104 protein-coding genes and 5 pseudogenes are annotated in these 112,720 nt (G+C 71.1%); 46 read left to right on the forward strand and 63 right to left on the reverse strand.

What is annotated here, in order from left to right:
• Window positions 1–337: 337 nt before the first annotated feature.
• A complete protein-coding gene (locus ACGF7U_RS14860) occupies window positions 338–1,015 on the forward strand; it encodes a FadR/GntR family transcriptional regulator (RefSeq protein ID WP_393106676.1) in 678 nt (225 codons plus the stop codon).
• A gap of 73 nt (window positions 1,016–1,088) precedes the next feature.
• On the opposite strand, the gene ACGF7U_RS14865 is transcribed toward ACGF7U_RS14860, so the two are convergent.
• Window positions 1,089–1,877, reverse strand: coding sequence for a FadR/GntR family transcriptional regulator (locus ACGF7U_RS14865; protein ID WP_393106678.1), 789 nt, complete (start codon window positions 1,875–1,877; stop codon window positions 1,089–1,091).
• Window positions 1,878–2,086: 209 nt separating this feature from the next.
• On the opposite strand from ACGF7U_RS14865, the gene ACGF7U_RS14870 reads away from it, so the two are divergent.
• The 6 genes from ACGF7U_RS14870 to ACGF7U_RS14895 all read left to right on the forward strand — a co-directional run bounded on the left by ACGF7U_RS14870 (window position 2,087) and on the right by ACGF7U_RS14895 (window position 9,314).
• Window positions 2,087–3,643: an ABC transporter substrate-binding protein gene (locus ACGF7U_RS14870; protein WP_393106680.1), complete on the forward strand. Its 1,557-nt coding sequence runs from the start codon at window positions 2,087–2,089 to the stop codon at window positions 3,641–3,643.
• Between the two features lie 198 nt (window positions 3,644–3,841).
• Complete coding sequence (locus ACGF7U_RS14875; protein WP_393106682.1) at window positions 3,842–4,801, forward strand: ABC transporter permease; 960 nt, start codon at window positions 3,842–3,844, stop codon at window positions 4,799–4,801.
• The gene (locus ACGF7U_RS14880; RefSeq protein WP_393106684.1) at window positions 4,801–6,792 is read left to right on the forward strand and encodes a dipeptide/oligopeptide/nickel ABC transporter permease/ATP-binding protein; all 1,992 of its coding nucleotides are present in this window, start codon (window positions 4,801–4,803) and stop codon (window positions 6,790–6,792) included. The genes ACGF7U_RS14875 and ACGF7U_RS14880 overlap by 1 nt, the downstream gene beginning before the upstream one ends.
• Window positions 6,789–7,826: an oligopeptide/dipeptide ABC transporter ATP-binding protein gene (locus tag ACGF7U_RS14885; protein ID WP_393106686.1), complete on the forward strand. Its 1,038-nt coding sequence runs from the start codon at window positions 6,789–6,791 to the stop codon at window positions 7,824–7,826. Before ACGF7U_RS14880 ends, ACGF7U_RS14885 begins: the two co-directional genes overlap by 4 nt.
• On the forward strand, window positions 7,823–8,776 hold the full coding sequence (locus ACGF7U_RS14890; RefSeq protein ID WP_393106688.1) for a dihydrodipicolinate synthase family protein: 954 nt from the start codon (window positions 7,823–7,825) through the stop codon (window positions 8,774–8,776). Before ACGF7U_RS14885 ends, ACGF7U_RS14890 begins: the two co-directional genes overlap by 4 nt.
• Before the next feature lie 103 nt (window positions 8,777–8,879).
• A complete protein-coding gene (locus tag ACGF7U_RS14895) occupies window positions 8,880–9,314 on the forward strand; it encodes a dihydrodipicolinate synthase family protein (protein ID WP_393106690.1) in 435 nt (144 codons plus the stop codon).
• Here the strand turns inward: ACGF7U_RS14895 and ACGF7U_RS14900 are convergent.
• Complete coding sequence (locus ACGF7U_RS14900; protein ID WP_393106692.1) at window positions 9,209–11,140, reverse strand: exo-alpha-sialidase; 1,932 nt, start codon at window positions 11,138–11,140, stop codon at window positions 9,209–9,211. The genes ACGF7U_RS14895 and ACGF7U_RS14900 overlap by 106 nt on opposite strands.
• A 262-nt stretch (window positions 11,141–11,402) precedes the next feature.
• Between ACGF7U_RS14900 and ACGF7U_RS14905 the strand changes: the two genes are divergently transcribed.
• Entirely contained in the window at window positions 11,403–13,394 is a 1,992-nt protein-coding gene (locus ACGF7U_RS14905) for a beta-galactosidase (protein WP_393106694.1), read from the forward strand.
• A 175-nt stretch (window positions 13,395–13,569) separates the two neighbouring features.
• Here the strand turns inward: ACGF7U_RS14905 and ACGF7U_RS14910 are convergent, their stop codons facing one another.
• The 4 genes from ACGF7U_RS14910 to ACGF7U_RS14925 form a co-directional block, all read right to left on the reverse strand.
• Complete coding sequence (locus ACGF7U_RS14910) at window positions 13,570–14,655, reverse strand: exo-alpha-sialidase (RefSeq protein ID WP_393106696.1); 1,086 nt, start codon at window positions 14,653–14,655, stop codon at window positions 13,570–13,572.
• A gap of 944 nt (window positions 14,656–15,599) precedes the next feature.
• Window positions 15,600–15,902, reverse strand: coding sequence for a GNAT family N-acetyltransferase (locus tag ACGF7U_RS14915; protein WP_393106698.1), 303 nt, complete (start codon window positions 15,900–15,902; stop codon window positions 15,600–15,602).
• A 78-nt stretch (window positions 15,903–15,980) separates the two neighbouring features.
• Complete coding sequence (locus tag ACGF7U_RS14920; protein ID WP_393106700.1) at window positions 15,981–17,564, reverse strand: DHA2 family efflux MFS transporter permease subunit; 1,584 nt, start codon at window positions 17,562–17,564, stop codon at window positions 15,981–15,983.
• Window positions 17,565–17,820: 256 nt separating this feature from the next.
• Entirely contained in the window at window positions 17,821–19,398 is a 1,578-nt protein-coding gene (locus ACGF7U_RS14925; protein WP_393106702.1) for a PucR family transcriptional regulator, read from the reverse strand.
• A 134-nt stretch (window positions 19,399–19,532) separates the two neighbouring features.
• Between ACGF7U_RS14925 and ACGF7U_RS14930 the strand changes: the two genes are divergently transcribed.
• Together ACGF7U_RS14930 and ACGF7U_RS14935 are read left to right on the forward strand one after the other, a co-directional pair.
• A complete protein-coding gene (locus ACGF7U_RS14930; RefSeq protein WP_393106704.1) occupies window positions 19,533–20,795 on the forward strand; it encodes an NAD(P)/FAD-dependent oxidoreductase in 1,263 nt (420 codons plus the stop codon).
• A 151-nt stretch (window positions 20,796–20,946) separates the two neighbouring features.
• Entirely contained in the window at window positions 20,947–21,540 is a 594-nt protein-coding gene (locus ACGF7U_RS14935) for a hypothetical protein (RefSeq protein ID WP_393106706.1), read from the forward strand.
• 26 nt (window positions 21,541–21,566) lie between these two features.
• On the opposite strand, the gene ACGF7U_RS14940 is transcribed toward ACGF7U_RS14935, so the two are convergent.
• Window positions 21,567–22,007: a TraR/DksA family transcriptional regulator gene (locus ACGF7U_RS14940; RefSeq protein WP_393106708.1), complete on the reverse strand. Its 441-nt coding sequence runs from the start codon at window positions 22,005–22,007 to the stop codon at window positions 21,567–21,569.
• Window positions 22,008–22,084: 77 nt separating this feature from the next.
• The gene (locus ACGF7U_RS14945) at window positions 22,085–22,336 is read right to left on the reverse strand and encodes a hypothetical protein (protein ID WP_393106711.1); all 252 of its coding nucleotides are present in this window, start codon (window positions 22,334–22,336) and stop codon (window positions 22,085–22,087) included.
• A 268-nt stretch (window positions 22,337–22,604) separates the two neighbouring features.
• Here ACGF7U_RS14945 and ACGF7U_RS14950 point away from each other — a divergent pair, with 268 nt between their 5' ends.
• Complete coding sequence (locus tag ACGF7U_RS14950) at window positions 22,605–24,428, forward strand: AMP-dependent synthetase/ligase (RefSeq protein WP_393106713.1); 1,824 nt, start codon at window positions 22,605–22,607, stop codon at window positions 24,426–24,428.
• A gap of 103 nt (window positions 24,429–24,531) precedes the next feature.
• Entirely contained in the window at window positions 24,532–25,275 is a 744-nt protein-coding gene (locus ACGF7U_RS14955; protein WP_393106715.1) for an N-acetyltransferase, read from the forward strand.
• 281 nt (window positions 25,276–25,556) lie between these two features.
• On the opposite strand, the gene ACGF7U_RS14960 is transcribed toward ACGF7U_RS14955, so the two are convergent.
• Window positions 25,557–26,672, reverse strand: a complete 1,116-nt coding sequence (locus tag ACGF7U_RS14960; RefSeq protein ID WP_393106717.1) for a winged helix DNA-binding domain-containing protein — start codon at window positions 26,670–26,672, stop codon at window positions 25,557–25,559.
• A gap of 1 nt (window position 26,673) precedes the next feature.
• The gene (locus tag ACGF7U_RS14965; RefSeq protein ID WP_393107163.1) at window positions 26,674–27,870 is read right to left on the reverse strand and encodes an epoxide hydrolase family protein; all 1,197 of its coding nucleotides are present in this window, start codon (window positions 27,868–27,870) and stop codon (window positions 26,674–26,676) included.
• A 78-nt stretch (window positions 27,871–27,948) separates the two neighbouring features.
• On the opposite strand from ACGF7U_RS14965, the gene ACGF7U_RS14970 reads away from it, so the two are divergent.
• The 3 genes from ACGF7U_RS14970 (at window position 27,949) to ACGF7U_RS14980 (ending at window position 30,938) form a co-directional block, all read left to right on the forward strand.
• Window positions 27,949–28,938: a helix-turn-helix transcriptional regulator gene (locus tag ACGF7U_RS14970; protein ID WP_393106719.1), complete on the forward strand. Its 990-nt coding sequence runs from the start codon at window positions 27,949–27,951 to the stop codon at window positions 28,936–28,938.
• Window positions 28,939–29,117: 179 nt separating this feature from the next.
• Window positions 29,118–29,375 (forward strand): hypothetical protein, encoded by a 258-nt coding sequence (locus tag ACGF7U_RS14975; RefSeq protein ID WP_393106721.1) that lies wholly within the window; start codon window positions 29,118–29,120, stop codon window positions 29,373–29,375.
• A 42-nt stretch (window positions 29,376–29,417) separates the two neighbouring features.
• A complete protein-coding gene (locus tag ACGF7U_RS14980; protein ID WP_393106723.1) occupies window positions 29,418–30,938 on the forward strand; it encodes a hypothetical protein in 1,521 nt (506 codons plus the stop codon).
• A gap of 53 nt (window positions 30,939–30,991) precedes the next feature.
• On the opposite strand, the gene ACGF7U_RS14985 is transcribed toward ACGF7U_RS14980, so the two are convergent.
• Window positions 30,992–32,191, reverse strand: a complete 1,200-nt coding sequence (locus tag ACGF7U_RS14985) for a citrate/2-methylcitrate synthase (RefSeq protein WP_393106725.1) — start codon at window positions 32,189–32,191, stop codon at window positions 30,992–30,994.
• A gap of 68 nt (window positions 32,192–32,259) precedes the next feature.
• Between ACGF7U_RS14985 and ACGF7U_RS14990 the strand changes: the two genes are divergently transcribed.
• Window positions 32,260–33,393, forward strand: a complete 1,134-nt coding sequence (locus tag ACGF7U_RS14990) for a citrate/2-methylcitrate synthase (protein ID WP_393106727.1) — start codon at window positions 32,260–32,262, stop codon at window positions 33,391–33,393.
• A 17-nt stretch (window positions 33,394–33,410) separates the two neighbouring features.
• On the opposite strand, the gene ACGF7U_RS14995 is transcribed toward ACGF7U_RS14990, so the two are convergent.
• A complete protein-coding gene (locus tag ACGF7U_RS14995; protein WP_393106729.1) occupies window positions 33,411–33,803 on the reverse strand; it encodes a hypothetical protein in 393 nt (130 codons plus the stop codon).
• Window positions 33,800–33,955 (reverse strand): sigma factor-like helix-turn-helix DNA-binding protein, encoded by a 156-nt coding sequence (locus ACGF7U_RS15000; RefSeq protein WP_393106731.1) that lies wholly within the window; start codon window positions 33,953–33,955, stop codon window positions 33,800–33,802. The genes ACGF7U_RS14995 and ACGF7U_RS15000 overlap by 4 nt, the downstream gene beginning before the upstream one ends.
• Here ACGF7U_RS15000 and ACGF7U_RS15005 point away from each other — a divergent pair.
• The gene (locus ACGF7U_RS15005) at window positions 33,947–34,417 is read left to right on the forward strand and encodes a hypothetical protein (protein WP_393106733.1); all 471 of its coding nucleotides are present in this window, start codon (window positions 33,947–33,949) and stop codon (window positions 34,415–34,417) included. The genes ACGF7U_RS15000 and ACGF7U_RS15005 overlap by 9 nt on opposite strands.
• 157 nt (window positions 34,418–34,574) lie before the next feature.
• On the opposite strand, the gene ACGF7U_RS15010 is transcribed toward ACGF7U_RS15005, so the two are convergent.
• Entirely contained in the window at window positions 34,575–35,447 is an 873-nt protein-coding gene (locus ACGF7U_RS15010; protein ID WP_393106735.1) for an NAD(P)H-dependent oxidoreductase, read from the reverse strand.
• The gene (locus tag ACGF7U_RS15015) at window positions 35,444–36,061 is read right to left on the reverse strand and encodes a TetR/AcrR family transcriptional regulator (RefSeq protein ID WP_393106737.1); all 618 of its coding nucleotides are present in this window, start codon (window positions 36,059–36,061) and stop codon (window positions 35,444–35,446) included. The genes ACGF7U_RS15010 and ACGF7U_RS15015 overlap by 4 nt, the downstream gene beginning before the upstream one ends.
• Window positions 36,062–36,341: 280 nt before the next feature.
• Here ACGF7U_RS15015 and ACGF7U_RS15020 point away from each other — a divergent pair, with 280 nt between their 5' ends.
• Complete coding sequence (locus tag ACGF7U_RS15020; RefSeq protein ID WP_393106739.1) at window positions 36,342–36,695, forward strand: hypothetical protein; 354 nt, start codon at window positions 36,342–36,344, stop codon at window positions 36,693–36,695.
• 189 nt (window positions 36,696–36,884) lie between these two features.
• Here ACGF7U_RS15020 and ACGF7U_RS15025 read toward each other — a convergent pair whose 3' ends face one another.
• From ACGF7U_RS15025 to ACGF7U_RS15040, 4 genes are all read right to left on the reverse strand, one after another.
• Entirely contained in the window at window positions 36,885–37,319 is a 435-nt protein-coding gene (locus tag ACGF7U_RS15025; RefSeq protein ID WP_393106741.1) for a VOC family protein, read from the reverse strand.
• Window positions 37,320–37,390: 71 nt separating this feature from the next.
• Window positions 37,391–37,939, reverse strand: a complete 549-nt coding sequence (locus tag ACGF7U_RS15030; RefSeq protein ID WP_393106743.1) for an Imm21 family immunity protein — start codon at window positions 37,937–37,939, stop codon at window positions 37,391–37,393.
• A gap of 53 nt (window positions 37,940–37,992) precedes the next feature.
• Window positions 37,993–38,697: a permease prefix domain 1-containing protein gene (locus ACGF7U_RS15035; RefSeq protein ID WP_393106744.1), complete on the reverse strand. Its 705-nt coding sequence runs from the start codon at window positions 38,695–38,697 to the stop codon at window positions 37,993–37,995.
• Window positions 38,694–39,035, reverse strand: coding sequence for a helix-turn-helix transcriptional regulator (locus ACGF7U_RS15040; RefSeq protein ID WP_393106745.1), 342 nt, complete (start codon window positions 39,033–39,035; stop codon window positions 38,694–38,696). The genes ACGF7U_RS15035 and ACGF7U_RS15040 overlap by 4 nt, the downstream gene beginning before the upstream one ends.
• 81 nt (window positions 39,036–39,116) lie before the next feature.
• On the opposite strand from ACGF7U_RS15040, the gene ACGF7U_RS15045 reads away from it, so the two are divergent.
• The 3 genes from ACGF7U_RS15045 to ACGF7U_RS15055 all read left to right on the forward strand — a co-directional run bounded on the left by ACGF7U_RS15045 (window position 39,117) and on the right by ACGF7U_RS15055 (window position 42,162).
• Window positions 39,117–39,581 (forward strand): hypothetical protein, encoded by a 465-nt coding sequence (locus tag ACGF7U_RS15045; RefSeq protein ID WP_393106747.1) that lies wholly within the window; start codon window positions 39,117–39,119, stop codon window positions 39,579–39,581.
• Entirely contained in the window at window positions 39,578–39,862 is a 285-nt protein-coding gene (locus ACGF7U_RS15050; protein WP_393106749.1) for a DUF3817 domain-containing protein, read from the forward strand. The genes ACGF7U_RS15045 and ACGF7U_RS15050 overlap by 4 nt, the downstream gene beginning before the upstream one ends.
• A 98-nt stretch (window positions 39,863–39,960) precedes the next feature.
• Window positions 39,961–42,162 carry an ATP-dependent RecD-like DNA helicase gene (locus tag ACGF7U_RS15055; protein ID WP_393106751.1) on the forward strand — a complete coding sequence of 734 codons (2,202 nt, stop codon included), beginning with the start codon at window positions 39,961–39,963 and terminating at the stop codon, window positions 42,160–42,162.
• 573 nt (window positions 42,163–42,735) lie between these two features.
• Here ACGF7U_RS15055 and ACGF7U_RS15060 read toward each other — a convergent pair.
• The 4 genes from ACGF7U_RS15060 to ACGF7U_RS15075 are packed head-to-tail and all read right to left on the reverse strand — an operon-like array spanning window position 42,736 to window position 46,275.
• On the reverse strand, window positions 42,736–43,476 hold the full coding sequence (locus ACGF7U_RS15060) for an amidohydrolase family protein (RefSeq protein ID WP_393106753.1): 741 nt from the start codon (window positions 43,474–43,476) through the stop codon (window positions 42,736–42,738).
• Window positions 43,473–44,213 carry an amidohydrolase family protein gene (locus ACGF7U_RS15065; RefSeq protein ID WP_393106755.1) on the reverse strand — a complete coding sequence of 247 codons (741 nt, stop codon included), beginning with the start codon at window positions 44,211–44,213 and terminating at the stop codon, window positions 43,473–43,475. Before ACGF7U_RS15065 ends, ACGF7U_RS15060 begins: the two co-directional genes overlap by 4 nt.
• Entirely contained in the window at window positions 44,210–45,106 is an 897-nt protein-coding gene (locus ACGF7U_RS15070) for a dihydrodipicolinate synthase family protein (RefSeq protein ID WP_393106757.1), read from the reverse strand. The genes ACGF7U_RS15065 and ACGF7U_RS15070 overlap by 4 nt, the downstream gene beginning before the upstream one ends.
• Complete coding sequence (locus ACGF7U_RS15075) at window positions 45,103–46,275, reverse strand: DegT/DnrJ/EryC1/StrS family aminotransferase (protein ID WP_393106759.1); 1,173 nt, start codon at window positions 46,273–46,275, stop codon at window positions 45,103–45,105. The genes ACGF7U_RS15070 and ACGF7U_RS15075 overlap by 4 nt, the downstream gene beginning before the upstream one ends.
• 81 nt (window positions 46,276–46,356) lie before the next feature.
• Here ACGF7U_RS15075 and ACGF7U_RS15080 point away from each other — a divergent pair, with 81 nt between their 5' ends.
• Window positions 46,357–47,577: a hypothetical protein gene (locus ACGF7U_RS15080; protein WP_393106761.1), complete on the forward strand. Its 1,221-nt coding sequence runs from the start codon at window positions 46,357–46,359 to the stop codon at window positions 47,575–47,577.
• A 91-nt stretch (window positions 47,578–47,668) separates the two neighbouring features.
• Here the strand turns inward: ACGF7U_RS15080 and ACGF7U_RS15085 are convergent, their stop codons facing one another.
• The 7 genes from ACGF7U_RS15085 to ACGF7U_RS15115 form a co-directional block, all read right to left on the reverse strand.
• Window positions 47,669–48,724: a dihydrodipicolinate synthase family protein gene (locus ACGF7U_RS15085; RefSeq protein WP_393106763.1), complete on the reverse strand. Its 1,056-nt coding sequence runs from the start codon at window positions 48,722–48,724 to the stop codon at window positions 47,669–47,671.
• An 8-nt stretch (window positions 48,725–48,732) separates the two neighbouring features.
• A complete protein-coding gene (locus tag ACGF7U_RS15090) occupies window positions 48,733–49,749 on the reverse strand; it encodes an NAD-dependent epimerase/dehydratase family protein (protein WP_393107165.1) in 1,017 nt (338 codons plus the stop codon).
• Window positions 49,750–49,843: 94 nt separating this feature from the next.
• The gene (locus tag ACGF7U_RS15095; protein ID WP_393106765.1) at window positions 49,844–50,725 is read right to left on the reverse strand and encodes a Gfo/Idh/MocA family protein; all 882 of its coding nucleotides are present in this window, start codon (window positions 50,723–50,725) and stop codon (window positions 49,844–49,846) included.
• Between the two features lie 55 nt (window positions 50,726–50,780).
• Window positions 50,781–51,785 carry a hydroxyacid dehydrogenase gene (locus tag ACGF7U_RS15100; protein ID WP_393106767.1) on the reverse strand — a complete coding sequence of 335 codons (1,005 nt, stop codon included), beginning with the start codon at window positions 51,783–51,785 and terminating at the stop codon, window positions 50,781–50,783.
• Window positions 51,782–52,684: a carbohydrate ABC transporter permease gene (locus ACGF7U_RS15105; protein ID WP_393106769.1), complete on the reverse strand. Its 903-nt coding sequence runs from the start codon at window positions 52,682–52,684 to the stop codon at window positions 51,782–51,784. Before ACGF7U_RS15105 ends, ACGF7U_RS15100 begins: the two co-directional genes overlap by 4 nt.
• Window positions 52,681–53,586: a carbohydrate ABC transporter permease gene (locus tag ACGF7U_RS15110; protein ID WP_393106771.1), complete on the reverse strand. Its 906-nt coding sequence runs from the start codon at window positions 53,584–53,586 to the stop codon at window positions 52,681–52,683. The genes ACGF7U_RS15105 and ACGF7U_RS15110 overlap by 4 nt, the downstream gene beginning before the upstream one ends.
• A 78-nt stretch (window positions 53,587–53,664) precedes the next feature.
• Entirely contained in the window at window positions 53,665–54,906 is a 1,242-nt protein-coding gene (locus tag ACGF7U_RS15115) for an ABC transporter substrate-binding protein (protein WP_393106773.1), read from the reverse strand.
• A 149-nt stretch (window positions 54,907–55,055) separates the two neighbouring features.
• On the opposite strand from ACGF7U_RS15115, the gene ACGF7U_RS15120 reads away from it, so the two are divergent.
• The 4 genes from ACGF7U_RS15120 to ACGF7U_RS15135 all read left to right on the forward strand — a co-directional run bounded on the left by ACGF7U_RS15120 (window position 55,056) and on the right by ACGF7U_RS15135 (window position 57,937).
• The gene (locus tag ACGF7U_RS15120; RefSeq protein WP_393106775.1) at window positions 55,056–56,318 is read left to right on the forward strand and encodes a Gfo/Idh/MocA family protein; all 1,263 of its coding nucleotides are present in this window, start codon (window positions 55,056–55,058) and stop codon (window positions 56,316–56,318) included.
• A gap of 190 nt (window positions 56,319–56,508) precedes the next feature.
• Complete coding sequence (locus tag ACGF7U_RS15125; protein ID WP_393106777.1) at window positions 56,509–56,883, forward strand: ArsR/SmtB family transcription factor; 375 nt, start codon at window positions 56,509–56,511, stop codon at window positions 56,881–56,883.
• Window positions 56,880–57,386, forward strand: coding sequence for an SRPBCC domain-containing protein (locus tag ACGF7U_RS15130; RefSeq protein WP_393106779.1), 507 nt, complete (start codon window positions 56,880–56,882; stop codon window positions 57,384–57,386). Before ACGF7U_RS15125 ends, ACGF7U_RS15130 begins: the two co-directional genes overlap by 4 nt.
• The gene (locus tag ACGF7U_RS15135; RefSeq protein ID WP_393106781.1) at window positions 57,374–57,937 is read left to right on the forward strand and encodes a dihydrofolate reductase family protein; all 564 of its coding nucleotides are present in this window, start codon (window positions 57,374–57,376) and stop codon (window positions 57,935–57,937) included. Before ACGF7U_RS15130 ends, ACGF7U_RS15135 begins: the two co-directional genes overlap by 13 nt.
• A gap of 106 nt (window positions 57,938–58,043) precedes the next feature.
• On the opposite strand, the gene ACGF7U_RS15140 is transcribed toward ACGF7U_RS15135, so the two are convergent.
• Window positions 58,044–58,865 carry a TetR/AcrR family transcriptional regulator gene (locus tag ACGF7U_RS15140; RefSeq protein WP_393106783.1) on the reverse strand — a complete coding sequence of 274 codons (822 nt, stop codon included), beginning with the start codon at window positions 58,863–58,865 and terminating at the stop codon, window positions 58,044–58,046.
• Here ACGF7U_RS15140 and ACGF7U_RS15145 point away from each other — a divergent pair.
• Together ACGF7U_RS15145 and ACGF7U_RS15150 are read left to right on the forward strand one after the other, a co-directional pair.
• Window positions 58,800–59,921 carry an FAD-dependent oxidoreductase gene (locus tag ACGF7U_RS15145; protein WP_393107168.1) on the forward strand — a complete coding sequence of 374 codons (1,122 nt, stop codon included), beginning with the start codon at window positions 58,800–58,802 and terminating at the stop codon, window positions 59,919–59,921. The two genes, ACGF7U_RS15140 and ACGF7U_RS15145, sit on opposite strands and share 66 nt — an antisense overlap.
• A gap of 203 nt (window positions 59,922–60,124) precedes the next feature.
• A complete protein-coding gene (locus ACGF7U_RS15150) occupies window positions 60,125–60,856 on the forward strand; it encodes an alpha/beta hydrolase (protein WP_393106785.1) in 732 nt (243 codons plus the stop codon).
• A 10-nt stretch (window positions 60,857–60,866) separates the two neighbouring features.
• Here ACGF7U_RS15150 and ACGF7U_RS15155 read toward each other — a convergent pair whose 3' ends face one another.
• The gene (locus ACGF7U_RS15155) at window positions 60,867–60,989 is read right to left on the reverse strand and encodes a hypothetical protein (RefSeq protein WP_393106787.1); all 123 of its coding nucleotides are present in this window, start codon (window positions 60,987–60,989) and stop codon (window positions 60,867–60,869) included.
• A gap of 336 nt (window positions 60,990–61,325) precedes the next feature.
• Window positions 61,326–61,931 carry a YdeI family protein gene (locus tag ACGF7U_RS15160; RefSeq protein WP_393106789.1) on the reverse strand — a complete coding sequence of 202 codons (606 nt, stop codon included), beginning with the start codon at window positions 61,929–61,931 and terminating at the stop codon, window positions 61,326–61,328.
• A gap of 299 nt (window positions 61,932–62,230) precedes the next feature.
• Here ACGF7U_RS15160 and ACGF7U_RS15165 point away from each other — a divergent pair, with 299 nt between their 5' ends.
• Complete coding sequence (locus ACGF7U_RS15165) at window positions 62,231–63,937, forward strand: serine/threonine protein kinase (protein WP_393106791.1); 1,707 nt, start codon at window positions 62,231–62,233, stop codon at window positions 63,935–63,937.
• A gap of 303 nt (window positions 63,938–64,240) precedes the next feature.
• Here the strand turns inward: ACGF7U_RS15165 and ACGF7U_RS15170 are convergent, their stop codons facing one another.
• The 4 genes from ACGF7U_RS15170 to ACGF7U_RS15185 form a co-directional block, all read right to left on the reverse strand.
• A complete protein-coding gene (locus ACGF7U_RS15170) occupies window positions 64,241–64,717 on the reverse strand; it encodes a VOC family protein (protein ID WP_393106793.1) in 477 nt (158 codons plus the stop codon).
• A 60-nt stretch (window positions 64,718–64,777) separates the two neighbouring features.
• On the reverse strand, window positions 64,778–64,963 hold the full coding sequence (locus tag ACGF7U_RS15175) for a hypothetical protein (protein WP_393106795.1): 186 nt from the start codon (window positions 64,961–64,963) through the stop codon (window positions 64,778–64,780).
• Between the two features lie 778 nt (window positions 64,964–65,741).
• Window positions 65,742–66,434: a hypothetical protein gene (locus ACGF7U_RS15180; protein WP_393106797.1), complete on the reverse strand. Its 693-nt coding sequence runs from the start codon at window positions 66,432–66,434 to the stop codon at window positions 65,742–65,744.
• 720 nt (window positions 66,435–67,154) lie between these two features.
• The gene (locus ACGF7U_RS15185; RefSeq protein ID WP_393106799.1) at window positions 67,155–67,715 is read right to left on the reverse strand and encodes a CGNR zinc finger domain-containing protein; all 561 of its coding nucleotides are present in this window, start codon (window positions 67,713–67,715) and stop codon (window positions 67,155–67,157) included.
• An 84-nt stretch (window positions 67,716–67,799) separates the two neighbouring features.
• On the opposite strand from ACGF7U_RS15185, the gene ACGF7U_RS15190 reads away from it, so the two are divergent.
• Window positions 67,800–69,113: an MFS transporter gene (locus ACGF7U_RS15190; RefSeq protein WP_393106801.1), complete on the forward strand. Its 1,314-nt coding sequence runs from the start codon at window positions 67,800–67,802 to the stop codon at window positions 69,111–69,113.
• Window positions 69,114–69,260: 147 nt separating this feature from the next.
• Here the strand turns inward: ACGF7U_RS15190 and ACGF7U_RS15195 are convergent, their stop codons facing one another.
• The 6 genes and pseudogenes from ACGF7U_RS15195 to ACGF7U_RS15220 form a co-directional block, all read right to left on the reverse strand.
• Window positions 69,261–70,124, reverse strand: coding sequence for a TauD/TfdA dioxygenase family protein (locus ACGF7U_RS15195; RefSeq protein WP_393106803.1), 864 nt, complete (start codon window positions 70,122–70,124; stop codon window positions 69,261–69,263).
• A gap of 44 nt (window positions 70,125–70,168) precedes the next feature.
• A pseudogene (locus ACGF7U_RS15200) lies at window positions 70,169–70,837 on the reverse strand (ABC transporter ATP-binding protein); the annotation flags it as partial.
• Window positions 70,838–70,922: 85 nt separating this feature from the next.
• Entirely contained in the window at window positions 70,923–71,951 is a 1,029-nt protein-coding gene (locus ACGF7U_RS15205) for a glycine betaine ABC transporter substrate-binding protein (protein WP_393106805.1), read from the reverse strand.
• A gap of 16 nt (window positions 71,952–71,967) precedes the next feature.
• Window positions 71,968–72,735 (reverse strand): ABC transporter permease, encoded by a 768-nt coding sequence (locus ACGF7U_RS15210; RefSeq protein ID WP_393106808.1) that lies wholly within the window; start codon window positions 72,733–72,735, stop codon window positions 71,968–71,970.
• A gap of 833 nt (window positions 72,736–73,568) precedes the next feature.
• Entirely contained in the window at window positions 73,569–74,423 is an 855-nt protein-coding gene (locus tag ACGF7U_RS15215) for an RNA polymerase sigma-70 factor (protein ID WP_393106810.1), read from the reverse strand.
• Window positions 74,424–74,560: 137 nt separating this feature from the next.
• A complete protein-coding gene (locus ACGF7U_RS15220; protein WP_393106812.1) occupies window positions 74,561–75,256 on the reverse strand; it encodes an NAD(P)-dependent oxidoreductase in 696 nt (231 codons plus the stop codon).
• Between the two features lie 481 nt (window positions 75,257–75,737).
• Between ACGF7U_RS15220 and ACGF7U_RS15225 the strand changes: the two genes are divergently transcribed.
• Both ACGF7U_RS15225 and ACGF7U_RS15230 read left to right on the forward strand, forming a co-directional pair.
• On the forward strand, window positions 75,738–76,649 hold the full coding sequence (locus tag ACGF7U_RS15225) for an NAD-dependent epimerase/dehydratase family protein (protein ID WP_393107170.1): 912 nt from the start codon (window positions 75,738–75,740) through the stop codon (window positions 76,647–76,649).
• On the forward strand, window positions 76,646–77,557 hold the full coding sequence (locus tag ACGF7U_RS15230) for an RNA polymerase sigma-70 factor (RefSeq protein ID WP_393106814.1): 912 nt from the start codon (window positions 76,646–76,648) through the stop codon (window positions 77,555–77,557). Before ACGF7U_RS15225 ends, ACGF7U_RS15230 begins: the two co-directional genes overlap by 4 nt.
• A gap of 195 nt (window positions 77,558–77,752) precedes the next feature.
• Here the strand turns inward: ACGF7U_RS15230 and ACGF7U_RS15235 are convergent, their stop codons facing one another.
• From ACGF7U_RS15235 to araB, 11 genes are all read right to left on the reverse strand, one after another.
• A complete protein-coding gene (locus ACGF7U_RS15235) occupies window positions 77,753–78,019 on the reverse strand; it encodes a hypothetical protein (protein ID WP_393106816.1) in 267 nt (88 codons plus the stop codon).
• A gap of 364 nt (window positions 78,020–78,383) precedes the next feature.
• A complete protein-coding gene (locus tag ACGF7U_RS15240) occupies window positions 78,384–79,904 on the reverse strand; it encodes a non-reducing end alpha-L-arabinofuranosidase family hydrolase (protein WP_393106818.1) in 1,521 nt (506 codons plus the stop codon).
• A 475-nt stretch (window positions 79,905–80,379) separates the two neighbouring features.
• Window positions 80,380–81,369: a LacI family DNA-binding transcriptional regulator gene (locus tag ACGF7U_RS15245; RefSeq protein ID WP_393106820.1), complete on the reverse strand. Its 990-nt coding sequence runs from the start codon at window positions 81,367–81,369 to the stop codon at window positions 80,380–80,382.
• A gap of 446 nt (window positions 81,370–81,815) precedes the next feature.
• Complete coding sequence (locus tag ACGF7U_RS15250; RefSeq protein WP_393106822.1) at window positions 81,816–83,897, reverse strand: family 43 glycosylhydrolase; 2,082 nt, start codon at window positions 83,895–83,897, stop codon at window positions 81,816–81,818.
• A gap of 125 nt (window positions 83,898–84,022) precedes the next feature.
• The gene (gene araA / locus ACGF7U_RS15255) at window positions 84,023–85,525 is read right to left on the reverse strand and encodes an L-arabinose isomerase (RefSeq protein ID WP_393106824.1); all 1,503 of its coding nucleotides are present in this window, start codon (window positions 85,523–85,525) and stop codon (window positions 84,023–84,025) included.
• Window positions 85,526–85,551: 26 nt separating this feature from the next.
• The gene (gene yjfF, locus ACGF7U_RS15260; protein ID WP_393106826.1) at window positions 85,552–86,544 is read right to left on the reverse strand and encodes a galactofuranose ABC transporter, permease protein YjfF; all 993 of its coding nucleotides are present in this window, start codon (window positions 86,542–86,544) and stop codon (window positions 85,552–85,554) included.
• On the reverse strand, window positions 86,541–87,608 hold the full coding sequence (locus ACGF7U_RS15265) for an ABC transporter permease (protein ID WP_393106828.1): 1,068 nt from the start codon (window positions 87,606–87,608) through the stop codon (window positions 86,541–86,543). The genes yjfF and ACGF7U_RS15265 overlap by 4 nt, the downstream gene beginning before the upstream one ends.
• Window positions 87,605–89,146 (reverse strand): sugar ABC transporter ATP-binding protein, encoded by a 1,542-nt coding sequence (locus tag ACGF7U_RS15270; protein ID WP_393106830.1) that lies wholly within the window; start codon window positions 89,144–89,146, stop codon window positions 87,605–87,607. The genes ACGF7U_RS15265 and ACGF7U_RS15270 overlap by 4 nt, the downstream gene beginning before the upstream one ends.
• Before the next feature lie 86 nt (window positions 89,147–89,232).
• A complete protein-coding gene (locus tag ACGF7U_RS15275; protein ID WP_393106832.1) occupies window positions 89,233–90,228 on the reverse strand; it encodes an ABC transporter substrate-binding protein in 996 nt (331 codons plus the stop codon).
• Between the two features lie 133 nt (window positions 90,229–90,361).
• A complete protein-coding gene (locus ACGF7U_RS15280) occupies window positions 90,362–91,039 on the reverse strand; it encodes an L-ribulose-5-phosphate 4-epimerase (protein ID WP_393106834.1) in 678 nt (225 codons plus the stop codon).
• Window positions 91,036–92,721: a ribulokinase gene (gene araB / locus ACGF7U_RS15285; RefSeq protein ID WP_393106836.1), complete on the reverse strand. Its 1,686-nt coding sequence runs from the start codon at window positions 92,719–92,721 to the stop codon at window positions 91,036–91,038. Before araB ends, ACGF7U_RS15280 begins: the two co-directional genes overlap by 4 nt.
• Before the next feature lie 614 nt (window positions 92,722–93,335).
• On the opposite strand from araB, the gene ACGF7U_RS15290 reads away from it, so the two are divergent.
• Window positions 93,336–94,811 carry an endo-1,4-beta-xylanase gene (locus ACGF7U_RS15290; protein WP_393106838.1) on the forward strand — a complete coding sequence of 492 codons (1,476 nt, stop codon included), beginning with the start codon at window positions 93,336–93,338 and terminating at the stop codon, window positions 94,809–94,811.
• A 67-nt stretch (window positions 94,812–94,878) separates the two neighbouring features.
• On the opposite strand, the gene ACGF7U_RS15295 is transcribed toward ACGF7U_RS15290, so the two are convergent.
• The 5 genes and pseudogenes from ACGF7U_RS15295 to ACGF7U_RS15315 form a co-directional block, all read right to left on the reverse strand.
• Complete coding sequence (locus ACGF7U_RS15295; RefSeq protein WP_393106840.1) at window positions 94,879–95,523, reverse strand: M15 family metallopeptidase; 645 nt, start codon at window positions 95,521–95,523, stop codon at window positions 94,879–94,881.
• A gap of 185 nt (window positions 95,524–95,708) precedes the next feature.
• Window positions 95,709–95,986 (reverse strand): annotated as a pseudogene (locus tag ACGF7U_RS15300) (glycosyltransferase); the annotation flags it as partial.
• Window positions 95,986–97,014 (reverse strand): D-alanine--D-alanine ligase family protein, encoded by a 1,029-nt coding sequence (locus ACGF7U_RS15305; protein ID WP_393106842.1) that lies wholly within the window; start codon window positions 97,012–97,014, stop codon window positions 95,986–95,988. The gene ACGF7U_RS15305 and the pseudogene ACGF7U_RS15300, both read right to left, overlap by 1 nt.
• On the reverse strand, window positions 97,011–98,144 hold the full coding sequence (gene alr, locus ACGF7U_RS15310) for an alanine racemase (RefSeq protein ID WP_393106845.1): 1,134 nt from the start codon (window positions 98,142–98,144) through the stop codon (window positions 97,011–97,013). Before alr ends, ACGF7U_RS15305 begins: the two co-directional genes overlap by 4 nt.
• A gap of 68 nt (window positions 98,145–98,212) precedes the next feature.
• Window positions 98,213–98,377, reverse strand: a complete 165-nt coding sequence (locus ACGF7U_RS15315) for a hypothetical protein (RefSeq protein ID WP_393106847.1) — start codon at window positions 98,375–98,377, stop codon at window positions 98,213–98,215.
• Between the two features lie 155 nt (window positions 98,378–98,532).
• Between ACGF7U_RS15315 and ACGF7U_RS15320 the strand changes: the two genes are divergently transcribed.
• Together ACGF7U_RS15320 and ACGF7U_RS15325 are read left to right on the forward strand one after the other, a co-directional pair.
• On the forward strand, window positions 98,533–99,273 hold the full coding sequence (locus tag ACGF7U_RS15320) for a response regulator transcription factor (RefSeq protein WP_393106849.1): 741 nt from the start codon (window positions 98,533–98,535) through the stop codon (window positions 99,271–99,273).
• Entirely contained in the window at window positions 99,270–100,931 is a 1,662-nt protein-coding gene (locus tag ACGF7U_RS15325) for a sensor histidine kinase (protein WP_393106852.1), read from the forward strand. Before ACGF7U_RS15320 ends, ACGF7U_RS15325 begins: the two co-directional genes overlap by 4 nt.
• Here the strand turns inward: ACGF7U_RS15325 and ACGF7U_RS15330 are convergent.
• Together ACGF7U_RS15330 and ACGF7U_RS15335 are read right to left on the reverse strand one after the other, a co-directional pair.
• Window positions 100,928–101,613: pseudogene (locus ACGF7U_RS15330) on the reverse strand (transposase). The gene ACGF7U_RS15325 and the pseudogene ACGF7U_RS15330 overlap by 4 nt on opposite strands.
• Before the next feature lie 218 nt (window positions 101,614–101,831).
• Window positions 101,832–102,512, reverse strand: coding sequence for a 2-phosphosulfolactate phosphatase (locus ACGF7U_RS15335; protein ID WP_393107172.1), 681 nt, complete (start codon window positions 102,510–102,512; stop codon window positions 101,832–101,834).
• 331 nt (window positions 102,513–102,843) lie between these two features.
• Here ACGF7U_RS15335 and ACGF7U_RS15340 point away from each other — a divergent pair, with 331 nt between their 5' ends.
• Window positions 102,844–103,728: a fructosamine kinase family protein gene (locus tag ACGF7U_RS15340; protein WP_393106854.1), complete on the forward strand. Its 885-nt coding sequence runs from the start codon at window positions 102,844–102,846 to the stop codon at window positions 103,726–103,728.
• A gap of 331 nt (window positions 103,729–104,059) precedes the next feature.
• Here ACGF7U_RS15340 and ACGF7U_RS15345 read toward each other — a convergent pair whose 3' ends face one another.
• On the reverse strand, window positions 104,060–104,509 hold the full coding sequence (locus ACGF7U_RS15345; protein ID WP_393106856.1) for a MarR family winged helix-turn-helix transcriptional regulator: 450 nt from the start codon (window positions 104,507–104,509) through the stop codon (window positions 104,060–104,062).
• Between the two features lie 56 nt (window positions 104,510–104,565).
• On the opposite strand from ACGF7U_RS15345, the gene ACGF7U_RS15350 reads away from it, so the two are divergent.
• The 9 genes and pseudogenes from ACGF7U_RS15350 to ACGF7U_RS15390 all read left to right on the forward strand — a co-directional run bounded on the left by ACGF7U_RS15350 (window position 104,566) and on the right by ACGF7U_RS15390 (window position 110,993).
• Window positions 104,566–105,669: a GNAT family N-acetyltransferase gene (locus tag ACGF7U_RS15350; RefSeq protein WP_393106859.1), complete on the forward strand. Its 1,104-nt coding sequence runs from the start codon at window positions 104,566–104,568 to the stop codon at window positions 105,667–105,669.
• Window positions 105,670–106,132: 463 nt separating this feature from the next.
• On the forward strand, window positions 106,133–106,765 hold the full coding sequence (locus ACGF7U_RS15355) for an SDR family NAD(P)-dependent oxidoreductase (RefSeq protein ID WP_393106861.1): 633 nt from the start codon (window positions 106,133–106,135) through the stop codon (window positions 106,763–106,765).
• Window positions 106,762–107,703, forward strand: coding sequence for a DMT family transporter (locus ACGF7U_RS15360; protein ID WP_393106863.1), 942 nt, complete (start codon window positions 106,762–106,764; stop codon window positions 107,701–107,703). The genes ACGF7U_RS15355 and ACGF7U_RS15360 overlap by 4 nt, the downstream gene beginning before the upstream one ends.
• Window positions 107,704–107,816: 113 nt before the next feature.
• Window positions 107,817–107,955, forward strand: a pseudogene (locus ACGF7U_RS15365) (IS5/IS1182 family transposase); the annotation flags it as partial.
• A gap of 157 nt (window positions 107,956–108,112) precedes the next feature.
• Entirely contained in the window at window positions 108,113–108,898 is a 786-nt protein-coding gene (locus tag ACGF7U_RS15370) for an SDR family NAD(P)-dependent oxidoreductase (RefSeq protein WP_393106865.1), read from the forward strand.
• A 232-nt stretch (window positions 108,899–109,130) separates the two neighbouring features.
• Window positions 109,131–109,280: pseudogene (locus tag ACGF7U_RS15375) on the forward strand (IS481 family transposase); the annotation flags it as partial.
• An 89-nt stretch (window positions 109,281–109,369) separates the two neighbouring features.
• Entirely contained in the window at window positions 109,370–109,798 is a 429-nt protein-coding gene (locus tag ACGF7U_RS15380) for a hypothetical protein (RefSeq protein ID WP_393106867.1), read from the forward strand.
• A complete protein-coding gene (locus ACGF7U_RS15385) occupies window positions 109,792–110,025 on the forward strand; it encodes a helix-turn-helix transcriptional regulator (protein WP_393106869.1) in 234 nt (77 codons plus the stop codon). The genes ACGF7U_RS15380 and ACGF7U_RS15385 overlap by 7 nt, the downstream gene beginning before the upstream one ends.
• Complete coding sequence (locus tag ACGF7U_RS15390) at window positions 110,022–110,993, forward strand: NAD(P)-dependent alcohol dehydrogenase (RefSeq protein ID WP_393106871.1); 972 nt, start codon at window positions 110,022–110,024, stop codon at window positions 110,991–110,993. Before ACGF7U_RS15385 ends, ACGF7U_RS15390 begins: the two co-directional genes overlap by 4 nt.
• Before the next feature lie 53 nt (window positions 110,994–111,046).
• Here ACGF7U_RS15390 and ACGF7U_RS15395 read toward each other — a convergent pair whose 3' ends face one another.
• Window positions 111,047–111,628: a TetR/AcrR family transcriptional regulator gene (locus ACGF7U_RS15395; RefSeq protein ID WP_393106873.1), complete on the reverse strand. Its 582-nt coding sequence runs from the start codon at window positions 111,626–111,628 to the stop codon at window positions 111,047–111,049.
• 67 nt (window positions 111,629–111,695) lie between these two features.
• Here ACGF7U_RS15395 and ACGF7U_RS15400 point away from each other — a divergent pair, with 67 nt between their 5' ends.
• Window positions 111,696–112,709 carry a hypothetical protein gene (locus tag ACGF7U_RS15400; RefSeq protein ID WP_393106875.1) on the forward strand — a complete coding sequence of 338 codons (1,014 nt, stop codon included), beginning with the start codon at window positions 111,696–111,698 and terminating at the stop codon, window positions 112,707–112,709.
• Window positions 112,710–112,720 lie beyond the last annotated feature (11 nt).

Consider the following 112,720-nt stretch of genomic DNA (forward strand, 5'->3'; position numbering starts at 1 on the left):
GGGTTTTTCGCGCAAAAAAACCTTCCCCTCCCCCCCCACCCCCCGCCCCCCCCCCCCCCCCCCCCCGCCCCCCCCGCCCCCCCCCCGCGGGGGGGGCCCCCCCCGTGGGGGGGGGGGGGGGGCCCCCGCGACCCGCGAGGAGCCGGGCTATGTCCATCTCCGTGGCGCGGAACATGGGACGTCCGTCGCCGTGCGGATGATGGGCGACACCAGCAGCCCCGCAATGGGCGCCCTGTGTACATTGCTCCTGAGCGGGGCGCGGTTTCCGGACGTAGGATGTGCGCCGGCCGCGGAGGATCCTGGAGGCACGGGGATGGCAAGACGCAACGGCGAGACCGTGCAGGACCGCATCGTGGCCCTGATCCACGATCGTCAGCTCCAGCCCGGCGCTCCGATGCCGACCGAACCGCAGCTCATGGGCCTGCTCGGGGCGAGTCGGAACAGCGTACGCGAGGCGGTTCGGGCGCTGCAGGCGCTGGGCATCGTCGAGATCCGCCACGGTTTCGGCACCTTCGTCGGCCAAGCTTCACTCGATGTGCTCAGCCCGTCGCTGGAGTTCCGGATCCGCTCCGGTCCGCACGGCGTCCGCGCGCTCCATGACCTCGTGGAGGTGCGGGAGATGCTGGAGACCGCGCTCATCGCGCGGGTCGCCGGCTCGACCAGTCCGAGCCGCCTGGCGGCGCTCGACGCCCTCGTGACCGCGATGCAGACCGATCTCGAGGCGGACCGGGCCTTCCACGCGCTGCTCTACGAATCCTGCGGCAACGAGCTCGTGCTGCAGCTGATCGACCTGTTCTGGCAGGTCTACCACCAGGTCGAGCCGCTGGTCGGCGGGCCGGACGAGCGCATGGACGTGACGGTGGGCAACCACCGGCGGATTGTCGATGCGCTGCGCGCCCGGGACGCGTCCGCCGCCCGGGAGGCGATGCAACGGCACTTCCGCGATGTCAAGGAGCGCGTCGCCCGTGCCGAGGCGGCCCAGGCCGCGAAGGCGCTCGACAGCGAAGCGGCGTGAACCGGGTCGGTCAGCGCCAACCGACCTCTGTTCCGCACGGCAGCACCGCCGCGACCGAGGCGGGCGAACACGGTCAGTGTTGCCCCAGGCGGGCCAGCCGGGCGCGCACGCCGTCGAAGTGGGCGCGCATCGCCGCCGCCGCCGACACGCGATCCCCCGTGACGACGGCTGTGTAGATGTCTCGATGCTTACGAGCCACGTCGGCGGGCGTCTCGTCGGGCGGGCCGAGGTCGTCGCTCAGCTGGTGGTAGACCTCCCAGAACGCGCCGAGCAGCCTGCCCACCAGCGGATTGCCCAGCGGGCGGTAGAGCACGTCGTGGAAGAGGCGGTCGGTGTCGGGTGAGACCGTGCCCACCCGCGCCTCGGCCTCCATCTGCGCGATGACATCGCGGGCCGGGGCGAGGCCGGGTGCCACGTCCCGGTCTTCCTGCTGGTCGATCAGGCGTTGCACCAGGCCGCTCTCCAGCAGTTCGCGAATCTCGATGAGGTGGCCGAGGTGGTTGCGCTCGCCCTGCAGGGTGATGCGGCTGTGGAAGGCCAGTTCGTCGACGAGGCCGTTGAGCGACATGCGCCCCACGAACATCCCGAAGCCGTGGCGGATGTCGACGATGCCGACGGCCTGAAGGACCTTGAGGGCTTCTCTGACCGAGTTGCGGCCGATGCCCAGCTCCTCCATCAGCTCGGACTCGGTCGGCAGCGGATCCCCGGTGGCCAGCCCGCGCTGCAGGATGAGGCCCTTGACCGCCTCCTGCACTTCGACAGCGCGGCTGAGCCGACGCGGCTGACCTGCGGGAATGCGGCGTGCTGTGGGGGGCCGGGCCGAGGCGTCGCTCGCGTCCTGACGATCGGCGTGTAACACCACGGAAATCTCCTGGTCATTTGGTCTTGACCGGCGACGAGCGCGGCCCCTAGCCTCCACTCTAACAGGACATGGGACGTAGGACGTCCAATGTGATGGCTCGAAGAGATCACTCCAAGACGACGCCATAATCCCTTACAGGAGGCACCGTGAGCGCTCCGGTTTCTCGGCCAGTTTTCAGCCGCCGCGACTTTCTGCGCTACAGCGGAACGGTGAGCGCCGCCGCGGCCATCTCCGCCACCCTCTCCGCCTGCAGCGGCCCCGCGTCCACCAGCTCCGCGGGGGCCGGCGGCGACAAAGACCTCGTCACCGCCGTCATCGGATACGGCAACAACCAGAGCTGGGACCCGACCATGACCGCCTCGGCCTTCTCCATGGCCGCCAACAACCACATCTACGAGGGACTGGTCGACACCGACCCGATCACCCGCGAGCCCTACCCGGCCCTGGCCACCGCCCTGCCAGCCGACACCGCGGCGACCACGTGGAAATTCACGCTGCGGCAGGGGGCCAAATGGCACGACGGGCAGCCGGTCACGGTCGACGACGTGCTCTTCACCTTCCAGCGCATCCTCGACCCGGCCGCCAAGACGCTCACCTACTCCTTCTTCGGCACCTGGCTCAAGGAGGTACGCAAGGTCGACGACACGAGCGTCGAACTGGTCTTCAACTTCCCGTTCCCCGACGCGTTGCAACGCCTGACGATCGCCAAGATCATGCCGAAGCACGTCTTCGGCGCACCCGGCGGCTGGGACGCGGCCAAGGGCGGCAAGGCGGTCGGCTCCGGCCCCTACAAGATGGTCGCGCACAACCCGAAGTCCAACACCGTGCTCGAAGCTTTCGCCGACTACAACGGCCCCCGCAAACCCGTCATCAAGAAGATGAACTGGCTGTCCATCGTAGAGTCGCCGGCTCGGGTCGCGAAGATCTCCGGCGCCAGCGCCGAGGCGCAGATCGCCGACAACATCCCCTACGCCAACATCGACCAACTGCGCAACAGCGGGCTGAGCGTCGAGGGCGGCGAGGGCATGAACCACATGTTCCTCATGTTCAACACCGCCCAGAAGCCCTTCGATGACGTACGCGTGCGCCAAGCGCTGCTCTACGCCATCGACACCAAGAAAATGATCGACGTGGCGCTCAAGGGACACGGCACGCCGGCCACGAGCTTCCTCAACGAGCAGAACCCGTCGTACGCCAAGGCGAAGACCGTCTACCACCACGATCCCGCGAAGGCGAAGGCACTGCTGGCGGCCGCTGGCGTGACCAACCTGTCCGTCACGCTGATGGCGGTCAACGTCAGCTGGATCGCCGACTGCCTGCCCACCATCGCCAACTCCTGGCAAGCGGTCGGCATCAAGACCACGCTCGAACCACAGGACACCGCCGCGCTCTTCACCAAGATGGACCAGTCGCAGTCCTACCAGGTGGTCGCGGCGGCGTCGAACCCGAACCAGTTCGGCCTGGACGCCGACCTCATCCTCCGCTACAACTACACCTCCGGCGGCACCTGGATGAAGTACACCAAGTGGGACACCAGCCCGGAGGCCAAGAACCTGTTCACGCTGATGGACAAGGCCGCCCAGGAGACCGACCCGACGAGGAAGCTGCGGCTGCTGCACCAGTACCTCGACGTCATCGCGGAGCAGGCGGTGCTCTACCCCGTCCTGCACACGGAGCTGATGACCGCCTGGGATCCGAAGAAGCTCACCGGAGTCCGGCCGCAGGCCTACCCGGGCATCAACCTGCTGCAGGCCCAGCGCGTCTGACCCGCCGTGGGGGGGGGGGGGGGGGCGGGGGCGCCCCCCCCCCCCCCCCCCCCCCCCCCCCCCCGGCCCCGGCCCCCCCCCCCCGGGGGGGCCCCCGGCCCCCCCCCCGGGCGGGGCCCCCCGGGGGGGGGCGGGGGGCCCCCCCCGCCCCCCCACCCCACCGCCCATCAGCCGGACCCCGCACCAGGAGGTCAACCAGTGGCAGTCGTCGCCAGAATGCTGGTCCGCCGGACACTCATCCTGATCCCGCTGCTGCTGGGTGTCATCCTCTTCGTGTTCATCATCATGCGGTTCTCCAACAACAAACCGGAGTACGCCTACTTCCAGGGCGCCAACCCGACGGCGGAACAGATTCACCAGTTCCAGGTGGAGAACGGCCTGCTCGATCCGTTGCCGGTGCGCTATGTGCGCTTCGTCGGCGACCTGCTCCACGGCGACATGGGCACCAGCGTCCTCACCAAGGCGCCGGTGCTCGACTCGGTCGTGACCGCGCTGCCGCTCACGCTGCAACTGACCTTCCTCGGCCTGTCGGTCGCCGTGACCCTGGCCCTGATCTTCGGCGTCACCGCGGCGATCTTCCGCGACCGCTGGCCCGACCAGCTCATCCGGCTGGTGTCGCTGATCGGCGTCGCCGCGCCGGCGTTCTGGCTGGCCCTGCTGATGATCCAGTGGCTGGCGGTCGACCGCGGCTGGTTCCCGACCAGCGGCTACATCAATCCCGGCGACTCGTTCAGCGGCTGGCTGCGGTCGATGACGCTGCCGGCGCTCTCCCTGTCGCTGCCCGTCGCCGCCCAGCTGACCCGGATCATCCGCACGTCGATGGTCGAGGAGTTGGACAAGGACTACGTCCGCACCGCGATCGGCAGCGGCCTGCCGCCGATCGTCGTGATCGGACGCAACGTCCTGCGCAACGCGCTGATCAACCCGCTGACGGTGCTGGGCCTGCGCATCGGCTACCTGCTCGGTGGCGCGGTGGTCATCGAGACCATCTACTCGCTGCCCGGGATGGGACAGCTCATGATCAACGGCGTACGCGACGGAGACCCCGCCGTGGTGCAGGGCGTGGTACTCACCATCGCCACCGGCTTCGTCGTGGTGAACCTCGTCGTAGACGTCCTCTACCTGCTGATCAACCCGAGAATCAGGAGCGCAGCGTGATGCGAAGCGGACTCGCGAGGAGACTCTCCCGACCGGGAATCGGTTTCCGGCGGCTCGGCGTGCCCTCGTGGATCTCCATCGCCGTTCTCGTCGTCATCGCCCTCGCCGCGCTCCTCGCCCCCGTTCTCGCCCCGCACTCACCGTACGTGCAGCAGGCCGCCGGCGGCGGGCCCAGCACGACACACTGGATGGGCCTGGACAGCGCGAACCGCGACATCTTCACCCGACTGCTCTACGGCGCACGGTGGTCACTGCTCATCGGACTCGGCGCGACCGCCATCGCGCTGGTTTCCGGCGCGGTGATCGGCGCCGTCGCGGCCACGTCACGCAAGGCCGTCGACGAGGCGATCATGCGCAGCCTCGACGTCGTCATGGCGTTTCCGGGCATCGCGCTCGCCGCCGTGCTGGTCGCCGTCTTCGGTGGCAGCATCCCGGTGCTGGTGCTGGCCATCGCATTCCTCTACATGCCGTCCGTCGCCCGCGTGGTACGCGCGAACGTGCTCGCCCAGTACGGCGAGGACTACGTCGCCGCCGAACGCGTCATCGGCGCCCGCACCCCACACATCCTGCTCAAGCACGTGGCGATCAACTGCGCCGCACCCATCCTGGTCTTCTGCACGGTGATGGTGGCCGACGCGATCGTCTTCGAGGCGTCACTGTCGTTCATCGGCGCCGGAGTGCGCCCACCGGACCCTTCGTGGGGCAGCGTCATCGCCGACGGCCGGAACATGGTCCTGCTCGGCGGCTGGTGGGCCACGGTCTTCCCCGGCCTGCTGATCCTGATCACCGTCCTCACGCTCAACATCCTCGCCGAGGGCGTCTCCGACGCCTGGGCCGCACCCACCGCCCGCCGCGCGGACCCGGTCAAGAAGGCGAAGGACGTCGACGCGCTTGAGCAGGCAACCCCCGGATCAGGTGAGATCACCGAACTGCCGGGGCTGGCGAAGGCCGCGCAGCGTCTGGCCGAACGGGCCCGCCCACTGCCGCAGGGCGAGCCGATCCTGCAGGTCCAGAACCTCACCATCGGCTTCGAAGGCCGGCACGACGGCGTGGACGTCGTCGACGGCATCACCTTCGACGTGCGCCCCGGCGAGGTGCTCGGCCTCGTCGGCGAATCCGGCTGCGGCAAGTCGCTGACCGCACTGACCATCATGGGCCTGCAGCCGCGCGGTGCCCGCATCGGCGGCCGGATCCTCTTCGAGGGCAGGAACCTGCTCACGCTTCCCCGGGCCGCCCGCCGCCGGCTGCTCGGCCACGACATGGCGATGATCTACCAGGACGCACTGTCATCGCTCAACCCCGCGATGACCGTCAAGGCGCAGCTGAAACAGGTCGTCCGCCGGGGCGGACGGCGGAGCCCGACGGAGCTGCTGAAGCTGGTGGGCCTCGATCCCGCGCGTACCCTGGCGGCCTACCCCCACGAGCTGTCCGGCGGGCAGCGGCAGCGGGTCCTGATCGCGATGGCCCTCTCGCGCGAACCCAAGCTGATCATCGCGGACGAACCCACCACGGCGCTGGACGTGACCGTGCAGGCGCAGGTGATCCAGCTGCTGCTCCGGCTGCGTGCCGAGCTCGGCTTCGCTCTGATCCTGGTCTCGCACGACCTCGCCCTGGTCGCCGACGTGACCGACCGCGTCGTCGTGATGTACGGCGGTCAGATCGTGGAAACCGGCGTCACGGCGACCCTGGTCGGCGCACCCGCACACCACTACGCGCGCGGGCTGCTCGGCTCGGTGCTGTCGCTGGAATCCGGCGCCGCGCGGCTGACCCAGATCCGCGGCGTCGTACCAGCCCCGGCCGACTTCCCCCGCGGGTGCCGCTTCGCCGACCGCTGCCCCATGGTCACCGAGATCTGCCGAACCCGGACGCCGCGGCTGGCGGGGCAGCGCCACCACGAGGTGGCCTGCCACCACCCGGCGATCGACGTCACGACGTCCGCCCTCGCCCCCGGCGCGAACGCCGCACCGGCCAGCCCCGCGGAGGCACGATGACTGCGCCAGGCACCCCAAGCCTCGTCGAACTCACCGACGTGCACGTGACGTACAAGGCGCGCTCCGGCGGGCTGTTCCGCCGCGATCACGTCTACGCGCTGACCGCCGCGGATCTCGCCATCGAGGCCGGCGAGACGGTGGGCGTCGTGGGCGAATCCGGCTGCGGCAAGTCGACGCTCGCGAAGGTCCTCGTCGGGCTGGAGAAGCCCACCACGGGCACGGTGCGGTTTCGCGGCCAGGACCTCTGGTCGATGCCGCACTCGGCGCGCCGCGCGGCGATCGGCTCCAGCACCGGGATGATCTTCCAGGACCCCTCGACGGCGCTCAACCGCCGACTGTCCATCCGGCAGGTGCTACGCGACCCACTCGACGTGCACCGGGTGGGCACCCCCCGCCAGCGTGACGAGCGGGTACGTGAGCTGCTCGACCTGGTGGGCCTGCCGCCGAGCGTCGCCGACCTGCTGCCGAGCCAGGTGTCCGGCGGTCAACGCCAGCGGGTCGCGGTGGCCCGCGCGTTGGCGCTACGGCCGCAGCTGCTGATCGCCGACGAGCCGACCAGCGCGCTCGACGTCTCGGTGCGCGCGCAGATCCTGAACCTGCTCCTCGACCTGAAGGAACAGCTCAACCTGGCGATGGTCTTCGTCTCGCACGACATCCAGACGGTGCGGCGAATGAGCGACCGGGTCGTGACGATGTATCTCGGGCGGATCGTCGAGCAGACCCCGGCCGAGGCCGTGCCCGGCCGGGCCCGCCACCCGTACACCCGGGCACTCTTCTCCGCCACTCCCGGTCTGCTCTTCCCGATCGACCCGATCCCGCTGGCCGGGCCGGTTCCCTCCGCCACCCGACCGCCCAGCGGATGCCCCTTCCGTACCCGCTGCTGGAAGGCCGACGACCAGTGCGCCAGGCAGATGCCGGCAGCGCGGACCGACACCGTCGTCCGGCCCGACGATCACCTGTTCCGCTGCCACCACCCGATCCGCGACGGCGCGACCGACCTCGAACTGACCAGCCAAGCCCAGGAGACTGCATGATCACCCACGAACTGTCGCCACAGCGGTCGGCCGCACTGACCGGCGTCATCCCTCCGGTGTCCACCCCACTGACCCCGGACTACGAGGTCGACACCGCATCGTTGACCCGGTTGGTGGACCACCTGCTCGACGGCGGGGTGGATGGGCTGTTCGTCCTCGGCTCCACCTCTGAGGTGGCCTTCCTCCCGGACGGCCACCGCAAGATCGTGCTCGACACCGTCACGCGGCACGTCGCGGGCCAGGTTCCCGTGCTCGCCGGCGTGATCGACATGACCGCCCTGCGTGTGCTGGACCATGCGCGGGTGGCCGTCGAGGCGGGCGTGGACGGGCTCGTGGCCACCGCCCCCTTCTACACTCGCACGCACCCCGCGGAGATCGAGCTGCACTTCCGCACCATCGCGGCGCGCGCGGGGCTGCCGTTGTACGCCTACGACCTGCCGGTCTCGGTGCACAGCAAGCTCGGCGCCGACCTGCTGCTCGAACTCGCCAGCGACGGCGTGCTGGCCGGAGTCAAGGACTCCAGTGGTGACGAGGGCGCGATGCGCGGGATGATCCTCGGGCGACGGGACCGTCGGGACATCGCCTCGTTCAGTGTGCTGACCGGCTCCGAACTCACCGTCGACTCCGCGCTGTGGATGGGCGCCGACGGCGTGGTGCCGGGCCTGGGCAACGTCGACCCGCACGGCTACGCCCGGCTGTTCCGCGCGGCATCGCACGGCGACTGGCAGGCCGCGCGAGCCGAACAGGAGCGGCTGCTGCGCCTCTTCGAACTCGTCAATGTCGGCAGACCGCGGATGGGGCTGGGTTCGTCCGCGCTGGGAGCGTTCAAGGCCGCACTGTACCTGCGCGGAATCATCGACCATCCGACAACGGCGGTGCCGCAGATCCCGCTGAACGAGGACGAGATCGCCCGGGTCGGGAAATACCTGAGCGCTGGCGGCCTGCTGTGATGCCCGGGAGCGGCGACTGCGGACACCGCGACACGCCGCATCGGAATCACCAGACGTGGCGCCGGCACTGAGATCGGCAGATCTACGCGGTACCTGGGGGACGGTGCTCCTGCCGTTGCATGCCGACGACACGATCGCCTGGGACCGGCTGGCGCACGCTCTCGACGTCCTCGTCGGCGCCGGGCTCGATGGCGTCTACGCGCACGGCACCGCGGGCGAGTTCCACACGCTCGGTGAGGAGGAGTACGACCGGATCAACGAGCTTGTCGCCGACAGGTGCGGGCGCCACCGGATTCCGTTCCAGATCGGTGCCAGCCACATGAGCGCCCAAACCTGCCTGGGCCGAGTCCACCGGGCGCGGGCGTTCGCGCCGAGCGGAAGTGGCGCCCACCGCACGCCCGGTGGGCGCCACTTCCCGACGACGGCTGTCGGTCAGCGGACGGTCTCCAGCGGCAGCCTGAGCCCGAGTCGGCCGCCGATCGGGAGGTTCCGCTCCTGGATCAGGGCCAGCTCGGTGGCGGAGAGGGCGCGCCGGTAGACGCGTACCTCGTCCAGCGTGCCGCGGAAGCGGTCCACGCCGTCCAGGCGCTGTCCGATGTGAAGCCCGTGGACGCCGAACTCCCGGCCCAGGGTCACCGAGCCGGCCGGCGCCACCGCCGACGAAACCTCGACGCCATCCACCAGCAGCCTGAGCTGCCCGCCCGCCCGTTGGAGCACGACGAAGTGCCACTGCCCGTCGTTGTACGCGCTCCGCGACTGCACGGTGACGTCGTACCGGCCCACCGCGAGGATCGCGCGAATACGGCCGCTCGCCGGCTCGGCCCGCAGCCATAGCGCAGGCGGGTTGGTGCCGGAGTCCACCCGGTAGAACCACAGGACGGAGTGCGCGCCGGCCTTGTCCGAGTACCGGATCCACGTGCTCAGCGTGAAGTCGTGCGCGCCGAGGTCGATCGACCGGTCGAACGGCACCTCCACCCGGTCGTCGACTCGATCAAGTGCCAGCCCGTTGCCGAACCGGCCAGCGGTGACCTGGGCGCCACCCCGGACGTAGGCGGCATTGTGGTACGGCGACTCGTCCGGCGTCTGCGCTCCGGGCGCCGGCGGGGCGGGAATGCGGGGCGGAGTGCCGTTCGGGGTGTCCAGGTACGCCTCGTTGAACCGGGCGAACCGGATCGTCTCGTACGGGTTGACTGGGCCGGCCTCGTACATCAGCGCCGCCTCGTCACCGTCGAGGCGCACCATGTCGGAGTAGGCCGAGGGACCCCAGTAGAAGACCTTGCCCTCGTTCCAGGTCTCGAAGCTGCGCCCCTCGTCGTACGACGAGCGGACGCCCATCGCCTCGCGGGCGCTGGGGTGCAGCGGCGAGGAGAAGAGGATGCGGTCATCACCGAATCGCAGCAGGGAGCCCTGGACGTCGGTCGTCGCGAGCGCCGGCATGGTGCGGAATGGCGCGTCCCATGTCTCGCCGCCGTCGCTGCTGAACGCGTACGCCCGGTCGCCCGGGTCGGTGCCGCGCTCCCGGGCCGACGCGTAGATCCGCCCGTCGGTGAGCTCGACGACGGTGACCTCCTGCGCGATGACCGCACCGTCGTCGCGGAAAGTCTCCGCACCGATGTTCCAGGTCACCCCGTTGTCGTCGCTGTAGAGCAGATGCGTGCCGTAGACGTGTTTGCCGACCCGGTCCCAGGCCTCGAAGCTCGCCCCGACCACCAGCCGGCCCGCGTGCGCTCCCCGCTGAAGCTGGATCCCGTGCATCGGGCCGGTGGCGTACCAGAAGTTCCACTCCGGACGCTTGCCCTCGCTCATCTCGCGGGCGGTCGACCACGTTGCCCCGTTGTCGTCACTGAACTGCACCCACGGGTCGCGGTCACAGCCGTTGGAACACGGCTCCGGACCGTTGTGCGTGCTCACCACCACCACGCGACCGGTGGTCCGGTCGACGATCGGCACCGGGTTGCCGTGGGTCTCGCCGTTGCCCTCGGAGACCACCTGCAGTGGCCCCCAGGTCCGGCCTCCGTCGGCGGAACGGCGCAACACGAGGTCGATGTCCTCGTCGTCGCCGCAGTCCTTCACCCGTCCCTCGGCGAAGGCCAGGATCATCCCGTTCTCTGCTCGCACCACGGCCGGGATGCGGAAACAGGCGTATCCGAAGTCCCCTCGTTGGTAGAGCACCTGCTCGGCGACGTACGGCTCGCTGGTCTGGCTTGCGTTGGCTGTCGTGCTCGTGCCCGTCGAGGCGGGCTCGGCGCTCGCGGGGCCGCCGATCATGCTGAGGACGACGCCGGCCAGGATCAGTGCCGCCGCGAGGCCACGGTAACGGCGGCGTGAGTCGGTCGGAGCCTCCGGGAAGAACCCGTCGTTCATCTCGTCGCACCCTCCGTGAGAGTCGTGCGCCCCGTCGTCCACGCGATGGCTTCAGGCGACCGATCGCGTCAGCCAGGCTGAACACATAGGACGTAGGATGTCATGCCCAGGACAATACGCGCGGCATCGAGACAGCGACAAGCATCTCTTGACGCCAACTCATGGTCGCCATACTGTCCCCGACAACCAGGACATCCCATGTCATGGTCGCGCGCCGCCAGCGCGAACTGCCGGCCGAACCCACCGAGAGGAAGGGTGTGGCATGACCATGCCGAAGATCGCGTTCGGCGGGGACTACAACCCCGAGCAGTGGCCCGAGGACGTGTGGGTCGAGGACATGAAGCTCATGGCCGATGCCGGGGTGTCGCTCGTGTCCGTCGGCATCTTCTCCTGGGCGAGCGTGCAACCACGTCCCGACACGTACGAGTTCGGCTGGTTCGACCGGGTGATGGACAACCTGGCCGAGGCTGGTATCGGAGCCAGCCTCGCCACCATGACCGCTTCCCCACCACCCTGGCTGTCTCGGCTCCATCCCGAGGCGCTGCCGGAACGAATCGACGGGGTGCGGCTCTGGCCGGGCGGGCGACAGCAGTACTGCCCGTCGAGCCCGGTCTACCGGGAGTACGCCGGGCGGCTGGTCGAGCGCCTGGCCCGTCGCTATGCCGGGCACCCGGCGCTGCAACTGTGGCACATCGGCAACGAGTACGGCTGCCACGTGCGGGCCTGCTACTGCGACGTGTCCGCCGAGGACTTCCGGTGCTGGCTGCGCGAGCGGTACGGCGACATCGACGCACTCAACGAGGCGTGGTCGACGACGTTCTGGTCGCAGCGCTACGACGACTGGGCCGACGTCCTGCCCCCGCGCACCGCGCCGACCTTCTCCAACCCCGCCCAGAAGCTGGACTTCGCCCGGTTCAGCAACGATGCCATCCTCGCCTGCTATCTCGCCGAGCGTGACATCGTGCGCCGCTTCGCCCCGGACGTCCCGGTGACGACGAACTTCATCGGCCTGGTCCACAAGCCGATCGACTCCTACCGGTGGGCCGCCGAACAGGATGTCGTCAGCCTCGACAGTTATCCCGACCCGTACCACCCGCGGGCGCACGTGGAGGCCGCGTTCGGCTATGACCTGATCCGCTCGGCGCGTCGCGGCCAGCCCTGGCTGCTGATGGAGCAGGCACCCAGCGCGGTCAACTGGCGCGAGCGCAACGCGCCGAAGCCGCCGGGGCTCATGCGGTTGTGGAGCTGGCAGGCGGTGGCCCAGGGCGCGGACGCCGTGCTCTTCTTCCAGTGGCGCCAGGCCGTCGGCGGCGCCGAGAAGTTCCACTCGGCGATGGTGCCGCACGGCGGTACCGAGACCCGCGCCCATCGCGAGATTCGGGCGCTCGGACGGGAGATCGCGGGAGTCGCCGAGCTGGCCGGCACGCGCGTGCACGCCGACGTCGCGCTGCTGCACGACTGGGCCAACTGGTGGGCGCTGGAGTCGGACGCCCACCCGGCCGTGCTCGACCTGCTGGAGGCCCACCGGGCGCACTACGCGCCGTTGTTCGACGCCCACGTCACCTGCGACGTCGTGCCGCCGACCGCGGACCTGTCCGGCTACCGGCTCGTCGTGGTGCCGAACCTGTACCTCATGTCCACCGAGGTGGCCGCCCGCCTGCGTCGCTACGTCGAGGGCGGCGGGCACCTGGTGGTGTCGTTCTTCTCCGGCATCGTGGACGAGTCCGACCGCGCGTACCTGGGCGGATACCCCGCCCCGTTGCGGGACCTGCTGGGGCTGCGCATCGATGAGTTCTGGCCGCTGCCGGCGGGCGACACGATCGAGTTGGACTTCGCGGGAGAGCGACACAGCGGCACCGTGTGGTCGGAATGGATCGAGACCGAGGGAGCAGAGGTGGTGGCCACCTTCGCCGACGGCGAGCTGGCCGGCCGGCCGGCGATCACCCGCCACCCGTACGGCGCAGGTGTGGCCTGGTACCTGGCCACCCAGCCCGAGCCGTCGACAATGCGCGCGCTGTTCGACCGCATCCGTGGCGTAGCGGACGTGCAGCCCGTGCTACCCGACCTGCCCGCAGGGCTGCAGGCGGTGGTTCGGCACGGCCCGGACCGGTCGTACCTCCTGCTGCTCAACCACAGCGCCGAGACGGTGACGGTCGCGCTGCCCGCGCCGGCGGTCGACCTACTCGGCGACCGCACGTGTGCGGCCGACGCCGTGACGCTCGCTCCCCGCGGCGTCGCGGTGCTACGGAGGTGACGGGGGGCGGTTCCCGGCCGTCTCGCCGGGCGAGTCTTCTGGTGCGCCGCGGCTGGAGCACCACGAAGAATCACCCGTGACGACGGGCGGCACGGGTGCCGCCGCTCTGCGCAGCGGCACCCGTGCCGGGATCACCGGTTGCGGCGATCTGGTGCCGTAGGTTCGCGGCCGGCGGTCACGGCCGAAGCTGAGTGACCGGGACCCGCCGGAAGGTGATCGTCTCGTTCGCCCCGAAGTTGCCCGTCTCGTAGAGCACGCCGACCGTGTTGGCGCCGAGCTGGACCAAATCTGAGTAGGCGGCGGGGAGACCGGACAGCGCCAGGGCCGGCCGCCAGGTCACGCCGCGATCGGTACTCACCCGCAGGGTCAGCGCCGCGCGGGCGCTCGGGTCCCCGGGGCCGGAGAAGAGCAGCTGGTTACTCGCACCGGTCAGCTGCAGGACGCTGCCCTGCACGACCGGCGCCACGAGCGTGGCCTGCGGACGGTGCGGAAGCTCCAGGGTCTCGCCGCCGTCGCGGCTGTACGCGTCGGCGCGGTTGCCCGGCGCGCTGCCATTGTGCTCACGGGTGTTGACGTAGAGGCGGCCGTCGGGCAGTTCGGCCACCGTGGACTCGTTGACGTTGACGTACCCGTTCGGGTTGTCGTCGACGGATCCGATCCGCCAACTCTCGCCTGCGTCGTCGCTGTAGAGCAGGTGCCCGCCGTAGTACTTCGCCTCTGTACCGAGGTCGGCGGAGCCGGCGGGCGGTGCGATCGAATGGTTGGCCGGGACCACGAGCCGGTCCCGGTGCGCGCCGAGGGCAAGCCGGATCGCGTGGCCCGGGCCGGTGGCGTACCAACGCCAGTTCTCCGCCTTGGCCTGCGCGGTGATTTCGCGTGGCGCGGACCAGTTCGCCCCGTCGTCGTCGCTGTGCTGGACGAAGACCCGACGGCTCTGCTCGGCCGGCACCTCGCCGCGCATGATCGCAGCCTCGGAGGCGGTCCCGCCGTTGTACGTCGACAGCAGCACGACCCGACCGGTCGCGGTCACCACCGGGGCGGGGTTGCCCGCCGTGTTGGGGCCGCTGTCGTGTACGACCTGCAGGGATCCCCACGTGCATCCTCCGTCGATCGACCGCTTCAGCACGAGATCGATGTCGCCGGCATCGCTGAGCGAGGCGAGCCGCCCCTCCGCGAAGGCCAGCAGGGTGCCGGACCGGGTGGCTACGATCGCGGGGATACGGAAACCCTTGTACCCGTCGGCTCCGGCGGTGAAGGGCACAGACCCTTCGCAGCGTGAGCCCTGATCGGTCTGGGCCGGCGCCGCCGCAGCTGACGGGACGCTGGCGCCGGCCAGGCTTGTGAGCAGGGCGGCGCACCCGACGGCGATCGCCGTCCGGGGCGCGGGAACCTTGCGGGTGATGGTTGACACGATGCCACCTTCCTTCGCGGATGGGACGTGGGGCGGTGAGACGGACCAGCGGCGCCGCGGTGTCTCGACGCCGCTGCGGAGTAGGGCCACCAGGTCAAGAGGCTGCTCGTCCGGAACCCGGACGAGCACGGGTTCCGCCACGAGTTCGGGTTTGGCCGGCAGTACGTCCGGGGTCGAACCCGCGAGGTGCTCGGCACCAGGTTCGCGAGGTCGAAGTCCCGAGGCTCGGCGTGCGGGTGGGCGACGGCTGCGTGCCGCGCCTCCAGCGGCGCCTCGCTGTAGCAGTTCGTCAGCCGCGCGCGCCTCCTTACTGGAGCGGGCAACCTGGCAATCAGGCGAGGACGTAGGACGTCCTATCTGAACACTAAGGCCGAGATGGCGGCCAAGGCCATGCGCTACGCGACGAACGGTCGATCTGCTGCGACAAGCGGTCGACAGCAGTCGATAAGGTCCCATGTCTGCCAACGCGCGACGGCGCCACTGCGGCCGCTGCCGAAGAAAGAGACTCGTGCGCATCCGGACCACGGCCCAGCGCCGGCAAATCGGCCAGCAGTACGTCCAGCCCGGAGACTATTCGCAGCCGGCGTCCGCCACGATCCAGACGCATCGGTCAGTCGGCTGCCACTGTCCGGCTGCGGTCAGCCGCCGCACTGCCGGGACACCGTTGCCGCTACGGCAGGCACCCAGGACGGGTCTGCGCCGAAAGCCAGAGCTCATGCCGGCCCGTACGTAATTCGCCGACTGCGTTACGCAGCTCGCCCCGGCACCCGGCTGGGCCGCCGGTCCGGGAGCCGCTATTTCACCTTGCGCGTCGAGCGGGCCACGATGGCGTCGTACTCGGGGTGCTTGCCCAACCATCCGCTGAGGAACGGGCAGATCGGCACCACCGTCCGACCTCTGCCGCGGGCGTCGTCCATCACCGCGCGAGCCAGGGTCGAGCCCACTCCCTGGCCCTCGAACTCCGCCACGACCTCGGTGTGGGTGTAGGCGACGATGTTGCCGGTCAGTTGGTAGGTGACGATGCCGGCGAGTGCTCCGGTCTCGTCCCGCGCCTCGAAACGCTCTCGCTCCGGCGCGTCTGTCACGGTGAACTGCACTCGGCCATCCAACCACGGGCCACCGCGCTGACCGGTCGGGGCCGCCGGGGTGTTCCCCGGGCGGCCCCGACCCCCGCGTCAGTGGAGCAGGACGGGCACCTTCTCCTGCTCCCCCTGCTGGTCGTCGAGCAGGTGCGACGGCTCGCGCCGGCGGGGCAGGAACGCGGCCGGAATGAACGTGGCCACCACCAGCGCGAACGCGATCCAGAACGTGTTCGAGAACGCGCCGGCGGCGAAGTCGAGGCCCCGGTCGATGAGCGACGGCTCGACGGGGAACTGCTGGGCCAGTTCCGGCTGCTGCTGGATGGCGGTGGCGAGGCCGGCCTCGGTGACCGGCTCGCCGTTCGGGTCGGTCACGCCGGGGATCGGTCGCGAGTTGTTCATCTCGTTGGTGAGGATCACCGACATCACCGCGGCGCCGACGGATCCGCCGATCTGCTGGAGGATGTTGACCAGCGTGGAACCGCGGGCGACCTCCTGGGCGTTCAGGGTCTTCAGCGCCGAGGTCATGATCGGCATCATGGTGCCACCCATGCCGAGGCCCATGACGAACAGCGAGCCGCAGAGCAACCAGTACGACGTGTCCGCGTCGAGCTGGGTGAAGGTGAAGAATCCGGCGGCGATGAGCACCAGCGCGAACGGCACGGTGCGACCGACGGGCACCTTGTCGGCGAGCATCCCGGCCACCGGCATCGTCATCATCGCGCCGATGCCCTGCGGCGCGATGAGCAGGCCGGCGGCCAGCGTCGACTCACCGCGGACCAGCAGGAAGTAGCTCGGGAACAGAATGCCGGCGCCCATGAACGCGATGATGAACACGAACATGGTCACCGACGCGATGGTCAGGTTGCGATTGGCGAACAGCCGCAGGTCGAGCAGGGGGTGCCGGGGCTTGAAGGAGTAGAGGACGAACGCGACGACGAGCGCTCCGCCGACCAGCATGGGCGCCCACACCTCGGGGTCGGCGAAGGTGCCGGCCTCGGGCAGCGTGGAGACGCCGTAGAGGAACAGGGCCAGGCCCGGGGAGAGCATCAGCATGCCGACGAAGTCGAACGACTCGGACGGCTCGGGGGCGTCCTTCGGCAGCGCCAGCGCGGCGTAGACGAGCGCGATGGCGCCGATCGGCAGGTTGATCAGGAAGATCCAGTGCCAGCTCGCCGTGTCGATCAACCAGCCGCCGAGGATCGGGCCTGCGATGGGCCCGAGCAGCATCGGGATGCCGAGGACGGCCATCAACCGGCCGATCCGGTGGGGTCCGGCGGCCCGGGTCATGATCGTCATGCCGATCGGCATGAGCATGCCGCCGCCGAGGCCCTGCAGCACGCGGTAGGCGATCAGCTGCCCGATCGTGTCGGCTGTGGCACACAGCACCGACCCGATCGTGAACAGGGCCAGCGCGACCATGTAGAGGCGTTTGGTGCCGAACCGGTCGGCGGCCCAGCCGCTGAGCGGAATCACTGTGGCCAGCGCGAGCGTGTAGGCGGTCATTGTCCAGGCGACCTCGGCGTAGGTCGCGTCGAATTCACGCTGGAAGGTCGGCAGGGCGACGCTGACGACCGTCACATCCAGGATCGACATGATCGCGCCGAGGACGACGACCCCTGCCACCTTGAGTACCGCGGCGTCGAGCTTGTCTGAGGTCGCGATGGTTTTCTGTGTCACTAAGTCTCCTGAATCCCCGTTGGGGCCAGCGGGAGCTGGCCGGTCGCCGGTCCGGTGAACCCGGCGCGCGCTGTCACGAGCGCAGCGATGTCCGCGCGCAGACTAACGACCCGCAGTGACATTCGGCTTCCGGATTTCCGGCGGTAGAGGCGGACGTCACTCCCCACAAGTTCCGCCGAAAGGCCCACTTCCGGAGATTGAAGGCGCTCCGCGGAGCCCTTCGGCGCGGTTACCGACGGTACGCACCGACCAACCGCTACGCCGGCGGGCGGGGCGCGGCGGGCGCGGGCCCCAGCGCCGCGAGTTGGAGCTGCAACGCCAGCCGCGCGCGCGGTGACTCGAGGTCGACGGCGACGACCTCGGCGAGACGGCGCATGCGGTACCGCAGCGTGTTGGGATGCACGTGCAGCTGCCGGGCGGCCTTCTTGGGGTCGCCCTGCTGCTCCAGCCAGGCCGCGACCGTGGCGACATAGTCGGTGCCGTGCCGGCGGTCGTGGGCGACGAGGTCGGGCAGCGGCCCGCCGACCAGCAGGTCCGCGCTCGGTACCGCGCTGACCACGCGGTGCACGACCACCTCCGCCCACTGGTCCTCGAAGCGCAGCACCGGACCCCGCTGCCGGGTCAAGCCGGTCAGCGCGAGCAGTTCCGCCGCCTCGCCCCGCGACCGGGGCAGGTCCGTCAGGTTCCGGGCGACACCGCCGGACGCCGCGCACAACCCCGGGTCGTGCACGGCGATGTCGCGGATCAGCCGCTCCATCCACCGCCGGGATCCGGGCGAGTCCCCCTCCTCCACCAGTACCGCGAACAGGACATCCCCGACGTCCGCGATCAGTGGCTGGCGCCAGCCGTGCCGGCGGGTGATCGACTCCCACAGGGCCAGGTTGTCCACCAGCTCGCCCGTCCCGCCGTGCGCGCCGAGCGCGACGACCCGCCACGGCCCCCGGGGCAGCGCCAGTTCCTCCTGGCCCATCCGGCCGGGGGCGCGCAGGGCGGCGCGCAGACGCTCGGCCGATACCCGTCGGGCGACGTCGGCCTGCACCCGCAGGCGGAGCAGGTGCAACGCCAGCACGGACGCCGTGCCCTGAAGGTCACGCAGGCGCTCGTCGGGCACCGGGCCGTCGACGACTGCCCAGATCGAGCCGAGCAGCTCACCGCCGGCCCGGATCGGGATGATGAGCCGGGGCAGCGTGCCGTCCGGCCCCTGCGGCACGAAGATCAGTTCGGTGCCCGTCGCGAGCTTGCGGAAGACGCCCCGCGACCGGAAGTGGGCGATCACGTTGCCGGGGGCGCGGCGCCCGACGATCGTCGAGACGCGCGCCGGGTCGGCGCGGTCCTGACGTGACGAGTACGCGAGCACCCGGGACTGGGCGTCCTCGATCGTCACCGGCGCGTCGACGACGGCGGCGGTCGCGTCGGCGAGGGCGAACAGCTCGTCGTACACCCCGGACTCGCCGGTGTCGGCCGGGCCGGGCGCGACGGCCCGGTCGATCACCCCGCGCAGCAGCCAGACGAGCTGGGCCCACGAACCGTGGCTCTGCAGCTCGACCAGGGTCAGGTGGCGCTCGGCGGCCGCCGCCCGCACGGCGGGATGCGCGGCCAGCGGAGGCTTGAGGACGAGGCCGGCGGCCCCGGCCTGCGCGTAGCGCGCGACGACGGCGAGCGCCTGCTCCGCTGTGCCGATGCCCGCGCCTAGGACGAGGTCGCCGCTCTGGCCGCTCGTGGCGTCGTCGACCTCGGCGAGGGTCACGTCACGCACCTCCGCCGCACCCGCGGCGACGACGACCTTGAGCAACGCGGCGCCGACCGCGTCCACCACGCCAGCCACGGTGATCACGACCAGATTGTGCCCTGCCCTTGTTCGCTTCGACCAATCGGCGAGACAAGCCTTGGCCTGGCAAAACAATGACGTACCGGCGCCGGCGGGGCCAGGATTGGCGCGATCCCGGTTGCCCTGAAGGAGAAACGACCATGCCCCCCATCGAGTCCGCGCGCGCCCCCCGACACGTCGCCGTCATCGGCGCGGGAATGGTCGGGCTGGCCACCGCCTGGTTCCTGCAGGAGCGGGGCGTCCAGGTCACCGTGCTCGACCGTACGGGCGTGGCGGCGGGCGCGTCGTGGGGCAACGCCGGCTGGCTCACCCCGGGCATCACCACTCCCCTGCCCGAGCCGGCGGTGCTGCGCTACGGGCTGCGCGCCGTGCTGAGCCCGTCGTCGCCGGTCTACGTGCCGCCGCGCGCCGACGCCCGGCTGCTGCGGTTCCTGACCGGCTTCGCCCGGCACAGCACCCCGTCGAAGTGGCGCACCGCCATGCGGGCGTTCATCCCGATGAACCGGCGCGCGTTGGCGTCGTTCGACGCGCTGGCGGCCGGCGGGGTCGGGGCGATGACGCACGAGGCGAAGTCGTTCATCGCGGCGTACCGGAGCGAGGCCGAACGCTCGGTCCTGCTGGACGAGCTGGCGCACATCCACTCCGCGGGCCAGGAGATCGAGTTCGACGTCCTGACGGGGGCCGAGGCGCGCGAGGTGGAGCCCTCGCTGTCGGACAACGTCGGCGCCGCCATCCGCCTGCATGACCAGCGGTACATCAACCCCGGGCAGTACGTGCACGCGCTCGCCGATTCCGTCCGCGCCCGCGGCGCGTCGATCGTCGCCGGCACCGACGTCGTCGATGTCCGCGACGAGGCCGGCGGGGTCCGGGTGGTCACCTCCGCCGGCACGGACGAGCGCTACGACGCGGTGGTGCTGGCGACCGGCACCTGGCTCGGGGAGCTGGGGCGGCGCTTCGGCGTCCGGACCGTCGTGCAGGCCGGCCGCGGGTACAGCTTCAGCGTGGCCATCGAGCACATGCCGTCCGGCCCGGTCTACTTCCCCGCGCAGCGCGTCGCCTGCACGCCGCTGGGCGACCGGCTGCGCGTCGCCGGGATGATGGAGTTCCGCAGCGCCGAGGCGCCGCTGGACCGCCGCCGCATCTCGGCCATCGCCGAGGCCGCGCGGCCCCTGCTGCGGGGCGCCGACCTGGACGCCCGCGCCGACGAGTGGGTGGGCGCGCGGCCCTGCACCCCCGACGGGCTGCCCCTGATCGGGCGGACCAGGTCGCCGCGGGTCTTCGCCGCCGGCGGGCACGGCATGTGGGGCATCACCCTCGGCCCGCTCACCGGCGAACTGCTCGCCGAGCAGATCACCGGCGGCGGGCAGCCCGTGGAGCTGCTTCCCTTCGACCCGCTGCGCTGACGGGCGCCGCCCAAGCCTCACGGACGGCCCACCCGGCCGTGACCTCCGCCATCAGGACGACGCCGGCCCGCCGACCAGGATCCACGGTCGGCGGGCCGGCACCCTTGTCGATAGCCTCGCCGGAGTAGGTTTCAGCGCCTACGCCCGCCAGGTGCGCGATCCGGCCCTGCCCCACCGGCATCGGGTGTCGGCGCTGCGCTCCTGCGTGCAGCTGTACCGGCCCATCGGCTTCCACGCCACGCTGAGCTTCCCTGAGGAGCAGGCCGGGCCGTTCCAGCGGGACGAGGCGGCCCTGCTCCGCGCGCTCGACGTCCTCGCCGCGAGCCGACTCGCCAGGCGGGCCGAGTTCCGTCGCAACGCCGCCGCCCGTGGCGCGGCCAAACGCCGCGGGCAGCGCAGCCCGCGCCCGGACGATCCGAATCCGCACCACGTGTGGGGTTACTGGTACGGCGCGCCCCGGCAGGCCGCGCTCCACGCGCTGACGGTCTGGCAGCGCGAGCGCCGGCCGGCCCTGCTGCCGCCCCTCGACCCGGTCGGGACGTGGCTGGACTCCTGCGTCCGCGCCTGCGTGGCGGCGGGAGGACCGTTGACGTCGGCCCAGCGGCAGCTCCTGGCCACCGCCGTCGACGCGCTCGACGAGCGCGTCCGCCCCGAGGTGTGGCGCGACGATCCGGTCGCCTACGACCGCGCGCGGGACCTGCTGCGGGTCGCCCAGTTCGTGGCGGTCGCGGCGAACGCCGCGTAGGTCGCGCGCAGTCTGGCCCTCTTCGTCTACCGGCCCTGGATCCGGTGCCAGGAGGGCGCCCCGGCCTTCGGCCACGTGCCCTCGGGCACGCCGCCGCAGGCAGCGGTGGGCGCCGCAGGCGTGCCATGGACGGCGGTGGCGCCGCGGGCGGGCTGCCGGTGAGGTTCCGGCTGACAGGTGGCGCAGAACCGCGCGGACGGCCGGTGCGCGAGTTCCTCGATGGGGATGTCGCGCGTGCATGCCTCGCAGGTGCCGTAGTGGCCCTGTTCCAGGTAGTGCAGCGCCCGGGCGATGTCGCCCAGGGCCCGCCGCGTGGCGGCGGTCAGCGCGGAGGCGGCCGCCACGTCGGCGCGCGTACGGCGGGCCTGCCGGTCCAGCAGCGCCAGCTGCGTGCTGTGCCGCTCGTACTGCTCCTCCAGGACGATCCGCAGCACGCCCAACTCGTCCTGCCTGCTCGCGACGTACACGATCGGGGTTCCTTCCTGCTCGGGGTGAAAAGAAAGGGCGGAGCGCTGATGCGCTCCGCCCGCCGGTGCCGGACATGTCAGTGTCGGCCGGGTGGCGGCGGGCGGCGCTGGCCGGGCGCCCGCCGGGTCGGCGGCGCGACGATCGGCGCGACGGCGCCCCGACGGGCGCGGGCGACCGCCGGCACGACGAGGTGACGCAGGATCGTGCCCGCGACGAGGTGAGCCGGCGCGTCCGTCGACGCCGCCGTGGCGGGGACCGGGCGCGGGCCCGCGGCAGCGTCGCGCAGCACCGCGGAGCGGGGCTGCCGGGACGGGCCGCAGATGATCACGGCGCCACCATAGACCGACCGCCCGGGCATCGGCCACCACCTGCGGCAGCGGCCACAGGGTGGCCACCGGCCTGGGCGCGCCGTCGCCGGCCCGGACGGGGGTTGACCTGCGACCGGGGTGCGGTGGTTGGCCGCCCTGCGCCGCCGCTCCCTCGGCTATCACGCCGCGGGGCCGGGCGGCCGGGTTTCGCCGTTCGCGCGACCCGACGCCGGTGGACGTCTCATCATCGAACTCTCAGCGACGTGACCGACGGTAGGTGGGACGAACGTGCGGGAGATGGCGGTTGCGCCGGTCGTCACCGACGTCGAGCTCGGCTTGGCCGAGGTGGTGTGGCGGAACGCCGAACGTGACCCGGACCAGGCGCAGTTCGTACGGTCGGACCCCGATCCCCGGTCCTGGCCGACCCGCCGGTCCGGGCGTGGCCCGAGCACCGTGACCTGCCGACAGTTCCGCGACGACGTGCAGGCGGTGGCCCGCGGTCTGGTGGCGGCCGGTGTCCAGCCGGGCGACCGGGTCGGGTTGATGAGCCGCACCCGGTACGAGTGGACCCTGGTGGACTACGCGCTGTGGTCCGTCGGCGCGGTGACGGTCCCCGTGTACGACACGTCGAGCGCGGACCAGTTGGCCTGGATCCTCTCCGACTCGGGGGCGGTCGCGTGCGTGGTGGAGACGGCCGAGCACGCCGCGGTGCTGGACGGCCTGCGCGACTCCCTGCCGGCACTGGCGCACGCGTGGCAGATCGACGCCGGAGACCTGATCAGACTGGCCGGCACCGGCCGCGCCGTCGAGATCGGGCAGGTGGAGGCCCGGCGCAGGCGGGTGTCGGCCGGGGACATCGCCACGATCGTGTACACCAGCGGCACGACCGGACGGCCGAAGGGTTGCGTTCTGACGCACGCCAACATCGCCCTGGACGTCGGCAACGCGACCGCCGTCCTGTCGCAGTTGTTCCATCCGGCGGCGTCGACGGTGCTGTTCCTGCCGCTGGCCCACGCCTTCGCCCGGATGATCCAGGTCGGCATGGTGCAGACCCGCGCCACCATGGTGCACAGCGCCGACATCGGCGGCGTGCTGGACCAGCTGCGCCGGTACCGTCCCACGTTCGTCCTGGCCGTGCCGCGGGTGTTCGAGAAGATCTACGACCGGGCGAGACGCAAGGCGGCCGACGAGCACCGGGGCTGGCTGTTCACGCTCGCCGACCGGGTGGCGGTGCGGTACAGCCGCGCGCTGGACACCCGCGGCGGACCTCGGCCCCCGCTGCGGCTGGCGCGTCTCGTGTTCGACCTGCTGGTCTACCGCAAACTGCGGGCGGCGCTGGGTGGGCGCTGCCGGGTGGCGATCGTCGGCGGAGCACCGCTGGGGCAACGCCTCGCGCACTTCTTCCGCGGCTCCGGCCTCACCGTGATCGAGGGATACGGGCTGACCGAGACCTCGCCCGCCCTCACGGCCAACACGCCGACGGCCATGCGGATCGGCACGGTGGGCCGTCCCCTGCCCGGAGTCGAGATCGCGATCGCCGAGGACGGGGAGATCCTGGCCCGGGGCTCGGTGGTCTTCCCCGGGTACTGGAACAACGCGGAGGCCACCCGCGAGACGTTCACCGACGGTTGGTTGCGCACCGGCGACCTCGGCGAACTCGACGACGACGGCTACCTGCGGGTCACCGGGCGCAAGAAGGACATCATCGTCACGGCGGCCGGCAAGAACATCGCCCCCGCCCCGATCGAGGACCAGGTACGCGCGGACCCGCTGGTCAGCCAGTGCGTGCTGATCGGCGACGAACGGCCGTACCTCGTCGCGCTGGTCACCATCGACCCGCAGGCGTGGCCCCGGTGGCGGGCCGCGCACGGCCGCCCGGAGGCGTCGGTGTCGGACCTGCGGGAGTCTCCCGAGCTGCGGGCAGCGGTGCAGCACGCCGTCGACCGGGCCAACCGCTCGGTGTCCCACGCCGAGGGGATCAAGGAGTTCCGCATCCTGCCCCGTGACCTCACCGAGGCCGACGGCGAACTCACCCCCACGTTGAAGGTGCGGCGGGCGGTGGTGCAGGAGCGCTACGCCACCGACATCGAGGCGCTCTACCGCGACCGCTGACGTCGTCCGGCGCGGCACGGTGTCGCTGCCGCACCGACCCGCCGGCCCGTCCGCGCCGGAATATGACGTGCGCCGTCCCGGCCGGCGCGTCTACGGTTCCGCCGTGGCTCTGGACATCGTGACCCTGGCGGACCGCCCGGACCTGGCACCGCTGCTCGACGAGGGCTTCGACGGGGCGTGGCCGCAGTTCATGCTCTGGGATCCGATGGGCGGCGTGTACTACAACGTCGCCAACGACCTGTATCCCGAGTTCGTGTTCGCCGCCGTCGACTCCGCCGAGCCCGGACGCGCCGTCGCCCGGGCGTACGCCGTGCCGCTGCGCTGGACGGAGGCGGAGCTGCCCGACGGCGGCTGGGACCGGGTGGTCCAGCGGGCCACCATCAACCGTCTCACCGGCGCCACCCCGAACATCGTCTCGGCGTTGGAGATCTGCATCCGCCCGGACCGGCGGGGCAGCGGGCTGTCGGCCCTGATGCTCGCCGCCATGCGGGAGGCCGTCGCGAAACGGGGCTACGACACGCTCGTCGCGCCGGTCCGCCCGAGCGGCAAGCACACCCAGCCCGACCTGCCGATGACCGAGTACGCGGCGCAGGTGCGCGAGGACGGCCTGCCGGTCGACCCGTGGCTGCGGGTGCACGTCCGCGCGGGCGGACGCATCGAACGCGTGGCTCCCCGCTCGATGACGATCACCGGGACGCTCGCCGACTGGCGCCGCTGGACGGGCCTGCCGTTCGACACCAGCGGCCCGGTCCACGTGCCGGGAGCCCTCGTGCCCGTGCACTGCGACGTGGCACACGACCACGCCGTCTACGTCGAGCCCAACGTCTGGGTCCGGCACCGCCTGTAGGCCGCGACGCACCCGCCACCGGTCACGCCGCGCCGAAGTGCCGGTACGACGCCGGGCGGGTGACCCCACGGAAGGTCGCAGCCCATCGCGGCCGGTTGTCAGCTCACTGGCGGCTGGCCCGCGACCGTGAGCCGCAGTTCGTGACCTCGGATTCGAAGTGGGCTCGGAGCGTGTCGTAGCTGACGCGGCCGTCATCGGTCTCAAACGACATGTCGGTCACGGGCGTACCGGCCGAAAACTGCGTCACGCGCACCCGCGACCGAGGGTCGCGATCCCCGAGGTCAGGCCGGCCGGACACGCACGTCGTGCGGCGCGGCGTCAGGCGCGGCGAGCCGGAGCATCCGGTGGCCCTCGGCGACGACCGCGTCGGTGTCGGCGGGACTCAGCCGAGTGAACGGCGCGACGGTGACGAACCCGGCGCGTCGGTCCAGCTCCCAGGTGCCGGACACCATCCCGTCGAGCAGGACGGTGGGTCTGACCAGGTCACCAACGCACACCCGGCGCCGGGTCTCGTCGGTCATGATCCGGGTCCGGTCGGCGAGGGCGAGCAGCAGGTTGTCGAAACCGGCGAGCAGGCGTACGGGCGCCGGCGTGTCGGGGTCGGGCCGGGGCGCGTCGGGAAGGTCGTACACCTGGCGGCCCGACTCGTCGCGGAAGGCGCGCAGCTCGCCGGCCATGTCGGCGACGACCTGCGGCAGCCCGCCGACGCCCGACCAGGCGCGCAGGTCCGCCGTCGTGGCCGGACCGAACGCGGCCAGGTAGCGCGACACCAGCCGCCTCGGGTCGGGCGGCTCCAACGCGCCGAGGCGCTCCTCGGCGAGGGCGAGCGGGGTGGCGCCGCGGGTGCCCCAGATGCCGCTGGGCGCGGGGTGCACCAGCGGAAGCAGGTACTGCGCGGACCACGCGAGTGCGGTGGGGTCGGCGCCCGGTCGGCGCTGCGCGAGGCGCCGTCCGAGTTCCGGGCGGCTCAGCGTGCGGCCGGCCAGGATCGCCCGGGCGTCGGCGACCAGTTCGGTCAGGTCGACGCCCACCGTACGCCGGCCGAACGCGTTGCGCTGCACCCGGGCCAGCAGCGGGCTCAGGATCGGGCGCAGCCACCGGAAGTCGCGGGCGCTGACCAGGTGCTGGGTGGCACGCAGCAGGCACGCGCGCACCAGGCGACCGTCCTCGACCGCCGCGGTCAGGTCGGCGAGCGTGAGATCGGTCAGCCGCGAGTGGAGGGCCAGGTACGGGTCGCCGGTGTGCTGGGCGTTGAGGCCGCCGATCGCCTCGACCGTCTCCACCACCCCGGTCGTGCCGCGTCCCAGTAGCAACTGCCGGCACAGCGTGGCCCGGTTCAGGGCCCGCCGGCCGAGGACCTCGCTCGAGGCCGGGGAACCCGGCCGACGGGCGCCCACCTCAGCGGACCTTGCGGAAGAAGTCGCGCACGTCGGCGGTGAACAGCCGGGGCTGTTCCAGGGCGAAGAAGTGCCCGCCCCGGTCGTACTCCGACCAGTGCACCACGTTGTGCTCGCGCTCGGCGAACCGACGGACCGTGATGTCCTTCGTGGTCGACACCAGAACGCCGGTGGGCACGGTGCCACGGGCACCGGCCGCCCAGTCGCCGGCGGCGTCGCTCCCGTCGTCGGGGCCCGGGTCACCCCACTGTCCCGCGTCGTCCGTCCACGCGTTCGCGGTGATGTCCTCGTAGTAGACCTGCGCGGACGATCCTCCCGCGCCGGTGAGCCAGTACAGGCTGACGTTGGTCAGCAGCCGGTCCCGGTCGACGACGGCCTCCAGGGTCGCGTCGGCGGGGCGGTCGGTCATGCGGTGGAACATCTCGACGATCCAGGCGAGCTGCGCCACCGGTGAGTCCTGCAGCCCGTACGCCAGCGTGTGCGGCGACTTGGCCTGGATCTGAAGGTATCCGTCGTTGTAGCTCTCCATCGCAGCGACACGTCGGCGCTCGGCGTCGGTGAGCCCGTCCTGCTCGCCCTCGACGCCGATCGGGTAGGTGACCAGGGCGTTGACGTGGACGCCGAGCACCCGGTCCGGGGCCTGCCGGCCCATGGCGGGAGCGACGTAGGAGCCGGTGTCGCCGCCCTGCACGCCGTACCGCTGGTAGCCGAGCCGGCTCATGAGGCGCACCATCGCGGTGGCCATCCGCTCGCTGCCCCAGCCCGGCTCGGCCAGCGGCGTGGAGAACGCGAACCCGGGCAGCGACGGGACGACGAGGTGGAACGCGTCGGCCGGGTCGCCGCCGTGTCCACGCGGGTCGGTCAGCGGGCCGATGACGTCGAGGAACTCCACGATCGAGCCTGGCCACCCGTGCAGGAGCATCAGCGGCGTCGCGTCCGGCTCGGGCGAGCGTACGTGCAGGAAGTGGATGAGCTGCCCGTCGATCTCGGTGACGAACTGCGGGATCTTGTTCAGCTCCGCCTCGTGTGCCCGCCAGTCGTAGCCGGTGCTCCAGTGCTCGGCCAGCTCCCGCAGGTACGCGACGGGCACGCCGCGAGTCCAGCCGACGTCGGGCAGGACCGGCCAGCGGGTGCTGGCCAGCCGAGCGGTCAGGTCGTCCCACTGATCCTGCGGGACGTCGATGCGGAATGGGCGAATCTCGGAATCGGTCACGGCCACCACGCTAGGAGCCGGTTAGGTCAGGACCCTTCCTAACCGGACTGGCATCCTGTGCCCATGCTGACGAACTCGGCCCGGCTGCTGAGACTGCTGTCGCTGTTGCAGACACGCCGGCACTGGCCCGGCGCCGATCTCGCCGACCGGCTCGGCGTGACGACCCGTACCGTGCGCCGGGACGTCGAGCGGCTGCGTGAACTGGGCTACCCGGTGCACGCGACCCGGGGCAGCGCCGGCTACCGGCTGGGCGCCGGCGCGGCCATGCCGCCCCTGCTGCTCGACGACGACGAAGCCGTCGCCGTAGCCATCGGCCTGCGTACCGCCACCGCCAGCTCGGTGACCGGCATCGAGGAGACCTCGCTGCGCGCGCTGGGCAAGCTGGAGCAGGTGTTGCCGTCCCGGCTGCGGCACCGGGTCACCACGCTGCAACAGGCGACCGTCGCGGCTCCCGTGGGCGGCCCCCGGGTCGACCCGGACGTGCTGCTCACGATCTCCGAGGCCAAGGGCCGGCGCGAGCGTCTCCGGTTCGACTACACCAGCCACCACGGCACGGAGACGGTACGTGACGTGGAGCCGCACGCCCTGGTCAACTGGGGCCGGCACTGGTATCTCGTCGCCTGGGACACCGATCGGGAGGACTGGCGCACCTTCCGCGTGGACCGGCTGCGCACCCGCGTCCCGACGGGGCCCCGGTTCACCCCCAGGGATCCACCCGACGGCGACGTGACCGCGTACCTGTCGCGGCAACTGTCCACCGGGCCGTGGGCCGTGCGGGCGACCGTCACCCTGCACCAGCCGGCGACCGCCGTGGCCGACCTGGTGTGGCCGGGGATGGGCGCGGTCGAGCCCGTCGACGACGGATCGTGTCTGCTGCACCTGGGCGCCGAGTCGGCGGCGGACCTGGCCTGGATGGTCACCTCGGTCGGCGTCGACTTCACCGTGACCGGTCCGCCGGAACTCGTGGACGCGATCCGCGCCCTCGCCGACCGCTGCCGCCGGGGCCTCCGGCCGCGCCAACCGATCCTTGACGCCCCACCTAGGCATGATTAGGGTCCGGGCCGTAATGGCATCGACGATCGGAGCCCGCCATGCCCATCAGCCGTCGCTCACTCCTGACAAGCAGTTGTCTCACCGGTGCCGCACTGGCAGTGGGCCACGGATCGGCCTCCACGCCGGCACTCGCGCAGGACGACAATGAGCTAACCCCGACGAGTTTCGGTCCGGCCTCTTTGACAGCCGCCGTCCGCGGTGCCGCCGTCATCGGCGACAGCGTCTTCATCACCTCCCGGTTCAACACCCCCGAGGGGAAGATGCGGCTGGGCGAGTTCGACGTCAACACCGGCGAGATGCGCGGCATCGACGACCTCACCATCGCCAGCAACGGCGGGCAGAAGCTCGCCGCCGACGGCCGCTACGTCTACATCGGCCCCGCCGGCAGCGCGTACGTCCACCGGTTCGACCCGCAGACCAGGGAGCTGGTGGCCTAGGCCCGCGCCGGGGGCAGCACCACCTGGTACTACGACATGGTCGTGCACGGCGAGCACCTCTACATCGGCACGTACCCGGACTGCACCGTCAAGCGGATCCGCCTGGCCGACGCGACCGTCGAGACGTACGGCCGCATCTCCACCTCCCAGTACGCGGCGGCCGTGGCGGTCGACGACGAGTACGTCTACGGCGGGTCGGCCGCGCCCGGCACGCTGCTGGCCTGGCCGAAGGCCGGCGGCGCCGCCACCAACCTGACCCCGCACCTGAGCGCCTCGCCGGTCGGCATCCTCGACATGGCGGTCTCCGACGGCGTCGTCTACGTCGCCAGCGGCCGGCAGCTGATCTCCTTCCACCGCGACGGCTCCCACCGGGTCTCCCGGGACATCCCCGCCGAGGACCGCTACGTCGACCAGGTCACCGTCGGCAGCGACGGCAAGGTGTACGCGCTGACCCGGCTCACCACCAACCTGTACGAGGTCACCGCCGACGGCCTGGTGAAGGTCGGCCAGCCCCTCGCCGACGTGGAGAACATGCTCCTCGCCCCGCTGCCCGGCGGCGCGCTGCTCGGCGTCAGCGGGCTGGGGCACGTCTGGAGGACGACGCCGGGCGGCACCGCCAGCGTGTGGCAGACCGCCACCCGGGGCTTCGGCTACCCCGAGACCATCCAGTCGATGATGCGCCACACCCGGGGCACGATCTGGGTCGGCGGCCACTACGCGATGACGGTGCACCGCACCGAGGCCGGCACCAACGACCGGTTCGACATCAACGGTGAGGTCAAGACGATGGCCGAGGGCAAGGCCGGCGTGGTCTACGCGGGCCTGTACCCGAGCACGCAGATCGTGGCGGTCGACCCCGACGACTACGGGATCAGGGTGCTGGGCCTGCTCGGCAACGAGCAGCTGCGCACCAAGCGGATCGTCGTGGACCAGCCGCGCAACCAGCTCGTCGTGGCGTCCAGCCCGCAGACCACCAAGCACACCGGCGCGCTGACCTTCGTCGACCTGGCCACCAACGCCTTCGACTCGCACCGCGAGTTCCTGCCCGAGCAGAGCGTCATGGACGTGGTGGTGCAGGGCGCCACCGCCTACATCGCCGGCGACACCTACGGCGAGGGCACCACCGGCCCGATCCGCAAGGTCGCGCAGGTGGCGGCCGTCGACATCGTCACCCGTACGCTGCTGTGGCGCGAGGAGATCAAGCCGGACTGGCAGTCTTACGAGAGCCTGCACGTGGTGGGCAACCTGCTCTACGCCATGGGCCGGCGACCGCGCGGCGCCTGGTTCGCCTACGACCTGCACACCCGCACCATCGTCATGGAGGGCGATCTCGGCGGGTACGGGCAGTTCAACGGGGTCGACGGCCGGGTGTTCTCCTGGGTGCACTGGACCAACGACATCTGCGAGCTGCCGACCGTGCCGGGCGGCGCGGTAACCACGCTCTACGACAACGTGCCACGCGGCTGGTACAACAACCCGTCGTTCCACTTCACCCCGGACGGCAGGTCGACCTGGGGCATGCACGGCACGGACCTGGCCCGCTTCCCGTTGCCCAAGAAGTAGTCCACCGAACGCGGGATGGGGCGGGCGTGCCCGCCCGCCCCACCCGTCGCAGTTCACGCCGGCTCGGGAGCCGGCCCGGTGTAGCCGCTGCTCCACCGGAACCGGTTGCTCGGCTGGGCGTACTCCTCGACGACGTGCGCGATCCAGCCCGCCGTACGGGCGACCGCGAAGATCACCTCCGCCGCGCCCGGCCCCATGCCGGTCGCGTGCGCCAACGCGGCGAGGGCGAAGTCGACATTGGGCAGGGCGTCGCGCCGCGCCGCCGTGGCGAGCAGGTCGTCGACGGTCCGCCGCAGCCCGTCCCCGACCGGCAACTTTGCGACGAGACCGAGGAGGGTCGCTCCGCGCGGGTCGCCCGCGGGATACAGCGGATGCCCGAAGCCGGGCAGCCCGCCGGTCCGCAGCCACTCGGCGATCGCGGCCGGCGCCCCGTCGCGCCGCGCGGCCTCGATCAACCGGTGGACGCTGCCGCCGACCGCGCCGTGCATCGGCCCGTCCAGCGCGCCGAGGCCGGCCAGCACCGCCGCGTACGGGTTCGCCCGGGTCGACGCCGCCACGCGCGCCGCGATGGTCGACGCGGCCAGGTCGTGGTCGGCGAGCAGGACGAGTGCGGCGTTGAGCGCCCGCAGACCCGCCGCGGACGCAGGCAGGCCCGTCAACCGGGACCACAGCCGGGTCGCCAGGGCGTCGTCGGCGGGCGCCTCGCCCGCGAGGGGCAGCGCGTCGACCATCGTGGCGAGCAACGCGGGCGCGAGCGCCGTCACGGTGGCCGGCGCCAGGTCGAAGCGCAGCGGGTCCATCGCGGCCGCGGCGGCGACGACCACCGGCAGCCGGTCGAAGAGCCGGGCCTGGGCGGGCAGGTGCCTGCTCGCCCGCCTCGCCGTCTCGACGGTCTCCGCGGGCGCCGTGAACGCCTTCCGGTGCCGCTGTCCCGTCCACAGCCAGTGCGCGACCTCCTCGAACGGCGTCACCGGCGCCAGCTTCGCGACATCCAGGCCCCGGTAGTGCAGCCGCCCGTACGCGATCAACGTGGTGGCGGTCCGCATCGCCGGGGCGGCATCGCGTTCCGGCCGGGTCGCCTGCGTGTGGGCCGCCAACCGCTCGACGTCGGCCAGCCGGAAGCGGCTGATCCGTTCGCCGGGAACCTTGACCCGGGCAAGCAACCCCCGGCTGACGTACGCGTAGATCGTCTCCGGTTTGATGCGCAGGCGGTGCGCCACCTCGGCGGTGGTGAGCAGCTGGTCCCCGGACATGTGGCCATGCTCTCACGTTGACTGGATCAATGTTGACTGTGGTGATGCGTGGGCGTGACGCTGCCGGCATGGCTGACACCATCACCGTTCCCCGCGGACTCGCCGGCGTCGCGGTCACCGACACCACGATCGGCCACGTCCGCGGCCAGGAGGGCTTCTACCACTACCGGCAGTACTCCGCCATCGACCTGGCCGAGCGCCGCACCCTCGAGGACGTATGGGCGCTGCTCATCGACGGCCACCTTCCCACCGACCCCAAGGGGCTGCACCAGGAGATCGCGCCGCTGCGCCACATCCCGCCCGCGGTGGCCGCCGCGCTGCCCGACATCGCCGCCGCGTCGACGTCGCACGACCCGATGGGCGGGCTGCGCGCCGCGCTGGCCGTCGCCGGCCTCGCCGCCGGAGCCCGCCCGCTCTACGACACCACACCCGCCGAACGCCGGGCCCAGGCCATGGCGCTCTGCGCCCTCACCCCCAGCCTGCTGGCGGCGCTGTTCCGGCTGCGCGCGGGCCTGGAGCCGATCGGGTCGCGCGACGACCTGTCGCACGCGGCGAACTACCTGTACATGATCACCGGCGAGGAGCCCTCCGAACTCCACGCCCGGGCGATCGAGCGGTACCTGATCGCCACCGTCGACCACGGCTTCAACGCGTCGACCTTCACCGCCCGCGTCATCGCCTCCACCGGCGCCGACCTCTACGCCTGCGTCGGCGGCGCCCTCGGGGCACTCTCCGGCCCCCTGCACGGCGGAGCTCCCAGCCGGGCCCTCGACACCCTCGACGCCATCGGCTCCGTCGACCGGGCCGACCCGTGGCTGCGCGCGCGCATCCTGAACGGCGAGCGGATCATGGGGTTCGGGCACCCGATCTACCGCACGGAGGACCCCCGCTCCCGCATGCTCAAGGGGATCGCCCAGTCCCTCGGCGGGCCGCTGGTGGACTTCGCCGTGGCCGTCGAGGAGCGGGTGCTGTCGTTGCTGGCGGAGCTGAAGCCCGGCCGGGAACTGCACACCAACGTCGAGTACTACGCCGGTGTCGTCATGCACCTGTGCGGGCTACCCCGGGAGATGTTCACGCCGACCTTCGCCACCAGCCGGGTCATCGGGTGGTGCGCGAACGTACTCGAACAGGCCGAGGACACGAAGATCATCCGGCCGGACTCGCGCTACGTCGGGCCTCCCCCGCCGCAGCCGGTGCCCTAAGCAGCCCACCGGTCAGGTCATCGCGGGCTCCTCTGCGGGTCGGTGGGCGGGGAGGGCTCATCCGCCGACCGGGAGAGCTTGTCGGGGTTGGTCACGGAGAAGACTCGGCGCACCATCTCCCGGTCGGGGTCGAGGTCGAGCACGAGGACGGCGAGCGGGGCGCCACGCTCGAACAGGATCGCCGCGGGGTCGCCGTTGACCCGCCGGTAACGGATGTCGAGCCCGGCCGGCACGTCGGCGGCGACCGCCAGGAGCAGCCCCGCCACGTCGTCGCGGCCGTGCACCGGGTGCAGGCTGGTGGCCGGTCCCTTGCCCCCGCCGTCGGTCCACAGGGTGACGTCCGGCGCGAGGACGGCCAGCAGCCCGCGCAGGTCATCGCCGAGCGCCGCGGTAAGGAACCGCTCGGTCACCTGCTGCTGGAGCCCCGGATCCGACGGGAAACGGGCCAGCGCGCCTGCACGTGCTCCCGCGCCCGGTGCGCGAGCTGACGCACCGCCGCCGGCGAGCGACCGATGATGGCCGCGATCTCGGTGTGCGGGTAGCCGAACACCTCGTGCAGCACGAAGACGGCCCGTTCGGCGCTGCTGAGGGTCTCCAACACCACCAGCAATGCCATCGACGACGATTCGGCACGCAGGACGGCGTCGACGCGGCCCACGACGCCGGCCTGAAGGCAATCGCGCACGCGGTCACGACCCGGGAGGTCACCGTCGCCCTGGACGCCGGCATCGACGGGCTGGCGCACGTCTACGCCGACGCCGACGAGACCGCTCGGCGACTCGCGGACCGGATCGCCGCCGAGGGCGTCTTCGTGGTCACCACCCTCGCCTACTTCGAGGCGATCAGCCAGAGAACGGCCGCCGACCACATGAGCCCCGCCACCGCCGCCAAGGCCGCGCACGCCGCCCGGATGCCACGCGAGGCCGGCGTCGCCCTGCTGGCCACCACCGCCATCGTCGACGTCTGGCGTCGCGGCGTACGCCAGACCCGGCAGCCGGCCCTCGCCGACACCCGGCAGAAGTGACGGCCGACGACGTGACAACCAACGTACGCGACCACGCCGGGCGGTGCCGGGCGAACAGTCCCATGACCGTCCGGCACGACGGCCGCGCGGTCGGCCTCGGCGTCTGCCCGTCGGTCAGGGCCACGGCGGACGAGGTGACAGCGGCAGTTCAGGTTCCCTACCGACGGCCAGTCGCGCTGTCACGATCCGTGACACGGTTTGCGTGCTCAGTCTGGACCGGCGAGCGGCGTTCGCGGCTCGGAGCGAGGTGAATGCCGAGATCGGTACGGCCGGGCAGTAGGTTTTCGTGCAGAGCCCGTGTGCCGTGATAGTCACCGTCACGGAGGCGCCGATAGCGCCGGGCCGGTTCCGAGCCGGCCGTGCGTACCCGTTCGCGCAACCGTTCGATCTCGTGGTCGACACCGGCGCTGTCCAGACCGTCGGCGTCGTGAATCACGTGCAGGTCCAGAGTCTCGATGCCCACGTACCAGAAGACGCCGTGTGTCAGCGGGAACAGCAGGGAGTCGAGATCGCCGCTGATGCCGCGCGGGCCTATCGACTTCGCGTCCTCTCCGGCGGTCACCACGATCAGCGCCTTGCGCCCGGCGAGTCCGCCGTCGCCGTAACGCCGGGGCACCCCGAGTTCAGGGTCGGTGTCCCCGTACGCGAACCCGCTGGTGAGCACTCGGTCGAACCAGCCTTTCAGGATCGCCGGCGGCCCGTACCACCACAGGGGGAACTGCACGATCAGCAACTCGGCGGCGGCGAGCTTGGCCTGCTCCGTGCGCACATCTTCGGGTGTCTGGCCTCGCGCGTACGCCTCGCCCGCCAGTTCGGCGATGTTGCCGGGCTTGCCGGCCAGGTCGCCGAGGTCACGGTCGCCGAGGACGGGGTCGAAGCCTTGTGCGTACAGGTCGGAGCGCAGAACCTCGTAGCGTTCCGAGAGCGCCTCGACTCCGGCGGTGAAGAGGCGGTCGTTGAAGGACCCGCGGCGCGGATGCGCGTACACCCAGAGGGCGGTGCCGGTCTTCGGGGAATGGCTGATGGTCATGGGTTCGTCTCCGTCGTGTCGGGCCCTGCGTCAACGGCGAGGGCGGTGATGACGCGGGTGAGTACGTCGCGCGCGCGGGCGGGGCTGATCCGGCCGGCGAGCGCGCTGCGGGCCAGGGCGTCACCGGCGCCGATCAACGCGTGCAGCCCGGCGACGTCGATCGGCCCGCAGAAGGGTTCGAGTGCCGTACGGCATCGGGTGAGGTATGCGTCCTCCGCCTCCTGACGCACCTGGCTGAGGGTGGCGGAGCCGGCGAGTGCGGCGACCACGTCGGCCAGCTCGCGCCCTTCCGCGAGGCAGCAGTCGATGTAGGCCCCCGCGACGACGCTCGCCACCGCCGCGAGGGAGGGTGCGGCCTCGTTCAGTGCGCTGTCCAGTGCTTCTTGCTGGCGGGCCTCGAACTCGCGGTACAGCTCCGCGAGGATGCCGGCCCGGTCGCCGAAGTGTCCGTAGACCAGGGGTTTGGTTACTCCGGCCCGCTCGGCGAGTCGTCCGAGGGTGAGTTCGTTCGTGCCCTTGTCCCGAATGAGCTGACGTGCCACCTCGAGAAGCTGGGCGTGGCGCGCCGCTTTCGACAGCCGTCGACGCGGGGCGGTGTCTTCGACGTCATGCATGCGATCCCCAATCTAGTTACCGTTGGTAACTTACCAGAGGTAACTTACTGGATCACGTGAGATGCGGCTCGCCCTCCCCATGCCGCCGCCCGTGCGTGGGCACTGTCAGCAGTGAAAGCGACGTGGCACCTCTGCCTCGCCGGTGGGCGTCGGCGCCCACGTGACTTCCTTCGCTGAAGGCTTGCCGGTGGCGAGGTAGGCGCTGACTGGATGCTCATCCGCCGCAACCGCATCGCCGGCGAGCTGGCTCTCTACCTGTGCTGGTCACCACACGGCGCCGGTGCACACCCTGGTCCGAGTAAACGGCTCCCACTGGAGCATCGAGGAGCTGTTCCGAACCGGCAAAGGCCAGGTCGGCCTGGACCACTACCAGGTCCGCGGCCGGGGCGGCTGGCACCGCTTCATCACCCTGGCCCTGCTCGCCCTGGCCGTTCCGACCATCCTCGCCGCGCAGCAGCTCAGCGCCGGCCCGGAGATCATCGCGTTGACCGTCGCCGAGATCCGCCGACTCCTCAACGCCTTCGTCCTCGCCGTGACGCTTCCACCAGCGCACACCCTGCACTGGTCGATGTGGCGACGAACATCCCTAGCCCGAGCCCGACGAGCCCACTACCAGCACAGACAGGCGAAGTGACGTCTTGACCTGGCAGACGCAGGAACCCGCGAGCAGGGCCGCGGCCGTCACGGCAATCGTGCTGGCCCTGACCGGTCTGGCGGCGTGCGTGGTGGCCGGGCCGGCCCGGACAGCACCCGCCGATGTCGCCTCACCGTGAGGCACCCGGCCGACCATTTGGCCCGCTCCACCGCGGATGTCGGTCAGCCGTCATGCCGAGGTCGCGGCGACGCAGAACTCGTTGCCCTCCGGGTCGGCCATCACGATGTGGTGCCCGGCGTGTTCCGCCAGGACGGTCCCGCCCGCCCGCACCAACCGCTCGGACTCGGCCCTGATCCGCGCCCACCGCTCGTCCGGGTCGCCGTGCCCCGGCACCCGGACGTCGATGTGGAGGCGGTTCTTCGCCGTCTTCGGCTCGGGGACCTTGAGGATGGACAGGTGGGGTCCGACGCCGTGCGGGTCGCACAGCCACACCGCGTCGTCCACCGAGTCGCCCTCCGGCAGGTCGAAACTCGCGTGCCACTCCTCGCGGGTCAGGAAGGGCGCGGGTGGCGGCTCGTCGACATAGCCCAGCGCCGTCTTCCAGAACTCACCGAGGAGCTTCGCGTCCGCGCAGTCGAGGGTCAGGTCGATTCTGGCTGCCATGGCGGGACGGTACCGCCCACCACCGACAGTCGAGGCGGCGCCGCAGAGCCGACGGCTCCCGGCGGCACCGCCTACCTGGCCAGGTGGACGAGCCCCAGCGTCGTCGCGTCCCCGATCTCGACACGTGCCGTACGGAGCCGGTAGGTGCCCGGCTCCACCTCGACACGGAGGTGACCGGTCGGCTCGGCCTCGTCACCGCTGAGGGCGGCGTCGAACAACTCGGCCGGCCCGGTGGTCGTCCAGCTGCCGGCGTCCTCCCAGTCGGCCCTGTCGACCGCGTCGGGAACGAGCCGGACGACCTCGGCCTCGGAGTCCGCGAAGATCCATCGTACGAAGAGACGACGTTCGGGAAGGTAGGTGGTGGTGGCGGGCTCGTCGGCCAGGATCAGCGCCTCGGCGTCACCCACCTGCACGACGCCCGCGTATCCCTCGACCGCGCACGCGCGGCCGTAGTCGCCCCAGGTGTCGAGGTCGTCGGGGTCGAAGCCGTCGGCCGCGCCGCGCCACGCGGACAGGGCCGTCGCCGGTACGACGACGAGCGGCCCACCGGCGCTGTCGATCCAGTGGAGGCGGCCGGCCGGTCCGTGCGTCGCCGCGTTGTCTTCCGGGAGGTCGGACATGTCGCTGATGATCGCATCGGGACGTCCCCCGCCCACCCGGCGGGTGCCGGACATCAGGACCACGTGTCGACGGACGCCACGACCGGGGCGCGGGCGCATTGGCGGCAGGCGCGGGCGGCGGCAGCGATCCTGGTGTGCAGGGCGACGGTCAGCACACCGATGAGTGCGCCGAGCGCCCAGTTCCCGGCCAGCGCCGCCGCGACGGCGAGGGTGAGGGCGCTGGTCACCAGCGCGACGGTGGCGGCGGTGCCGGCCCAGGCGACCACCAGCGGAAGCCGGTGCGGGGTGGGCAGCCGGCGGGCCAGGACGCCGGTGGCGGCCAGCGACGCCCCGGCCAGCAGGGCGGCCGCGGCGGCCACGCCACCCAGGTGGGCGGCCAGGACCTGGGCGAGGCGGGGCACGTGCCGGCCCTGGCCCCCGCCGACGACGGTCACCAGGTGCCAGCAGGCCAGCAGGAACGGAACGGCGAGCACGACGACACGGGCGGTGTGGCGGGCCTGGGCGACGGTGAGTTCCTGCTGGAAGGCGGGCGCGACCTCGTCGACGCTGCCGAAGTCGCGTACCGCCTCGCGGGCGGCGCTCTCGTCGGGGGTCGCACCGCAGGCGAGTCCCGTCGCGGCGTCGGTGAGTCCGTCGCGCGCCTCGGTCAGCATCCGGGCCTTGGCGCGGGGCGGGCCGTGCAGCGCGGCCGCCAGTGCCGCGAGATGCTCCTCGATCGGGTCGCGTCCGGACTCGGCGCGGCGGTCGAGGGCCGTCACGTGGCCGGCCGCGGCGTCGGCGAGGGCTCCAGGACGGCGCCGATCGCGGAGGTGAGTTCACGCCAGGCCGTGCGCTTGTCGACCAGGGCTCCCCGGCCGGCGTCGGTCAACTCGTAGCAGCGACGGCGGCGCTCGCCGACGGACTGCCAGTCGCTGCGCAGCAACCCGAGCCGTTCCAGCCGGTGCAGGGCCGGATACATGGTGCCCGTACGCAGCTCCAAGGCTCCGCCGCTGCGGTCCCGGACGGCCGCGATGATCGCGTAGCCGTGCAGCGGCCCCTGCTCCAGCGCTGCCAGCAGCAGCGCGTCCAGGTGCCCGCGAACGGCGTCGTCCTTCATCAGTAGGCAGCCTACCCTTCCTGTCGTAGGTGTGCTATCTATTGCTAGCCAATATGTAGGGCACCAACCTAGGGGGAACCGGTGACCAAGCTGCTGCTGTCGGTGCACGTCCTGGCGGCGATCCTGGCGATCGGGCCGATCGCCGTGGCCGCCTCGCTCTTCCCGCGCTACGCCGGCGGCGGAGGCGATCCCGGCGGGCGGGCGCCCCAGATCGCCGCGTTCCTGCACCGCACCTGCCGCGCCTACACGATCGTCGGTGTGCTCGTCCCCGCCTTCGGGCTCGCCACCGGCGCGCAACTCGGCGTCCTGACCGACGCCTGGCTTCTCACCTCGATAGCGCTGACCGCGATCGCCGCCGCCCTCCTGGCGCTGGTCATCCTCCCCGGCCAACGGCGCCTACTGGCCCCGACAGACGGCGCGACCGTCCACAGCGGAACGCGGGCGGCAGCGAGCCGGCTGGCCATGACCACCGGGATGTTCAACGTGCTCTGGGCGATCGTGGTCGTCCTGATGATCGTCCGTCCCGGCTCCACGACGGGAGTGTGACCGACGTGCGCACCCTGCGGATCGTGGCCGCGGCCGAGGCGATCTCCCTGGTCATCCTGCTGGCCAACCTGGCCACCGTGCACGCCGAGGCGATCAGCGCCCTGGGCGGCCCCGTGCACGGCGCCTCCTACCTCGCCGTCATCGCCTGCACCTGGCTGACCGAAGCCGCCACCCCCGGCGCCCGCTGGCTCGCCGCCATCCCCGGCGTCGGCGGGCTGCTCGCCCTTCGACGCATCCAGCGCTCCCCCGCGCCGGCCACCAGCGAGACGGATCCGAGATGACAAGGGCGCTGCCGGGCCGCGCACCGGACGACAGCTACGGGCACGGCACCCGGTCGGGCTGATGACAGCGCCGCGGCGGCGACAGGCAGGATGGGCGGGTGCCTGCCCCCACTCCCCCGCCGGCCGTGCTGGACGCGGTGCTCGAACGGTTGACCTACGTCAACGAGGAGACCGGCTACACCGTCGCCCGGGTGTCCACCGACCGCGGCGGCGACCTGCTCACCGTGGTCGGGGCGCTGCTCGGCGCCCAGCCCGGCGAGAGCCTGCGCCTGTCCGGCCGATGGTCGTCGCACCCGCAGTACGGCCGGCAGTTCGAGGTCCACTCCTACACCACCGTCCTGCCGGCCACGATCCAGGGCATCCGGCGCTACCTCGGCTCGGGACTGGTCAAGGGCATCGGCCCCGTCTTCGCCGAGCGGATCGTCGCCCACTTCGGCCTCGACACCCTCAACGTCATCGAGACCGAACCGGCCCGCCTGGTCGAGGTGCCCGGCCTGGGGCCGAAACGCACCGCGAAGATCACCGCGGCGTGGGAGGAGCAGAAGGCCATCAAGGAGGTGATGGTCTTCCTCCAGGGCGTCGGCGTGTCCACCTCGCTGGCCGTGCGGATCTTCAAGCAGTACGGCGACGCCTCCATCACCGTGGTGCGCAACGAGCCGTACCGGCTGGCGGCCGACGTGTGGGGCATCGGCTTCAAGACCGCCGACACCATCGCCCAGGCCGTCGGGATCCCGCACGACAGCCCTCAGCGGGTCAAGGCCGGCCTGCAGTACACCCTCTCCGAGGCCACCGACAACGGCCACTGCTACCTGCCCGACGCCCAACTCATCGCCGACGCCACCAAGATTCTCAACGTGCCCGGCGACCTCGTCACCGCCTGCCTCGACGAGCTCGTCAGCGAAGAGGGCGTGGTCCGCGAGACGCTGCCCGGACCGGACGGCGAACCGACGTCGGCGGTGTATCTGGTGCCGTTCCACCGCGCCGAGCAGTCCCTGGCCGGCTCGCTGCTGCGGCTGCTGCGCGACCGCGCCGACCGGCTGCCCCACTTCAACGGCGTCGACTGGGGAAAGGCGCTGGCCTGGTTGAAGGCCCGCACCGGCACCGACCTCGCCCCCGAGCAGGAACAGGCGGTCCGGCTCGCCCTCACCTCCAGGGTCGCCGTGCTCACCGGCGGACCCGGCTGCGGCAAGAGCTTCACCGTCCGCTCCGTCGTCGAACTCGCAGCCGCCAAGAAGGCCAAGGTCACCCTCGTCGCGCCGACCGGCCGCGCCGCCAAGCGACTGTCCGAGCTGACCGGGCATCCCGCGGCCACCGTGCACCGGCTGCTGCAGCTGCGCCCCGGCGGAGAGGCCAGCCACGACCGGGACAACCCCCTCGACGTTGACCTCCTCGTCGTCGACGAGGCGTCCATGCTCGACCTCGTCCTGGCCAACAAGCTCGTCAAGGCCGTCCCGCCCGGCGCGCACCTGCTGCTCGTCGGCGACGTCGACCAGCTTCCCTCCGTCGGCGCCGGGGAGGTCCTGCGTGACCTGCTCGCCGCCCCGGCCATCCCCCGCGTCCGGCTGACGCAGATCTTCCGCCAGGCCGCGGAGTCCGGGGTCGTCAGCAACGCCCACCGCATCAACGCCGGCAAGCCGCCCCTGCTCCAGGGCCTGAGCGACTTCTTCCTGTTCGCCTGTGACGACACCGAGGCCACCGCCACCCTGACCGTCGACGTCGCCTGCGCCCGCATCCCCGCCCGCTTCGGCCTCGACCCGCGCCGCGACGTGCAGGTGCTCACCCCCATGCACCGCGGTCCCGCCGGCGCCGCGGCCCTGAACACGCTGCTGCAACAGCGCCTCACCCCCGCCCGCGAGGGGCAACCCGAGCGCCGCGTCGGCGGGCGGGTGTTCCGCGTCGGCGACAAGGTCACCCAGATCCGCAACAACTACGACAAGGGCCAGGCCGGCGTCTTCAACGGCACCGTCGGCATCGTCACCGCGCTGACCCCCGAGGAGCAGACCCTCACCGTACGCACCGACGAGGACGAGAACATCGACTACGACTTCGACGAACTCGACGAGCTGGCCCACGCGTACGCCATGACGATCCACCGCTCGCAGGGCTCCGAGTACCCCGCCGTGGTCATCCCCCTGACCACCAGCGCCTGGATGATGCTGCAACGCAACCTGCTCTACACCGCCGTCACCCGCGCCAAGCAGCTCGTCGTCCTCGTCGGGTCCCGCCGTGCCCTCGCCGCCGCCGTCCGCACCGTCGGCGCCGGACGCCGCCACACCGCCCTCGACCACCGCCTCGCCTGAGCGCCCTGTCGACCCGGCGACCGTCAGTCGGCGCGACTCGGCGCCCGACGACCCGGCGACGGCCTGCCCCGCGGTCAGCCTCCGCCCATGTGCGCAGACGCCTCGCGCAGTCGGAGCACGATCTGGCCGGAACCTGGCGTCGCATCATCCGCGGGGAGAGCAAGTCCTGGGCCGCATTCGCCCACGGCACCTGCGTCGTGTTGCCGGACCCCGGTGTTGACCTCGCCGCCCAGGCCGTCGACATCCTGCGGGAGTACGGCCCCGTCTACGCCGGCTCACCTGCCGGAGACTTCGGCACCATCACCCTCGATCCCGGATGCGGATGGGTGGTCTACGGCCACCACAACGACGTACTCACCTACGTAGAACCCGACGAGGTCTCCGACACCAGCGATCTGGCCGTAGGTCTGCACGGACGCCGCAAGCGAGACAAGGACGGCCACGAGCTCGACGTCGTACCCGTCGAGGACAAGCGGGCCCGGCAGCTCGGAGCCGAGGCTTCGTCGTCAGGCGGTGCGGCCGCTGCCTCGCCACCTGCGGTTGAGCGGGCCATCAGGGACCCGGACGCTGGATCTACGCACCTCGGGACACGTCGAGGCGGAACAGTTCGGCGGCGTTGCGCCACGCGACCCGCTCGGCCAGCTCCGCGTCGAGGTCGGCGGCGAGCATCGCGCCGAAGGCCGCGGCCGGGTCGATGAGGGTGGCGTCGGTGCCGAACAGCAGCCGTCGCGGGTCGACGGCCGCCGCCACGGCGGCGAAGCGGCCCGCCTCGGTGTGCGAGAAGCACGGCTCCAGCCAGAGGCGGTCGACCGAGTTGGCCGCCTCGATGGCGTGCCGCCAGCCGTTCGCGCCCATGTGTCCGGCGATGGCCCGCAGGCCGGGGATGTCGGCGACGGCCTGGGCGAGGTCGAGCGGCGTCGCGTCCCAGGTGTGCACGAGGGCGGGCAGGTCGTGCGCGGCGACGAGTTCCAGCGCCGCCCGGGCCTGCGGGGAGTTCGCCGGGGAGCCGGTGTAGTCGGTGTGGATCTTCACGCCGACGAACCGGCCGGTGGGGAGCAGTTCGCGCAGGTCCCGTTCGGCGTCGTCGAGCCGGCGCGGGTTGACCGTCAGGTAGCCGAGCAGCCGGTCGTTGGCCTCCAGGACCCGGGCCATCGCCCGGTTGCCGGCGGCGACGTCGTAGATGACCGCCTCGGTGGCGGAGACGACGGCGAGGTCGATGCCGTAGCGGTCCATCACCGCGAGGTTGGTGGCGACCGACCCGACGTCCATGCTGAAGAACCACGGCCCCCAGTGGGCGTGCACGTCGATGATCATGCCTGGCCCTCCAGGATCCGGCGGGCGTTGCCGCCCGCCACGGCCGCCACCTCGGCCGGCCCGAGGCCGCCGCGGGACAGCCGCAGTCGCGGCACGACCGGCTCGTAGAACGGGGTGCGAGAGCCGTAGAGCAGGCGCTCGACGCCGACGTGGGCGGCGACGGTCTCCAGCGCGTCGGGCGAGTTGAGCAGCCGGGTGGAGGTGTGGAAGCCGGGCTCGTCGCGGGCCGCCACCACGAAGTCGCCCAGGTGGTAGAAGTGCGTGTCGAGGAAGACCACGGTCGCGCCGCGCAGCGGCCGCCAGAACCGGCGGACGTCCCCGCCGGCCAGGATGACCAGACCGGCCTCGGCGGCGCGGCGGGCGACGTGCCGCACGGACGGGAAGTCCGGCTCGACGCGCTGCTCGTCGGGGAAGAGCCGCACCGCCCGGAAGCCCCGCTCGGCGAGGCGGACGACCTCCCGTTCGGCGCCGAGCGGATCGCGCAGGTCGAGCGCGCCGACCGGCAGCACGGTCGGGCCGGCCAGGGCGGCGGCCTCGTCGTTGCCGCTCGGCACGTCGAACAGCGCCGCCCGCAGGCTGGCCACGGCCGCCCGCGCGATGCCGTTCGCGCCCAGGGTGGCCGCGACGTTGCGGGGCTCGCCGGTGGGGCCGGGCCGGTCGGCGTACCGGCCGACGAGGACGTCGACGTCGAAGGTGACCGGCGGCAGGTCGGCCGCGACGAACGGGTTGCCGCTCACCGCTGCCTCGCCACCGCGAGCACCCGATCGCGGTCGCCGTCGGGCAGCGCCGGGCCGTACGCGTCGACGGCGTGGCCGGCGGGGATGCGGCCCTCGTCGGCGGCGATCTGGAGCATCCGCTGCACGTACCCCTCCATCGGGTCGGTGAAGGTGACCCCGGCGAGCCGGTCGAGGCGGGCGGAGGCGACGACGAAGTCGTCGTGCTTGCCGTCGGCGTACGCCCGCAGGACCGCGGCGGTGACCGGCACGGCGGCGGCGGCGAGGCCGACCAGGGCGGCCTGCGCCCCCCACATCAGCGACGGCCCGAACATGCGGTCCTCGCCGGTGACGGCGAGCCGGTCGGCGCGGTGCGCCGCCGCCAGCGCGGCCTGGCAGGCGAGCGCGTCGTGCAGCCGGGCCACCTTGACCCCGGCGACGCCGGGATGCGTCAGCAGCTCGGCCAGCCTCGACGGGGAGTACGGCCGGGTGTAGAGGTCGAAGGCGAGCATCGGCAGGGCGGCGGCACGCCAGACGGCGTCGTGGTGGGCGACCGCGTCACCGTCGACGGGGAAGACCATGACGCCGGCCGCGCCGAGGTCGGCGGCCCGGGCGGCCTGGGCGGCCACGTCGTCGGTGTGCTCTCCGGGCCGCCCGCCGACGCCGACGATCACGGGCACGCCGGTGTCGACGGCGCGCCGGACGACGAGGTCGCGGGTCGCCGCGTCGAGGTAGGGACCGCGGCCGGTGTGGGCGCAGACGGCGAGGGCGTCCGCGCCGTCGGCGACCAGGCCGCGCAGGTACCGGCCGAGCACCGCGGCATCGACGGTCCGGTCGGCGTCCATCGGGGTGGCGGTGGCGGCGACGAGCCGCCACCGCAGCCGGTCGCGCAGCGCGGCGGCGGCCGGCGCGATCACGGGGCCACCGCCGCGCGGACGGCGTCAGCGATCTCGTCGACGTGCGCGTCGGTGTACCGCTCGTTCCAGTCGATCACCAGCAGGGTCTGCGCGATGAGCCGTTCGGCGACCGGGAACGCGCCGGGCCCGTACGTCGGCAGCCGGTCCGCCGGCGGCACGGTGAGCGGGAACCGGGAGGTGCCGTAGACGGGGGCCTCGGTCAGCGCCGGCGCGCAGTGCAGCGGCTGGTCGAGGTAGCCGGCGCGGGCGGGGATGCCGGCGGCGGCGAGCTTCCCGGCCACCTCGTGGTTGGTCAGCGGCGGGTCGAGCACGATCGGGAACAGCCACCAGGCGTGTGCGTCGGGGTCCGCCGGCAGGTGGACGCCGGGCAGGTCGGCCAGCGCGGCGGCCAGCCGTCGGGCGGTGCGCCGCCGGTCGGCCAGCACCCCGGGCAGCTTCGCCAGCTGGGCACGGGCGACGGCGCCGGCGAGTTCGGTCATCCGGTAGTTCAGGCCGAGGCCGACGTGCCGGCGGGCCTCGTCGCGCGGCCAGCCCTTGTCGGCGAAGAGCCGCATCCGGCGGGCCAGCACCGCGTCGTCGGTGACGGCGAGCCCCCCGTCGCCGCAGGTGATGTGCTTCCACTGCTGCAGGCTGAAGCAGCCGATCGCGCCCGCCGTGCCGGCGAGGGTGCCGTCGGGGTAGCGGGTGAGCCACGCCTGGGCGCAGTCCTCGATCAGCGGCACGCTGGCGGAGTCGGCGACGGCGCGCAGGTCGGCGGCGGCGCCGAACAGGTGCACCGCGAGGATCGCCCTGGTGCGCGGCCCGATCGCGGCGGCGACGGCCGCCGGGTCCAGGTTGCCGGTGTACGGATCGACGTCGGCGAACACCGGCACGGCGTTCTGCGCGAGAATGGGCGCGACCGTGCCGAAGTCGCTGATCGGAGACGTGATGATCTCGTCGCCCGGATCCGGCGCGACGGCCGCGACGGCCAGGTGCAGGGCTGCGGTTCCGGAGCTGGCGGCCACGGCGTGCGACACTCCGTGGCGGTCGGCCATCTCGCGCTCCAGGGCGCGGACCTCCGTGCCCCAGACCGAGCTGAGCATGCCCGACTGGAGCACCCGGCTGACCGCGGCCAGCTCCTCCGCGCCGATCGTCCGGCCGCTGGCGTCGGCCATGCTCGGAAACGACACGCACCCTCCCAGGGCTACAGTAATACCGGGCCTGACCGTAATCTTGTGCTGCGCACAACGCAACCCCGACAGGAGGCAGCGGTGACCATTGAGATCGGGGTCGTCGGTCCGCACGACCTGGTCGACGACGTGGCCGCCACCTGCGAGGAGCAGCCCGGCGTCAACGCCCGGCGGCTGCACTACGACCACGAGTCGCAGGCCCCGGCGATCGTGGAGGCGCACGCCGGTCAGGTGGAGGCGTGGCTGTTCACCGGCGTCGTGCCGTACACCCTGGCCCGGGAGGCGAACCTGCTGCACCGGCCGGCGGTCTTCGTCGACTACACCGGCGCGACCCTGCTCCAGGCCGCCGTGCGGCTGCTGCGCGACGGGCACGACGTCACCCGCATGTCGATCGACACCGTCACCGGCACCGACGTGGCCGGCACCTTCGGCGAGGCCGGCCTGCCGGTGGACCGGGTCCGGTCGCTGCCGTACCGCAGCGGGCTGAGCTCCGACGACGTGGTCGCCTTCCACCGCCGCCAGCGCAAGTCCGGCGCGGACGTCGCCGTCACCTGCATCAGCTCGGTGTACGAGGTGCTGCGCCACGAGATGCCGGCGTTCCGCCTCGCCCCGTCGAACCACTCGGTGCGCACCGCGCTGCGCCAGCTGATGCTGCACGTCGGCAGCCAGGCGCAGGAGGACGCCCAGATCGCGCTGGGGCTGGCCAACCTGTCCGACGGCGACGAGGGGCTGCTCAAGGAGGTGGCCGGGCTCGGCGGCACCGTCGCGCGCTTCGCCCCTGACACGTACCTCATCGTCACCACCCGCGGGCCGCTGCACGACGCGACCGGCGGCTTCACCGCGCTGCCGATGCTGCGCCGCCTCGCCGACCGGCACGACACCGTGCAGATCGGGTTCGGGCTGGGCCGCAGCGCCGCCGAGGCGGAGAACCTGGCCCGCCGCGCCCTGAGCCGGGCCCGCCGGGTCGGCGCCACCACGGCCGTGCTGTCGCTGCGCGGCGAGACCGACATCGTGCTGGAGTCGACCGCGCCGGCCCCGCCGCCGGCCGAGGTGAACCTGGCGGTCATCGCCCAGCGGGTCGGCCTGTCGGTGCCCACCCTGCTGCGGCTGCGCGAGGTGCGCACGGCGGTCGGCGACGAGCCGCTGACCAGCCGGGAGGTCGCCGACCAGCTCAGCGTGCAGCAGCGCACCGCCCGGCGCATGCTGCACCGCCTGGAGCTGGCCGGCCTGGCGGAGCGGACCGGCAACCTCGCCTCCGGCGCCAGCGGCCGCCCGCTGACCCTCTACCGCCTGACGCTCTGACCGCCCGCCCGCCCCTGTGCCGGGCGGGCGGTTTCGGGGCCGGCGGCGGGGACCTGCCACGCCGCCGACCCCGTGAGGATGTCGGGACCGGTCAGGCCAGCCACTTGTCCAGGTGCGCGGCGACGAAGTCGTCGTCGCGCAGGTGCGGGTACGCCCGGTGCACCCGGTCGAGCTCGGCCAACTGTCCCGGGGAGAGTTCCTCGGCCGGATCCAGGCACCACCGGCCGGCCAGCAGGCCCTGCCGGCGCAGCACCTCGTGGATGCCCGGGATGCAGCCGTGGTAGCCGTTGGCGGCGTCGAAGATGGCGGCGTTGGCGTCGGTGAGGTGGCCGTCGAGGGTGAGCAGCCGGCGCAGCGCGGCGTCGTCGCCGGCGCGGGCCCGGTGGGCGTCGTCGAGCAGCGTCACCGCGGTGTTCGCCCAGACCGCCCACTGACCGAGCAGTCCGCCGACGAACTCGACCTCGACGGGCCGGCCGTCCACGATCACCCGGTGCGGGGCCACGAGGTCGGCCAGGATGTGGTCGTCGTTGCCGGTGTAGAGGGCGAGGTCGCCGTTGCGGCCGGCCGCGCACACGCCGTGCAGCACGTCGAGGGTGCGGTAGCGGTCGAAGGGCGCCACCTTGATCCCGACCACCGACTCGAGGGCGGCCAGCCGGGCCCAGAAGCCCCGGGACAGCTCCCGGCCGCCGACGGCCGGTTGCAGGTAGAAGCCGATCACCGGCAGCACCTCGCCGACCGCGCGGGCCCGCTCGACGAGGGCGTCCTCGTCGAGCGGCGCGTACGGCGACAGCAGCACCATGTGGTAGCCGAGCGAGGCGGCCAGTTCCGCCTCGGCGACGGCCTGGGCGGTGTCCCCGCAGGCGCCGGCGACGAGCACGGCGTCCGAGCCGGCTGCCGTCTCGGCGGCCAACTCCAGGACCGGGGCGAGCAGGCCGACCTTCGGGTCGTGGATGGCGAACTGGGTGGTGTGCACGCCGACGGCGATGCCGCCCGCGCCGGAGGCCAGGTAGTAGCGGGTCAGCGCGCGCTGCCGCCGCTCGTCGAGCCGTCGGTCGGCGTCCAGGGCGAGCGGGTGCGCGGGGATGACGCAGCCGCGCCGGAACCGGGCCAGGGCCGTGGTCTGTCGGGTGCTCGATGCGGTCAACACGGTCTCTCCTAGAAGTTGCCGTCGCGGCGCTGGAAACCGGTCGGCTTGCCGAGCAGGGGTTGGCCGTCGGCGACCCAGTCCGCCGTCAGGTCGATCAGCTCGGCTACCGGCACGTCGGGGTAGCTGAAGAGCCGGTGGCAGAGCTGGGCGTTGGACAGCAGCGCGGTCGGCGCCTCGGTGCCGGTGAAGATCGGCTCACGGCCCAGGCGGGCGGCGAGCGCGGTGGCGACCTGACGGACCGAGACCAGCTCCGGCCCGGTCAGGTTCAACACGAACGGCGGTGTCCGCGTGTGGTGCAGGGCCCGCAGGGTGACCTCGTTGGCGTAGCCCTGCCAGACGATGTTGGCGTGCCCCATGGTGAGGTCCACGGGGTCGCCGGCGTGCACGGCGCGGGCGATGTCGACGAGGACGCCGTAGCGCATCTCGACGGCGTAGTTGAGCCGGATCAGGGCCAGCGGGGTGTCGTCGCGCAGCGCGAAGTGGGTGAGGATGCGCTCGCGGCCCAGGCAGGACATGGCGTACTCGCCGACCGGCTGGACCGGGGTCTGCTCGACACAACCGCCGGAGGCCACCGGGACCAGCGGGTAGACGTTGCCGGTGCTCAGGGCCACGAGGCGCGAGCCGGCGAAGCGCTGCGCGACCCGCCCGGGCAGGTAGGCGTTGGTGGCCCAGGTGGCGTGCTCCCGGCCGGAGGTGCCGAACTTCGCCCCGACCAGGAAGACCACGTTCGCCGCGTCGGGCAGCGCGGCCAGGGCGGCGTCGTCGGTGACGTCGGCCTCGACCACCACGGCGCCCTCGCCGCGCAGCGCGTCGGCGAGCCCCGCCTCGGAGAAGCGGGACACCGCGATCACGCGGGCGCCGGTGCCCGCCGCGGCGACGCCGCGCAGCGCCAGCCGGACGAGGCTGGGCCCCAGCTTGCCGCCCGCCCCGAGGATCAGGATGTCCCCGTCGAGCTTGCGCAGGTCGTCCACCAGGACGTCCCGCGGGCGCGAGAGCCGCTCCTCCAGTTCCGCCACCGTACGCATGCCAGCCACGCCCCTCTCGAAGTAACGGTCATGACCGTAACCTCCGACCGGAGGGGCGTCAAGGCACCCGACGCGCGGATCGGGCCGGCGGGGATCAGGCCACGGCGCGCGCCGAGGCGAGGACGTCCAGAACCGCGCGGGTCTGCGCCCACGGCACCGGGCTCGGCGCGCCCCGCACCATGCCCAGGAAGGCGTCGATGGTGGCCCGGTAGCCCAGCTCGTCGGCCCCGCCGCGCAGCACCACCCGGCGCTCCCCCGCGGCGGTGTGCACCGTGACCTCGTACGCCTCGCCCTCGCTGACCCCGAGCACCTCGACCGTGCCGGGCACCCCGTCGTCCCACTGCACGGCCAGCAGCCCGGTGTCCTCGGAGCGCAGCCCCCGGTGCCGGCGCACGGTGCCGGCGGCCCCGACCAGCCGCACCGCCGGCCCGAGCAGCGCGACCAGCAACTCGACCCCGTGCAGGCCCATCATGACCAGGGTGCCCCCGCCGACCGCCGGATCGTCCTGCCACGGGTTGTAGCCGGTGGCCCAGATCCCGACGTCGTGCCGGACGGTGGCGCGCACCGACAGCACCTCCTCGCGCGGCACGTCGAAGGCGACGAACTCCGGCGCGAAGCGCAGCACCGACGAGGTGAGCACCAGCTCGGGCGCCCGCGCCACGACGCGCTCCAACCGCTCGAGCTGCCCGGCGGTGGCGGCGGCCGGCTTGTTGACGAAGCAGGGCAGCTTGTGCTGCAACACCTGGGCCAGCGCGTCCGGCACGTCCGGGGTGGGAACGGTGAGCACCACACCGTCCGGGCCGGTCGCCAGCAGCGCGGCCAGGTCCGGCGCCACGACCGCGTCCGGTTGCTCGGCCCGGAACCGCGCCAACCGCTGCGGATCGGGCTCCCACACGACCAGCTCCGCGTCGTCGCGCAGGGTGCGGGCGTCGGTGTAGGGGTGACTGGTGGCCAGTCCGGCGAGGGCGATGCGCATGAGCGCAGAGGCTACTCATCCGGCCTCCCGCCGCGCCAGGGCAGGTCAGCGCCGCTCAGCCGGTGCGATCGAGGTCCTCCGGTCGCACCTCGTGGCGCAGCGGCTCCCCGCGGAGAAAACGGTCGATCTCGGCGACGACGATGCCGGCGGCGCGCCGCCGCGACCCGAGAGTTCCCGCCGCCTCGTGCGGGGTGAGCAGCACGTTCGGCAGCCGGCGCAACGCGTGGTCCACCGGCAGTGGCTCGGCGTCGAACACGTCCAGCGCGGCGTCGATCCGTCCCGCGCGCAGCGCGGCCAGCAGTGCGGCCTCGTCCACCAGGGCCGAGCGGGCGGTGTTGACCAGCAGCGCGCCGTCGGGCAGCAGGGCCAGCTCGCGCGTGCCGATCATCCCGACCGTCTGCGGCAGCACCGGCGCGTGCAGGGACACCACGAGGCTGCGGGCGAGCAGGTCGTCCAGGCCGACCCGCTCGACGCCGAGCACCTCGGCGTCGGCGTCGGAGAGGTACGGGTCGGCCACCAGCACCCGCGCACCGAGCGCCCGGACGAGGCCGAGGTAGACCCGGCCGGTCCGGGACGCGCCGACGACCCCGACCGTCGCCCCGCGCAGCTCCCGCCGGGGCGGCGCGGCCTTCGCGGTCGCCCAGTCGACCCCGGTCCGCAGCGCGTGGTCGAAGCGGTGCACCCCGTGCAGCAGGGCGAGGGTCAGCGCGAGCGCCTGCTCCCCCACCGCGTACGCCATCGCGTCGCCGGCCTGGGTGACGCGCACGCCCCGGGCGAAGCTCTCGGCGGTGACGAACGGTTTGACGCTGGCCCCGGTGTGCGCGAGCAGCCGCAGCCGGGGGGCGGCGGCGAGCACCGCCGCCGACAGCGGCGCGCAACCCCAGCCGGTGACGACGACGTCGGCGTCGGCGAGCAGCCGGGCCAGGGCGGCCTCGTCGCCGACGTCGGCGCCGGCGGCCGGCAGCCGCATCTCCCCCAGCCGGCGCAGCGCCGCCCAGGCGTCGGCGTCGAAGAACAGCTCGCGGACCTCCGGCGACGCCGCCACCGCGATGACGCTCACCCCTTGATACCCGTGGTGGAGACGCCCTCCTGGAAGTAGCGCTGCCCGACCAGGTACGCCATGAAGATCGGCACGAACGCGACCACGGACCCGGCGAGCAGCATGTTCAGCGCCACGTTCTCCTGCTGCAGCGAGGCGATGCCGGTGGTGAGGGTACGCATGTCGAGGCTCTGCCCGACGATGAGCGGCCACAGGAAGTCGTTCCAGTGCCACAGGAAGACGAACACGCCGAGCGTGGCGAGGATCGGTTTGATCAGCGGCAGCACGATCGAGACGTACACCCGCCACTCGGAGCAGCCGTCGAGGCGGGCGGCCTCGAACAGCGAGTCGGGCAGCGACGCGATGAACTGTCGCATGAGGAACACCGCCTGGGCGTTGGCCAGGGTCGGCACGATCATGCCCCAGTAGGTGTCGACGCCGTTGAGCTCGCTGATGATGATGAACGTCGGGATCATCGTGACGTGGTACGGCACCATCAGCATCGCCAGGAACGACCAGAACATGGTCTCCTTGCCCGGGAAGCGCTTCTTGGCGAAGGCGTAGCCGGCCATCGAGGCGAACAGCAGCACGCCCACCACCGACACCACCGAGTAGACGACGGTGTTCCACATCCAGCGCAGCACGCTCTTGGCGCCGATCACCTGGTCGTACGCCTCGGTGGAGAACGGCCAGGGCAGCAGGCTGTCGGGGAACGTCACGGGCCCGGTCGGCTTGAACGACAGCACGACCATCGCGTAGAAGGGGAACAGCGTGACCGCCGCGCCGACCAGCAGCAGCGCGGTGCGCCCGACCAGCCAGCCCCGGCTGGCCCTGCCGGGCCGGTACGGCCGCCGGGAGCCCCTGGGCGACGTCGGCGCAGCGGGGACGGCGGTGGCCGGCGCCGTGATCGTGTCCGTCATTCTTCCCTCCCGAGGGTCAACCGCTGGATCAGCGCCACGATGATCGTCATGACGAACAGGGCGACCCCGATGGCGCTGGCGTAGCCCAGGTCGAAGTACTTGAAGCCCTGGTCGTAGAGGAGGTAGACGATGCTGTAGCTGGAGCGGACCGGACCACCGCCGGTCATCACGTAGATCATGTCGAAGACCTGGACCGACACGGTGGTCTCGATGATGGCCACGAAGAACAGCGCGGGCCGCAGCTGGGGCAGCGTCACGTACCGGAAGCGCTGCCAGGCGGAGGCGCCGTCGGTCAGCGCGGCCTCCTCCAGCTCCGCCGGGATGTCCTGCAACCGGGCGAGCAGGATGAGCATGCCGTAGCCGAAGCGGGACCAGACCGAGACCAGCACCAGCGCGGGGACCACCAGCACGCTGTCGGCGAGCCAGGAGCCGGCCGGCAGCCCGATCGCGCCCATCACCCGCGACCACGGCCCGTCCTCGGCGAAGACCCAGGTGAAGACCACGCCGGCCAGGACCAGGCTGGTCACCACCGGCAGGAAGAAGATGGACCGGAAGAGCTTCGCGCCGCGGAAGGCCCGGCGGGTCAGCAGCGCCATGCCGAGCGAGGCCAGCATCGACAGCGGTACGGACAACACGGTGAACAGCACCGTCACCCGCAGCGCCGACCAGAACGTGGGGTCGTCGACGAGCCGGCGGAAATTCTCCAGCCCGACGAAGCCCGTGTCGCCGCCGACGGTGTAGTCGGTGAAGCCGAGGACCACCCCGGCGATCGCCGGCCCGAACCGGAAGACGACGAAGAGCAGCAGGAACGGCAGGACGAACAGCAGCGCCGTGCCGGCCTCGCGGGCGGAGGGGCGGCGCACGCGTACGCGCTGGCGGCGGCTCCCCGGTAGTGCAACCATCTGACAACCTTTCTCGGCGGGGGGGGGGGGGGGGGGGGGCGGCCCCCCCCCCCCCCCCCCCCCCCCCCCGCGCCAGCGCTATCCGAGCAGCGGGGTGGCGGCCTTCGCCGCGTCGTCGAGCGCCTGCTCCACGGACTTCTTGCCGAGCAGGGCGGCCTGGATCTCCGGGGAGAGGACGCCCTGGACGTCGCGCGCCTTCTCGTGCAGCGGGCCCACCGTGCTGGTGGCCACGTGCTTCTCCTGCTCCGCGAGGACGGGGTCACTGGCCCAGAGCGGACCGGTGGACTTGCGCGGGGAGAACAGGCCGGCGCCCATGTCGTACTTCTTGGTGTTCTCGGCGTTCGTGGCGAACGCGATCCACTTGCCGGCGGCGTCCTTGTCCTTGGCGTTGCGCAGCATGGACAGCGAGCCGACGGTGCCGTAGCCGATCTGCTTGGTCTCGGTGAAATGCGGGACGACCTGGATGTTCTCCTTGCCCCAGAACTTCTCGATCTCCGCCACCGGCACGTGCCAGACGCAGGCGACCTTGTTCTGCGCGGCGCGGGTCTGCTCGATCGGCGGGCCGGCGGTGATCAGGGACTTGTCGACGTAACCGGCGTCGACGAGCTGCTTGAGGAAGTTCAGCGCCTTCTTCCCGGCGTCGCTGTTGAAGGCGACCGACTTGCCGTCGGGGCTGAACACGTCGCCGCCGGCCTGCCAGAGCAGCGGGTAGAAGGTCTGGTTCAGGGTCTGCTTGGCGTCACCCGCGTACGCGGTGATGTCGTAGCCCTTGGCCTTGAACTTCGGGGCCAGGGCGAGCAGGTCGCTCCAGCTGGTCGGGTACTTCGTCTCGCCGACGGCGGCGAAGACCTTCTTGTTGCAGATCGGGGTGGCGGCGCTGGTAAGGATCGGGGCGCCCATCATCTTGCCGTCGATGGTCACCGACTGCACCACGTTCTCGTGGAAGTCGCTCTTGGCCGCGGCGTCGAGGTACTTGTCGACGGGCTCGATGTTGCGGGCGTACTTGGGTAGCTGGTCGGGGATGAGGTAGACGACGTCCGGCCCCTTGTTGCCCGCGATGGCCGTGGCGAGCGCCTGGTCGCGGTTGGCCCAGGGGAAGATCTCGGTCTTGACCTCGATATCGGGGTTCGCCGCCTGGAACGCCTTGATCGTCTCGTCCCAGTGGGCGCGGTGCTTCGCCTCGTCGAAGATCACCGGGTATGTCCACATTGTCACGGTCGTCTTGCCGGAGTCACCGGAGCCGGAACCGCCGCAGCCCGTGGCCGCGAGAGCGGCGACGAGCGCCACCGCCACGGCCGACAGGCTCTTCCGAACACGCATCTCGCATCCTTCCGGGGGAGTCATGTTCGCAGTACATTAACTTACGGTCCGGGCCGATACTAGAGTCCGTAAGTACCAAGGTCACATCGTTACTGTTCGTGCAAATGACTGGGCAGATCGATCCAGATCCGTAATAGCGAAGGACTCCGATGACCGTCACCCTCGCCGTCGTCGGCGCCGGTAACCGCGGCAGCACGTACGCCGGATACGCGCTGCGCCACCCCGAGCAGGCCCGCGTCGTCGCGGTCGCCGATCCCCGGCCCGCCCACCGCGCCGCGCTCGCCGACGCCCACGGCATCGCGGCGGCCGGGTCGTTCGACTCCTGGCAGGCCCTCGCCGCGCAGCCCCGGCTGGCCGACGCCGTCGTCCTGGCCACCCCCGACCGCGAGCACGCCGAACCGGCCGCCCGCCTCGCCGACCTCGGCTACCACATCCTGTTGGAAAAGCCGATCGCCCCCAGCGAGGCCGAGTGCCGGGCGGTCGCCGCGGCGGCCGAGCGCACCGGCGTGCTGCTCGCCGTCTGCCACGTGCTGCGCTACACCCGCTACACCGACGCGGTGAAGCGGTACGTCGACGCCGGCGCGCTGGGCCGGATCATCGGCGTCGAGCACCTCGAGCCGGTCGGCTGGTGGCACTTCGCGCACTCCTACGTGCGCGGCAACTGGCGCCGCGCCGACGACTCCTCCAGCAGCCTGCTCGCCAAGTGCTGCCACGACCTGGACTGGCTGCGCTACATCGTCGACGACACCCCGGCGCGGGTCAGCAGCGTCGGGGCGCTGCACCACTTCCATCCCGGCAACCGGCCGCGCGGCGCCGCCGACCGCTGCCTCGACTGCCAGGTCGAGTCGACCTGCCCCTACTCGGCCGCCCGCTTCTACCGCGACTGCCTCGCCGACCCGGACCGGCACCAGTGGCCGCTGTCGGTGGTGACCCGCGACCTGACCGACGAGGGCGTCGACGCGGCGCTGCGCGACGGCCCGTACGGGCGGTGCGTCTACGGCGGCGGGAACGACGTCGTCGACCACCAGAGCGTCACCGTCTCCTTCGCCGGCGGCGCGACCGCCACCCTCACCATGAGCGCCTTCACCCCCGGCGGGCACCGGCGCACCCGGATCATGGGCACCCACGGCTACCTGGAGGGCGACGGCGAACAGGTCACCGTGACCGACTTCGTCACCGGCGAGACGGCCACCACGGACACCCGCGGCGGCGGAGCGGACGCCGGCTCCGGCCACGGCGGCGGCGACATGGCACTGATGGCGGCCTTCGTCGAGGCGGTCGCGACCGGCGACCGGTCACGGATGCGCTCCGGGCCGCGGGAGTCCCTGGACAGTCACCTGATGGCGTTCGCCGCCGAACGCAGCCGGCTCGCCGGCGGCGTCCCCGTGGCGCTCGGGCCCGCCGCATCCTGACGGGGCGGCACCCGCCGCCGACGAGTCGGCGCGCACGACCGGCGGCAGAAGCGGACACGCCTTGCCGCGGGTTTGTTCGGCAGCACGTCAGCGTTGGTGGCTGGACCGAGCCGGCCCGTCGACTCATCCGTTGACACCATCACTCGCGCTCCAATACGCTTAACAGGTTGGTTAAGTGAAGGGGCTTCCGATGGCTGGCACCGATCAGCTCAGCGCGGTGTTCTCGGCGCTCGCCGACCCGACTCGACGGGCAATCCTCGCCGAGTTGGCCGAACGCGACGCCACGGTCACCGAGCTCACCGCTCCTCTCTCCATCTCGATGCCAGCGGTGTCACGGCACCTGAAAGTGCTCGAGCGTGCCGCGCTCATCTCGCGGTCGCGGTCGGGCAAGTGGCGCGCGAGCCGCCTCGAGGCTGCCCCCCTGCGCGAAGCGGCCGACTGGATCGAGCGCTACCGGCGGTTCTGGGACTCGTCCCTCACCCGCCTCGATGCCCACCTTGCCGCGGTGCAGGCCGCCGGACCGGCGACGGACCGGACGGCCAACGACCCCAAGGAGATCGAATGAACAGCGAAACTCCGCAGATCGTCATATCGCGCGTGTTCGACGCGCCGCGAGAGCTCGTCTACCGAGCCTTCACCGATCCCGACCACCTGGCGGCGTGGTGGGGCCCGACCGGCAACTCACTGCCGCGCGACGAGATCGAGTTCGACGTGCGCCCCGGCGGCTATCAACGGTGGACGGAGCTCAGTGCAGCCGACCCCGGCCTTCGCGTGCACATCCATGTCGACCTTCTGGACATCGCTGACGGCGAACTGCTCGAAGGCGTCATGCACGTCAGCGGCCGGCTGCAGGAGGGCATCGAGCCGTTCGAGACGAGGTTGCGGGTCGAGTTCCACGACGAAGCCGACGGGCGGACGCGACTGGAGATCCGCCAGTGGCTGCCCGAGCACCTGACACACCCCAGTGAGGAGGGTTGGCGCCAAGCGTTCACCAAGCTGGACGCCACGTTGACGAATCTCCATGTCCTTGCAACTGATCATCGAAAGGTACGAGCATGGCCAAGCTGATCTACGTGACCAACACGTCGCTTGACGGCTACATCGAGGACGAGCGCGGCGCCTTCGACTGGCTCCCACCCGACGACGAGGTGTTCGCGTTCACCACCAATCTCCTGCGGTCGGTCGGCACGTTCCTCTACGGACGACGCCTGTACGAATCGATGGCGGTCTGGGAAACCGATACCGCTCTGGCCGCCCAGTCCGAGCTCATGGCAGACTTCGCCAGCGCCTGGAAGGCGGCGAACAAAGTCGTCTACTCCACGACCCTCGCCGCGGTGTCGACCGCCGACACCCGAATCGAACGCCAATTCGACCCCGCCGCGATACGCCGACTCAAGGCCACGGCCAGCAGCGATCTCACCGTAGGAGGTGCGAACCTCGCGACGCAGGCTTTCCAGGCCGGGCTGATCGACGAGTGCCAGCTGTTCGTCTGGCCCGTTGTCGTCGGCGGGGGCAAGCCAGGGCTGCCGACCGGCATGCGGACCGACCTTGAGCTCCTCGACGAGCGCCGATTCCCGAACGGCGTCTTACACCTCCGCTACCGCCCTCTCGGCCGATGACCGACAGCCCTCTCCGATCGGCGGCGCCTGCCTGACGCGCCGGAGCGTTGACGGCGTATTCGGCTGGATGAGGTTGCCCATCACGAACCGGCGCGCGAGCAGTAGGTCATGTGCGGGGATGGCTGGTGATGCCGTCCAGGATGGTGATCAGGTTGTGGCGGAAGGTTTCCTCGGCGTCGAGGTGGGCACCGTCGATGACGAGCCGGGCGACCGTGGGATAGCGGCCTGTTTCGAGCATGCGTGTCAGGTAGGGCCCGAGGGCGGCCTGCCAGGCGGACACGTCGGTGCCAGTTGACCGTGCGGTGCGTCGCTCGGTGATCTCCCTGCGGAGCGCTCCGACGATGAACGCGTCGAGGGTGCCCACGGCTCGCTGGAGATCGTCGATGCCGCGCACGCCGGGGGCCTGGCTGAGCGCCGCCGCGGTCGATTCGCCCACGGCCAGCGCGTGCGGCCCCAGGTGTGGCCTTCCGCCGAGCAGGTCGGCGAACCACTCGTGGTCAAGGGCGGCTTCGCGGGTCGCCTGGGCGATGGCCAGCACCGTGGCGCGCCACTCGGGGTGCTGGCCGGCCTCGGCGATCCGGGCATACACGGCGTCGACCATCAGATCGAGCAGTTCGGATCTGTTGGTCACATAGTCGTAGAGCCGCATCGGACCAACGCCGAGCTCTTTGGCGATCTTGCGTACCGACAGCCCGTCGAGGCCGTGTGCGTCGGCGAGCCGGATCGCCGTGGCGGCGATCTTCGCGCGGCTCAGGGGCACCGGCGCCGCGCGAGGCTGGGGCTCGGGCCGTTCCCAGACGGGCAGAGGTGCGCTACCGTACGGCGTATCCATAAGATACAGCGTACGGTAACGGAGATGATGATGCGAATCGCGATCGCCGGCGGTGGCCTCGGCGGCCTGACGCTGGCCCGGATCCTGCACCAGCACGGCATCGGCGCGGTGGTGTACGAACGCGAGGCGAGCCGCTCCGCGCGATCGCAGGGCGGCTCGCTCGACCTGCACCCCGAGTCCGGGCAACAGGCCCTGGCGGCGGCGGGCCTCGCCGGCCGATTCCGGTCCGAGGCACGGCCGGAGGGCGAGGAGCATCGCATCCTCGACCCGGCCGGACGCACCCTCGTGCACCACACGCCACAACCCGGCTCATTCGCCGGACGCCCCGAGATCGACCGCAGCGCGCTGCGTGATCTCCTGCTCGATTCGCTCCCTCGCGACGCGGTCGCGTGGCAGCACCGGCTCGTCGCGGCGACGCCACGACCCGCCGGAGGCTTCGGGCTGACGTTCGACGGCGGCCGCAGCGCCGACTGCGACGTCCTCATCGGCGCGGACGGCGCGCGCTCGGTCGTCCGGTCGCTGCTGACCGACGCGAAACTGTCCTACGTTGCCACGCTGGTAGAGCTGAGCATCGGCGACGCCGACCGACGCCACCCGGATCTCGCCGATCTGGTCGGCCCCGGAAACCTCTGGTGCGTCGGCGTGAACCAGATCCTGGCAGCACAACGCCTTGGCGACGGCAGCATCCGAGTCGGGATCTCCCTCCGCGCGGAGGACCGCCACATGGACACCTACCGCAGCAAGCGCGCCCTGCTGGACATGTTCGACGGCTGGAACCCCAGCCTCACCGCGCTCATCGAAGCCGGCGACAACCCGTCCCCACGCAGGATCGAGGCGATGCCCACCGGTACACGCTGGGCCCACCAACCGGGCATCACCCTGATCGGTGACGCCGCGCACCTCATGCCGCCGGTCGGCGAGGGCGCCAACCAGGCCATGCTCGACGCCGCCGAACTCGCCGCCGAACTCGCCGCCAACCCCGCCGGCCCCGACGCGGCGATCCGGACGTACGAGGAGGCGATGTTCGTCAGAACCCACCCGATCGCCGAAATGTCCGCACGAATCCAGGCAATGATGCTGTCCCCCACCGCGGCCGACGACATCGTCCGCTTCTTCACGCCGCGGCCCGCCGAGCCGGCACCCGCCGGTTGACAACACGGGACGCAGCCGGTCCCAACCCTCACAGACCTGATGGCGGAACACGGCAACCACTGCTACTTTTCCCGGAGGCCGTGCGAGAGAACGAGGAGGTGGTACCCGTGAACGCAACGACATGGGTGCTCCCCTCCGGGGTCACGGTCGGACGATAGATCGTCCGGGAGCGCCGTTCACGAGCACTCCCGAAAGGCACGACCGTGCGATTCACCTCCGAACAGCGCCTCGACGACGGTCTCCTTGAGCGCGCATTCGCCCTCGGCGAGATCCCCGGCATCCTCTGGACGCCCGGATCCGCATCCGCACCGGCCCCGCTGATCCTGCTCGGTCACCCCGGCGGACTGCACAGGATGTACCCCCGACTGTTGGCCCGGGCCCGGCACGCCGCAGCGGAGGGCTTCGCCGCGGCCACCATCGAGCTTCCCGGGGGCGGCGATCGGCCCCGGTCCGCCGCCGCCGAGAAGGCCCGCGCCGACCTGCACCGGGCGCTGGCGGCCGGCGAGCCGGTCGACGACGATATCGTCGACCGGCTCGTCCTCCCGCTGGTCGCAAAGGCGGTACCGGAATGGCGGGCCGTACTGGATGCGGCCCTTTCGCTGCCCGAGATCGGTGGCCCGGTCGGGTACGCGGGAGGGGTGATCGCCATCGGCATCCGGCTCGCGGTGGTCGAGCCGCGCATCTCGGCCGCCCTTCTGTTCGCCGGGAGCTTCGTGCCCCGCACCCTGTTCGACGAGGCCCGGCAGGTCACCATTCCGCTGCATGTCCTGCTGCAGTGGGACGACGAAGGAAACGACCGGCAGCTGGCCCTGGACCTCTTCGACGCCTTCGGCTTCAAGGAGAAGACGCTGCACGCCAATATGGGCGGGCACACCGGCGTCCCACAGTTCGAGGGGGACGCCGGGAACCGGTTCTTCGCCCGGCACCTGAAGTGAGACCGGCCTGTCAGGCCGGCAGCAGACGATAGGAGCTGTCGGCCAGGATGCTGCTGATCGAGGATGGCCTGGCTTTCTCGATGACGGTGGCCAGCAGATCGGCAGCTGTCCCGAGCGCGCCGGTACCGCCCATCGGCGGTTCCGGCGGGCCCGGGACGATGCCGATCAGCGCAATCCCTCATGGGTGGCGGCGAGAATCCTGGGCGGTGCCATCGGGCGCGCCGTGACGGGGGTGCGCCTCCCACGGCGAGCCGTTGCCCCACGGCGACCTGCCCGGAGGCCAAGCGCAGCAACGGTTCCACCTCGGAAAGCCGGGCGGCGCTGTGGTGCGGGGTGGGCGGCCGGAAAGGTCGATGGGCGTCTGCCAGACGGCACACTTCGCCGCGTCCGGATGCATGCGCCCGTGAGCTGATCACCGTGCTTATTGACGCTTCGCGGCAGCGGGGTCGCGCCGATCAGAAGATGCTGACTACGGCGAGTTCGGAGGCTTGGCCTTCTGTGGGTAGATCGTTTCGTGGCGGGCCAGCATGGCGACGAACTCGCTGATCTTCCGCTCGCGGGTCCGCGCCTGTTTGACGGCGTTGAGGCGGTGGATGAGAGCGAACCGGTTGGTTTTGGTGAGTACGTCGAACATGGCCTGGGCGGCGGGGTTGGCAGCGATGGCGGCGAGCAGGTCGGCCGGCACCTCGGCCTCCGACGGCGGGGCGTAGGCGGCCGCCCATCGCCCGTCGGCTTTCGCGGCTTCCACCGCGGCGCGGCCCGGGGGCAGCATCCGCCCCTGCGCTTCGAGCCGGGCCACGTGGGCGACGTTGCGCTGCGACCAGGAGCTGCGGGGCCTGCGGGGGGTGAACCGGATCCAGGAGGTTTCCTGGTCCCGTTTGCGGGCCTGCCCGTCGATCCAGCCGAAACACAGGGCCTCGTCCACCGCCTGCTGCCAGGTCAGGGTCGTGACTGTGCCGCCCTTCTTGGTCAGGGCGAGCCAGACACCGGGCGACGTGGCGTGGTTGGCCGACAACCACGCGCGCAGCGCGTCGGCGTCCGCGACGATCAACTCATCCAGTTCTGCGCTCGCCATGACAGCAGGCTATCCCCACGCTGTGACAGCAGCCGCTGCCGTGAGCCGGAAGCGTACGAGCCGGCGACGCCCCGGGATTCCGCCGCGACCTCGGCCGCTCGGTTTGTTCGCCACCGGGCGAGAACGTCATCGACGGCAGGTGCGGCCGGATCGTCAGGAGTCACATTTCCGAGGTGTCGGGCGGTCTTCCGGTGCCGTCGCGCAACGTCGACGGCCCCGGCGGCTCGTCACCGGTCGTTCGGCGTCAACCGCACCTCTCGCTGACCGAAGGGCTGACGCTGAAGACCTGATCGGCTAGCATGACAAGCCCATCTGGATCGACACAGACCGGGCTCTACACCAATCTATGTTCCAGCTCAGAGGCGGTGTCTGTGTGGGATTTGGCGCCTTCCGATCCTCGTTTGGTCGGGCCGTACCGGACACGTGCGGTGTTGGGCGAGGGTGGTATGGGTCGGGTGCTGCTGGCCACCACCACCGATGGTGAACTCGCCGCGGTCAAACTCGTGCGCGGCGCATTCGCCGCCGACGATGGCGCCTTTCGCCAACGCCTACACCGCGAAGCCCTCGCCGCCCGACGGGTCGACAGCCCACACACCGCCCGAGTGATCGACGCCGACGCCAACGCCGGCGTGCCGTGGCTGGCCTACCAATTCCACTACGGCCCCACCCTCCTCCAAGCCCTCCAAGCAGCCGGACCACTCGACGAGAACACCGTGCTGCACCTGGCCGCCGGCCTCGCCACCGCGCTGCGCGACATCCACACCCGAAACTTCATCCACCGCGACCTGTCCGCCTCGAACGTGCTGCTGACCACCGACGGACCGATCGTGATCGACTTCGGAGTGGCCCGCCCCACCGACCTACCCGACGACTCCCCCGACACCAGGATCGCCACCGTCACCCAGACCGGCATGATCATCGGCAACCCCGGATTCATGTCCCCGGAACAAGCCATGGGCGTCTCCCTGCTGACCCCCGCCAGCGACATCTTCGCGCTGGCAACCGTGCTGGTACTCGCCGCCACCGGCCACAACCCGTTCCAAGGCAACACCAGCGAACAAACCCGCCTCAACATCATGACCAAAGAACCCGACCTGGATCGGGTCCCACAACGGCTACGCCGCCTCGTCGAACCCTGCTTCACCCGCGACCACACCCAACGCCCCGACGCCACCACCATCCTCAACACCATCGGCCCACTACCCCACCTCGACCGCCGCTGGCCCCCACCCATCGACCAACTCACCGAAACCCAAACCGCCGAAGTCCGCCGATACACCCAACCCGCCCCCACCGCCATCCTCCCCGGCCCCCGCGACCTCAACCCCACAAAAATCTTCCCGTCGAGCCGGGCACCTGAGTCGCAGCCCGGCACCGGCTCGCGGGCGAAGCGGCCGCGGCGATGGCTGATCGCCGCTCCCGCAGCCGCGGTGCTCGCGGCCGCTGGCGTACTGTGGATGGTCCTGCCGTCCGACCACCGCGGTACCGGCGGCGCTTCCGGTGCCCCGACAGCGCAGGATCCAACGCCGCAGGCCGACCACGTGTTCGCGAACGCCAGGCAGGGCGACTGCTTCCGCAACGTCGGAGACATGCAGCACCCGGATTTCCGTGCCGCCGACTGTGCTGGTGGCGTGTTCGAGGCCGTGCGCCTCTTCAGGAACACCACCGACCGGAGCGTCTGCGACTACGTCGACCGCGTCGAGTGGCGCCACTCCGCCCGCAACCCCGACATGGCGGTCTGCCTGGTGTACCGGCACAGCGAGGGCACCGCCTACAACGCGGACCAGGGCGACTGTGTCTACGGCAGGTCCGATGACTCCGCGTGGTCTCTGGAGCGATGCCGAACAGGAAACTACCTCGTCGTCGCCCGTTTCGAGGGGGAGAGCACCGCGCGGAAGTGCGAGGAGGTCCCCGGCCACGAGCAGGCCCGCTACTTCACCGTAGCGGGCCAGCCCGAGCTCAACGTCCGCCTCTGCCTGAAGCGCAACGGCTCCGGCGGCCGCTGATTGCGGCTCTCCGCGCACACGCCGGGGCCAGCGAGGACCTCGTCGCTGACCCCGGCGTGCAGGACTGCTCCCGGCTTCTCCCGGTTGACTTGGCACGTCACCCGCGGTCTACGTCCCGGTCGCACCGATCGCCACAGTCGAAGTCATGGACATCGTCAGTCATGCCGTGCTGGACCCGGCCGCCGCAGGAGCAACCCCGGCGCGGCACGTGTCCGGTAAGGCCCGACCAGGCGATGATCAGTATGCGTCGATCGAGACGGGCGGCTGCGAGTGCTGGCTCAGTCGCGGTCGCGAAGAGGCGAATCAGCTCACCGGGCCGACGTTGTATCCCAGGAAGTGCAGCCCAGTGTCCTCGTTGGTGGGATTCCCGTTCGCGTCAGAGACGCCGATGATCAGGCTGACGTTCCACTTGTCGTTCGCGAACTCGTAGAGGCCTCCTTTTCCGGTCTCCGTCTCGCGCACCGTCTTGAAGCCGTTGGACGTGAACTGGTCGAGCGTGGCCCGTACGTCCTCCGTGGACACCGCGAACACGTTCAGGGCGTGGTATTTACCGTCCGGCGAGGAGGCCGACTTGACCTCGTACTTCGCGGGCAGCGGGATCTCGCGCGGCCAGCTGTCGGAGATCTTGTCCTGGCCGTCCAGGCCACCCCCGGCGCTGGGCGCCGCGGAGGTTGCCGACGCGCCGGCCTGGCCCCGACCGTCCTCCGACGGCTCAGAGCATCCTGTCACCAGGGTCAACGCGAGCAGGACCGACGTGAACGCGGAAGCGGGTCGCAACATTGGGGGTGTCCTCCCTGTCGTCATGAAAGGTGTGGGGCGTGAGCGAACTGTGGGCGGGGCTCAGCTCGCCGCCGCCTCCGCCGACGACTCGGTCAGGGCCGGCAATCCATTGGGCCAGCGGATCGACAGCACGGTCGGTGAGACGACAGCGTTCCACATCGTGGTGTCGGCGGTCTGAGCTACCCGGCCCGCCGCGGAGGTCGGCAGAGCCCTCAGGCCCGTGCTGGTCCAGTCGAGGTCGGCCATCGCCCGAGTGATGGAGAACAGCAGAAGAATGGTGGTGGTGAGCGGCCCGGCTGCGTGGCGGGCTCCGGTGCGAGGTGGGACCGTGGTGGGAGGCCAAGGCCAGCCATGGCACACCCGGGTCGGCGTCGATAGGCGTCAGATCCCACACAGGCGCCGCCCTCTGATCCGGCCGGTTGGTCGAGAAGCCGGTCCAGCCTATCGACAAAGGCGCTTCCCTTGGCACCCAAGCAGATCCTCGCCGGTCGTCGAGGGCGCCGGAGACGGCGTCGGACCCGGATGGCCCGGACGGCGTTCGGGAATCGGATCGCGGTAGGGCCGGCAGGATCTTCAGGGTGCGGATCCCCCGTCGGCTGCGAACGCAGCAGGCGCCGGGGTCCGCGTCGGCACCGGCCCGCCAGGGCAGGGCAGCCGACTGGGCACGCAGGCCCGGCTGTTCGCCCTTCAAGATGGGATCCAGTGGGGGGCCGGCGTGTCGCTAACTCCCCGGAGCGGTTGGGGTAGGTCGATGCCGCGGCGACCCCTGATGATGATTACGGGTACACCCGGCCGCCCTGCCGAACTGCCGAGGATCTGAGCTGCCAGCCGCGTACGCGCATCTGATCCGGTTCGCCCCCGACGTCGCGCCCACGTCCCATCGGCCATCCATTGGGGCGAACCGTTTGCACACCGTCCGCCCGACCTGTACCGCTGTGCCTGCGAGGCGGGCACTGGGGCCGGAGTTTCCTCCGGCCCCAGTGCTGATACCCCGGGCCAACTCAGCCGCTGTCCGCGGCTCAGCTCAGCCGCGCGCCTCGCCGTCCCGGCGTCGGTAGAGAACGATCAGCATGCTCCCGAGCAGAAGCAGGCCGCCGCCGAGCGCGGCCGGTACGACGATTGACGGACCGCTGAGCGAGTCACCGGTGATCGGCAGCTTCGTCCTCGTCGGAGTCGCCGTCGGCGGCGCGGTCGGCGTGGTAGTCGGCGTGGCAGTCGAAGTCGCGGTCGGCGTCGCGGTCGGCTGCGCCTCGAAGCCACACACGAACCAGTAGCTGATGTCGAATGGCGTGCCGGTGACCGGGTTGATCGGCGAAGTCATGCCCTCGACCTCGATCGGTCCGACAAACGGCCCGACATACACGTTGGCGTTAGGGCCGCCCTTAACCACGATGCCGGTGGCGGTGAAGCCTTCGTTGATCGTGACGTCCAGCGTCTGCGTGCCGGTGACGGTCCCGGTGCCTGCGTCGGAACTCGCCGATCCCGAGGTATTCGGGCCGCCCAGAATGATCTCGCCTGCCAGTTCCGCGCCCTCGCAGGTCATGGGGTTGCCTGCGACCTCCCGGGGTTCCGGCGCCGGAATCGCACTCGCCATGCGGCCCGTGGTGGGGCCCTGATGGGTGACGGTTCGGGCCGATGCCGGGCCGGCGACCGACAGCACGATCGCAGGAGCCAGGAGTGCCCCTCCGGCAAGACGAACTAGCGTTTGCAGTTGCACAGAAACCGCCTTGATCAGTAAGAAGCATGTTTGCAGGTAGCCAATAAGGGCTAATAGGCGCAACTATGTAGATACCGGGACTGAGACCCCAAAGAGGTTCAAATGGGTGTAATAAACCCGGACGAGTGACCCTGCGCTAGTGACGGCGCATGTTCGGCTTGCCGGCCGAGCAGACCGCCACCATCGTGAACGCACCCGTGGCGGCCATGAACCTCGCCAACCACGCGTCAGCGGTTGCGTGGCGTGCCGCCCACCTCGTGCCCGAACCCAGCTTCGACCGGGTGGACGCACTCGTCGTCGGCGCGCAGGCCAGCGGCGTACCGGTCCAGCTGCGCGGAACCGGGCAGCCACGTCCCTCGCCCGCCGGGCATCGAGCTGGCGGCCCATTCGGGTGCAGAAGGCACTCGAAGTGCGGCCGGAGCGTCCGCGACCGTCGCCGTCAACGACAGCGGCCACTACCTGCGCGTGGAGGTCGTCGAGGGTCTGCGAGGTTGATGAGTGGGTCGGACAACGCCAGGTCTTGCGGGATGATCGCGAGCACCGAAGGCAGCGCGGCATACCGCGCCGGCGCTGATACTGCCGGTTGGCCCTCGACGGGTACGCCTTGTCGGTCAGGACGCGGTGCCGCGTCATGGTCAACCCACCGCGGGATCGGCGAGGACGTGATCGTCCGGCGCGATGCTGACGCCGCCGGGCGGCCCGAGCTGCAGTCCCCCCGGATCAGGGCCGGCCGCTCTTCGCCTTCTGTCGGGCGTAGTAGGCGCGGGCGCGGTTGCGGTCGCCGCAGTCCTTCGTGTTGCACCAGCGGCGGTTCCGCCGCGGTGAGGTGTCGAGATAGACCCAGCCGCACTTGGCGTCTTCGCACTGGTGGAGGCGGTCGAGGTCGTCGCGCTGGGCCAGCGCCACGAGCCCGCGGACGATGCGATCGCGGGGCAGGCGGAGGTCGGTTTCCCGGTCTCGCCACTGCCAGCTGCCGCCCGTGCGGACCAGGTCGGCCGCGGCGATCGCCGCCCGGTACATGCCCGCGAGGTCCGCGGCGGCTTCGGGGTCATCCTCGAAGAGAGCCGCGTAGGCCCGCTCGCGCGCTTCGATGACCTGTCGCCGTTCCCGCTCGGCGCGGGCGCCGTCCCGGCTGGCGAGGTCGCGCAGGGCCACGGCCTCGTCTCCGCTGATCAGCTCCGACTCGAGGCACCAGTCGACGACGTCGGAGAAGGTCCTCAGATTCTCCGTGCGTTCGCTCCCGCCGAGCCGCCAGTCGACGGTGTTCACCAGGTCGAGCATGCGGTCGCCCGCGATGTGACCGAACCTCACCACCAGCTCCTCTCATGGTTGAAGGCATTATTGCATGTGAGAGGATCCGCTGGCATGCCCACGCCCAATCGTCCGAACACCCATGAGAACATCACCGGGAGCCTGATCGTGCCTGCCGCCGCCCCACGCAGATCGTTCGCTGCACTGTGGGCGTCCCAAGCGTCCTCAAACCTCGCCGACGGGCTGCTGCAGGCCGCGGCGCCGCTGCTCGTCGCCACGCTGACCCGTGACCCGCTCGTGGTGGCGGGCATGACGGTGGTGCAGTTCCTGCCCTGGCTGATCGCAACCCTCCCCGCCGGCGCGCTGGCCGACCGGGTGGACAGGCGTCGGATACTCACCGCCGGCAACTGGCTGCGCGCGGCCGGGTTCGCGCTGCTCGCCGTGGCCCTGACGAACGGATGGCGGCACGTCGCCCTGCTCTACGCCGCCGTGTTCCTGGCCGGTTGCGCCGAGACGCTGGTCGACAACGCCGCGCTGACCATCCCGCCCCGCCTCCTGCCACGCGAGCGGCTCGAACGCGCCAACGGCCGCTTGTTCGCGACCCAGTCCGTCATCAACACCTTCATCGGCCCGCCTGCCGGGGCGGCGTTGTTCGCGCTGGCAGCATCGGCGGCCTTCTACACGGGCGCGGCCGCGTTCGCGCTCGCCGGCCTGGCAGCTCTGCTGCTGCCCGCGCTGCGCCCCACCAGCGAGGAACACGAGCGCCGCCACTCGACCCCGACCACCATCACCCAGGACATCCGCGCCGGATGGGCCCACTTCTGGCGCCACGACCTGCTGCGCCGGGTCGCGTTCATCTCGGCGGCAATCAACTTCTTCGGCGCGGCCACCGGCGGGGTGCTCGTTCTGCTGATCACCGGCCCGTACCACGTGCCCATGTCGCAGTACGGCCTGTTCATCGCCGTTCCCGCCGCCGGCGCCATCGCCGGCTCGCTGCTCGCCGAACACGTCGTGCCCCGCATCGGCGGAGGCTCCGTCACCTGGCTCGCCGCCCTCGCCCCGGCCGCCAGCTACGCCATCCTCGGCCTGGGGCACAACACTCCCCTGGCCCTTGCCGGCATGTTCTGCGCCGCCATCGCCGCCTCACTGAACCAGATCGTCGTCAGCACCCTGCGCCAAGCGGCAGTCCCCGACGAGCTCCTCGGCCGCGTCACCGCCGCCTACCGCCTGATCGTCCTGGGTGTCATCCCCCTCGGCGCCCTCGCCGGCGGCTTGCTCGGACGCGGCCTGGGAATCCGCGCCCCCTTCATCGCCGCAGCCGTCGGACTCGTACTCGCCGCGCTCCTGCTCGCCTCCCGGGTCACCACCCAAGCCCTCCGAGACGCCGAAACGACACATCGCCCCTGCAGGACCCAGCCATGCCGCTGAGTCTGTCCCACGCCGCCTTCGACGCCCGCGGTCCCCACGCCGTCGCCGAGTTCTGGCGCTCTGGGACGCCCATGACCCTGGGCGGGCCGCTTCGTCGCCGGGCTGCACGGCGAGCCGGCCGACGACCTGCGCCCGCCCTCCTCGCGGTCACCGTCGCGTCGGCCCCACCGGAACGTCCCCGCGCAGCGTGATGCGGTGCATGACGCGGCGCTGGTTGCCGTAGTCCCGGTTGGCATAGTGCGCGGTGCTCCGGTTGTCCCACATGGCCACGTCACCCGGCTGCCAGCGGTGCCGCACGATGTGCTCGGGCTTCGTCAGATGGGCGTAGAGCAGATCCAGGATCGCCCTGCTCTCGTGCTCGGAGACGCCCACGATGTGCGCGGTGAAGCCGGGATTGACGAAGAGGCTGCGGCGGCCGGTCTCGGGGTGCACCCGGACCACGGGATGCTCGACCGGGTCGAGCCGGGTGACCAGATCGCCGTCCCAGACGTTGCCCTGCCCGCCCCGACGCTGTGCCAGGTAGTAGCCGAACTCGCGGGTGCCGTCGTGCACGGCGGTGAGCTGGTCCACGAGCTGCCGCACCGGTGCGGCCAGGGAGTTGTAGGCCAGCTCCGCGTCGGCCCAGTTGGTGTCGCCGCCGGTCGGGGGCAGGGTCACCGCCCGCAGGATCGAACCCAGCGGTGGTCGCTTCATGAAGGTGACGTCGGTGTGCCAGACGTCGGCGAATCCGTTGTCCGCGCTGTCCAACGCGTACACCTCGGGATGCGCCTCGTCGACGCCCTCCACCACCGGGTGGGACACGGTCAGCTCGCCGATGCGGCGGCCGAGGTTCACCTGGGCGTCGTCGTCGAGCCGCTGGCCACGGAAGAACAGCACCTTGCGGTCGACCAGCGCGGCGCGGACGGCGCGGACCTCGGCGTCGCTCGCGTCGGCCAGGTCGACGCCGTGGACCACCGCGCCGAAGTGGGGGCCCAGCGGCTCGAGCGTGAGGTCGAGAAGGGTCGATGTCATTGATAGTCTCCCAATCGAACGTGGCGGGCCGATGGCCCGGACTGTCAGGCGGCCGCCGCGCGCACGGCGTGGCCGATCTGGGCGCGCAACGCGGCGTACTCGGGCAGGCCGCGCAACTCGTCCGGCGTGATGCCGGCGCGGGGCAGGTTGACCGGCAGGTCCAGGACGATCCGGCCCGGCCGGGAACTGAGCACGACGATCCGGCTGCCGAGGAAGACGGCCTCGTCGACGCTGTGGGTGACGAACACGCAGGTGCGACCGGCCTCGTGGCTGACCCGACGCAGATCCTCCTGGAGGCGCTCCCGGGTCAGCGCGTCGAGAGCCGCGAACGGCTCGTCGAGCAGCAGGAGCGGATTGTCCACGGCGATCGCCCTCGCGATAGCGACGCGTTGCTGCTGCCCGCCGGAGATCTGCCAGACCCGGCGGTCGGCCACGTCGTGCAGGCCCACCCTGGCCAGCAACTCGGCCACTCGGGCCCGGCGCGCCTGCGCCGGGACGCCGGCGTACCGCAGAGCGAGCTCGATGTTGCCGCCCACCGTACGCCATGGCAACAGCCGTGGCTGCTGGAACACCATGCCGGCACCGCGGCCTGGGCGGGGTGGGATGCCGCCGGTCCTCACCGCGCCGGCCGTCGGCTCCTCGAAGCCGGCGATGAGACGCAGCAGGGTGCTCTTGCCGCAGCCCGAGGCCCCGACCAGGACGAGGAACTCGCCGGCCGGCAGGGTCAGGGTGATCGTGCCGACGGCGACGACGTTGCCGTAGCAGTGTTGGACGTCGGTCAGCGCGACGGCGACGGGTTCAGCTGAGGGCACCGGGCAGACCCTTGACGTAGATCGCCTTCTGGACCGTCGCGAGGTCCGGCACCGCGTCGATCTTTCGCTGGCTCTTCAGGAACTCGGCGGCGCTGACCAGGTTCTCGGCGAGCCGGCCCACCTTCGCCTCGGTGCCGAGCCACTCGTCGGTGACCAGATCGGCGGGGCGCAGGAAGACCCCCTGGCTGAGCTGCCGCTGCGCGTCGACGGCACTGATATTGAGTTCGGCGCCGACTGCGGCGGCTGCCTTGGCCGGCTCGGTGGCGATCAGGTCGAGGGCCTGGCTCTCCGCCTCGCGCCACGCGTTCACCGCCTCGGGGTGCGCTTCGGCGAACGCGGTGGAGACGACGCCCAAATCCAGGGTCGGCTTGCCCGCTGCCGCCAACTCGCGACTGCTGACCAGGACCCGCCCGTCCTTCTTCAGGTCGTCCAGGGCGGGCAGCCAGGTGTACGCGGCGTCCAGGTCGCCTCGGGTCCATGCCGCGACGATGTCCTGCGGTTCGAGGTCGACCAGCGTCACCTCGGACTCCTTGATTCCGGCCCGGTCGAGCGCGGCGAGCAGGCTGTAGTGCGAGGTCGACGCGAACGGAGTGCCGATCTTCTTGCCGCGCAACCCGTCCACCGACGTGACGCCGGCGGCGTTGCGGGCCACCAGGGCCTCGTTGTCGCCGGCCACGTCCAGCACGAACGCCACCTGGTACGGGATGTGCAGCGGCGCCGAAAGCCCCCGCGCCACCGGGCTGGACCCGATGGCCGCGATGTCGACGCTCTTGGCGACGAAGGCAGTGTTGATGCTCGCGCCGGAGTCGAACTTGGTCCAGGTGATTTCGTAGTCAGGTAGCGACTTCTCCAGGAGGCGCTGGTTCTTCACGATCAGGTCGCCGCTGGGGAATGCCTGGTAGGCGATCCGGATGGTCTTCTTGGCAGGGTCGGTGTTCCCACTGGCAGCACCGTTGCCGCAGCCGGTCGTCGCGGCGAGCAGTGCGACGGCGAGGATGGGGAGAAGTTTCTTCACAGGGGTTCCTTCTGGGTCAGGCGGTGTGTCCACGCCAGGGGATGAGCAGGTTCTCGGCCGCCCGCAGCAGGGCGTCGATGAGCAGGCCGGACAGGCCGATGGCGAAGAGTCCGAGGACGACCACGTCGGTCTGGGAATAGCGCTGGGCGTCGCGGATCATGCCGCCGATGCCCGGAACGCCGTTGATGGTCTCGGCCGCCACGACCGAGGAGTAGGCCACGCCCACGGCGAGCCGGATGCCGGTGAAGATCTCCGGCAGCGCGCTCGGTAGTACGACGTCACGGACCGCCGCCGAGCGGCTGGCACCCAGCGCCCGGGCGGCCTCGACCAGACCGACGGGCGCGGCGTGCACCGCCGCAGCCGTCGCGACGGCGACGGGGGGCAACGCGGCGATCGCGAGCAGCCACAGCTTCGGCGTCTCGTCGATGCCGAACCAGATGATGAAGAGGCTGAAGTAGGCCAGCGGCGGCAACGCCCGGACGAACGTGACCACCGGCTCGACCACGAGCCGGATCCCGGACACCGTGCCGAGCACCACGCCGAGCAGCAGACCGCCGGCGACGCCGATGGCGGAGCCGACGAGGATCCGTCGAAGGCTGACGCCCAGGTGCTCGACGAGCAGGTAGCCGCTGTAGCCGCGAACGCCTCCGTGCACCGTGGAGGTCTGAATCAGCTGATGCCACACCGCGGCCGGCGGCGGGATGAACGTGGGATTCCGCATGACGCGGGCGGTGATTTCCCACAGGCCGACCAGGACGATGAGCGCCAGCACCCGGAGCAACATGCGACGGCGCTGCCCGGATCCACGGGACACTACGGGTTCCGGGCCTGCTGGCGCCTCGGGTGTCGGCACCGTAGCGACATCGATGGCGGTGGTCACCACTCACCCCGGGTGGTCCGGCCCAACGACAACCGGCGCAGGCAGGTGTGGGCGAAAATCATGTCGGGTCCTCGGGTCGGCGGTGGGTGGACGGCCCCACGCCGCCGGACGTGATGCCGGGACGACGGGGGTACGGCGACAGGACGCGGCGCCGCTCGGGCACGCCCTCATGCGGGGGTGACGACGGCCGGCACGGCGGCTACGGGAACACGCGGAAGGCAGGCGGCGCTGTCACGGCGGTACGGGCTGCCGCCGGTCGGGGCAGGGCGACGGTTCCGCGTTCGTCGGCAGGGTCAGGCGTCGCGGTCGCTCGCTGACGCCGGCGGCCTCAACAGGCGCTGCTGCACACCCGGAGGAAGTCGACGAAGCGGCGCCGGATCAGACGCGTGCTCCGATTCATGCCGATGACAGTAGCCGTCACCTCCTCGCCCAGTCAGCAGTCGTGTGACCGCGCTCACCCATATTTCCCATAGGTTAGGAGGGTTAATGGTCTCCGTTGCCGCCCTGGCACCGAAGAGGCTTCCGGCGCGCGCCACCTGCCAGGTCACGGCGGCGACCCGTGGGCGCGTCGTGGTTGTCTTCCGCAACGCACCATGCAGGGCGCCGGCATCGCCGGCCACACACCGAGAACGCCACCTCCGCCGACCGACCGCCCACTCCTCGACCCGCGTCGTCCCGCTCCCCGGTGACTGCTCGACATGACATTCGAGGAGGCGATGTCACGTTTCGCTTCGGCCTCAACGGCTCACGACAGTCTCCTGCTCCACCCGTGACAGCTTTTCGGGATTGCGCACGTGGTAGGCGCCGGTGACGTAGCCGTTCTCGACCCGCACCGCCACCACGCCGTCGATCTGCCCGTCGACCCGGACGAGCAGCCCCGGACCACCATTGATCTGCACCAACTCGACCGACCTGTCGACGCCCTTCCACCAGCCGACGGCCAGCAGGCGAGCCACCTTGCCTGCCCCCACGACGGGCCGGAGCAGGGCGTGTCTGATTCCGCCGCCGTCGCTCAGAGCCACGACGTCCGGCGCCAGGATGTCGAGCAGGCCCTGCAGGTCGCCGGTTTCCACCGCTAGCTGGAAGGCATGGAGGGCGGCTCGGGTCTGAGCCGGCGAGACGACGCCGCGTGGCCGGCGGGCGGCGACGTGCGCCCGCGCCCGGTAGGCGGTCTGGCGGACCGCCGCCGGGGTCTTGTCCACGGCTTCGGCGATCTCGTCGTACTCCAGGTCGAACACCTCGCGCAGCACGAACACCGCTCGCTCGACCGGCTGAAGCGTCTCCAGCACCAGCAGCATCGCCATCGACATGCTGTCGGCCAGTTCGACGTCGTCGGCCACATCAGGCGCGGTCAGCAGCGGCTCGGGCAGCCACGGCCCGACGTAGGACTCCTTTCGCCGTTCGAGCGCACGCAGCCGGTCCAGCGCCTGCCGGGTGACGATCCGCACCAGGTAGGCGCGCTTCTCCCGGACGGTAGTCAGATCGACATCCACCCATCGCAGCCAGGCCTCCTGCAGGACGTCCTCCGCGTCGGCGGCTGAGCCGAGCGAGCCGCTGCTCGCACACACCTGACGTCGGCGGATCCCCGTCACCCATCCGGCGCGATCAAGGAATCCTCCGCCGGGAGAATCCCTGATCGCGCCGCATGTCAGCCTGTTTGGAGTGCAGGCAACGTGGCGTTCTGGCAGGCGCCCGCGGGCAGTCCCGGCGGGGAGTCGCGCGGGCGGGCTCAGCGCTTCGCGAGTGCTTCGCGTCTGATCCACTGGAACAGGGTGGGGTTGCTGTCGGTGGTGATGACGCTGACGGTAGTGCGGGCGCAGCGGTCGTCGTGCAGCATGGCCAGCATGCTCGCGGCCAGGTCGACGCGGGCGGTGAACCTGCCGTCGGCGTGGCCCTCGACGAGGGTGTAGTCGGTGACCGACGGCAGATGGTAGAGCCCGCTCGGGCGTACGATCGTCCAGTCAAGATCGCTGGCCCGGACCAACGCCTCCATCCGGCGCATGTCGTCGTACATCGTTTTGCCCAGCACCCGCGTCACGTATGGCATCAGCACTCGGTTGAACAGGAACCCGCCGTCGGAGTACGGGTGGGGGTCGACGCCGCTTGAACTCACGACGGCGAGCCGACGTACCCGATGCCGTTTCATCGCAGCGACAATGTTGGCTACACCACGCGAGTAGGTGAAGATCGGCTGCTTCCCCGCCGTCACCCCGAGCGTCGACAGCACGGCATCCCGCTGCGCCACCGCGGTGTCGACGGCCGCTGGATCGAGCACGTCGGCGCCGACCACCTCGAGCCGATCATGACGCAGGGGAAACGAGTCCGGCTGGCGGGAGACTGCGGCGACCTGGTGCCCCGCATCCAGTGCCTGGCCGGTGAGCGGGCGGCCGGTGGGACCATTTGCTCCGAAGACGGCGATACGCATGACCACTGCCCCTCTGGTTGCTCTTGAATGTCCTGTCTGGTCAGAAGCTGCGGGCTCGCGGCAGCCGAGGAGCGCCTGGCATACGTTTCGTTTCCCTCACGCGGCGAGGCCCGAGCCTTGCTTCCCCGAGACGAGACAGCCCCGCCGTCCTGTGACGTGTGCGGCACCGACCGAGCCCGTCGACGGCCATCCGGGCCATGCCTCATGCACTTGACTGCGAAGGGCATCGGGGTGAGGTCGGGGAGCGGTGCCGGTCACGTCGGACGCGGGATTCTCCCTGCGACGCGGGGCTTTGCCGCCGGCTACGTCCAAATCTTCCGGCCACCGCCTGCCGGCGCACTGCTGAAGAAGGCTGGGGGGTATCGGCGGCAGCGAACGCACACCGATCGCTTGCCGGCTGTCGTGCCTTCCATGTCACAGCCGGTCAGGGCTGTCTCGTCCTGGTAGGTGGAGACAGACACTAACGTCGGAGGTGACGGTCATGCGGATACTCGTGGCCGGTGGGGCCGGGGTGCTGGGGCGGCGGCTGGTGCCGCAGCTGGTGGCACGCGGCCACGAGGTGGTAGCAACGACGACGAGCGCGGCCAAGCGGCCCCTGTTGGCGCGACTGGGTGCTGAGGCGGTCGTGATGGACGGACTGGACGCGATGTCGGTCGGCGAGGCGGTGGCCCGGGCCCGACCGGACGCGATCGTGCACCAGATGACCGCTATCTCGGGCAAGCCTGACATGAAGCACTTCGACCGCTGGTTCGCCACCACCAACCGGCTACGCACCGAGGGCACCGACCACCTGCTGGCCGCCGCCGAAGCGACCGGTGTGTCCCACTTCGTCGCGCAGAGCTACGCCTCGTGGAACGGCATCCGCGAGGGCGGATGGGTGAAGACCGAAGAAGACCCGCTGGATCCCACCAGCACGGGCAAGGGAGCGCAGGCGATCCACCACCTTGAGGACGTGGTCCTCAAAGCCGGTGGCGCGGTCCTGCGGTACGGCGCGTTCTACGGGCCGGGCGCCACCGACGATCAGGTCGAACTCGTGCGCAAGCGGCAGTACCCGATTGTTGGAAGCGGCGAGGGCTACAGCTCGTGGGTACATCTCGACGATGCGGCCAGCGCCACGGTCCTGGCCGTGGAGCGCAAGGTGCAGGGTGTGTTCAACATCGTCGATGACGAACCGGCCCCGGCCAACCAGTGGCTGCCCTATCTGGCGGCGTGCGCGGGAGCGAAGCGGCCGATGCGAGTCCCGGTCTGGCTGGCCCGGCTACTCGCCGGCGAGGTCGCGGTGACGATGATGACCGAGGGGCGCGGCTTCTCCAACGCCAAGGCCAAGCGGGAACTCGGCTGGCAACTGCGCTACCCGTCGTGGCGGCAGGGCTTCAAGGATGAACTGGCGTGAGCAGGGTTGAGGAGTTCGAACAACTGCGACCGCTGCTGTTCTCCATCGCCTACCGGATTCTCGGTAGCGTGAGCGAGGCCGAGGACACCGTCCAGGAGGCCTGGCTGCGCTACGACGCCTCCCCGACCCAACCCGCGTCGGCCAAGGCGTTCCTGTCGGCGACGGTGTCCCGGATCGCCATCGACGTGCTGCGCTCGGCGCGCGTGCGGCGGGAGAAGTACGTCGGGCCGTGGTTCCCCGAGCCCCTGCTCGACGACCCGTACGAGGACCCGCAGCGATCGGCCGAGCTCGCCGACTCGGTGTCTGTGGCAGCCCTGTTGCTACTGGAGCGGCTCAGCCCGCCGGAACGGGCGGTCTTCGTGCTGCGGGAGGTGTTCGGGTTCGGCTTCGGTGAGGTCGCCTCGGCGGTGGGACGTTCCGAGGCGGCGTGCCGCCAACTGGCGGTGCGGGCCCGCCGCCACATGGACGCCGGACGCGCCCGCTTCGCCACCGACCGCCGGGAGCGGAAGGAACTCGCCAGGCGATTCTTCGATGCCTTCCGGGAAGGCGACCTTGACGGGCTGCGCAACCTGCTCGCCGCCGACGTCCAGATGGTCGGCGACGGCGGCGGCAAGGCCCCGCTCTGGGGCGCGGGCGTCTTCGGCGCTGAAAACGTGGCTCGCGTGCTGGCCGCAATCGTCACGCCGTTCATCCGCATCGGCGGCAGCGTGGATCCGCATCAGGTCAACGGCCAGCCGGGCGCGATCTTCCGCGACCGGGACGGCAGGGTCGTGAACACCTTGGCGCTCGACATCCTCGACGGGCAGGTTCAAACGATCCGTGCCGTGATCAACCCCGACAAGCTCGGACACCTGGGCCCGGTCGCCGACGCTTGGGCAATCGTTCGCGAGGCGAACCAGGCCCGTTAGCACTCCAGCCGCGCTTGCGTGGTCTGGAACTCGGGGGCGGCGTTGACGTCCACCCAGGGCCAACCGGCCCTGGGACATGGCCCGCACTCCTTCGGCCTCTCCCCCGACAGGTCGGGTAGCCCCGGTGCATCGCTGCAGCGGGGCTACCTCCTCACAGGCCGAGCCGGTCAGGCGGCCGGTTCGCTGACGTGACTGTCACCAGGGCAGAGAGCCGCGCTCGCCGAAGAACCCGCCGGTGGGCCCGTCCGCGCCGAGGGTGGCCAGACGCACCACCACCGCCGCGCCCTGCGCGGCGGTGAGGTGTCCGTAGTGGTCATTGATGTCCGTGGCGCAGTAGTCGGGAGCGGCGGCGTTGATGAGAATGCCGTCCTTGCGCAGCTCATTCGCGTACTGCACGGTCAGCGCGTTCAGTGCGGTCTCGTCGCCGCGTCGCGGGTCCCTGGTGCCGATCAGGACCGTCATACCGAGCGCGGCGAGTTGCTCGGCGGTCGCGCGGCCGATCCCTTGTTCGCCCCGGTGATCAGCGCGACATTGCGGTGTGTGGTGTGCTCGTCGACGCCAGGCTCCTGTCGAAGAGGGTCCGTGCTCCCCGAGACGAGGGAGCCCGAACGTTCGGTGGCCACGCACCGTCGAGCCGGGCCGGCCCCCCCCCGGCCCCCCCGCCCCCCCCCCCCCGCCCCCCCCCGGCCCCGACGTGACCCCCGCGGCGCGAGGATCGAGGTGGCCCGCAGTGCCCACCCCACCCATCGGTGGCGAGTCGCTCGTCAATTCGGCGAGGATCCACCACGCCGCACCGGGAACCCGGCGAACCCCGGTGGGCGCCGCGCTAGCGTTGCAGCGTCAACAGACCCGGCCGGTAGGGCAGGAGGCCGTAGTCGCCGCCGGAGTTGGGAGAACGTCCCTGGTAGAGCAACTGTAGGTTGCAGGGATCGACGGTCATGGTCTGATCGGCGGTGGCACGGATCAACTCGCCGTGGCTGATGTCGTTGGTCCAGGTCGCGCCACTGTTGGCTTTGCCGGCGAAGGGGTTGCTCTCGGTTGCGGCCTGCGGTGTCCACGAACCACCCAGGCTGGTGGCGGTGAACGAGCGGAAGTAGCGCCCCTGTGCGCCGATCGCCTCGACGAGCATGAGGTACCGGTTCTGGCCCTGGAGCTTGTAGACCTGAACCGCTTCGAAGAGGTTGTTGGTCGAGTCGCTCATGATCACCGTCGACGTCGAGCCGAAACTGCCCGGGAAGTTCCCGAGGGGCATGCTGGCCCGGTAGATCCTGCCGTTGTCCCCGGCGAAGAACAGGTACATGTTCGTGTCGTCGCCGATGAGTGCCTGGTCGATGGGTCCGGTCGGGGAGTTCGAGATGCTGCCGGTGAAGAGCGTCTGAGGCGCCGACCAACTGTTCACGTTGGTCGGATCGGTCGACGTTCGGTAGGAGAACGCCGGTCCACCCCACTGGTAGGCAAGCACCCACACGTTCCTCGGGGCGAAGTAGAACAGTGTCGGCGCGACAGCCGCGAACGGCATGGCGTTCTGGCTCGCCGAGGCCATGTCCGACCAGTTCGTGAAGAGACCGAAGTTCATCGAGCCCCACGTCGTGCCCGTGTCGTGCGTCGTCCCGTAGACGAGATGCCTGCCGTTGTAGGGGGCGTGGCTGAAGTCCTTCAGTGAGACCCATCCCGGTCTCGGGTTGGCCAGCACGCCGGTCGATGTCCAGCGGTACGTCGACGGCAGAGCGCACGTGCCGGGCGGCGGCGTCGTCGGGGTGCCCCCGCCGTCGACGCGGACGAGTTGCCACTGCTGGTTGGCGCCGTTCCAGTCGTCGTACTGCACGATGTTCCCACCGTCGGCGGTCGAGGCGCCCTGCACCTCCACCACCTTGCTGCTGTGCCGGCTGACCAACCGGACATAGCCACCGTCGGAGTCGGTCAACCGGAACTGCTGGTTGGTCCCGTTGTGATCGGTCCACTGCACGATGCTGGCGCCGTTGGCGGTCGACCAGTTGTAGACGTCCAGCACCTTGCCGGACAGCCGCGACTTCAAGCGGTAGTAGCCGCCGCCCGAGTCCACGAACTGCCACTGCTGCTGGTTGCCGTTGTTCCGCGTCCACTGCACGATCCGAGCACCGTCATTCGTGGCCAGATTGTGCACGTCCAACGCCTTGCCGCTGTTGCGGTTGATCAACACGTACCACGCGGTCGTGTCGACTGCCGCCGCGGTGGCGGGTGTCGAGACCACGGCCGCCGCGGCGACACCGACGACGACCGCCGTCACACCGGCGGCGACGATCCGCGGCAACCAGCCACGCCGTCGCGGCGGCGGCGCGAGCGATACAGATCTACCAAAGGCAAACATGGTCCTCCTCTAGGGACGAGCCGAAGGGTCTTCGACGAGGGGTGCATCCGGCGACGCGTGGAGCTGGCCGAGCCGACGTTAGCGCTAACATGCCCGGACACCCTTGAGGTGCGTCGAAGCCACGAGTCGACGAAGCGGCCTGCCCGGTAGACCGCGAATGCCGGCGCCCTTATCCATCGACTGTGAGCGATAACAAGCCGCTAGTCAAGCTGTCGTCTTCTCGTGCTACCGGTGGCGCACCACTCCCCGCCGACAAGCCCCACCGGCTTCGAGGCAACGAGGCCGGCTCTCTCCGGCACACCCCCTGCGCCGCACGCTGATCCTCGTCGACGTGGCTCCCGTCGGGGCCGGACCGGCAAGCGTCGGCGTCGCCACGGAGCTGCTCGCCGCGGAGACTGCACGAGGCAAGCTCGCGGACGAATGGCCTGGCGGCGGCATGAGCCGGTGCCCGGAGACGGGCCCGGCGAGACCGGACTCAGCGGCGCGGTGGGGCGCCGACGCTGCGGCGAGGGATCAGGGTCGGTGCGATGGTGTGCCGCCCGGGGCCGGTGGTGTTCCCCTCGATCTGGGCGAGCAGCAGGTCCAGACTCGCCTGGGCGACCGCAGCGAAGTCGGGTCGCACGGTGGTCAGCGGCGGAATGAAGAACGCGGCCTCCGGCACGTCGTCGAAGCCGACCACGCTGATGTCGTCCGGCACCCGCCGACCGTGCTCGTGCAGGGCGCGCAGCACACCGAGCGCCAGGTGGTCGTTGGCGGTGAAGACCGCGGTGACCTCCGGCATCCGGGCCAGCATCTGCCCACACCGGTAGCCGGCCGCCGCGGACCAGTCCGCCGGCACCAACGGTGGGACCTCGGCACCGGCCGCCTGCAACGCCTGCCGCCATCCCTCGATCCGGCCGGCGCTGTCGAACCAGTCCGGCGGCCCCGACACGTGCCATACCGTGGGGTGCCCGGCGTCGAGCAGGTGCTGGGTGGCCGCGCGGGCCCCGGCCACCTGGTCGACCGTCACCAGCGGCACCGGCCGGTGCGGGTCACCGTCGACCGTGACCAGCGGAACGTCCTTCGGTAGGCGTTCCAGTGCCTCCCCCGCCGACTCGACCGGCGCGATCACCACGATGCCGGCGACCCGGTGAGCCAGGTGCCGCTCCACCGCTGCCGAGATCGAATGATGATCCAGGTCGTGGACGCTGCCGACACTGACGGCGAAGCCGGCCTCCGCGGCCTCCTGCTCAAGGGCGGCCAGCAGGGATGCCGGGCCGTAGAGGGTGGTGGTCTGCGCGACCACGCCGATCACCTGCGACCGGCCGGTCACCAGCGCGCGGGCCGCCCGGTTCGGCCGGTAGCCGAGTTCGGCGATCGCCGCCTGGACCCGTAGCCGGGTCTGCTCACGCACGTTGGGGTGGCCGTTCAGCACCCGGGACACCGTCTGGTGGGAGACGCCGGCGAGGCGAGCGACGTCCGTCATCGCAGGACCGCGCACGGCCACCTCACTCTCCCGCCTGCCCTCGACGATCGCGGCCGGCCGGTCGGCGGAAGCGGCCTGGAGGGTACGAATCGTTCGGGCGAGGGCCACCGTGGTGTTTCCGAGTGGCCGGCGCCTGGTCGCCGACAGTCTACGCCAGTCGTCACGGCGGCCACGGCGCGGCTGAGCCGCCCGCCGAGCGCTCCGGTCGGAGAAAAGGCGAGGTGGCGGAACCCGTTTCGTTGCGGGACTGGCGGCACCGCGCAAGCGACCGCCACCTCGTTCCGACCCGCGCCGCGGAAGGTTCGTACCGCGTCGCGGGTCGGACAGGAAGCACCGTTGCCGGCCGTGGCGTTCGGCCGAGAGCGCGTCAGAGGGCTCCCGCGATCCCACCGTGAGGGCGCCCCCACGCTCTCCGCCGCACGCGACGGCGTCGATCCTGACGGACGTCACGGCGTTGTCAGGGAGAACTGGCGCACGGTCACCGTGCCGCCCAGTGACCGGGTGGCGTAGTTGAAGACCCCGAACCGATATCCCATGAAGAACTGCCAGGCGTTGTTGAGGGTGAACGCATTGCCCAGCGGGATGAAGGTGACCCCGTCGACGCTGTACGAGAACCGGGCCTGCCGGCCCGAGCCGGGCCGGATGTCGGCGTTGGCCCGCAACCAGATCCGCCCGCCGGACACCGGCGCGCTGGCGATCTCGGTCCCGGTCCCGGTGGTGTTCCAGTCGGCGCCCATGGCCAGGCCGTTGGTCATGGCCACACGGACCGTCCCGTTGTCCCGCTTGACGCCGATCCATGCCGACGTGTCCCGCAGCATCGCGAGCCCGGCCCGGTCGCCGTCGCGCATCGTCGAGTAGTCCAGTTCGATGGTTCCGGTGGAGGTCGGCCCCTGGATCCGGTGGGTCAGCGTGTTGCGGGCCCGGTAGAGGTCATTCGTCACTGACGCGGTTGTCAGGCGCAGGCCGTTGTTCACCGACCACCGGCTGTCGTCCGGGTTGTGGTTCCATTCGTACTGGACGCCGAGGGCGCCGAAGGTGTCGGTGCCGGTGAGCGGCTTGACCGGACGCAGCGGCAGCGGGTTGGGGTAGTTGACGCCCCAGGAGCCGTTGACGGTCTGCACCTGCGGCCAGCCGTCGGCGGTCCAGGTGATCGGTGCCAGGGTCGGCATCCGGCCGCCCGGGTACGCGTCGGTGAAGGCCATGTAGTACCAGGCGCCGTTCTGCGTCTGCACCAGCCCGCCCTGGTGCGGCACGCCGCCGCCGGCGATCGGACCGGGCAGGTTCAGCAGCACCTGCCGCTGCTCGTACGGCCCGAACGGGCCGTTGGTGGACTTGAGCACGTACTGGCCGTTGGCCGGCCGGGTGAGCCAGATGTAGTAGGCGCCGTCGCGCTTGTAGAACCGGGCGCCCTCCAGCGTGCCGATGCTCGACGGCGTCTGGTACACCTGCTGGGCCCGCACCTGGGTACGCCCGTCGGCCGACAACTGCGCCACGCTGATCGTGCCGTTGCCGTACGCGACGTACATGGTGTCGTTGTCGTCGATCAACATCCCGGCGTCGTAGTAGCAGTGGGGGATGGTGGCGTGCCGGCTCCAGGCACCGTCGACGGCGGACGCGGTGTAGATGTGCGTCTGGGCGAAGTCGATGCAGCCGGCCCAGTAGAAGGTCCGGTTGCTCGGCCGGTAGTTCAGCGTCGACGCCCAGATGCCGTCCACGTACGCCTGGCTGCCGCCGGCCATGTCGTACTTGGCCCCGAAGTCCAGCCTCGGCACCGAGTGCCCCGCGAACTCCCAGTTCACCAGGTCCCAGGAGCGCAGCACCGGCGCCCCAGGGGAGTAGTGCATGGTGGAGGCCGACATGTAGTAGACGTCGCCGACCCGGATGATGTCCACGTCCGCGAAGTCCTGCCAGACCACCGGATTGGTGAAAGCGCCGCCCGGGTTGCCGGTGTCGCCGACGCGGACGAGTCGCCACTGCTGATGGGCGCCGTTGAAATCGTCGTACTGCACGACGTTCGCCCCGTCAGCCGTCGAGGCGCTCTGCACCTCCAGCACCTTGTTCGAGTTCCGGTTGATCAACCGCACATGATCACTGTCTGAGCCCGCCAGCCGGAACTGCTGGTTGGCCCCGTTGTGATCCGCCCACTGCACGATGCCCGCACCGTTGGCCGTGGAGGAGTCGTACACATCCAGCACCTTGCCGGAATGCCGCGACCTCACCCGGTAGTAGCCGTCACCGGAATCCACGAACTGCCACTGCTGCCAGTTCCCGTCGTTACGCGACCACTGCGTGATCCGCGCACCGTCGTTCGTGGCCAGGTTGTACACATCCAACGCCTTGCCGCTGTTCCGGTTCACCAACACGTACCACACGTTCGTGTCGACCGGCGCGGCCGATGCCGGCGACGGGGCCACGCCCACCAGGGCAGCGGCACCACCGACCACCGCCGCCGCGACCGCGGCGACCATCCGCGACAGCCACCCCCGTCGACGCGCCACGCCGGGCGACAGCCCACTGATCGCAACCATGATCCTCCTTCGATGACGCGGAGTTCCCACGAGTCCGCCTCGCCGCCGTCCCGGGACACCTCGCACCACCCCGAGCGACGACCCACGGAAGGGGAGCGCTCCCCTCTCCGGTCCGGCCGCCCCCGTCAGAAGCCCCGGGCGAGCCGGTAGTACGCCTGGTTCCACCGCAGTTCGTCGGCGAAGCGGATCGGATCGGTGTCGGCGTCGATGACCACCAGTTCGGTACGGCTCATCTCGGCCAGGTCGCGCAGTTCCTCCACACCCACCGCCTGCGAAAGCACCGTGTGGTGCGGAGCGCCGGCGGTGATCCACGCCTCCGCCGAGCCGGGCAGGTGCGGCCGGGGCCGCCAGACCGCCCGGGCGACCGGCAGCCGGCGCAGCGGGTGCGGCGGCGGCACGACGTCGACGACATTGGCCACCAGCCGAAACCGCTCCCCCATGTCCGCCATGCCCAGCACGACGGCGGGACCCGGCGCGGCATCGAAGACCAGCCGTACCGGGTCTTCCCGGCTGCCGATGCTGAGCGGGTGAATCTCCACGTCTGGCACACCGGCGGCGATGCTCGGGCACACCTCGAGCATGTGCGCACCGAGGACCAACTCCTGGCCGGGGGTGAGGTCGTACGTGTAGTCCTCCATGAAGGAGGTGCCACCGGCGGCTCCGACCGCCGTCGCCTTGAGCATCCGGACCAGGACGGAGGTCTTCCAGTCACCCTCGCCGCCGAAGCCGTATCCGTCGGCCATCAGCCGCTGCACGGCGATCCCGGGAAGCTGACGCAGGCCACCGAGGTCCTCGAAGTTCGTGGTGAACGCCCGGAAGCCGCCCTCGTCCAGGAACGCGCGCAGGCCGGTCTCCAGGCGCGCGGCGTACCGCAGGGAGTCGTGCCGCGCGCCGCCGGGCCGCAGTTCTGGGGCGATCCGGTAGGTATCGTCGTACTCCTTGACCAGGTCATCAACCTGCGCCTCGGTGACGTCGTCGACCACCGCGACGAGGTCGTTGACGCCGTAGGTGTTGACCGACACCCCGAAGCGCAGCTCCGCCTCGACCTTGTCCCCGTCGGTCACGGCGACATCGCGCATGTTGTCACCGAACCGGGCGAGCCGCAGCGACCGCACCGCTGACCAGCCGATGGCAGCGCGGGCCCAGGCGCCGATCCGTGCGACGACCCGGGGGTCGGTGACATGGCCGGCGACAGTCTTGCGGGCGACACCGAGCCGGGTCTGGATATACCCGAACTCGCGGTCGCCGTGTGCGGCCTGGTTCAGGTTCATGAAGTCCATGTCGATCTCGTCCCACGGCAGCAGGACGTTCGCCTGGGTGTGCAGGTGCAGTAGCGGTGTCCGCAGCGCGTCCAGGCCGGCGATCCACATCTTCGCCGGCGAGAAGGTGTGCATCCAGGCGATCACCCCGACCGCTCCCTGCACGGCCGCGTCCCGGCACGCCGCGAGGATGTCGGTGCTGGAGGTGAGGACCGGCTTCCAGACCACTCGGACGGGGATGTCCTCAGACGCGTCGAGCCGTGCGGCGATCTGCCGGGACTGGTCGGCGACCTGCCGGAGGGTCTCCTCGCCGTACAGGCCCTGGCTGCCGGTGAGGAACCAGACCACGGGCTGGGGGTGGGTTGCCATGTCGTTGCCTTCCGCGGTAGGGGCGGTCACTTGAAGCGGATGCCGATGAGGCGCTGGAGAAGGATGAAGGCGAAGAGCAACCCGCCAATCACGATCTTGGTCCACCAGGAGTTGAGGCTGCCGTCGAACGTGATCAGGGTCTGGATGACACCCAGCACCAGGACGCCGAGGACGGTGCCGAAGACGTAGCCGGATCCGCCGGTGAGGACGGTGCCCCCGATGACGACGGCCGCGATCACGTCGAGTTCCATGCCGACGGCGATCAACGGGGCGCCGGACAGCGTGTAGAACGACAACAGGATTCCGCCGATGGCCGAGCACAGCCCGCTGACCGTGTAGACGGCGATCCGGGTGCGGCCGACGGGCAGGCCCATCAGCAGCGCGGAGTGGGAGCTGCCCCCGATGGCGTACACGGTGCGGCCGAAGCGCGTGTACGCCAGCACGTACGCGGCGACGAGCACCACCGCGAACGCGATCAACACGCTGATCGACACGAAGTTCCCGGCGGGGTTGCCGATTCGCTCCTGCGACATGGCCGTCCAGAAGCCGTCGGTGATGGGGATGGACGCGTCGCTGATGAACGTGCACATGCCCCGGGCGAAGAACATTCCCGCGAGGGTGACGATGAACGGCTGGATGTCGAAGAAGTGGATCGCACAGCCCATCAGGAACCCGAGCGCCGGGCCGATCAGCAGCGCGATGACGAGCACCAGGGCCGCGGGCAGCCCGCCCTGGAGCAGGGCGGCCGACACCATGGCGGTCATCGCGACCACCGAGCCGACGGACAGGTCGATGCCGCCGGTGAGTATCACGAAGGTCATGCCGACCGCGACGACGAGCAGGAACCCGTTGTCGATGAAGACGTTGAAGACGACCTGGATGTTCGAGAAGGCCCGATACTGGGACACGCCGATGCCGTACATGACCAGCAGCAGGGCGAGGGTGGCCAGGACCGGGACGTGCCGCCGGGGCAGGCTGGGCCGCCACGTACGGCCGGCGCTCAGCGACGTGCTGCTCATGCCGACACCTGCGCCTTCTCCCGGCGCGGGGCCGCCGGGCCGGGCACGGCTCGACCGCGGCGGCGGAACCGGGCGCGGAACCCGGGGGACTGGACGAGGCAGACGGCGATGACGACGACCGCCTTGAACAGCAGGGACGTCTGCGGCGAGATGTTCATGGCGTACACCGTGGTGGTGAGGGTCTGGATGATCAGGGCGCCGAGGACCGTGCCGCTGAGGGAGAACCGTCCGCCGGCGAGGGAGGTGCCGCCGATGACCACCGCGAGGATCGCGTCGAGCTCGATCCAGAGACCGGCGGCGTTGCCGTCCGCGCTGGACACGTTCGCGGTGATCATGAAGCCGGCGAGCGCGGCGCAGCCGGCGCTGACCACGTACACCAGGAAGATGACGCGGCGCGAGCGGATGCCGGCCAGTCTGCTGGCCTCCGCGTTGCCGCCGACGGACTCGACGATCAGGCCGAGGGCGGTGCGGCGGGTGAACGCGGCGACGAGCAGGGCCACCGCGAGTGCGATGAAGATCGCCAGGGGTAGTGTCAGGACGTGTCCGAGCCCGATCGCCCGGTACGGGGCCGAGTTGATGGTGATGATCTGCCCCTCGGCGATCAGCTGGGCGAGCCCCCGGCCGGCCACCATCAGGATCAGCGTGGCGATGATGGGCTGGATGCCGATGACGGCGACCAGGACCCCGTTCCACACGCCGAGCACGAGCGCGGCCCCGAGGGCCAGGGCGAGCGCGGTGAGGACGGTCGGGAGACTGCTCTGGTCGGCTGACCGGCTGATGTGGAGACAGGCGATGGCGCCGCTGATCGCGCAGAGCGAGCCGACGGACAGGTCGATCCCGCCGGTGGCTATGACGAGGGTCATGCCGAGTGCGACGAGGATCAATGGCGCGCTCAGCCGCAGGATGTCGATCGGCGTGCCGTACAGATGCCCGTCGTTGACCTCGACGGAGAGGAACCCGGGCCGGTAGATCGTGTTGGCGACGATCATGAGGAGGAGCACGAGGACGGGCCAGAGGAGCCGGTGGCGGGTCAGCCGCTGGAAACGGTCGGTGGCGGCGCTCATCGATCCACCTCCACCCGGTGGGTTCCGCTGGCGATGGTCTGCATGACGCGGTCGGCGTCGAGGGCGTCGTCGTTGTCGAGCTGGGCGACCATCGTCCGGTCGCGCATCACGGCGACCCGGTGGCTCAGCCGCAGCACCTCCTCCAACTCCGCGGAGATGAACAGCACGGCCGTACCCCCGTCGGAGAGCTCCACCACGAGCTTCTGGATCTCGGCCTTGGCGCCGATGTCGATGCCCCGGGTCGGCTCGTCGAGGATCAGCAGCCGCGGCTCCGTGATCAGCCACCGGGCCAGCAGCACCTTCTGCTGGTTGCCGCCGGAGAGGTCACGCACGGGCGCGTCGGGATTGGCCGGCCGGATGCGCAGCGCCCTGACGTACCTCTCGACCAGCTCGTCCTGACGGCGGCGCGGAATGGGCCGCGCCCAGCCACGCGCCGCCTGCATCGCGAGGATCATGTTCTCCCGGACCGACAGCTCGGGCACGATGCCCTCCGCCCGCCGGTTCTCCGAGCAGAATCCGATGCCGCGGTCGATGGCCTGCGCCGGGGTCCGCAGAAACGTCCGGCCGCCGTCGACCACCAGGTGGCCGCCGTCGGCGCGGTCGGCGCCGAACAGCAGCCGCGCCACCTCGGTACGGCCCGAGCCGAGCAGGCCGGCCAGCCCGACCACCTCGCCGGAGTGGATGCGCAGGCTGAACGGGGCGACGGCGCCCTTGCGGCCGAGATCCGACGTCTCCACCAGCGGGGTCCCTGCCGACTGCGCCGCGACGGGCCGCTTGGGCTGCTCGTCGAGGCGCTCCAGGGCGTCGAGTTCCTTGCCGATCATCTTCTCGACGAGGCTGAACTGCGGCAGTTCCTCGGTCCGGTACTCCCCCACGAGCGTGCCGTTGCGAAGCACGGTGATCCGGTCGGCGATCCCGTACACCTGGTCGAGGAAGTGGGTGACGAACAGGATCGCGATCCCCTCGTCCCGCAGTTGCCGCATGATCCGGAACAGCTGCGCGACCTCGCCGGCGTCCAGACTGGACGTCGGCTCGTCGAGGATGAGCACCCGCGCGCGCACGTCGATCGCCCGGGCGATGGCGACCATCTGCTGCACGGCGAGCGAATACGACGCCAGCGGCGCGGAGACGTCTATGTCGAGGTCCAGGCGGACCAGGAGCGCCCGCGCCCGCCGGCGCATCTCACGCCAGCGGACGGCACCGAGCCGGCGCGGTTCCCGACCGATGAAGATGTTCTCCGCCACCGACAGGTTGGTGCAGAGATTGACCTCCTGGTAGACGGTGCTGACGCCGGCGGCGGCGGCTTGCCTCGGGCCGGTGAAGGAGATCTGCTCACCGGCGAGAGTGATGCTGCCCGCGTCGATGTCGTAGACGCCCGTCAGCACCTTGATCAGGGTCGACTTGCCGGCGCCGTTCTCGCCCATCAGGGCGTGGACCTCACCTGGGAACAGCCGGAAGTCGACGTTGTGGAGTGCGCGGACCCCCGGGAAGAACTTGCTGATCCCGGTCATGGTCACGACCGGACGGCTACCCGCCATTCCATCACACCTTCTCTGGACGGTGTCGGCACGGAAACGAGCGACGAGCCGGGGCCGCCGTCCGGTGGACGGCGACCCCGGTGCGGTCAGTACTTGCGGTCGGGCAGTGCCTTCCTGGCCTGCTCCTGCGTGAAGGTGGTCTCCTCGGTCTCGATCCGGACCGGCACCTCCTCGCCGGCGTGGACCTTCTTCGTCAGCTCCATGAGCTGTGGCCCGAGCAGCGGGCTGCACTCCGCGATGAAGTTGAACTTGCCATCCGCGAGGGCCTGCATGCCGTCCTTCACCGCGTCGATGGTGATGATGAGGATGTCCTTGCCGGGTGTCTTGCCGGCCGCGGTGATCGCTTCGAGCGCGCCCAGGCCCATGTCGTCGTTGTGCGCGAAGAGCACGTCGACGTCCGGGTTGGCCTTGAGGAACTGCTCCATCACCTGCTTACCGCCGGCCCGGGTGAAGTCACCCGACTGGGAGGCGATGATCTTGAGGTTCGGGCTGGCGGCGATCGCCTCGGCGAAGCCCTTCTTGCGGTCGTTCGCCGGGGCGGAGCCGGTCGTGCCCTGCAGTTCGACGATGTTCACCGGCCCGGTCGCCGACCTGGTGTTCTCCACCAGCCATTCGCCGGACAGACGGCCCTCCTTGACGAAGTCCGACCCGAGGAAGGTCTTGTACAGCGACTTGTCGGCGGAGTCCACGGCGCGGTCGGTGAGGATCACCGGGATGCCCGCGTCCTTGGCCTCCTTCAGGACGGTGTCCCAGCCCGACTCCACGACCGGCGAGAAGGCGATCACGTCGACCTTCTGCTGGATGAAGTTGCGGATCGCCTTGATCTGGTTCTCCTGCTTCTGCTGGGCGTCGTCGAACTTCAGCTCGATTCCCGCCTCGGCGGCGGCCTCCTTGATCGAGGTGGTGTTCGCCGTCCGCCAGCCGCTCTCCGCGCCGACCTGGGAGAAGCCCAGAACTATCTTGTCGTCGCCACCGCCGGAGTCGCCGCCGGTGTCGCTGTTGCCGCAGGCCGCGAGGCTGCCGGCGAGCAGCACGGTGACGAGGGCCGCGACTGTGGTGCGTGCCGTTCTCCTGGTTCTCATCGGTTCTCCTCGGAATCGGGCGAGCCGGATCTCGGCCTCAGGGGGCATGCGGCCCGGCTGCCGTGGTGGGGGTGGTGCGAGCAGGGCGGTGCCGGATGAGCGTTGTCCGGTCAGGAGGTTCGGACGGCGGTGCTCAGTCCGGGCGTTGCCCGTAGACGTTCTGGTACCGGTCGTGGAGCGAGTCGATGTCGGCCGGCGCGATCGGAAGCGGCTGACCGAGGGCGCGGGCCAGGTGCGCGGTGCGGGCGACGTCCTCGCACATCACCGCCGCCTTGACCGCCGCGCGGGCGTCCCTGCCGATCGTGAAGACCCCGTGGTTGCGCATGAGCACGGCGGGCGAGCGGTGCCCGGACAGGGTGCTGACGATCCCCTTGCCGATGGCGTCCCCGCCGATCAACGCGAACGGCCCGACGGGGATCTCCCCGCCGAACTCGTCGGCCTGGGCGGTCAGCCAGCACGGGATGCCCTCGCCCCGGGCGGCCCAGGCGGTGGCGTAACCGCTGTGCGTGTGGACGACGCCGCCGACCTCGGGCATCGCCCGGTAGACGTAGGCGTGGGCGGCGGTGTCGCTGGACGGGGATCCGGCCCCGTCGACGACGTTGCCGTCGAGGTCGCAGACCACCATGCTGTCGGCCGTCAGGTCGTCGTAGTCGACGCCGCTGGGCTTGATGACCATCAGGCTCTGGCCGGGGACCCGGGCCGAGACGTTGCCGGCGGTCCACGCCACCAGGTCGTACCGGGTCAGCTCGCCGTGCAGGCGGGCAACGGTGTCCCTCAGCACGGCCACCTGTCGAGCCACGTCGCCGGTCATCCGAGCACCTCCAGAATCGTGTCGGCCCTCGCCGCGGCCGCGTCGAGCGCCGCGTTCCGGATCGCCCGCAGGCGGAGCATGATGTCGTTGCCGCCGCGGCCGAAGTGGTCGTGCAGCGCGCGGTACTCGGCGTAGAGGGCGTCGTACGCGCGCACGTTGTCCGGGTCCGGCCGGTAGACCGCCTCGCGCACCCGGCCCATCGCCGCGGACGCCTCGTGGATCGACGGGTACGCCCCCGCGGCGACCGCCGCGTGGATGGCCGACCCGAGCGCCGGTCCCTGGGCGGAGCCGATGACGCTCAGCGGGCGGTCGGTGACGTCGGCGTAGATCTGCATCAGCAGCCGGTTCGAGGTGAGGCCGCCGGCGGCCACCAGGTCGGTGACCGGCACTCCGGCGTCGACGAACGCCTCGATGATCATCCGGGTGCCGAACGCGGTGGATTCGAGCAGCGCCCGGTAGACGTCCTGTGGCCGGGTGGCCAGCGTCATTCCGACGATCAGGCCGCTCAGGTCGTGGTTGACCAGGAGGGAGCGGTTGCCGTTCCACCAGTCCAACGCCACCAGGCCGTGCGCGCCGACCGGCTGGGCGGCGGCCAACTCGGTCAGCTGCTCGTGCGTGTCCAGTCCGGCGGGCGCGGCGTGCGTGACCAACCAGCCGAAGATGTCGCCGACGCCACTCTGGCCGGCCTCGTAGCCCCAGGCGCCAGGGCTGATGCCGCCGTCGACGACGCCGCACATGCCGGGTACGTCGGCGCGGTGGGTGCCGTTGAGGACGTGGCAGGTGGAGGTGCCCATGATCGCGACCAGCCGGCCGGGGTTCAGGGCCTGGGCGGCGGCGGCCGTGACGTGCGCGTCGACGTTGCCGACCGCGACGGCGATGCCCTCCGGTAGGCCGGTCCAGGCGGCGGCCTGGGAGCTGAGGCTGCCGGCACGGTCGCCCAGGGGCAGCAGCGGACCGTCCAGCTTGGTCACGAAGTCGGCGAAGCCCGGGTTGAGCGCGCTCAGGTACTCCCCCGACGGGTACCGACCGTCCTGCCGGAGGCCCTTGTAGCCGGCGGTGCAGACGTTGCGGGTCTCGGTGCCGCAGAGCTGCCACACGATCCAGTCGGCCGCCTCGATGAAGCGATCGGCGCGCCGGTAGGTCTCCGGGTCCTCCTCGAGGATCTGCAGGCCCTTGGCGAACTGCCACTCGGCCGAGATCCTGCCGCCGTAGCGGCTGATCCACGGCTCGCGCCGCTCGTGGGCCAGCGCGTTGATCCGGTCGGCGTGCGGCTGGGCGGCGTGGTGCTTCCACAGCTTCACCCAGGCGTGCGGCCGGTGGCGCAGCTCCGGGATCTCGCACAGCGGCGTACCGTCGGCGAGGGTCGGCAGGACGGTGCAGGCGGTGAAGTCGGTACCGATGCCGATGACCTGAGACGGTGCGACGCCGGCGGCGGCCAGCGCGGCCGGGACGGCATGACGCAGGACGGCTCGGTAGTCCTCCGGGTCCTGCAGCGCCCAGTCGGGTGGCAGCGACGGCCCGCCCTCGGGGAGCGCGGACTCGATGACTCCATGGCGGTACGCGTGCACCGCGGTCCCGAGCTCCGCGCCGTCGCTGACCCGGACCACCAGAGCCCGGCCGGAGAGCGTGCCGTAGTCGACTCCGACCACGTACCGCTCGTCCGAACCGTCCACACCGCTCATGACCACCTCCACTCGATCGCGACCTTAGTGTTAACGCTCACATCGAACCTCGTCAAGACGCTTGCCGGCACCAGGCGGATGGCGCGCCCGGCAGCCCTGGTCAGGCGACCGCCCGGAGGGGCGACGTTGGGACCGCGCCGCCCAGGCGGGGCAACTCCGCGACGCCGGCCTCCGCCACGTCGGCGGCGATCAGCAAGACCCGGCACCGGGGACGCCCGGGCTGCGACCGCCACGGCGACGGCAGCCAGCGATGGAGCTCGCCGACGGCTCAGCCACCGCAGCCCGGCCGAACCGGGCACGCAGGTTACGGCAGAACACCTGTCCGACTCCGACAGCACGTGATCCATGCCGGAGTTAACGTTAACGACATCGATCGCCGACAATAGACGTAGGACCGAAACCCGGCGTGGCCGCGTCCATCACCGCACGCCCGATCGACCCTCACCGCAGGACTGTCACGGGAAGCCCTTGATGCCGGCGGCGCATTCTGGCACCGTTATGTTCGTCTATGTTAGCGCTCCCAAACCGGCGCCCATTCATCCCACCGGTGGCCGGCCAGTTCTGGGCGCGCTGACACGAAACCCGACCATCCCCCACGACACTCGGGAGCCACCGTGACACCACCGGCCCGACCACACCGACACCGTCCGCCCCGATCGAGGCGCGGGCTCCTCGCGCTGCTCTCCGTCGCAGCCCTCCTCGCCACCCTGTTCGCTCCGGCCACCCCCGCCACCGCCGGCACGACCCTCGGCGCGTCGGCCGCGGAGAAGGGCCGCTACTTCGGCGCCGCAGTCGCGGCGCACCGCCTCTCCGACAGCCAGTACGTCACCATCCTCGACCGCGAGTTCAACTCGGTCGTCGCCGAGAACGAGATGAAATGGGACGCCACCGAGCCCCAGCAGGGCGTCTTCACCTTCGGCAACGGTGACCGGATCGTCAACCACGCCCAGTCCCGCGGCATGTCGGTGCGCGGGCACACGCTGCTGTGGCACGCCCAGCAGCCGGGATGGGCGCAGACCCTCACCGGCAGCGCGCTGCGGAACGCCGCGATCAACCACGTCTCCCGGGTGGCCAGCTACTACCGCGGCAGGATCCACTCGTGGGACGTGGTGAACGAGGCCTTCGCCGACGGGGGCGGCGGCGCCCGGCGCGACTCCAACCTCCAGCGCACCGGCAACGACTGGATCGACGCCGCCTTCCGCGCGGCCCGCGCCGCCGACCCCGGCGCCAGGCTCTGCTACAACGACTACAACACCGACGGCATCAACGCGAAGTCCACCGCCGTCTACAACATGGTCCGCGACTTCAAGGCCCGCGGCGTACCCATCGACTGCGTCGGCTTCCAGTCGCATCTGGGCACCAGCCTGCCCGGCGACTACCAGGCCAATCTGCAGCGCTTCGCCGACCTCGGCGTCGACGTCCAGATCACCGAACTCGACGTGGCGCAGGGCGCCAACCAGGCCAGCATCTACGCCGCCGTCACCCGCGCCTGCCTGGCCGTCGCCCGCTGCACCGGAATCACCGTCTGGGGAGTCCGGGACAGCGACTCCTGGCGGAACGACAATCCCCTGCTCTTCGACGCCAACGGCCTCAAGAAGCCCGCGTACACCGCCACCCTGGACGCCCTCAACGCCGGCGGGCCGGGCGACCCCGGACCGATCGACCCCAGCGCCTGGTATGTGCTGGTGAACCGGAACAGTGGGAAGGCACTGGACCTGTACGCGTCGGCCACCACCGACGGGGCGCGGATCACCCAGTGGACCCGGCACGACGGGGCGAACCGGCAGTGGCAGTTCCTCGACTCCGGCGGCGGCTACTACCGGCTGAAGTCACGGCACTCGGGCAGGGTCCTCGACGTCTACAACTGGTCGACCGCCGACGGTGGGGCCATCGTGCAGTGGAGCGACCACAACGGGACCAACCAGCAGTTCCGCATCGCCGACTCGGGCGGCTACGTCCGACTGCTCAGCCGGCACAGCGGCAAGGTCGTGGAGGTGCAGGGTGCTGCCACGACCGACGGCGCCAACATCGTGCAGTACGCCGACTGGAACGGCGCCAACCAGCAGTGGCAACTCGTCCGGGCCGGCTGACGCCGCCTCGAACGACCGGCTCGGCAACGGCAGCGGCAACGGCCCGGCGGGATCTCCGCCGGGCCGTTCACGGCAAGTCCACCGGCCCGTACCGGGTCCGGGCGACTCCGCTGCTCAGCGCCCAGTAGCGGTCGCCGAACGACCAGTGCCACCATTCGGTCGGGTAGTTGACCATGCCAGCGGACGACAGCGCCCGGCCCAGGATGCCGCGATTGGTGCGGGCCTGCGGGGAGATGTCGGGTGATCCGGTGAAGCAGGCGTTGGCGCTGTCCACCGGGCTGGCGTTGACGATCGTGCCCAGGTCCAGTTCGAGCCCGTCGGCCGTGCAGAGGGTGAGGTCGACCGTCCCGCCGGTACTGTGCGGAGCCACCTCGGGCGGCGAGATGTACTTGCTGGCCTCCACGTGCCGGCGCGCCGGGTCCCACTCCGGGTACCTGCGGCGCAGTTCGTCCTTGTAGCTGTCGAAGTAGGTCGTCTGCAGGCTGAGGGGGCGGTACCCCTCGATGATCAGCAGCCGCAGCCCTCCCGGCAGGGTCCGTTGGGCGTCGAGCAGACGCTGGACCGTTGCCTCCCGCAGGTGTGCGTAGGCACCGGCCGCGTCGGCCAGGCGTTCGTCGACCCGAAGTTCCGCGACCTGGCGCACGTCCACCAGGGCCTCTCCGTTGTCGTGCAGCGGGATGGCCGAGATTCGCCGATCAGACAGCAGGATCATGACCGGGCCCGCCCGGCGGCGTCGATGATCGCGCTGGCCACGGCGGCGGCCGCGTGGGGGCGGCCGCGCTGACGGGCGGCGTTGGCTAGCTCCTGGCGTCGCTCCGGGTGGTCGAGCAGCATCGTGATCTCCTCGTAGAGGCGGTTGGCGGCGGCGTCGGGGCCGGCGAGCACGCGGGACGCGCCGGCGTCGGCGACGTTGCGACCCCACTCGTGCAGGTTCGGCGAGCGGCGCAGTTTGCCGGTGGTGATCGCCGCGAAGGGTATGCCCTCCTGCCTGGCGACACTGGCCTCCAGTCCGTAAGCGACGCCCACCAGGGGATGTCCGGTTCGGTGCCGGCTGCCGCCAGGCGGGCGCGCAGCGCACGGATCGTGGTCAGCGCCGGGTAGGTGCGTCCGCCCGTTCCCCCGCCGGTGACGATCATGCGGATGCTGCGCGGGTGTTCCGCGGTGTAGCCGGCCATCAGCAGGGACTCGGGCAGAGGGCGGCGGCGTCGGTCCGGTGCAGTGCGCCCTGGATGAGGATGTCGAGCAGCGCCGGGAAGTCGATTCCGGCCCGCTGCCAGATCTGCGGGTACTGGGAGGCGGCGGTGAACCCGGGGAACGTGTTGACCTCGTTGATCACCGGCTCCCGGCAGTCTCCGGTCCACGCTGTGCCGTGGTCGGCTTGCGGCTCCGGGAGGAAGAAGTCGACGCGGAGCAGACCACGGCAGCCGAGCGCGTGGAACGCCTGCACGGCCCGGTCCTGCAGGAGCCGGGTGGTGCCGGGGTCGAGCCGGGCCGGAATCTGGAAGTCGGCGCCGCCGTCGTACTTGGCTTCGTAGTCGAAGAAGGCGGCGTTCGCCACCCGTATCTCCAGCGGCGGCCCGGCCTCGACGCGGCCGTCGGGGTGCTGGAGGACGCCGACGTCGATCTCGCGCCCGCGCACCGCCCGCTCGACGAGAACCTTCGCGTCGCTCTCACGCGCGAGTCGCAGGGCGGCGGGCAGCTGCGCCCACCGCTCGACCTTGGAGACCCCCAGGCTCGAGCCGGCCCGGGCCGGTTTGACGAAGACGGGCAGTCCCAGCCGCCGCTGATCCCGCGACGACAGTTCCTCGTCGGGGCCCAGCGTCATTCCGGCGGCCACGCGCAGGCCGTCGGCGGTGAGGAGTTTCTTCGTGACCGGCTTGTCCATCCCCGCGGCGCTGGCGAAGACACCGTTTCCGACGAACGCGACGCCGAGCCACTCGAGCATCGACTGCACGGTGCCGTCCTCACCGTACGGGCCGTGCAGCGCCGGGAACACCACGTCCTGGTCGCCGAGGGTCCCCAGCGCCTGCGCGAACGTGGCCGGGTCGCCGTTCACCCGCCACCGGCCGTCCCGCTCGATCAGCACCTCGGTCACGTCGTACGTGTCGCGGTCGAGATGGGCCAGGATGCTCTCCGCCGAGCGCCGCGAGACGTCGTGCTCCCCGCTGCGCCCACCGAACAGCACCGCCAGACGAACAGTCATGATGTCGCCGCTCCCCCAGGTAGGTGTACACGCGCCACGCGGGCGCCGATTCCGGTCAAAATCTCGTGCGGGTTGGTGCCGGCCCACCGCGCCCACTCGGCGGCCGTCGGCTCGGCCGGGTCAGGCGAACCCAACTCGGCGCCGGGACCGAAGACGACCACGGGATCGCCGAGCGCCACCGGCAGATCGCCGACATCGACGACGCACTGGTCCATGGCGATGCGGCCGACGATCGGACACCGCCGACCGGCGAGCCAGACCCACGCACGGCCCTCGGCGGTGCGCGACAGACCATCGGCGTACCCGAGCGGCAACAGGGCGAGCGTGGTCGGGCGGCTGGTCACGTGGTCGGGCCCGTACGAGACGCCGGTCCCCGCGGGAACCCGCTTCAGGTTGACGACCTGTGAGCGCAGGGTCATCGCGGGCCGCAGGCCGAAACGACCGGGACCGGTCGCGCCGAACGGCTCGACGCCGTACATGGCCAGCCCGATCCGGCAGAGATCGAACCGGGTCTGCGGGGCGGTCAGCGCCGCCGCCGAGTTGGCCAGATGCACCAGCTCGGGATCGAGCCCGGCCCCGCGAGCGATCCGCAGCGCCTCCCGGAACGTCGCCACCTGCCGCTCGATGCTCGGGCAGCCCGGCACATCCGCGTTGGTCAGGTGGGACCACACCCCGCGTACCTGAAGGCTGCCCTCCGCCTCGTGCCTGCGGGCCCAGGTGACCAGCTCCGGCCAGTCGTCGCTCCGGGCACCGTTGCGGGACAGACCGACATCGGCCTTGAGCTGGACCGCCGCCGACACGCCGAGCCACGCGGCCGCGCCGGCGACCGCGCCCAGCTGGGGCAGGCTCGACACCGCGATGTCGACATCCGCGGCGATCAGCCGGGTGAAGTCCTCGTCCGGCCGGTGCAGCCAGCTCAGGACAGGCGCGTCGAGACCCGCCGCGCGCAGCGCCAACGCCTCCGCGGCCGAGGTCACGCCCAGCCAGCGGGCGCCCGCACCCACCGCGGCCCGCGCCACCGGCACCGCGCCGTGCCCGAACCCGTCGGCCTTCACCACCGCCATCAGCGCGGTGCGCGCGGTGGCCGCGATCGTTCGGAGGTTCGCCGCGATCGCCCCAAGGTCGATCACGGCTTCGGCCAACCGCCCGCCCCCGGCGGCGGCATGGGTCGCGACGCGCCGAGTGCGCGTACCCCGCGTCACCGCGCGGCCCGGGGCTCGGCGGGCGACTCATCCGGCGGTGGGGCGGCCCCGTGCTCGGCCGCGGCGGCCCGGCGCACCGCGAGCGTCTCCCGGATGCGCCGCCGGATCGCCCGCCGCTGGCGCTCGTCGCGGCGGCTGCGGTGTGCTGGCTCGAAGATCATGTCCGGCTCCTGACTGACACGCCGGAAACGGTAGGCAGCCGGTGGTGAAGAACCCTTGAAGAAGCCGTGGTCCCGCCGTGCGGATCCGCCCACATCAGTTCTTCACGGCTTTCGGGTTTACTTGACCCCGCCATCCACCAGGCAGAAGGGGAAACATGAGCGCGCGGATCCTGGTCGCCGAGGACGACCCGAAGCAGGCCAACCTGGTGCGGGTCTATCTCGAACGCGAGGGGCACAGCGTGCTGCTGGTCGGCGACGGGCGGTCCGCGCTGGAGCAGTGCCGGGCCCGCCGCCCGGACCTCGTGGTCCTCGACGTGATGATGCCGGTCGTCGACGGCCTCGACGTGTGCCGGATCCTGCGCGCCGAGTCGGAGACACCGATCCTGCTGCTGACCGCCCGCACCACCGAGGACGACATCCTGCTGGGCCTGGACCTCGGTGCCGACGACTACCTCACCAAGCCGTACAGCCCACGGGAGCTGGCGGCCCGGGTACGCGCGCTGCTGCGCCGGGCGCGGGTGGTGACCGCCGACAACCGGGCGGTGCTGCGCGTCGGTGACCTCGAGGTGGACGCCGGCCGCTTCGAGGTACGCGTCGGTGGCCGGCTCGTCGCGCTGACGGCCAAGGAGTTCGGCATCCTCGAGGTGCTCGCCAGCGAGCCGGGGCGGGCCTTCACCCGGGCACAGATCATCGACCGGGCCTTCGGATTCGATCATTACGTGCTCGAACGCACCGTCGACGCGCACGTGATGAACCTCCGCCGCAAGATCGAGGACGACGTTGCCGAGCCGCGGTACGTGCAGACCGTCTACGGCCGCGGCTACCGCCTCGCCGCGCCGGCGTCGCGATCCACCACCGCCTCGACCCCGGAGGGCGCGCCCGGAGTCCGCCGGTGAGCTTCCGGCTGCGGGTGCTCTGCCTGGTCATCGTCGTCGCGGTGAGCGCGACCGCGGCGACCCTGTGGCTCACCCTGCGACAGGCGTCGCGACAGATCAACGAGTCGGCCACCGCCGACCAGGCGCAGCTCGAAGAGGTCGTCGCCCGACTCCAGGCGTACGGCAGCGGGCACGGCACCTGGGAGGGCGTGCCCGCCCTGGTGCAGGACCTGCGTGCCCGAACCGGTCAGCGGATCCACCTGGCCGCCGAGGTGGGCCCGGTGATCGTGGACACCGACACCCTGGAGCGCCGCACCGCCCGGCCGCTCGGCTCGACGGTCGGGTTCGTCGATCCGCGGCCTGAGCTGAACCTGGCCGGACTGCCAGCGGACCCTGCCGGCCGGAAGGAGGAGGTGGTGAGCGAGATCGCCGCCTACCGCACGGGAGTCCGGTTCGCGGCCTGCCTGACCCGACACGACGTCCCCGTTGCCTCCGCCGCCACCAGCACGGGAGTCCCGAGGTTCGACGCCGATCTGAGCGAGGTCGACGTCCGCGATCGCCAGGGCCTCGACGTGACCATCGACGCCTGCCGCGACGTCGCATTCGAGTCGGGCCAGGACCGGAAGATCAACGCTGCCCGGGTGCACGCCTGTGGCACCCCGACGGCGGTGGGTTCACTGGACACCTGCCTGGCCCATGCCTTCGTCAACCAGATCAGCGACGTCGCGCCGGTACCCGCCCGGGTCTACCTCGGCGCTCGCGAGGATCCGGCGTCCGTGCTGGTGGCTGCTCCACTGCTCACGGCGGCGGCGGGCGTGGCGGCGGTGGCGATCATCGGTACCATGCTGCTGAGCCGGCGGGTGCTGCGCCCCATCGACACCCTCACCACCGCCGCCCAGCGCCTCGGTCGGGGCGACCTCACCGGACGGGTGCCGGTGCGCGGCAACGACGAGCTGGCGGAGTTGGCCCGGTCGTTCAACCGGATGGCGGACTCCCTGCAGCGCGGGGAGGAGCGTCAACGCCGCCTGGTCGCCGACGTCGCGCACGAGCTGCGCACCCCGCTGGCGAACCTGCGCGGCTACCTCGAGGCCCTCTCCGACGGCGTGATCGAGCCGGATCCGGAGCTCTTCGCGTCGCTGCACGAGGAGGCGGTACTGCAGCAGCGCATCGTCGACGACCTGCAGGACCTGGCCCTGGCGGAGGCGGGCAACCTGACGTACCACAAGGTCACGGTGGACCTGGCCGAACTCCTGGAGACCTGCGGGACCGCCCACCACGCCCGAGCGGAGTCGGCCGGGGTGTCGTTGACCGTGGCGGCCGAGCCGGTCGCGGTACGTGCCGATCCCGACCGGCTCCGCCAGGTGGTGGGTAATCTCGTCACCAACGCGCTACGGGCGACCGCTGCGGGCGGCAGCGTCCGGCTGGTCGCGAGCCGCACCGACACGCAGGCGATCGTCCAGGTCGTCGACACCGGCTCGGGAATCGCAACGGACGCGCTGCCGCATGTGTTCGACCGGTTCTGGCGGGCCGACGCCGCGCGGGGCCGCCGTACCGGGGGCAGTGGCCTCGGCCTCGCCATCGCCCGGCAGATCGTCACCGATCACCAGGGCGCCATCACGGTCGCGAGTGAGGTCGGCGTCGGGACGACATTCACCATCACGCTTCCCCGCGCCAACTAGTGTCCTGAGTCGTTGATCCGTTGGTAGGTTGACGGTATGGGTGATGGCCGTGGTCCGAAGCTGGCGCCGCCGACGTCACGGGCGACGCGGCGCCCGGCCGGGCGTACCCGCAGGAGGACGAACTGGGAGCTCATCGTGCCCTTCGAGCCTTCCCGCCAGGCGATCTTCTGCGCCGCGTCGCGTCCGGCGGCGCGAACGTGCTCGACCAGGCTGACAGCTGTCTTCGGGTAGCGCGGCTCGGTGCGGGTCGGTGGGTGGCCACGCCCGGACCAGACCCGCGGTACCGGCTGCACGTCTGGCCGGTGTGCGAGGGCGTCGCCTTTGACCTGCATGATGTAGCCGATCCCGCGCTCGTCCAGAGCGCTGCGGAACTGGCTGTTGTCGCCGTAGCCGGCGTCCGCGGCCAGCAACGGCGGACGAGCCCGCGGTCGGTCGACTCGTCGAGCATCTGCACCGCCAGCGCCCACTTCGGGCGATGACGCACCTCGGCAGGTATCGCGCACCGGGCCCGGCGAGCGACCGTATCGAGGCGATCAGCCTCGTCGACAGCTCGGTCGTCCCACGACGTCGAGAGGAACAACCGCCAATCCAGCGGGCACGACGCGGTGTCGGTGAACGCGTGAACAGCTACCCCGATCTGGCAGTTCGCGACCTTGTCCAACGTCCCGGAGTACTGCCTCAAGTCGGGTGCGGCGTGTCGGTGATCGATAGACGGCGAGGTCTCCGGTAGAGGATTCTTCGACCGAGAAGAACCTGAATGCCGGCAACCTCGTGGCCACCTTAGCGGTGACGAGGCGGCACGACCTGACCGACGCGCAGTGGACGGTGCTGGCACCGCTGCTGCCTGCCGGCGCCTGCGTCAGGCCCGATGTGGCTCATCGCAGGCGGAAGGGTGTTGATTCAGCACGGCACCTTTGTGAGGACGACGTGATCCCTGTGGACTTCGCCGACCATGACGAACTCGGACCGGTCGACATCACAGCAGAAATGAAGGTCGCTGGACAGATCAGCGCGTTCGGACACGGGTAGTCGCGCATAGGCACGGGCGTGCTCGGCGGCGCCGTCCATGATGCCTGTGACCAGGTCTACCCGTTTCGGCACTGCCCCCTCGAGAAGATCACCCAGATATTTCGCGCAGGCCCAGTCCTCGGCGGTCTGCCCGGTGCAGAGGAGAGTGCACGGAATGCCGGCGTGGTTGCTCGCGATCCACCGGGCGGTGGCACCGACGTTCTGCGCCGACACCGCGAGCAGTGCCACCGGGTCCGGACACCGGGCGAGCCCGAGCGTGCCGTTCGTCGTCGCCTGGATCAGACTTCTGCCGTCAAGCTGCGCCGTCGACATCTCGAACGGCGAGTTCCCGAAGTCGAAATCCGCGGGCTTAAGCCCCTTGGTCTCCCCCACCAGAAGGCTATTCGGCCGCAGCCACCGGAGATCGCGGCCGTTATCGACCGACGGCGCGTCGGCTATCTCCGTCACGCCACGCCCAAAGGCAACCGCAGCCGTCGTGAAGGCACGAATGACATCGATGACGACAACGACCCTGCCGCTCGGGATTGCGGCGTCCATACCTACGATCGACACGGACATGATCGTTCTCTGGATAGGCACGACTTGCAAGGGGTCTCGCATCGCGACCGCCCGCACGGAACCAGACTTGCCGACCGTCCTCGTCGCGGCGACCTGGACGGCAGGTTCGCCGACCACGCCAAGGAGCTGTGTGGCCTGTCGGTCGCCAAGCACAAAGATTCGTCATCCGCCTGGCGTGAGCCACGGCGTGAGCCACGGCGTGACCCTGCTTGGCGGGACATCGAGGACACCTCATGGCGGTCCGGACCGATTCGGCGGCCACCGCCGAGGCCTGATCCCGCGTAGCTTGCACGGTCGATGTATCAGCGAACAAGGAGGAGCCCCAGTGCTGCGGTCAACGGCGTTCCTGCTGGAGTGTCTGCTCCGGGCCGGGATGCGGGATGTCGTCACAGTGGAGCCGGCGACGGGTGGGCTCGCGGCGCTCGCGGGCATAGCCACCCGCCAGGATGCGCCGTCGGTGTTCGTCAAGGCCTTCGCCGACGCGCCGGCCGACGATGTCTTCCACATCGAGGCCGAAGGGCTGGCCGCTCTGCGCGAGCTCGGCGGCGTGGCGACACCCGAGGTGATCCTGACGGGCCGGGATCTGATCGTGTTGTCGGTGCTGCGGCCCAGGCCGCGCAGTGAGGCCTTCTGGCAGCAGTTCGCGCACGCACTCGCCCGCCTGCACATGAGCACAACCCATCCTCGCTTCGGATGGCACCAGGACAACTGGCTGGGCCGCTGCCGGCAGATCAATACGTGGGATGACGACGGCTTCGCATTCTTCGCACAGCACCGGCTGCTGCGGTGGCTCGAGCAGCCCCGCGTCGAGGCAGCGCTCGAGCCCGGAGACCGGGCGGCGCTGGAGCGACTGTGTCGCCGACTGCCCGAACTGCTGCCCGACCGGCCGGCATGCCTGACGCACGGCGACCTGTGGGCACAGAACATTCTGGCCACCCCTGACGGGCACCCCGCACTGATTGATCCGGCCGTGTCCTACATGTGGGCCGAGGTCGACCTCGCGCACCTGTGGTCCACCTCGCCCCCGCCCGAGGCGCAACGGTTCTTCGAGATCTACGCAGAGCTGACCTCCCTCGACAGCGACTGGCCGGCCCGTATGCCGATTGTCCAGCTGCGACAACACCTCGCCGTGCTGGCCCAGTTCGACGACGACTGGGGCGTGGTCGACCAGGTCCGCGCCACCCTTGCCCCGTTCCGGACACGAACCTGACCAGAGAAACGGCCGTGGACCGCGGCCACGGCACGAGTGTTGGCCTGGGCTGATGCCGGCGGCATGCGCGGCCGTTGCGTCGGCAGTGGAGGTGCACTGTCGCCGTGCCCTGCGGTGGTCGCGCCGCCGAACGCGTCGACGGCATCCAAGCCGAGATGGCATCTGATCCGGCCGATGGTGGCGGCGTGTGGGGGTGGACCAGACTCGGCACGGCCCGAACCGCATCCCGCAGTTCAGGGATCTGACCCCATCCGTTTCGGCCGTTCGCGATGACAGTTGCGGTACAACGTTCCCGTCAGCGTTGAACGCGAAGCAAGGTTTCGACGCAGCATCAGTCAGGCAGGTCGGCGATCCGGGTCGATAGTTTGCGCAGCACCGCGAGTTCGTCCGGACTCAGGTGATCGAGGAAGCGCCGTCGTACGGAAACGACGTGGTGCGGGGCGGCCTCGGCCAGCACGCTGAAGCCGTCGTCGGTCAGGTGCAGGATGCAGCCGCGCGCGTCCTGCGGGTCGGGCTCCTTGTCGACGAGTCCCCGGGCCTGCATGCGGGCCGCGTGATGGGACAGTCGGCTGCGTGACCACTCCATCTTGGCGGCGAGGTCCTTGAGCGCCCACCGCCGGTTCGGCTTCTCCGACAGCGTGCTCAGCACCTCGTAGTCAGCCGGCGAGAGCCCTGAGTCCCGGGCCAGGTCCCGGCTCAGCCGTGCCGGCAGCGCTATCAGCAGGCGCCGGAAAGCACGCCACGCGCGCTCCTCATCCTCGCTCAGCCAGGGAGTGTCCACCCGGCTACCCTACGCCTTGTTGACACGTCACAGAAGCCTCGTTTAAGGTCTGTGACATGTCATCGAACGCATCGAGCGAGCCACTGCACGTCCTGGTCATCGTCGCAAGCACCCGCCCCGGACGGCTGGGACCGGCAATCGCCAACTGGTTCGCCGAGGCAGCCCTTCCGGCAGCTGCGGCCAGCGGGGTCACCCTCGACATCGCGGACCTCGCCGACATCGGACTGCCACTACTCGACGAGCCCGAGCACCCCTCCAGCGGCGTCTACGCACACGAGCACACCCGCGCGTGGAGCCGACGGGTTGCCGCAGCCGACGCATTCGTCGTGGTGACACCCGAGTACAACTACGGCATGCCGGCGGCACTGAAGAACGCCTTCGACTTCCTCTACCACGAGTGGGCGTGGAAGCCGGTGGCGTTCGTCAGCTACGGCAACACCTCTGCCGGCACCCGATCCGTGCAGATGGCCAAGCAGGTCGTCACCACCCTGAAGATGATGCCCATCGGCGCCACCGTCGCCCTACGCCTCGCCGACAGCGTCCAGGACGGGCAGGTGCTGCGCTCCGCCAGGCTCGACGACACCGCCCGCGGAATGCTGCTCGAGCTGACCCGGGTGGCCACCGCGATGCGGCCCCTGCGCACCGCACCCGAGGGCGAGGCCGCCGTCACGACCGGGCCGGTCGACGGACTCAGGCTGGCCGCAGCCCAGCCCGACGACCTCGCCGAACTGCTCGTGCTGCAGCGGTGCTGCTGGGTGCAGGAGGCGATCGCCAACGACACCCTCGACCTGCCGCCGCTGCGGGAGACGCTCGACGAGCTGCGCGAGTCGCTGTCGACCTGGCAGGTGTGGTGCGTACGCCGGCACGGGCGTCTCGTGGCGGCGGTCCGGGCCCGGTCGCACGAGGGCGCGTGGCTGATCGGCCGCCTCATGGTGGCCCCCGACCAGGCCGGGCAGGGCATCGGCGGCTGGCTCCTCTCCCACGTCGAGCAGCAGGCCCCTCAGGAAACCACGCGCTACGAGCTGTTCACCGGCGAGGGCAGCACCGGCAACATCAAGCGGTACCAGCGCGCCGGCTATGCCCTCGCCAACGACGAGAACACCCCGCAGGGCAGCGTCCGCCTCACCAAACAGCGGCAACCGACCGCCTGCCTCGGGTGACCGGAACTCCGTGCGGCGGAAGAGTCGCGGGCCCGCCGGCAGCGAGGCGTCGGTTCGGGCGAGCTGGTGAGCATGCACCTGCATCTCGGCAGCACCGCTCGACCGGTCATGCGTGGCAACTGCTCTCGCCCCCGAATGTCTGCTTCGCCGTGCACCTCCGACATGGTGGCGTAAACGACCAGCGCCATAGACGAAGGCCCGTCGATGATTCGGGCGGCGAGGACGTCCGGGGCGACGCCGTCTGCGTTGCCGTGCAGGGATTCCCCGAGGAGTGCCTAGAAGAGCCGGCGCACCCGGTCGAGGTCGGCTGCTTCATCGATGAGCTTGCCGGCTTGGGCCCCTCTTCAGCGCTGCGGTGCAGTGACCGGCGACGTCCTGCTGGAGGCTGCCGGCCTCGCTGTCCTGGGCTTGCCGGCAGCCCAGGACGAACGCCCACACCCTCTTGACCTCAAGCACGTTGGCGATGATCCGGTGCATCGCCACCAGCTGCGGCGCAGCGTCGTCCGGCCTCGGCGCGGAGTTCGCCGTCCAGGCGCACGATGTGATCCTGGTGGCGCGTTCCGGCGACCGGCCTGCCGCCCTCGCCGAGCGCCTGATCGCCGAGCATGGCGTCGGCGCCCATGCGCTGGTCCAAGACCTCGCCGAGCCGGGCGCGGCCCGCCGCGTCGCCGGCCAGCTGGCCGCCCGCGGTTTGAGCGTCGACCTGCTGGTCGGCAACGCCGGCTCCGGTTCCTGCGGCCGCTTCGGAGAGATATCCGGAGCCCGCGACCACGACCAGATGACGGTCAACGTCGTCGCGCTCGTCGACCTCGCCATGCGCCCCGGTCCGGTCGAGGCCGCCTGCGCTGACACTGTTGGCACCCGCCGGGCGGCTGTCACCGGCTCCATGGCCACCCCGGCGCCCGTCGTACGAGCCGCACTGCGCGCGCTCGAATGCGACCGCGGCGGCAGCGCCCCCGGACTCAGCAACACCCCGCCCGCACACCTGACACCCCGCCGCCTCCGAACCCTGGCCGCCGCCATCGCCGAACACATCACCGGCAAGGTACTTGCCCTCTTGGCTGTCACCTCGACGGTGCCGGAGCACGCCGTATGAGATCCCCGGCCACCATCGGCGCGGCCTCGGCGATGCTGCTCGTCGGCACCTCGACCGCGGTCTCCGCCACCATCGCCGACTACCCGGTCTTCACCGGACAGGCCCTGCGCTATGCGCTTGCCGCGGCGATCCTGCTCGCCGTCGTAGGCCACCAGCGCCTGCCCCGCGTCCGTCTGACCGCACGCGACATCCTGCTCCTGATGGCGCTGGCCGCCACCGGCCTGGCCGGGTTCAACATCTTCCTCGTCGAAGCCACCCGGCATGCCGGCCCCGCCATGATCGGCACCGTGGTCGGAGCCGTCCCCCTCGTGCTCGCCCTCGTCGGGCCACTGCGGGAACGCCGGCGCCCCGCCCCCCGTACCGTCGCCGCCGCGATCGTGGTCGCACTCGGCGCAGCCGTCGCCGCCGGCCTCGGCTCGGGTAGCCTGATGGGCCTCCTGCTGTCCCTGGGCGCACTCGCCGGCGAGGTCGCCTTCTCCCTGCTCGCCATCCCCCTGTTACCCAAACTCGGCCCGTTGAAGGTCGCCGCCTATCCCGCCGCTCTGTCCGTGCCCATGCTGCTGGCGGCGGGCCTCGCCCTGGACGGTACGGCCGCCCTGCGGCTGCCCACACCCAGCCAGGCAGCCGCGTTCGGCTACCTCGGCGCGGTCGTCACCGCGGCCGTCTTCTTCCTCTGGTACGACGCACTGCGCCGCCTCGGCGCCGACCGGGCGGGCCTGTTCGCCGGTCTCGTACCGGTAGGCGCGCTGCTTACCGCCGTCGCGCTCGGCCTCGGCCAGGCAGGCCCCGCCGACGTCACCGGTGCCCTGCTCGTCGCAGCAGGCGTCGTCGTCGGCCTCCGGCAGCCCAGCCGCGACAGCCCAGAACCACACCACCCCGAAGGGGCAATGGGTGAGCCGATGGATGGCGGGCTACAGCGGAGACCACAAGGTGCCTGAAACGGGCCCAGGTCGCAATCCGGTGGGAGGGGTGTACGCCAGTATCACGCCTTTCTGGACCAGGGCGTGTCCTGTCGATCGTGTAGCGGTTGATCGTTGGCGATGTGCCGGTGATGCGTCGTGGCGAAATGACCGACGAGGCGTCGACGGTGATCCGCCGTCGCGGCCCGAGCCTGGTGGGGCTCAGGGGCGGTGGCGGTATCACCGTCAAGTCGTCAACGGATCCTGTGGAAGCTGCGGCGAGTACAACCCGGGCTCGCGTAACGCCCGGAGGCCGAGCACGGTCTCGTGGATCGGTAAGAAGGCGATGCGGTGTTCACGAGGTCCTCGACGCCGAGCAGACAACTGATCATTTAGCTATACGCTACATCGCTTGGTGACCGCCGCCAGGTGCTGTGGAGTTTCCGGCATGGCACAGATCAACATGACAGCCCAGACCACTCGACAGCGCACGGCGATCGTCACGGGCGCGGCACGCGGCATCGGCGCCGGGGTGGCCAAGCGTTTGGCGCGCGATGGCCTCGCGGTAGCCGTTGTCGACCTGAGCGAGGAAGACTGCGCCGGCACGGTGGATGCCATCACCCGCGACGGCGGAACAGCGGTGGCGTTCGCCGCCGACGTCAACGACGAGACGGCCGTGGCCACCGCTGTCGCTCGGATCGCCGCCGAGTTGGGATCGCCAACGGTGTTGATCAACAACGCTGGCATCGGCGGCCCCAACGCCGGCGTCGAGGAGACGAGCACCCAGCAGTGGGACGCGGTCACCGGCGTCAGCCTGCGCGGGGCGTTCTTCCTCACCCGGGCCGTGACCCCCTACATGATCGCGGCCGGCTGGGGACGGATCGTCAACATGTCGAGTATCTCCGCGCTCGGCGATTCCGGCCGTGTCGACTACGCTGCCGCGAAGGCCGGGCTGATCGGCTTCACCAAGTCGCTCGCGCTGCGGCTCGGCCAGCATGGCGTGACGGCGAACGCCATCGGGCCAGGCTTCGTGGTCAGTGACATGACCAGGGTCGCGGCCGAGCGACGGGGCCGCAGCTTCGAGGAGCACCAGCGGATCGTGGCGCAGACCATCCCGGTGCGCCGAGTCGGCCAGCCCGAGGACATCGCGCACACCGCGTCGTACCTGGTGAGCCCCGAAGCCGGGTTCGTCTCCGGCCAGGTCATCTACGTCGCCGGCGGGCCGGTGGACTGACGTGTTCGTCGCTCCCGGACAGGCGCTGCGCTCGTGGGCCGCCGGCTGCTGCTGGCGCTCACCTGCGGGTCGCCGTCGGAAACATCCACTGCGCCGGCGCCCTTGGTGACTGGTTCGGATGGCGGGCCCCGACCTGACGGCCGCGACATGCGTGCTGCCCATCGCGGTGGTCATGGCCCATGTCCTGCCGACAACACAGCCGCCGTCCGGGCAGTAGTATCCGGCGCTGCTGGCCACGGCTATCGACGTGTTACGCAACGCGGTCGCCTGGTTCGCCGCCCGCGGCGTCACCGTCGAACGCGTCCTGTCCGGCAACGGCTCGGCCTACAAGTCGCACGCCTGGCGTGACGCCTGCGCCGACCTGGGAATCACGCCGAGCCGGCGAACCTCGATGTAAAGTTTTCTAGACATAGAGTCAAAGATTCGCTACCTTCGTGATGTCAAAGATTTTCGACATCCGGAGGGCGTCCCATGACGCACGAAGAGAAACGCGCGTGGATCAGGCTGGTCGTCGCCGTGCTCGGCTACTCCGCCTACGTGGTCCTCATCGTCGGCCGCGCCGGCGGTCGCCCGCTGCCCGACGTGCCGTACGCGAGCGCCCTGTTGTGGACAGTCGGCGCGGCCATCCTCGCGTCGATCGTGGCGGAGACCGGCATGGCCGTCGTGAACCCGGGCGCGTCGCGCGCCAAGGACGTGCGGGACCGCGAGATCGGGCGGCTCGGTGACCACGTCGGCCAGTCGTTCGTCGTCATCGGCGCGGTCGCTGCGATGCTCATGGCGGTGGCGGACTGGGACAGGTTCTGGATCGCCAACACCATCTACCTGTGCTTCGTGCTGTCGGCGATCTTCGGCGGCATCACCAAGGTCATCGCGTACCGCGGGAGCTTTCCGCAGTGGTGAAGCCGACGCGGGTCACCAACCGCATCCGCGCGCTGCGCTTCGCGCACGGCGAGATGACCCAGGCCGAGCTCGCCGAACACATCGGCGTGACCCGGCAGACCCTCATCGCCATCGAGCAGGGCCGCTATTCGCCATCCCTGGAAATGGCCTTCCGGATCGCCCGGGTGTTCGGCGTTCCGCTCGACGACGTGTTCCAGTATCCCGACTCCCCCGAGGACGTGTCATGAAGGCGATCGCGTACGACGTGTACGGCCCGGCCGACGTGCTCGAGTTCCGCGAGGTCGACAAACCCTCGACCGGAGACGACGAGGTGCTCGTCGAGGTACGCGCCGCCGGCCTGGATCCGGGCGTCTGGATCTGCATGACCGGCCGTCCCATGGCGGCGCGGCTGGCGGTCGGGCTGCGCCGGCCCAAGGTCGCGGTGCTCGGTCGGGCCGTCGCTGGTGTGGTGGTGGCGGTCGGCGCCGGCGTGACCCGCCTGCGCGCCGGCGACGAGGTGTACGGCACCTGCCAGAGCGGTTCGTTCGCCCAGTACGCCACGGCGCGGCAGCACCGGCTGGCACCCAAGCCGGCCAACCTCACCTTCGAGCAGGCGGCGGCGATGCCCATCTCCGCGGTGACCGCGCTGCAGAGCATCCGCGACGCACGCGTGCAGCCCGGACAGCGGGCGCTGGTCACCGGCGCGGCCGGAGGCGTCGGGTCGTTCGCCGTCCAACTGCTCACGGTGCACGGGGCAAGCGTGACCGGCGTCTGCAGCACCTCGAAGATCGACCTGGTGCGTTCCATCGGCGCCGAGGACGTCATCGACTACACCCAGCACGAGATCGACCGTGGCGGCGCGCGATACGACGTCATCATCGACACCGCCGGCAACCGACCGTTGTCGCTGCTCCGGCGCGTGAGCACGCCGCGTGGGACCATCGCCCTCGTCGGCGGCGGCCACGCCACAGGCTGGCTGCTCGGCGGCTTCCAACGCCAACTGGCCGCACCGCTGCTCTCGCTGTCCGGCCGCCAGCGAGTGCGCGGCGTGACCGCCCGGGAGCACCACGAGGACCTCGAGGAATTGACCGCCCTCGCCGAGGCGGGCTCAGTCACCCCGGTCATCGACCGCACGTACGCTCTCCCCGACGCGCCCGACGCGATGCGCTACCTCGCCCAGGGTCATCCCGCGGGGAAGATCGTCGTCACGGTGTAGCCCGGCCGGGGACGGCACTGCCGAACCAGCGTTCGCAGGGCCGCCGCGGGCGTTCAGCCGCGACCGCGCACGAGCGGCAGGAACACCTCGTCCACGATCTCGACCAACACCTCGTCGGGCACGGTGGGGATGCCGCGCATCGCGTACTCGGCGCGCAGCAGCATCATCGGCGTCGTCGCGACCCGGCGGTGCGCGGCCGCGGCGGGTGCCTCGCCCCGGGCCACGGCGCGCTCCAGCATCGCCAGCCACGCGCGGTCCATGGCGTCCGCGCCGGACCGCTCCCGCATGAGGGTGAGCAGCTCGGGGTCGTCGGCCGCGGCGGCGAGCAACCCGCGCAGGATCGCCCCGTGCGGCGACGACCACGTCTCGTTCGCCCGCCGCAGCAGCTCCAGCGCGTCGCCCCGCAGGGTGCCTGTGTCCGGGTTCGGCATCGCGGCGTCGGACAGGTGCTGGTACGCCGCGATGCCCAGTGCCGCCCGCTGCGGCCAGCGGCGGTAGATGGCGTTCTTGTTGGTCCCGGCCCGGGCGGCGACCCGGTCCATGGTCATCCCCGCGTAGCCGGACTCGCGCAGCTCCTCCGCCGCCGCGTGCAGGATCGCCCGCTCCAGCTCCTCGCCCCGGCGCCTCGTGCTCATGTCTTGCAGGGTACTGCGCGTACCTTATAGGGTACGCGCAGTACCCTATAAGCGAGGGAGGCGTCCGATGCGCGTCTTCGGCATGAACTACGACACCGGTTTCGTGAGCGCGGGGACCACGACCCACGAGCCGTTCGACCCCGAGACCGTGCGGCGCGACCTGCGCGTCATTCGCGACGAGTTGCACTGCGACGCGGTGCGCGTCACCGGCGGGGTCCAGGACCGGCTCGAACTGACCGCCAGGTTCGCCGCCGAGGCCGGGCTTGAGGTGTGGTACTGCCCGTTCACCAACGGCCTCGACCGCGACGGGCTCATGGCGTTCGTGCTCGACGGCGCGGAGCGGGCCGAGCGACTACGACAGAGCGGAGCGTCGGTCGTCTACCTCACCGGCTCCGAGATCTCCATGTTCACCGACGGCTTCCTGCCCGGCCGCGACCTGGCCGAGCGCATGGCGCTGTTCACCGACCCGATGCGGATGCGGGAGGCGGTCCCGGCCGCGCGCGCCGCGGTGCGCGAGTTCCTCGCCGAGGCGGTGCCCCGGGTGCGGGAGCGGTTCGGAGGGCCCGTCGGCTACGCCTCGATCCCGCTGGAGGCCGTGGACTGGGCGCCGTTCGACATCATCGCCAGCGACGCCGGGTACCGCGACGCGACCAACGCCGCGACGTTCCCGCAGACCCTGGCGGCCGCGGTGGGGCAGGGCAAGCCGTACGCCGCGACCGAGTTCGGCTGCTGCACGTTCCGGGGCGCGGCCGACGTCGCGGGCCGGGCGGAGCCGGTGACATACGACGAACACGGCCGCGCCGCCACACTCACCGCGCCGTTGGAGCGCGACGAGGAGAGCCAGGCCCGCTACATCGTGGACCTGCTGCGCGACTACGAGGCCGGCGGGGTGGAGGCGGCGTTCGTGTACACGTTCGCGAACCGGCACCTGCCGACCACGGACGACCCGGAGCGCGACTTCGACCTGGCCGCGCGCGGGATCGTACGGGTGCTGCCGGACGGCTCGTGGACGCCGAAGGCCGCCTTCCACGCCCTTGCCGCGTACGGTCGCTCGCGCGCGCAGGGCCGGTCGGACACATGAGTGGCCTGTCG

Source organism: Micromonospora sp. NPDC047670, from assembly GCF_043204915.1.
GTDB lineage: Bacteria > Actinomycetota > Actinomycetes > Mycobacteriales > Micromonosporaceae > Micromonospora.

What these genes read in the sequence shown, in the direction of transcription:
- ACGF7U_RS14880 (WP_393106684.1), top strand. Translation starts at nt 4,801, where the DNA reads ATGCGAAGCGGACTCGCGAGGAGACTCTCCCGACCGGGAATCGGTTTC.
- ACGF7U_RS14885 (WP_393106686.1), top strand. Translation starts at nt 6,789, where the DNA reads ATGACTGCGCCAGGCACCCCAAGCCTCGTCGAACTCACCGACGTGCAC.
- ACGF7U_RS14890 (WP_393106688.1), top strand. Translation starts at nt 7,823, where the DNA reads ATGATCACCCACGAACTGTCGCCACAGCGGTCGGCCGCACTGACCGGC.
- ACGF7U_RS14900 (WP_393106692.1), bottom strand. Translation starts at nt 11,140, where the DNA reads ATGAACGACGGGTTCTTCCCGGAGGCTCCGACCGACTCACGCCGCCGT.
- ACGF7U_RS14905 (WP_393106694.1), top strand. Translation starts at nt 11,403, where the DNA reads ATGACCATGCCGAAGATCGCGTTCGGCGGGGACTACAACCCCGAGCAG.
- ACGF7U_RS14930 (WP_393106704.1), top strand. Translation starts at nt 19,533, where the DNA reads ATGCCCCCCATCGAGTCCGCGCGCGCCCCCCGACACGTCGCCGTCATC.
- ACGF7U_RS14970 (WP_393106719.1), top strand. Translation starts at nt 27,949, where the DNA reads ATGCTGACGAACTCGGCCCGGCTGCTGAGACTGCTGTCGCTGTTGCAG.
- ACGF7U_RS14985 (WP_393106725.1), bottom strand. Translation starts at nt 32,191, where the DNA reads ATGTCCGGGGACCAGCTGCTCACCACCGCCGAGGTGGCGCACCGCCTG.
- ACGF7U_RS14990 (WP_393106727.1), top strand. Translation starts at nt 32,260, where the DNA reads ATGGCTGACACCATCACCGTTCCCCGCGGACTCGCCGGCGTCGCGGTC.
- ACGF7U_RS15010 (WP_393106735.1), bottom strand. Translation starts at nt 35,447, where the DNA reads ATGACCATCAGCCATTCCCCGAAGACCGGCACCGCCCTCTGGGTGTAC.
- ACGF7U_RS15015 (WP_393106737.1), bottom strand. Translation starts at nt 36,061, where the DNA reads ATGCATGACGTCGAAGACACCGCCCCGCGTCGACGGCTGTCGAAAGCG.
- ACGF7U_RS15025 (WP_393106741.1), bottom strand. Translation starts at nt 37,319, where the DNA reads ATGGCAGCCAGAATCGACCTGACCCTCGACTGCGCGGACGCGAAGCTC.
- ACGF7U_RS15030 (WP_393106743.1), bottom strand. Translation starts at nt 37,939, where the DNA reads ATGTCCGACCTCCCGGAAGACAACGCGGCGACGCACGGACCGGCCGGC.
- ACGF7U_RS15040 (WP_393106745.1), bottom strand. Translation starts at nt 39,035, where the DNA reads ATGAAGGACGACGCCGTTCGCGGGCACCTGGACGCGCTGCTGCTGGCA.
- ACGF7U_RS15060 (WP_393106753.1), bottom strand. Translation starts at nt 43,476, where the DNA reads ATGATCATCGACGTGCACGCCCACTGGGGGCCGTGGTTCTTCAGCATG.
- ACGF7U_RS15090 (WP_393107165.1), bottom strand. Translation starts at nt 49,749, where the DNA reads ATGCGTACGGTGGCGGAACTGGAGGAGCGGCTCTCGCGCCCGCGGGAC.
- ACGF7U_RS15095 (WP_393106765.1), bottom strand. Translation starts at nt 50,725, where the DNA reads ATGCGCATCGCCCTCGCCGGACTGGCCACCAGTCACCCCTACACCGAC.
- ACGF7U_RS15105 (WP_393106769.1), bottom strand. Translation starts at nt 52,684, where the DNA reads ATGACGGACACGATCACGGCGCCGGCCACCGCCGTCCCCGCTGCGCCG.
- ACGF7U_RS15110 (WP_393106771.1), bottom strand. Translation starts at nt 53,586, where the DNA reads ATGGTTGCACTACCGGGGAGCCGCCGCCAGCGCGTACGCGTGCGCCGC.
- ACGF7U_RS15115 (WP_393106773.1), bottom strand. Translation starts at nt 54,906, where the DNA reads ATGCGTGTTCGGAAGAGCCTGTCGGCCGTGGCGGTGGCGCTCGTCGCC.
- ACGF7U_RS15120 (WP_393106775.1), top strand. Translation starts at nt 55,056, where the DNA reads ATGACCGTCACCCTCGCCGTCGTCGGCGCCGGTAACCGCGGCAGCACG.
- ACGF7U_RS15125 (WP_393106777.1), top strand. Translation starts at nt 56,509, where the DNA reads ATGGCTGGCACCGATCAGCTCAGCGCGGTGTTCTCGGCGCTCGCCGAC.
- ACGF7U_RS15130 (WP_393106779.1), top strand. Translation starts at nt 56,880, where the DNA reads ATGAACAGCGAAACTCCGCAGATCGTCATATCGCGCGTGTTCGACGCG.
- ACGF7U_RS15135 (WP_393106781.1), top strand. Translation starts at nt 57,374, where the DNA reads ATGGCCAAGCTGATCTACGTGACCAACACGTCGCTTGACGGCTACATC.
- ACGF7U_RS15145 (WP_393107168.1), top strand. Translation starts at nt 58,800, where the DNA reads ATGCGAATCGCGATCGCCGGCGGTGGCCTCGGCGGCCTGACGCTGGCC.
- ACGF7U_RS15155 (WP_393106787.1), bottom strand. Translation starts at nt 60,989, where the DNA reads ATGGGCGGTACCGGCGCGCTCGGGACAGCTGCCGATCTGCTGGCCACC.
- ACGF7U_RS15160 (WP_393106789.1), bottom strand. Translation starts at nt 61,931, where the DNA reads ATGGCGAGCGCAGAACTGGATGAGTTGATCGTCGCGGACGCCGACGCG.
- ACGF7U_RS15165 (WP_393106791.1), top strand. Translation starts at nt 62,231, where the DNA reads ATGACAAGCCCATCTGGATCGACACAGACCGGGCTCTACACCAATCTA.
- ACGF7U_RS15170 (WP_393106793.1), bottom strand. Translation starts at nt 64,717, where the DNA reads ATGTTGCGACCCGCTTCCGCGTTCACGTCGGTCCTGCTCGCGTTGACC.
- ACGF7U_RS15175 (WP_393106795.1), bottom strand. Translation starts at nt 64,963, where the DNA reads ATGGCCGACCTCGACTGGACCAGCACGGGCCTGAGGGCTCTGCCGACC.
- ACGF7U_RS15185 (WP_393106799.1), bottom strand. Translation starts at nt 67,715, where the DNA reads ATGCTCGACCTGGTGAACACCGTCGACTGGCGGCTCGGCGGGAGCGAA.
- ACGF7U_RS15190 (WP_393106801.1), top strand. Translation starts at nt 67,800, where the DNA reads ATGCCCACGCCCAATCGTCCGAACACCCATGAGAACATCACCGGGAGC.
- ACGF7U_RS15195 (WP_393106803.1), bottom strand. Translation starts at nt 70,124, where the DNA reads ATGACATCGACCCTTCTCGACCTCACGCTCGAGCCGCTGGGCCCCCAC.
- ACGF7U_RS15210 (WP_393106808.1), bottom strand. Translation starts at nt 72,735, where the DNA reads ATGTTGCTCCGGGTGCTGGCGCTCATCGTCCTGGTCGGCCTGTGGGAA.
- ACGF7U_RS15220 (WP_393106812.1), bottom strand. Translation starts at nt 75,256, where the DNA reads ATGCGTATCGCCGTCTTCGGAGCAAATGGTCCCACCGGCCGCCCGCTC.
- ACGF7U_RS15225 (WP_393107170.1), top strand. Translation starts at nt 75,738, where the DNA reads ATGCGGATACTCGTGGCCGGTGGGGCCGGGGTGCTGGGGCGGCGGCTG.
- ACGF7U_RS15235 (WP_393106816.1), bottom strand. Translation starts at nt 78,019, where the DNA reads ATGACGGTCCTGATCGGCACCAGGGACCCGCGACGCGGCGACGAGACC.
- ACGF7U_RS15240 (WP_393106818.1), bottom strand. Translation starts at nt 79,904, where the DNA reads ATGTTTGCCTTTGGTAGATCTGTATCGCTCGCGCCGCCGCCGCGACGG.
- ACGF7U_RS15245 (WP_393106820.1), bottom strand. Translation starts at nt 81,369, where the DNA reads ATGACGGACGTCGCTCGCCTCGCCGGCGTCTCCCACCAGACGGTGTCC.
- ACGF7U_RS15250 (WP_393106822.1), bottom strand. Translation starts at nt 83,897, where the DNA reads ATGGTTGCGATCAGTGGGCTGTCGCCCGGCGTGGCGCGTCGACGGGGG.
- araA (WP_393106824.1), bottom strand. Translation starts at nt 85,525, where the DNA reads ATGGCAACCCACCCCCAGCCCGTGGTCTGGTTCCTCACCGGCAGCCAG.
- yjfF (WP_393106826.1), bottom strand. Translation starts at nt 86,544, where the DNA reads ATGAGCAGCACGTCGCTGAGCGCCGGCCGTACGTGGCGGCCCAGCCTG.
- ACGF7U_RS15265 (WP_393106828.1), bottom strand. Translation starts at nt 87,608, where the DNA reads ATGAGCGCCGCCACCGACCGTTTCCAGCGGCTGACCCGCCACCGGCTC.
- ACGF7U_RS15270 (WP_393106830.1), bottom strand. Translation starts at nt 89,146, where the DNA reads ATGGCGGGTAGCCGTCCGGTCGTGACCATGACCGGGATCAGCAAGTTC.
- ACGF7U_RS15275 (WP_393106832.1), bottom strand. Translation starts at nt 90,228, where the DNA reads ATGAGAACCAGGAGAACGGCACGCACCACAGTCGCGGCCCTCGTCACC.
- ACGF7U_RS15280 (WP_393106834.1), bottom strand. Translation starts at nt 91,039, where the DNA reads ATGACCGGCGACGTGGCTCGACAGGTGGCCGTGCTGAGGGACACCGTT.
- araB (WP_393106836.1), bottom strand. Translation starts at nt 92,721, where the DNA reads ATGAGCGGTGTGGACGGTTCGGACGAGCGGTACGTGGTCGGAGTCGAC.
- ACGF7U_RS15295 (WP_393106840.1), bottom strand. Translation starts at nt 95,523, where the DNA reads ATGATCCTGCTGTCTGATCGGCGAATCTCGGCCATCCCGCTGCACGAC.
- ACGF7U_RS15305 (WP_393106842.1), bottom strand. Translation starts at nt 97,014, where the DNA reads ATGACTGTTCGTCTGGCGGTGCTGTTCGGTGGGCGCAGCGGGGAGCAC.
- ACGF7U_RS15315 (WP_393106847.1), bottom strand. Translation starts at nt 98,377, where the DNA reads ATGATCTTCGAGCCAGCACACCGCAGCCGCCGCGACGAGCGCCAGCGG.
- ACGF7U_RS15320 (WP_393106849.1), top strand. Translation starts at nt 98,533, where the DNA reads ATGAGCGCGCGGATCCTGGTCGCCGAGGACGACCCGAAGCAGGCCAAC.
- ACGF7U_RS15350 (WP_393106859.1), top strand. Translation starts at nt 104,566, where the DNA reads ATGTCATCGAACGCATCGAGCGAGCCACTGCACGTCCTGGTCATCGTC.
- ACGF7U_RS15355 (WP_393106861.1), top strand. Translation starts at nt 106,133, where the DNA reads ATGATCCGGTGCATCGCCACCAGCTGCGGCGCAGCGTCGTCCGGCCTC.
- ACGF7U_RS15360 (WP_393106863.1), top strand. Translation starts at nt 106,762, where the DNA reads ATGAGATCCCCGGCCACCATCGGCGCGGCCTCGGCGATGCTGCTCGTC.
- ACGF7U_RS15370 (WP_393106865.1), top strand. Translation starts at nt 108,113, where the DNA reads ATGGCACAGATCAACATGACAGCCCAGACCACTCGACAGCGCACGGCG.
- ACGF7U_RS15380 (WP_393106867.1), top strand. Translation starts at nt 109,370, where the DNA reads ATGACGCACGAAGAGAAACGCGCGTGGATCAGGCTGGTCGTCGCCGTG.
- ACGF7U_RS15390 (WP_393106871.1), top strand. Translation starts at nt 110,022, where the DNA reads ATGAAGGCGATCGCGTACGACGTGTACGGCCCGGCCGACGTGCTCGAG.
- ACGF7U_RS15395 (WP_393106873.1), bottom strand. Translation starts at nt 111,628, where the DNA reads ATGAGCACGAGGCGCCGGGGCGAGGAGCTGGAGCGGGCGATCCTGCAC.
- ACGF7U_RS15400 (WP_393106875.1), top strand. Translation starts at nt 111,696, where the DNA reads ATGCGCGTCTTCGGCATGAACTACGACACCGGTTTCGTGAGCGCGGGG.